The sequence below is a fragment of the Rathayibacter sp. AY1D1 genome, assembly GCF_002932635.1.
Lineage (GTDB): Bacteria > Actinomycetota > Actinomycetes > Actinomycetales > Microbacteriaceae > Rathayibacter.
Genome location: NZ_PSVY01000007.1, coordinates 53,260 through 165,118, shown reverse-complemented (window position 1 = coordinate 165,118; position 111,859 = coordinate 53,260). Strand labels below are relative to the sequence as shown.

The window sequence follows — 111,859 nt, the reverse complement described above, 5'->3', positions numbered from 1 at the left end:
GCTCGCACCCTAGCCCCGGACCCCGGGAGCACGCGTCGTCAGAAGTCGTACTCGCAGTTGCGGAGGTTCGCCACGTCCTCGGTGAGCGTCGGCTCCCCGCCGAGCAGGAACGCGTAGTTCTTCGAGTTGGAGGCCAGGAAGCGCAGCGTCGAGTCGTGCACGCAGTCGCGCTCGGTCAGCAGCACGGACGAGCCCAGGGCCGCCGCCGTCGTCGCTCCCGAGAGGGCGTCGGCGAAGGAGGACCCCGCGGCGAGGAAGACGCTGTCCTGCAGCAGCGACTGGGGGTAGGCGCTGTTCAGCTCGACGCTGGTCTCGTAGCGGTCGCGGCCGGCGATCCTCGAGACCGAGGGGGCGAGGCCGCGACGCGCGAAGTCCGCCACGTACGCGTCCCGGATCGAGGGGTCGCCGCCGAGGAACTCCACGTGCTCCGGCGCCAGATCGCGCACCGCGGTCGCGGTCGCGGAGTCGGCGCCCGAGGTCGCACCGTCGACCAGCAGCACGGGCTGCGCACGCCAGCCGGCGATCGGCGCGGCCGACAGGGCGTCGGGGAAGTTCGTGCCGGTCGCGACGAACATGTTCGAGTAGGGGCCGCTGCCGAAGGCGTCTGCGACGATCCGGCGGGAGGTGTCGTAGCGGTCCGTCCCGCCGATGCGCTCGGTGCCGCCGACGATCGAGCGGATCGCGGAGAGGACCCCGGGGCTCACGCTCAGCTCGCTGCCGACGACCACGACCCGCTCCGGGCGGAGGCGGCGGATCTCGTCGGAGACGACCCGAGGCAGGCGGTCGGGATCGGTGAGCAGGAGCGCGCCTCCGAGGGCGGCGGCGGCCGGGCCGGCGCTCAGCGCATCCGGCCAGTTCGCCCCGCTGGCCACGTAGAGCACCGGGATGCCCGGGGAGAAGTAGCCCGTCGCCTCCACCGAGGTCGCGTAGCGGTCCGATCCGGCGAGGCGGCCGGTGTACTGCTGGTAGTCGCTGCTCAGCGAGAGGTCGATCCCGGCGGCCGATCCGCCCACCGGGACGCGCACGTCGCCCGCGTCGCCCGAGCGGAGGACGTGGTCCCAGTAGCTGTCGTCGATCACGTCGTCGCGGCTCGACGCCCGGACGAGGTAGTCGCCGGGGACGACCTGCTGGAACGAGTACGGGTTGTCGCCGCCCGTGATCAGGTCGAGCTCGCCGGTGCGGAAGTAGCCGTCGGTTCCCGGGTCGCGGTACCAGATGTCGACGCGCTGGTCGCCCGCGACGCCGCTCAGGCGTCCCTCGAGCGACCCCAGCCGTGCGGTGCGCAGCTGCACGCCGGCCGCCGGGGCCTGAAGCGGCTCGGCGCTGCGGGCGACGGCGCTGCCGCCGGACCAGAGGTCGGCGTACAGGTCGGCGTCGTCCTTGATCAGCAGGTAGTAGGTCTGCCCGGCGGTGAGCCCGTCGATGCTGAAGGTGAGGTCGCCGGCGACGGAGTGGTTCCCGAGGAGCCCCGCCTCGCTCGACCAGACCTCGACGTTCAGGAGGGCGCCGCGGGGAGTGGTGGTCGCGATCGAGCCGTCGGCCTCCTCGACCACGACACGGCCGCTGATCGACGCCGCAGCGCTCGCACGGGCGGCGCTCGGCGCCTCGTCCGGCACGGCGGGCAGGGGGGACTCGGCGCTGGGCTGCCAGAGAGGCTGCCCCTCGGGGAGCACGATCGAGCGGGGCGCGTCGGAGGCGGCGCCGAATGCGGCGACGGGGGCGGCCGACGGCGCGGCCGCCGATGCGGCGGAGGCGAGCGGGCTGGAGGTGATCGCCAGGGCGGCGACGAGGACCGCGGAGGCGGCGGACCTCAGAACGAGCGGGGACACGGCGGAGTGCCTGCTTCCAGGAGGAGGTCGCCCTGCGGCCGACCCGGCGGAGGGGATCGCGCTCATGCTAGCGGCGGCCCGCGCCCCGTCGTCCTCCCCGATCAGGGGTCAGGAGACAGGCGGCGCGACGAGGATGTCGTCCCACTCCAGAGCACGCTCGAACAGGAAGCCGTGCCGCTCGTAGAGGCGGCGGGCGTCGCTGCGCTTCAGCACGTCGAGCCGGAAGGGCAGACCCGGCCGCGCCTCCTCCGCCATCACCCGGCGCAGGACGGCGCCGCCGACTCCGCGTCCCTGTGCGTGCGGCGCCAGGTAGAAGTGCTCGATCCAGACCGCGTCCGGCTCGACCCGCGCGGCGATGCTCCCGGCGAAGGCGCCGTCGAGCTCGATCACCCGGGTGAGCTCGGGCCGGTAGCCGTCGAGGAAGCGGTGCCGCACGCGGTGCTCGTCGTAGCGGTCGAGCGTCTCGAGCGACGGGCGCATGACGACCGCGCGCAGCTCGGCGATCGCCGCGGCGTCCTCCGCGGTGGCGGGGCGGAGCGACCAGCCGGCGTCGTCGGCCACGGTCAGCGGCCGCGGGGCTTGCGGGTGCGCCGCACCGCCGGCGCCGACGCCTTGGCGCGGGCCGGCTTCTTCTTGCCGCCGCCGGCCCTCTCCGCCTTCTCGCGCGCCTCCCGCGCCTTCGCCTTGGCGGCCTTCGCCCGCGACTCGACCTTCGGCGTCGCGGCGGTGCCGCGCGTGGTGTTCGCGCTGCGGCCGCGGACGACTCCGATGAAGTCCTCGACGTCGTCGCCCTTGTCGTCCGTCACCCAGGCGAGGCGGACGGAGGAGGGAGCGACGCCGGTCACCGGCACCGCGGTGACGTCCTTGCGGCTGTGCACGCGCGCCACCGACTGCGGCACGATCAGCACGCCCACTCCGGCCGCGACCTGCTCGACCGCGTCGTCGAGGCCGGCCATGCGCGGCAGCGGGCGCCGCGAGCCGTCCGCGAGCTCCTCGGCGACCGCGGCCCACTCCGGCACGTCCTCCGGATCCTGGAGGAGATGCTCGCCGGCGAGCTCGGCGACGTCGAGCTCCTCCGCGGCGGCCAGGACGTGCTCGCGGCCGACGACGGCGACGGGCTGCTCGTCGTAGAGGTGGATGGAGCTGAGGGCGGAGGAGGAGACGTCGCCGCGGACGAACGACAGCTGCGCGCGGCCGTCGAGCAGCGCCTGCTCCTGATCGCGCTCGGCGACGACGGTGATGCGCAGCGGGAGATCGGAGCGGCGCTGGCCCCAGACGCGGGTCCACTTGGTGGGGGTGACGCCGGGCACGAGGGCGACGGCGAGCACGGGGCCGTCGGGGACGGCGTCCTCGGCGTCGGAGTCGGCGTCGTCGGAGTCGGCGTCGTCGACATCGCTGTCCCCGGCGTCGCTGTCCTCGGAGTCGAGGTCGTCGGAGTCGCCGTCCTCGGAGTCGCCGTCGGTGTCGTCCGACTCGGTTCCGGCTCCGGCGCCGACCGCGCCCGATCCGGCCGACGCATCGACAGCCGCCGCGTCCGCCCCGCCCTCCGGACGCCCCTCCGCCTCGGGAGCGGCCTGCGGGTCGACGGTCTCGGGCTGCTCGCTCATCCCCTCAGGGTAGGTGGTCCGCGCCGCGCCGGTAGGGTTGCCGCATGGCCAAGGCGACACAGACGATGAAGGCTGCGACCGCGGCGAAGAAGCTGCAGGTCTACCTGCCCGCGACCCCGGAGGAGTTCCAGGAGTCGGCGATCACGCGCGAGCAGTACGACGAGCTCGCCGCGAACCCGCCCGCCTGGCTCGTGCAGCTCCGTGAGGAGGGGCCGCACCCGCGCTCCGTCATCGCCTCCCGGCTGAACGTCTCCATCTCGGGGCTCGCCCGCGGCGGCGTCACCGAGGCGCTGACCACTCCCGAGATCCAGGCCCTGCTCGACGAGGTCCCCGAGTGGCTGCGCGTCGAGCAGAACCGCTACGCGGAGGTCCGCCGCGAGCAGGCCCGCATCAAGTCCGAGCGCGCCGCCAAGGCCGCCGACTGACCGCTCTCCCGCCTGCGGGACCCCGATCCGGCGCGGGCGACGTGGCCTGCGGACCGGAGCGGGATCCCGCCGAGGGGAGCCGCGCGGCTACTGGTTCGAGAACGCGGCGTCGAACGACGCGGTCGGGGTCCTCCAGAGCAGCGAGCGGATGAAGCCGACGGCCTCCTTCGCGCCGTGGAGGCGGTCCATCCCGGCGTCCTCCCACTCGATGGAGATCGGGCCGGAGTAGCCGATCGACTCCAGCGCGCGGAACGCGTCCTCCCACGGGACGTCGCCGTGCCCCGTCGAGACGAAGTCCCAGCCGCGGCGCGGGTCGCCCCAGGGCAGGTGCGACCCGAGCACGCCGGCGCGGCCGTTCTTCGGGCGCAGGCGGGTGTCCTTGCAGTCGACGTGGTAGATCCGGTCCTTGAAGTCGACGATGAAGCCGACCGGGTCGATGTCCTGCCACATCATGTGCGACGGGTCCCAGTTGAAGCCGAAGGCCGGGCGGTGCCCGATCGCCTCGAGGGTGCGCACGCTCGACCAGTAGTCGTAGGCGATCTCGGACGGGTGCACCTCGTGCGCGTAGACCACGCCGTTCGCGTCGAACTCGTCGAGGATCGGGTTCCAGCGGGTCGCGAAGTCCTCGTACCCTTCGTCGATCACGGAGGCCGGCACCGGCGGGAACTGCGCCACGTAGGGCCAGATCTTCGAGCCGGTGAAGCCGACGACCACGTCCACGCCGAGCTTGCGGGCGACCCGCGCCGAGCGCTTCATGTCCTCGGCGGCGCGCTGACGCACCCCCTCCGCGTCGCCGTCGCCCCAGGTGTAGTCGCGCACGAGTGCCTTGTGGCGGAAGTCGATCGGGTCGTCGCAGACGGCCTGACCGGTGAGGTGGTTCGAGATGGCGAAGACCTCGAGGCCGTAGCGGTCGAGGATCTCCAGGCGCGAGGCGGCGTAGGCGTCGTCCTCGTCCGCGCGCTTGAGGTCGAGGTGGTCGCCCGAGGCCGCGATCTCGAGTCCGTCGTAGCCCCACTCGGCGGCGAGTCGGGCGACCTCCTCGAAGGGCAGATCGGCCCACTGCCCGGTGAACAGCGTCACGGGGTGGGTGGCGGGGTAGGTCTTCTCGTCGCTCATGCGGCGATCTCCGTCCAGTCGGCGGCGGGCACGGTCACCCAGGCGCCTGTCTCGGCCGCGTCGAGCACGGCCTCGGTGATGCGCGCCGCGCGGAGGCCGTCGGCGAAGGTCGGCAGACCCTCCACGTCGGCGCCCGCCACGGCGGCGTAGGTGTCGCGGGCGAACGCCGTGAAGGCGTCCTGGTAGCCCATCGGATGACCGCTCGGCACGATCGAGAGCCGGGCCGCATCGGGCGCGAGGATCGAGGCGTCGCGCGGCACCAGCAGGGCGCTGTCGCGCCGGCCGACCCACAGCGTCTCGGGGAGCTCCTGCTCGAAGCGCAGCGACTCCTCCAGCCCGGACACCTCGAGCACCAGCTCGTTGCGGTGGCCCGCGGTGACCTGCGAGACGAGGAGCGTGCCGACGGCGCCGCCCTCGAGCCGGACGATCAGGCCGGCCACGTCCTCGGTGCTCACGGGGCGGCCGCCGCGCTCGGCGTGGACGGTGCTCGTGATCGCGGCGAGCGAGTCGATCCGGTCGCCGGTGACGAACTCCAGCAGGTCGACCAGGTGCGAGCCGATGTCGCCGAAGGCGCGCGAGCGACCGCCGGCGGCCGGGTCGACGCGCCAGTTGTCGTCGGAGGCGCCCAGCAGCCAGTCCTGGAGGTAGCTCCCGCGGACGGTGACCAGGCGGCCGGTCTCGCCGGAGGCGACGCGGGCACGGGCCTCGCGCACCATCGGGTGGAAGCGGTAGGCGAACGGGACGGTCGCCACCACGCCGGCGGAGGACGCGGCCGCAGCGAGCGACTCCGCCTCCCGCAGCGTCGCGGCGAGCGGCTTCTCGCACACCACGTGCTTGCCCGCCTCGATCGCCGCGAGCGCGAGTGCGGCGTGCGTGGCGTTCGGGGTGCAGACGTGCATGAGGTCGATGCTCTCGTCCTCGATCAGGGCCCGGGCGTCCGGGTAGGCGCGCTCGACGCCGAGCTCGGCCGCCGCCCGCTCGCCCTTCTCCGGGGTGGAGGAGGCGACTCCGGCGAGCACCGCTCCGGCGCTGCGGGCCGCGCGGCTGTGCACGGCCGCCATGAAGCCGCCGCCGAGCACGCCGACGCGCAGGGGCGCGGGCATCAGGAGAGGGTCGCTTCGGTCGGGTCCCAGCTCTCGGGCAGTGCGGGGCGGGGCGTCACGGAGCTCGTGACGAGGACCTTCTCGCCGGTCTCGGCGGCCTCGAGGAGCGAGAGCATCACGTCGGTGACGTGGTACGCGAGGTCTCCGGAGGCGGCCTCGGGGCGGTCGGCCCGGATCGCACGGGCGAGCTCGAGCACGCCGGTGCCGCGGGAGGCGGTCGAGCCGGTCGCCGCGATGACCTCCGGCTCGGCGGACCCGCGGCGGTGCAGGGTGATCTCTCCGTCGTGCTGGTTCGGGTCGGGGAGGACGAGGGTGCCCTCGGAGCCGTTGATCTCGACGAAGCCGGTGCGCGGCAGGCTCGACTCGAAGCTCCACACGCCCTGGGCCGAGGCCCCGGACTCGAAGCGGAGCAGCCCGGCGATGTGCGTCGGGATGGTCACCGGGAACTCGGTGCCCTCCTTCGGGCCGGAGCCCACGACGCGGGTGGCGCGGGCCTGGGACGAGACGGCGGTGACGCTCTCGACGGGGCCGAGGTTCTGCACGAGCGTGGTGATGTAGTACGGGCCCATGTCCAGCAGCGGTCCGCCGCCCTCGGCGAAGAAGAACTCCGGGTTCGGGTGCCACGACTCGGGGCCGGGGCCCTGGAAGAGGGTGAGGGCGGAGAGCGGCGTGCCGATGGCTCCGCTCTCGATCACGCGCTGCGCCGTCTGGAGGCCCGCGCCCAGGAAGGTGTCGGGAGCGGTCGCGACGCGCAGCCCCTTCTCCTTGGCCAGCGCGAGCAGCTCGATCCCGCTGTCGCGGTCGAGCGAGAAGGGCTTCTCGGTCCACACGTGCTTGCCCGCCTCGACCGCGCGGCGCGCGACCTCGACGTGCGCGGCCGGGATCGTGAGGTTCACGACGATCTCGATGCCCTCGTGCGCGAGGAGCTCCTCGACGGTGCCGGAGGCGGGGACGCCGAAGGCCTCGGCCTGGGTCCTCGCCCGCTCGAGGTCGATGTCGGCGACGAAGAGCACCTCGAGGTCGGGGAAGACGGTGAGGTTGGTCAGGTACTGGGTGCTGATGTTGCCGGCGCCGATGACGCCGACGCCCACGCGGCCGGTGCCGCTCATGCGCCGAGCCCCGAGACGTAGCGGTGGGCCGACTCCAGGCCCTCGAAGATGTCGCCGGCGTAGGCGTCGAACTCCAGCACGGGCAGGGCCTGCGGAGCGGCGGCGAGGATCGCCGGGACGTCCATCGCGCCCTCGCCCGCGGGCAGCTGCTCCTGGGTGTCGGCCGAGATCGGGCCGTCCTTGACGTGCAGGAAGCGCACCTGGTCGCCGAGGCGTCCGAGCACCTCGACCGGGTCGTCGCCGCCGACGGCCGCCCAGTAGGTGTCGAGCTCGAGGACCATGCGCGGGTCGAGCAGGCTCGCGAGGCGCTCGAAGGCGCTGCGGCCGTCGACGCGGTTCTCGAACTCGAAGGCGTGGTTGTGGTAGCCGAGCACCAGGCCGCGGGCGGCGGCGGAGTCGACCAGCGCGTTCAGCTCGTCGGCGATGCGGGCGACGTCGTCCGCGGTGGTCCAGCGGGTCGGGTCGACGAAGGGGTCGATCACGGTCTCGACGCCGAGCGAGGCGGCCGTGTCGAGGATCTCGTCGACGGTGGCGTCGCCCTGCGGGCCGAGGAGGCGCGCGTGGGCGCTGGGAGCGCGCAGTCCGCTGGCCGGGAGCGCCGCGCGGTAGGCGTCGGCCAGGTCGACGAACCCGAAGAGCTCGACCGTGGTGAAGCCGATCGCCGCGAGGCGGTCGAGGGTGGCGGGCAGATCGGCCGCGAGCGGCTCGCGCACCGAGTACAGCTGGACAGAGAGGTCTGGGGGTGTGGCCACCGGTGGGGCTCCTGATCGCATCGGAAGGTGTGCCTCGAACCCTACGCGGACTTTTGCTCACGGACAAGCAAAACTAGCCCTGCGCGCCCGCCAAGTCGGGCACCCGCCGCACAGAAGCACGGGCGCTGTGGTTGACTCTGGCCATGTCCCCGCGCCGCCGCATCACCGTCAGCGCGGTCGGCGAGCTGCTGCTCCTGCTGGCCGACGGGGCGCCCCGGACGCGGGCCGACGTGGTCGCCGAGACGGGCCTGCCGCGCGCGGCCGTCTCCGCCCAGCTCGACGTCCTCACCGCCTCCGGCCTGGTCGCCCGGCAGGACGACGCCCCCTCCTCCGGCGGCCGCCCCGCCGCCCGCGTGGCCTTCGACCCCCGGGCGCGCAGCCTCCTCGCCGTCGACCTGGGCGCCGCGCACGCCGTCATCGCCCTGACCGACCTCGACGGCACGGTCCTCGCCCGCCGCCGCGAGAGCATCGCCATCGCCGACGGCCCCCTCGCCGTCCTCGGCCACGCCCTCGACGTCGCCGCGGCCCTGCTCGGCCGGACTCCGGCGGCCGGCCCGCTCGCGGGAGTCGGCGTCGGCGTCCCCGGACCCGTCGAGCACGCGACGGGCCGCCCGGTGAAGCCGCCGATCATGCCCGGCTGGGACCGCTTCGACATTCCGGAGTTCGTCGGCCGCCGCCTCCCCGTGCCCGTCCTCGTCGACAACGACGTGAACCTGCTGGCGCTCGGCGAGCACGCCGACCACTACGCCGACGTCGACGACCTCCTCTACGTGAAGGTCTCCACCGGCATCGGAGCCGGGATCGTCAGCGGCGGCGCCCTGCAGCGCGGAGCCCTCGGAGCCGCGGGCGACCTGGGCCACGTGCAGGTCCCCGGCGACCGCGGCGAGGCCGACCTCGAGGCGATCGCGAGCGGCTCGGCGATCGCCCGCCGGCTGACCGAGTCCGGGATCGACGCCGCCAGCACCTCCGACGTCGTCACCCTGCTGACCGGCGGGGACCCCACCACCGTCGAGCTCACGCGCGCCGCCGGCCGCGACATCGGCGAGGTGCTCGCCACCTGCGTGAACCTCCTGAACCCGTCCGTCATCGTCGTCGGCGGCAGCATCGCCCAGGCCAGCCACGAGGTCCTCGCCGGGGTCCGCGAGGTCGTCTACCGCCGCTCCCTCCCCCTGGCGACCCGCGCGCTCGACATCGTGCAGGCCGCGGCCCAGGGCGGAGGCGTCCGCGGCGCCGCCCTGATGGTCCGGCGCCACCTCCTCTCCCCCGCGCACGTCGACGCCTTCCTCGACGCCTGAGCCGCCGGCGCGAGCCGTCCCGCCCCGGTGAGACGCCGCGGGTCGGCGTGCCGATTCGACCGGGCGCCGCAGGGGGCAGAGAATGAATCGGTGCCCGACCTGCAGCTCTCCTTCCCCTGGGAGACGCAGCCCGTCTTCACGGACGCCGAGCCCCCGCACCTCCGGAGGGTCGTCGCCGACTCCTCGGACCGCGTCGCCTGGCTCCGCGCCCGCTCGCGCGGCATCACGGCGACCGACGTCGCCCGCCTCTCCTCCCCCGCCGCGATCGGCAGGGCCGCGCTCGACAAGCTCTACGGCACCGGCTTCGGCGGCAACGCCTTCACCGACCACGGCCGCGCCCGCGAGCCCGAGATCGCCGCCTGGGTGCGGAGCGAGCACGCGATCGAGCCCAGCAGCACCCTCTTCCACGCGAGCCAGGAGCGGCGCCACCTCGCCACGCCCGACGGCATCGGCCTCCGCGAGGACGGCCGGCTCGAGCTCTGCGAGATCAAGACCACGACGAAGCCGTGGCGGAGCATCCCGCGCCACTACCTGCGGCAGGTCTTCTGGCAGCAGTACGTCCTCGGCGCCGAGCGCACGCTCGTCGTCTGGGAGCAGCACCGCGACTTCGTGCCGATCGAGGGCGAGCCGAACTCCCGCTGGGTCGACCGCGACGAGGACGAGATCCACATCCTCGTGCGGCTGGCGGGGATGCTGATGGCCGAGCTGCACGAGCGGACGCGCGCCCGGTGACGGTCCTCCTCCTGCACGGCCTGGGCGGCGACCGCTCCCAGCCGCTGGGGCTGCTGCGCTCCGCCCTCCCCGCCGGCAGCGAGGTCATCGCTCCGGACGTCCGCGCCCACGGCGCCTCCGAGCTGCTCGGCGCGCCCGACGACTTCGCGCTCGAGGCGCTGGCCGACGAGGTGACGGAGGAGGTCGTGCGCGCCGGAGCCGCGCACAAGCCGCTCACGGTGCTCGGCATCTCGATGGGCGCCGCGATCGCCCTGCGCCTCGCGGTCCGACGCGTGCTGCCGATCGACCGCGCCGTCTTCGTGCGCCCCGCCTTCACCGCCGAGCCGCTGCCCGAGAACCTCACCGTGTTCCCCGTCATCGCGCAGCTGCTGCACGACCACGGCGCGAAGCGCGGCGAGCGGATGTTCCGCGCCTCGGGCCTGTTCGCGCGCGCCGCCGAGGTGTCCCCCGCGTCGGCGGAGGCGCTGACGCTGCAGTTCCGCTCCCCGCGCGCGGCCGAGCGCGCCGTCCGGCTCGCCCAGATCCCGCGGAACGCCGCCTACCGCGACTCCGGAGAGCTGGGCGAGGTCATCGCGCGCACCCTGGTGATCGCGGCCGAGCGCGACCCCGTGCACCCGGTCGAGGTCGCGGAGGCGTGGGCTAGGGCTCTTCCGGATGCGGACTGCGAGCGGGTGCCGTCGCGGGACGAGGGCTTCGCCGATCAGCAGGACCGGATCCGCGGGCACGTCCGCGGCTGGCTCGCTCAGCGCTGAGGTCCTCGAGCGCGAGCACCAGGCCGACGAACGCGAGCCAGAGCACTGCGATCGCCGTCGCCACGAACTCGAGCGTGCCGCCGAGCCGCAGCCACACGCGCAGGAGCGACAGGATCCCGCCCGTCCCGGCGACGACCGCCACCGAGATCCCGGCGGCGAGCGAGAGCCGCGCGACCGAAGGGCGCCCCCGCACGGTCGCCAGCTGGAGCATCGCGGCGCAGGCGGCCCCGAAGCCGAGCACGGCGGCCGAGGTGTGGATGAGGTCCTGCCAGCGGAAGGCCGGCCCGACCGGCAGCGGGCAGCCCGCCGTGCAGGTCACCTGCGAGGCGAGCGCGAAGCAGGCGGCCGCCAGGAGGATCGCGCCCGCCGGGCGGAGGGCGGGGAGCAGGCGGGCGCGCACCGGCCAGGCGCCCGCGGCGATCAGCGCGCCGCCGGCCGCCACGAGCAGAAGAGCGGCCTCGAAGGCGCCCGCCGTCGGCAGGTCCGGCGCGCCCATCTCGCTGACGTAGACCCAGCGGCTGGTGCCGATGCTGATCCGGGCGGCCAGGAGGACCACGAGCCCGGCCAGGACAAGGAGTGCACCGCCGACCAGCAGGGTACGTCGGCGTCGCATCCCCTCATCGTGCCAGACCGGGCGCCCGCGGCTCCGCGCGCCAATCTTCTCCCGAGGGTGACACCCCCGTAACAGCGCCGACTCATTGCCTCGATTGACTGGTCGCGGCGTCGGATGCGGGGATCGGGGGCGACGTCCTCGGCACGCTCCACCCGCACGCCTCAGCGACAGGAAAGGCGACGATGCACACCAGCGCGCTCGGGCACGGCCTCGCGATCGGCGAGATCCCGGAGGAGGTCGTCCTCCCCGACACGATGACGGCGGCGGTGATCGACGCGCCGGGCGACGCCTCCGCCCTGCACCTGGCGACCGTGCCGACCCCCTCCGCCATCAACGCCGAGTTCACCGTGAAGGTGGTCGCGGCCGGCGTGAACCCGCTCGACGCGAAGACGCGCGCGGGCCAGGGGGTCGCCTCGCAGATCGCCTCCTACCCGGCGGTCCTCGGCCACGACTTCTCGGGCGTCGTCGTCTCGAGCCCCTACCCGGCGCATCCGCTGCGGCCGGGCGACGAGGTCTACGGCTTCGTCATGGTGCCGCGCTACTCGGGCTCCTACGCGGAGTACGTCAGCGTGCCGAGCGTCTCCATCGCGCGGAAGCCGTCGACGCTCTCGCACGTGGAGGCGGCCGGCGTCCCGCTCGCGGCGCTCACCGCCTGGGGCATGGTCGTCGAGCTCGCCAAGGCGCACGAGGGCCAGCGGATCCTCATCCACGCCGGGTCGGGCGGAGTCGGCCACTTCGCGGTGCAGTTCGCCGCCTACTTCGGCGCCTCGGTGATCGCGACCGGCTCGACCCGCAACCTGCAGTGGCTGCACGAGCTCGGCGCCGCGCAGGTGATCGACCACACCGCCGAGCGCTTCGACGAACTGCTGTCCGGCGTCGACGTGGTCATCGATCTGGTCGGCAACGTCCACGACGACACGGGCTCGCGCTCGCTGAGGGTCCTCCGCCCCGGGGGCCTGATCGTGAACGCGCCCACCGGGAGCTGGCCCGGGTTCTTCGAGGAGGCGGCCGCTGCGGGCGTCCGCGCCTCCACCTACCGCGTCGCTCCCGACGGGGCGACCCTCGGCGTGGTCTCGCGCCTTCTCGAGTCGGGCGACGTCCGCGTCTTCATCGACGGCATCTTCCCCCTCGCCCGCGCCTGCGAGGCGCACGAGCAGCTCGAGACGGGCCACACCCGCGGCAAGATCGTCCTCACCGTCTCCGAGGGCTGACCTCGGCGAGAGGCCACTCGGATACGCCGCGCGGAGCGGGTCGCGTACCCGGGTGGCGTCTCGCGGGGAGGGTCAGGCGAGAGAGCGCTCGAGGACGAAGTCGTCCTCCCAGCGGTCGCCGACGAGGAAGCGCTTGCGGCCGACGACCGCGAAGCCGTGCTTGGAGTAGAACCGCTGAGCACGCGCGTTCTCCTCGTTGACGCCGAGCCAGACGCCCGCGGCACCGTGTGCCCGCGCCTCCTCGAGGGTCGCGGCCATCAGCGCGGCCGCCGCTCCGGAGCCGTGCCGGCCGGGCAGGAGGTAGAACTTGCTGAGCTCGACGGTCGGACGCAGCCGGATCGCCGCGACGACGTCGGCGTCGGCGGGCTCCCCGCGCACGAGCATCGCGTAGCCGGTCAGCGCGCCGGAGTCGTCGTCGACCAGGAGCGAGCGGAGCGGATCGGCGAGGTGGTCGCGGAAGCGCTCGACCGAGAGCACGGTGCGCACGAATTCGGCCTTCGCCTCCGCGGTGGTGTGCGACGGGCTGGCCAGCGGGAACGTCGCGGCGGCCAGCTCGGCCAGGGCGGCGGCGTCGGCGGGGGACGCCCGGCGGACGGTCACGGGAGGCGCGGCGGAGCGGAGCGGCGGATCACCGGTCCAGTATGCCGGGACGACGAAGGAGGGGGCCCGCCGAAGCGGACCCCCTCCTCACGTCAGTGCGTGCTCGGCTCAGGCCAGGACGTTGACGTCCAGCGGGATGCCGGGGCCGAAGGTCGTCGAGACGGCGGCCTTCTGGATGTAGCGGCCCTTCGAGGAGGACGGCTTGAGGCGGAGGATCTCGTCGAGCGCGGTCTTGAAGTTCTCCTGGAGCTGCTCCTCGGTGAACGCGGCCTTGCCCACGACGAGGTGCACGTTGGCGTGCTTGTCGACGCGGAACTCGATCTTTCCGCCCTTGATCTCGGTCACGGCCTTCGCCACGTCCGGGGTCACGGTGCCGGTCTTCGGGTTGGGCATGAGGCCGCGGGGGCCGAGCACCTTTCCGAGACGGCCGACCTGGCCCATGAGCTCCGGGGTCGAGACGGCGGAGTCGAACGAGGTGTACCCGCCCGCGACCTTCTCGATGAGCTCGGCGCCGCCGACCTCGTCGGCACCGGCGGCCAGCGCGGCCTCGGCGGCCGGACCGGTCGCGAACACGATGACGCGGGCGGTCTTGCCCGTGCCGTGGGGCAGGATGACCGTGCCGCGGACCATCTGGTCGGCCTTGCGGGGGTCGACACCGAGCTTGAGGGCGACCTCGACGGTGCTGTTGAACTTGGCGGAACCGGTCTCGCGGGCGAGCGCGACGGCCTCGTCGGCCGTGTAGAACTTGCCCTCTTCGAGCTTGGCCGCGGCGGCCCGGTAGGCCTTCGACTTCTGTGCCATGTTGTTTCTCCTTGAAACGAGAATGTGGTTCTAGAGCCTGGCGGGCTCTCCCACGGGGGTGATGGAGTTCTGGTGGTGCCGCGATCGCGGCCGTGACTGCTGCTCGCGGGAGGCGGGGAGGTCCTGCGGAGGCGTATCCGGACCGGGCGTGCGACCCCGCTGAGGGGCCGCCGTCGGGTTCATGAGGCTTCCGCGGTGGGTCCGCGCCGGTGGGCGCGTCGCTCCCGCCGTCGAGCAGCGCGTCGCGCTACTCGACCGTGATGCCCATCGAGCGGGCGGTGCCGGCGATGATCTTCGCGGCGGCGTCGATGTCGTTGGCGTTCAGGTCGACCTGCTTCGCCTCGGCGATCTCGCGGACCTGCGCCTGGGTGAGCTTCGCGACCTTCACGGTGTGCGGGGTCGAGGAGCCCTTGGCGACGCCGGCGGCCTTCTTGATGAGCTCCGCCGCGGGCGGGGTCTTCAGCACGAAGGTGAACGAGCGGTCCTCGTAGACGGTGATCTCGACGGGGATGACGTTGCCGCGCTGCGACTCGGTCTGCGCGTTGTACGCCTTGCAGAACTCCATGATGTTGACGCCGTGCTGACCGAGCGCCGGACCGATCGGGGGCGCGGGGTTGGCCGCGCCGGCCTTGATCTGGAGCTTGATCAGGCCGGTGACCTTCTTCTTGGGGGCCATTCTGATTCCTTTTCTCAGGGTTCGAGCGGTCGGGGGCTCCCGGCCGCTCTCCCGCGCATCCGACGGTGCCGGATCGCGGTGGAGGAGGGTCGTCCGGCGCGCGCAGAGGCGGGCGCCGACACGAAAACCCGTACGAGCTTACACGAGCGGGGCCACCCCCGACAGGGCGGAGGAGGGGCCGGCGCCCGGGTGCGCGCTGGCGGTGCCGGAGGAGGCGCCGCCCGGAACGGCGAACGCCCCCTCCGACCTGCGGAGGGGGCGTTCACGCGGCGCGGAGGCGACGCGTCAGAGCTTGGTGACCTGGTCGAACGACAGCTCGACCGGGGTCTCGCGCTCGAAGAGCGAGACGAGCACGGTGAGCTTGCCGCTCTCGGGCTTGATCTCGCTGATCGAGCCGGGAAGACCCGCGAACGAGCCCTCCTTGATGGTGATGGTCTCGCCGATCTCGAAGTCGACCTCGGCGGGCAGCACGCGCTGGGCCTGCTTCTGGCCCTTGGCACCGGAGGTCTTCGAGGGGGCGACATCCTTGATCTCGACGAGGCTCTTCAGCATCGTGAAGGCCTCCTCGAAGCGCAGCGGGGTCGGGTTGTGGGCGTTGCCCACGAAGCCGGTGACGCCCGGGGTGTGGCGGACGACCGACCACGAGTCCTCGTTGAGGTCCATGCGCACCAGCACGTAGCCGGGGATGCGCACCCGGGTGACCATCTTGCGCTGGCCGTTCTTGATCTCGACCACGTCCTCCATCGGGACCTGGACCTCGAAGATGTAGTCCTCGGCCTCGAGCGAGACCTTGCGGTTCTCGATGTTCGACTTCACGCGCTTCTCGAAGCCGGCGTAGGAGTGGATGACGTACCACTTGCCCGGCTTGCCGCGCAGCTCGGTGCGGAAGGCCTCGTACGGGTCGATGTCGGCGAGGTCCTCACCGGCGGACTCGGCGTCCTCGGCGGCGACCTCGGCCTCGTCCTCGACGGCCTCGAGGGCCGCTTCGGCCTCCTCGACGGTGTCGATGTGGGCGGCCTCGTCGACCGCGGAGTCGGCCTCGGGGTCGTCGACGGAGCCGATGGCGTCCAGCGCTGCCTCGAGGTCGGAGGCGAGGTCGTCCTCGGACTCGTTCTCGTCGATGATGCTCAGCGCACCCTGCTCGGCGGGCTCGACGGCGTCCTCAGCCTGCGACTGGACGTCGCCCTCCTGCTCCTCCTCGACCTCCGACGACTGCTCGGCAGCCGTCGCCCAGTCGACGTCGTCGCGGTTTCTGTCAGACACTCGTCACAACTCTCTCTCGATCGATCGGTCGCGCCCCTCGGGGCGCGTCCCGCTGTCGCCGGCACCCTCCGCTCGCGCGGCCCGGATGCTCTCGGGTCAGGCGGCGGGTGTGCCGAACACGTACGTCACGGCCAGGGCGAAGACCCAGTCGAGGAAGGACACCAGCGCCATCATGATGACGACGAAGATCAGCACGACCACGACGTAGTTGCCCAGCTCCTTGCGGGTGGGCGTCACGACCTTCTTCAGCTCGGCGATGACCTGCCGGATGAAGAGGGCGATGCGCGCGAACGGGTTGCGCCGCGCGGCTCGCTGCTGATTGGCGATCGCGACGACGTCCTCGCTCGGCTCGTCGACTGCTTTCCCGGCCACCTGCACGCACCTTTCCCGCACCGGAACCTCCGGTGTGGCCGACCGCCCGTCATGGGCGGCCCTGGACCGATGACCGCAGCGTCGCGGGGACCGCGTGCGACGGGCATCGATGTGCAGGGCGGACAGGGCTCGAACCTGCAACCTGCGGTTTTGGAGACCGCTGCTCTACCAATTGAGCCACCGCCCTATGGATGCCGTTGCGAGCATCCGAGGAGGAGACCGACCCGCCGCCCCACCGCCGCGACCCTCGCGGGCGCTGCGGATGAGGGCAGAGATCGACTACCTCGGACGAGTGTACGTGGACCCGAAGGGCGTGTCCAGCCGAGCGGCGGGGGGCCTCGGAGCCCCGTGTGCGCGCAGGATACGCTGGCCGTCGTGTCCTCCACCACGCGCATCTCCGCCCGCATCGCCGCCATCGCCGAGTCCGCCACTCTGAAGGTCGACGCCAAGGCGAAGGCCCTCCAGGCCCAGGGCCGCCCGGTCGTCTCCTACGCCGCCGGCGAGCCCGACTTCCTCACTCCCGAGCACATCGTCGAGGCCGCCTCGGCCGCCGTGCTCGACCCGAGGAACTACCGCTACACCCCCGCGGCGGGCCTCCCCGACCTCCGCGCGGCCATCGCGGAGAAGACGGCGCGCGACTCCGGATGGGCCGTCGACCCCTCGCAGGTCGTGGTCACCAACGGCGGCAAGCAGGCCGTCTACCAGGCCTTCCAGACCCTCCTCGACGACGGCGACGAGGTGCTGGTGCCGACCCCGTACTGGACCACCTACCCCGAGGCGATCAAGCTCGCCGGCGGCGTGCAGGTGGACGTGTTCGCGGGCGCCGACCAGGGCTACCTGGTCACGGTCGAGCAGCTGGAGGCCGCGCGCACCGAGCGCACCAAGGTGCTCCTGTTCGTCTCCCCCTCCAACCCCACCGGCGCCGTCTACTCGGCCGAGCAGACCCGCGAGATCGGCGAGTGGGCCGAGGAGCACGGCCTCTGGATCATCGCCGACGAGATCTACCAGAACCTCGTCTACTCCACCGGCGACCAGGACGACGCGAGCCCGCTCGAGCACGCGACCTCGATCGTCGAGGCGGTGCCGGCCCTGCGCGACCGGACGATCCTCGTCAACGGCGTCGCGAAGACCTACGCGATGACCGGCTGGCGCGTCGGATGGATGGTCGGCCCGGCCGACGCGATCAAGGGCGCCTCGAACCTCCAGTCGCACCTCTCGAGCAACGTCTCGAACATCTCGCAGCGCGCCGCGATCGCCGCCCTCACCGGCCCGCAGGAGCCGGCCGAGGAGATGCGCCTGGCCTTCGACCGCCGCCGCCGCACCATCGTCGCCGAGCTGAACGCGATCGACGGGATCGAGTGCCCCACCCCCGGCGGCGCGTTCTACGTCTACCCCGACGTGAACGGGCTGCTGAACCGCGAGTGGAACGGCACCACCCCGACGACCTCCCTCGAGCTCGCCGACCTCATCCTCGAGCAGGCCGAGGTCGCCACCGTCCCCGGGGAGGCCTTCGGACCGAGCGGCTACCTCCGCCTGTCCTACGCCCTCGGCGACGACGCGCTCCTCGAGGGCGTGCGCCGCTTGCAGCGGCTCTTCGGCACCGTCTAGCCCCTCTCCTCCTGCGTCGTCGATAGGCCGCGGCCGGCTCGACGACGAGGTGCGTCGCAGAGAGCGGGATGCGCAGCGCGGACGACGATCCGCCGACACGCGGATCGCCGGTCGCCGCTCGACCGTGCCTCACGGTGACCGGCGGGTACTGCGACGCGCCTGTCCGACAGGTGAGGGGTGCCTGGCATCTCGGGGCGGGGAGGGCAAGAGGGAGGCGGAAATCGGGGATCACTGTCGCCGGAGGGGTGCGACAGGGCACGCTGTGACGATGAGCGAAGACCACGCCGTCCGAGTCCGCGACCTGCGGAAGGACTACGGGGGCGCTCCGGCGGTCGCGGGAGTCTCCTTCGACATCCACCGGGGCGAGACCTTCGCGCTCCTCGGCCCGAACGGCGCCGGGAAGTCGACGACCATCGAGATCCTCGAGGGCTACCGCGACCGCTCCGGCGGCGAGGTGTCGGTGCTCGGGGTCGACCCGCGCCACGGCGACCTGGCGTGGAAGGCGCGTCTGGGGATCGTCCTGCAGTCCAGCGGCGAGTCCGGCAACGCGACGGTCCGCGAGCAGATCGCGCACTTCGCCAGCCTCTATCCGCGACCGCGCGACGTCGACGAGACCATCGAGGCCGTCGGGCTGACGTCCAAGGCCCGCTCGCGCATCGGGCGCCTCTCCGGCGGCCAGCGCCGCCGTGTCGACGTCGCCCTTGGCATCATCGGCCGTCCCGAGCTGGTGTTCCTCGACGAGCCCACCACGGGATTCGACCCCGAGGCCCGCCACTCCTTCTGGGACCTGATCGCTCTGCTCAAGAGCGAGGGCACGACCATCCTGCTCACCACCCACTACCTCGACGAGGCCGCCCGCCTCGGCGACCGCGCCGCCGTGATCTCCGGCGGGCGGCTCCTGGCCATCGGCCCGATGAGCGCGATCGGAGGGGACGAGGCGCGCGTCCCGATCGTGCAGTGGCGCGAGGACGGCGTGCTGCACCGGCTGCGCACCACCGAGCCCGCCCGGACCGTCGCCGAGCTGCACGCCCGGATCGGGGAGCCGACGGCGCTCGAGGTCGTCCGCCCCAGCCTCGAGGACATCTACCTCGACCTCATCCGCGAGGACCGCGACGCGGTCGACCTGATCGGAGAGCCCGCGTGACCGCCGTCGCCACCCGCCCCCGCACCCTCTCCACTGGCCCGGGACGCACCGTCCGCCTCGGACTCGCCCGCGCCCGCTACGAGATCCGCTCGTACTTCCGCGCTCCGGACCAGGTGTTCTTCACCTTCCTCTTCCCGGTGCTGCTCCTGACGATCTTCTCGGTCGCGTTCGGCGACACCGCGGTGATGCAGGCGAACCCGCAGGACCCGGGCATCCCGATGGCCGAGTACTACGTGCCGGGCCTCGCCGCGGCCGGGATCCTGCTCTCGGGCGTCCAGAACCTGGGCGTCGACATCGCGGTCGAGCGCGGCGACGGCACGCTCAAGCGCCTCGCGGGGGCACCGCTGCCGGTCTTCAGCTACTTCATCGGCAAGTTCGGCCAGGTGCTCGTGACGAGCCTCGCGCAGACGGCCCTGCTGCTCCTCGTCGCGGCGACGGTGTTCTCGGTCGAGCTGCCCACCGACAGCGGGCGCTGGGCGACCTTCGCCTGGGTCTACCTGGCAGGAGTCGCGACGTCGGCCATCCTCGGCATCGCCGTCTCCGCGCTGCCCCGCTCGGGCAAGAGCGCGACCGCCGTGATCGTGCCGCCGCTGCTCGTGCTGCAGTTCATCTCGGGGTCGTACCTGTCGTTCACGACGCTGCCGGACTGGCTGCAGAACACGGCGAGCGTCTTCCCGCTCAAGTGGATCGCGCAGGGCATGCGCGCCGTGTTCCTGCCGAGCGGGTTCGAGGAGGCGGAGGTGAACGGGTCGTGGGACCTCGGCGGCGTCGCGCTGGTGCTCGGTATCTGGCTCGTCGTGGGGCTCGTCGCCTGCCGCTTCGGCTTCCGCTGGATCCGCCGCGACAGCTGAGCCGGAGGAGGCCGCGGCCGGAGGGCGCGCGTCCCCGCGAGCGCGGGGCCTGCGCGCGCAGACCGCGCGGACTCAGACCGCGGTGCCGACCACGACGGGCTCGGGGTGCAGCAGCACGCCGAACTCCGCCAGGACGCGGCCCTGGACATACCGGGCGAGCTCGGCGACCTGTTCGGCCGTCGCTCCTCCGCGGTTGGTCAGGGCGAGGGTGTGCTTGCTCGACACGGCGGCCCGCGAGCCGGGCAGGGCGAAACCGCGCGAGACGCCGGCGTGCTCGATCAGCCACGCGGCGCTGAGCTTCACCAGGCCGTCGGCGCGGGGAGGCACGGGCAGCCCGACGGGCGCTCCTGCCTCGACCGCGGCGAGCGGGGTAATGACGGGCGCCTCCGCCGTCGGCTCGACCGGCCAGCGCGGCGCCTCGGGCGGCAGGGAGTCGGCGAACGCGCTCGTGACGAGGGGGTTGGTGAAGAAGGAGCCGGCGCTCGCGGTGTCCGGGTCCTCCGGATCGAGGACCATGCCCTTGCCCGCACGCAGCGCCAGCACGGTCTCGCGCACCCGCGCGAGCGGTACGCGGTCGCCGAGCGCGACTCCGAGCGCCGACGCCAGCTGACCGTAGGCGACGGGAGTGCCGTCGCCCTCGGCGCCGACCTCCTCGAGCGCGAACTCGACGGCCAGCACCGCGCCCCGGCGGCCCTGCTTGATCACGGAGGTGCGGTAGGCGAACTGCAGCTCCTCCGCCGTCAGCCGGACGGGCTCGCGGGCGCCCTCGTCGAGGAAGTCGACCGCGACCAGCGTGTCCGAGAGCTCCTGGCCGTAGGCGCCGATGTTCTGCACGGGCGACGCACCGACCGTGCCGGGGATGCCGCTGAGGGCCTCGAGGCCCGCCCAGCCGCGCTCCACGGTCGTCGCGACGAGGCCGTCCCACGACTCGCCCGCCTGGACCCGCAGGAGCACGCGCCCCGGCTCGTCGGAGGGGAGCCGCTCGACGCCGGTGGTGCGCACGCGCACGACCGTGCCCTCGACCCCGTCGTCGCCCACGAGGAGGTTGGAGCCGCCGCCGAGCAGCAGCCACGGCTCGTCGTCCGACCACAGGCCGACGAGCGTCTCGACCAGCTCCGCCTCGGTGGCGGGCTCGACGAGGCGCTCGGCGGGTCCGCCGACGCGGAGGGTGGTCAGGGCGGAGAGCAGCGGCGCGGAGGTCACGCGAGTCGGACCCGTGCCTGGGCCTTGCCGAGGACAGACTGGCCCTCGACCGAGACGGCGAGGTCGACGCGGACCCAGCCCTCCTCGGCGTTCACAGCACCGATCCTGGCGACCACGTCGATCGCGGCGCCGTCGCGCGGGTCCACCACGACGGGGCGGGTGAAGCGCACCTGGTAGTCGACCACGCGTCCGGGGTCGCCGACCCAGTCGACGACGACCTGCACCGCGGTGCCCATCGTGAGCATGCCGTGCGCGAGCACGCCGGGCAGGCCGACCTCGGCGGCGACGTCGTCGCGGTAGTGGATGGGGTTGAAGTCGCCCGAGGCGCCCGCATAGCGCACCAGGGTGCCGCGGTCGATCGGGAAGCGGCTCTCGGCGACGACCTGGCCGACGCTCAGCTCGGCGAGAGCGGGCAGTGCGGTGCTCATTCGTCTCCCCTGACCACGAGGGTCGAGATCGCGGTGACGACGTGCTCGCCGCTCGCGTCGACCATGCGGGACTCGGTGGTGACCATCGAGTGGGCGCCGAGCTTCTTGATGGCGGCGACCGAGAGGGTCGCGGTCAGCTCGTCGCCGGCGACGACCGGACGGGTCAGCACGAAGCGCTGGTCTCCGTGCACGACGCGGCTGAAGTCGATCCCGCCGTCGGGCTCGGCGAGCAGCTGCTGGAGCGTGAACTCCTGCACGACGACGGCGAAGGTGGGCGGAGCGACGAGGTCGGGGTGCCCGGCGGCGCGGGCGGCCTCGACGTCGTGGTGCAGGGGGGAGGTCGCGGAGACGGCGCGGGCGAACTCGCGCACCTTCTCGCGCCCCACCTGATAGGGCTCCGTGGGCGCGAAGACGCGCCCGACGAGTTCGGGGTTCACTGGCACCCGGCCATACTAGGCGCTGCCGTCGCGGGGCCCTCGGGGCTCCGGAGGCGCCGCCGGTGGTCACCCGGGTATGACCACCGGGAATTTCCCATCCGTGTATGGCTGACCAGCGGCCGAACTTCTCCGAAGCTGGCGGGCATGTCGACACCCACTCCCGAGCGCGACTGGGCGACCTACGCCCGCGAGCTCGGCACCAACATGCACCGGGCCCGCATCGCCAAGGGCGCCAGCCAGGAGCGGATCGCCCACGCGGCCGGGCTCGCGGGCTACACCTACCAGAAGTTCGAGAAGGGCGAGTCGAAGCCCGGCTCGCCCGCGAACCCCACGCTGCACACCCTCCTCGCGCTCTGCGAGGCGCTCGAGATCGAGCTGACGGACCTCCTGCCGCCCGACCCGCCGCGCACCTCACGAGGCGCCGAGTAGCCGGAGCACCGCGCCGGCCAGCCGCGACCCCGAGCTGAGATCGAGGTCGACCTCGCCGAGCCCGTCGGCCTCCAGGCGGAGCCTGTCCTCCCCCGACTCCCCCGGGCGGCACAGGGAGACGTGCACCGTCGCGCCCGCGGCCCCGTCTCGGCCCGCCCAGAGCACCACCGGGAGCGAGCTCGCCGCGGAGCGGTGCAGCCGCTCCCCCGCCGCGACCAGCTCGTCGTGCTCGCCCGCGCACCAGCGCGGGCACCCCTCGTCGTTCCTGCCGTCCATCCGCTCCTCCACGTTCCGCACCCCTCGGTCGAGGAGACCAGCCCACCAGGCGGTACCGACACCGAGGGCCCGCCGCGCCCCGATCCCGACCGGGGTGTGGACAGGAGACGGTCGTCCGCCCGTTGTGGAGGAGCGAGGACCAGGGTCCCATACGCAGGTGGTGCCGCCAGGGGTCCGGCACGAAGCACCGGCGCGGTGTCAGCGGTGGACGATCAGCCAGGTCGCGATCGCCGTGGTCGAGCCCGTGTTGACCATGCGGTGCGGCCGCTCGCACGGGAACGTGATGGCGTCGCCCGGCCCGAGGACGACCGACTCGTCCTCGAACTCGACCGTCAGCTCTCCGAGCGTCACCGTCCCCATCTCGAACCCGTCGTGGCGGAGCAGCTGCCGGTGCGCCGTCGAGGTCGAGCCCGGCGGGTAGGTCGACTCGAAGAAGTCGACGGCGTCCAGCGGACGCGGCGCCAGACGGCGGAACAGCACTCCGCCCTCGAGCGCCACGGGCGCCGACTCGCGCGCCCGGACGACCGCGGTCTCGACCGGCGCCGACGCGCCCTGGTCGAACACGGCGGACAGCGGGACCCCCAGCGCGTCCACGAGGGCGATCAGCCGGCCGACCGAGGGCTGCATCGCTCCGCGCTCGATCTGCGAGACGGCGCTCACGGAGATGCCGAGTCGCCCGGCGAGGGCCTTCAGCGACAGGCCCGCCGAGAGCCGCAGCTCCCGCAGTCTCGCGCCGAGCCCGGCCCCGTCCGCGATCGCCCGGGCGGCCGCCTCGTCGGGCGCGGTGTCGTCGGAGGGCATGGCCCGTCCCCTCTCGCGGATCGTCACACAGCCGTAACGGAGCCGAAACGAGCGGCGGCCTCCCGACTCGTAGCGTGGCCCGCGTGAAGTGATGACTTCACTCGGAACGCTCTCCGCGACGCCCCGCCTCCTCGGCCGGACGTCCCGACCACCCTGACACATCCGCTCCGTGCCGCTCTGCGCACGACCGCCCGAGAGGTGGATCCACCCATGTCCGACCGCGTCACCGCACCCCGAGTCACCGCACCCCCCGTCGATCCGGATCCCGCCGCGGCGGCGAGCGCCGCCTACGACGACCGCCTCTCCAACGAGGACCTCGCCCCGCTCCGGAAGCAGCGCTGGTCGAGCTACAACATCTTCGCGTTCTGGATGTCGGACGTGCACAGCGTCGGCGGGTACGTGACCGCGGGCTCACTCTTCGCGCTGGGCCTGGCCGGCTGGCAGGTGCTCGTCGCCCTGGTGGTGGGCATCGTGATCGTGCAGGTCTTCTGCAACCTCGTCGCCAAGCCCAGCCAGGTCACCGGCGTGCCCTACCCCGTCATCAACCGGGCGATCTTCGGCATCCGCGGCGCGAACATCCCGGCGATCATCCGCGGACTGATCGCGATCGCCTGGTACGGCGTGCAGACCTACCTGGCGGCGCAGTCGCTGAACATCGTCTTCCTCAAGTTCTTCCCGGGCATGGCCGCCCTGAACACGCCCGAGGCGTCGTTCCTCGGCCTCTCGGCTCTGGGCTACCTCTCCTACGCGATCCTCTGGGTCGCGCAGGCCGCGCTGTTCTGGCGGGGCATGGAGTCGATCCGCCGCTTCATCGACTGGGCGGGACCGGCGGTCTACGTGGTGATGCTCGTGCTGGCCGTCTACCTGGTGTCGCAGGCGGGCTGGGAGAACATCTCGCTCACCCTCGGCTCCGGCGAGCCGCTCGACCTCGCCGCCGCGGTGCCGGTGATGATCTCGGCCGTCGCCCTGGTCGTCTCCTACTTCTCGGGCCCGATGCTCAACTTCGGCGACTTCTCCCGGTACGCCCGCAGCTACGGCGCCGTGAAGCGCGGCAACCTGCTCGGCCTCCCGATCAACTTCCTCTTCTTCTCCCTCCTCACCGTGATCACCGCGTCGGCGACCGTCCCGGTCTTCGGCGAGCTGATCACCGACCCGATCGAGACCGTCGAGCGGATCGACACCTGGTTCGCCGTGCTCTTGGGCGGGCTCACGTTCGTCATCGCGACGATCGGCATCAACATCGTCGCCAACTTCATCTCCCCCGCGTTCGACTTCTCCAACGTCAACCCGAAGAAGATCAGCTGGCGGATGGGCGGCATGATCGCCGCCGTCGGCTCGGTGCTGCTCACCCCGTGGAACTGGTACTCGAACGACACCGCCATCCACTACACGCTCGGCATCCTCGGCGCGCTGATCGGACCGCTGTTCGGCGTCCTCATCGCGGGCTACTACCTGATCAGCCGCCAGCGCGTCTGGGTGGACGACCTCTACACGATGAGCGAGAAGGGCCGCTACTGGTTCTCGCGCGGCTTCAACCCCAACGCCGTCTGGGCGACCGTGATCGGCGGAGTCCCCTCCGTCGCCTCGGTGCTCGTGCCGCGCTGGATCGCGGAGGCGGGAGGCGCGGAGTTCACCTGGCTCGGCGACTACAGCTGGTTCCTCGGCTGCGGGCTCGGGTTCGTCGCGATGGCCGTGCTCGAGCGGCGCGCGCCGCGGATCGGGCGCCTCGACGAGGACCTCGAGCACGTCAGCGACGGCTCGACCGTCTGATCCGGCCGGCACGGAGGAGGGATCCGCTCCGGCCGCTCCGCATCCCGCGGACCGGCGGCCGGGCGGGCCCCTCCCCCTCCCGGCACCCGAAGCGAGGAACCACCATGCGCATCACCGTCGTCAACCCGAACACCAGCACTGCGATGACCGCGGCGATCGGCCGGGCCGCCCGCTCCGTCGCCTCGCTCGGCACCGAGATCACGGCCGTCACTCCGCCGATGGGTCCGGCGTCGATCGAGAGCCACTACGACGAGGCGCTCGCCGTGCCCGGCGTCCTGCACGAGATCGCCCGGGCGGCGGCGGCCGGCTGCGACGGCGCGGTCATCGCGTGCTTCGGCGACCCGGGCGTCGACGCCGCGCGCGAGATCGCGAGCGGCCCGGTCGTGGGGATCGCCGAGGCCGCCATGCACATGGCCGCGCTCGTCGGCCGGGGCTTCAGCGTGGTCACCACGCTCTCGCGCACGAGCGGCCGCGCCTGGGACATCGCCCGCCGCGCCGGGTTCGGCGACGCCTGCCGTCAGGTGCGCGCCTGCGACATCCCCGTGCTCGAGCTCGACGACCCCCGCTCCGACGCCCGCCGCGCGATCCTGGCGGAGTGCGCCGAAGCGCTGGCCGTCGACGGGTCCGACTCGATCGTGCTGGGCTGCGCGGGCATGGCCGACCTGTGCCGCGACCTCTCACGGGAGCTGGGCGTGCCCGTGATCGACGGCGTCGCCTCGGCGGTGCGCCTGGTGGAGGGGCTCGTCGCGATGGGCGTCAGCACCTCGCGGCGCGACGAGTACGCCGCGCCGCGGACGAAGGCGATGGCGGGGCTGCTCGCTCCGTTCGAGCGGGTCTGAGGCTCCGCACCCCGCACGGTCGGGTGTTCTACCGGACCGCCGGGCCGGACCCACCTGCGAGGATCGGGGGATGAGCGTCCTCCGCGATCTCGGCCTCGGTGCCCGGCTCTTCCTCCGCGGCTTCCGCACCTGGGTCCGCTCGCCGCGGGCGATGCTCCTCGGCGCGATCCCGCCCCTGATCGTCGGCCTGGTCTTCGTCGGCGTGCTGGTCCTGGTGCTCACGCGGGTGCAGGACGCGGTGACCGCGCTCACCCCGTTCGCCGGCGGCTGGGACGAGGGCACGGCCGCCACCGTCCGCCTGGTGCTCTCGATCGCGGTGGTCGGCGCCGTGCTCGCCCTCGGCGTGGTCCTCTTCGCCGCGGTGACCCTGCTGGTCGGCGATCCCTTCTACGAGCGGATCTGGCGGCGGGTCGAGGACGACCTCGGCGGCGTGCCCGACGAGCGCGAGAGCACCTTCTGGCAGGGGGTCGGCCGCGGCCTCCGCGACTCCGCCGTGCTGGTCGCCACCTCCCTCGGGATCGGCGTGGTCCTGGTGCTGCTGGGCCTGGTGCCGGTGGTCGGCTCGATCGTCGGCCTCGTCGCGGGCGCGTTGGTCGGCGGGAGGGCCCTCGCGCTCGAGCTGACCGGGTTCGCGGGCGACGCCCGGGGGCTCTCCCTCCGCGACCGCCGCCGCCTCCTCGGCGAGCACCGCGCGGTCTCGCTCGGCTTCGGCATCGCCGTCTACCTGGCGTTCCTCGTCCCCGGGGGCGCGGTCGTCGCCACCCCCGCCGCGACGGCCGGCGCGACCCTCCTGCTCCGGACCCTGCGGGGCGAGCCGACCGAGCGGCCCGCCGCCTGACACCGCTTGGCCGCCGCCCGGCTCTCCCCTAGACTCGCCGCGTGCGCACGTCGATCCGAAGCCCATGGTGGCCCGCCTCCTAGGCGGACCGACGCGCAGACCCCTCGCACGCGACCGCCTCCTCCGGGCGGTCGTTCTGCATGTCAGGGCCCGGGTGGGGCACGACCCGATACAAGGACCACGATGACCTCGCTCCTCTCCCGCATCCTCGCCTCCGACGGGACGCTGCCGTTCGCGGTGGTCCTCCGCCAGGGCCGCGACGCCGTCGACGTGTTCACGGGCGACGTGCTCGACGTCGAGGGCCTGGCCGACATCCCGCTCGACGGCGACGACGTGCTGACCCTCGTGCCCTACCGGCAGGTGCGCGAGCGCGGCTTCGCGGCGAAGGACGACGGAGCCCCGCTGCGCAACCTCGTGGTGCGCGAGCGCGAGAGCGTCCCCCTGGCCGAGGTGCTGCGGCTCCTGCCCGAGCGGGAGATCCCGGTCGAGGAGCGCGGCTTCGACGTGCCGGACGACGAGTACGCCGACATCGTCCGCCGGGTGATCGAGGACGAGATCGGCCGCGGCGAGGGCGCCAACTTCGTCATCAACCGCGCCTTCGTCGCGCAGACCGACGCGCCGCCCGTCGAGGCGGTCCTGGCCTGGTTCCGCCGCCTGCTCACCGACGAGTCCGGCGCGTACTGGACCTTCGCGATCCACACCCCCGGCGTCGACGGCGCGCAGACGGTCACCGCCGTCGGCGCGACCCCCGAGCGCCACGTCTCGGTGCGGGACGGCGTCGCGATGATGAACCCGATCAGCGGCACCTTCCGCCACCCCGCGGCCGGACCCACCGGGGAGGAGGTGCTCGCGTTCCTCGCCGACGTGAAGGAGAGCGAGGAGCTCTTCATGGTCGTGGACGAGGAGATGAAGATGATGAGCGCGGTCTGCCCGGACGGCGGCCGCATCCTCGGGCCGTTCCTCAAGCAGATGTCGCGGCTCAGCCACACCGAGTACCTGCTCGAGGGCCGCACCGGACTCGACGTGCGCGAGGTCCTGCGGCTGACGATGTTCGCGCCCACGGTCACCGGCTCGCCGATGGAGAACGCGTGCGCCGTGATCGCCGAGTACGAGAAGGAGCCGCGCGGCTACTACTCCGGCGTGCTCGCCCTCTTCGAGCCGGAGGAGCACGGCTACACGGTCGACGCCCCCATCCTCATCCGCACCGCCTACCTCCGCGCGGACGGCCGCCTCACCGTGCCGGCCGGCGCGACGCTCGTGCGCCACTCCACCCCCGAGGGCGAGGTCGCCGAGACGCGGGCGAAGGCGTCGGGCGTCCTCTCCGCCCTCGGCCTGCTGCCGCACCGCGAGGTGCCGCCGGCCATCGACCTGAACGCGCAGCCGGGCGTGCAGGAGGCGCTCGAGGCGCGCAACGAGCGGCTCGCCTCGTTCTGGCTCCGGCCCCAGGCGCCCGAGCACATCGCCGGCCTCGCCGGGCACACCGCGCTGATCGTCGACAACGAGGACCAGTTCACGACGATGCTCGCCCACCAGCTGCGCCACCTCGGGATGGACGCCCGGGTCGAGCGCTGGTCGGAGGTCGCCGACGTGCTGAGCGACGACCTCGTCGTCTTCGGCCCCGGCCCGGGCGACCCCCGCGACGACTCCGACCCGCGGATCGCGCACCTGCGCTCGCTGATGACCACGCGCCTCGAGGCGGAGCGGCCGATGCTCGCCGTCTGCCTCAGCCACCAGATGCTGTCGCTGCTGGCTGGCCTCCCGGTCGAGCCGCTGCCCGCGCCCCGCCAGGGCGTGCGCCTGGCGGTGGACGTGTTCGGCGAGGACGCCGCGATCGGCTTCTACAACACCTTCTCCTCCGTCGCCCCCGGCGTCGCGCGCACGCCCCGGCTGGGGCTCGAGGTGTCGGTCGATCCGGAGACGGGAGTGGTCAACGCCCTGCGCGGCGAGCACGTCGCGTCGGTGCAGGGGCACCTGGAGTCGGTGCTCTCCTCCGACGGCCTGCGCACCCTGGAGCGGCTGGTCCGCACCGCGACCGCTCAGCCCGCGCGCGCATGAGCGGCCTGCGGCTGATCGCGTCGCCCGCCTACCCGGCCGAGCTGCAGGAGGCGGTGGCCTCCGCCGTGCGCGCGGCGGCCGAGGCGGCGCGCGGCTGGTACGGGCGCGGCGACAAGATCGCGGCGGACGAGGCGTCGGTCGCGGCGATGCGCGCCGTGCTGGCCGACGCTCCGTTCGACGGCATCGTCGTGATCGGCGAGGGCGAGAAGGACGAGGCCCCGATGCTCGCGAACGGCGAGCGCCTCGGCCGCGCCTCCGCACCCTCCTGCGACGTGGCGGTCGATCCGCTCGACGGGACCCGGCTCACGGCGGAGGGGCTCCCCGGCTCGGTGAGCGTGATCGCGCTGGCCCCGCGAGGCACGCTGTTCGACCCGCGCGACGTCTTCTACATGGACAAGCTGGTCTGCTCGGGAGCGGGCCGGGGCGCCGTCTCGCTCGACCTCCCTCCCGCCGAGAACGCCGCACGGCTGGCGGCGGCGCTCGGGAAGCCCGTCGCGGAGCTGGTCGTCGTCGTGCTCGACAAGCCGCGTCACTCCGGGCTCATCAAGGCTCTGCGCGCGGCCGGGGTCGCGCTCGAGCTGCGCGGCGAGGGCGACGTGTCGGTCGCGATCGAGGCGGCCGATCCCGCGGGCCGCGTCGACCTCGTCCTCGGCATCGGCGGCACCCCGGAGGGAGTGGTCGCCGCCTGCGCCGTCCGCGCCCTCGGCGGGGTCATGGAGGGGCGCCTCGCCCCCCAGACCGCACCGGAGCGCGCCAACGCCCTGGCCGCCGGCCACGACCTCGACCGCCTGCTGACCCTGGAGGACCTGGTCTCCTCGGACGACGTGCTCTTCGCGGGCTGCGCGGTCTGAGACCTCTCCCACGGGCAGGACCTCGCCCGGGAAAGCCGAAGGCCCCGGCTCGACGCGCGAACCGGGGCCTTCTCGCTGTAGCGGGAGCGGGACTTGAACCCGCGACACCACGATTATGAGCCGTGTGCTCTAACCACCTGAGCTACCCCGCCGCGCGTTCTTCGCAGGTCTGGCCTGCGGGGAACGGAGCCCCCTGTGGGAATCGGACCCACTACCTCTTCCTTACCAAGGAAGTGCTCTACCAATGAGCTAAGGGGGCGCACCTGCGGGTCTGACAGCCCCTCTCGGGGCGTGCCCGCGATTTGGCACCGTTAGACGATAGCACCTCCGCGGAGCGTCGATGACCGCGGGGGACGCGCCCCCGCGGCCGCCCGTCTGCGGCTACGCCCGGCTCGCCTCGTCGAGCGCGGCGAGCTCCTCGGCGCTCAGCTCGAGGGAGGCCGAGGCGATCAGCGCCGGCAGCTGCTCCATCACGCGGGCGCTGGCGATCGGCGCGACCACTCCGGGCTGCGAGCGGAGCCACGCGAGGGCCACCGTCGCCACCTCGGCGCCGTGCGCCTCCGCCGCCGCGTCGAGCGCCGCCAGCACCCGGCGGCCGCGGCCGTCGAGGTAGCGGGAGGCGCCGTCGGCGCGCGGACCCTCGGGCGTCGATCCGTCGCGGTACTTGCCGGTCAGGAATCCTGACGCCAGGGCGGAGTAGGGGACGACGGCCAGCCCCGCCTCGCGGGCGAGGGGCAGCAGGTCGGCCTCGATCCCGCGCTCCACGAGGTTGTAGTGCGGCTGCAGCGCGACGGGCGCGTGCAGGCCCTCCTCGCCCGCGATGCGCAGCCACTCCGCGACGCGCTCGGCGCTGAAGTTCGACACTCCGATCGCGCGAACGAGGCCCTGGTCCACGAGCTCGGAGAACACGGCGGCGATGTCGGCCATCGGCACGGCCTCGTCGTCGAAGTGAGCGTAGTAGAGGTCGATCCGGTCGGTCGCGAGCCGCTCGAGGGAGGCGCGGGCGGCCGCGCGCACGGTGTCGGGCGCGAGGCCGGTGAACTGCGGGTGGCGGCCCGCCTTCGTCGCGATCACCACGTCGTCCCGGTCCCCCGAGCGCTGCGCGAGCCACTCGCCGATGATCGTCTCGGACTCGCCGCCCGTGTTGCCCGGGACCCAGGCGGAGTAGGCGTCGGCGGTGTCGATGAAGTCGCCGCCCGCGGCCGTGTAGCCGTCGAGGACGTCGAAGGAGGTCTGCCGCCCCGCGGTCCAGCCGAAGACGTTGCCGCCGAGCGAGAGCGGGAAGACGTCGATGCCGGAGTCGCCGAGCGGCGAGCGGGTGACGGAGGAGGATGCTGCGCTGTCGATGGTCATCCCCCGATTCAAGACCCGCTCCCCGCCGTGATCGATCCCCCTCCCGCGCATGCGCGGCAAGGACTCAGGCTCTCAGCGCCGCGGGTAGTCGGCGTAGGCGAAGCGCGTCGAGTCCGGCGCCCAGCCGGAGACGTTGATCGTCCCCTGCCCGCCGTGGAGGCGCTCCAGCACGCGGCCGGGCTCGAGCGTCGAGCGCCCGGGGAGGTCGAGCAGCCGCAGCTCGACGTCGACGTTCTCGGGGTGCCCGGCCGTCCCCTCCGGATAGGCGAGGTAGAGCAGGTGCGCGCCGTCGGGCGACTCGTGCGGGAACCAGTCGACCGTGTCCGACTCGACCAGGCGGGAGAGCGCGGAGCCGTCGAGGCCGATCCGGAACAGCTGCGCACCTCCTCCGGCCCGCTCGGAGTTGAAGACGAGGGTGCGGCCGTCGGCCGAGACGTCGACGCCGTCGTCCGCCGGCTCGTCGTCGGTCAGGGCGGTGAGCGCGCCTCCTCCGGCCGGCATCGTGTACACGTCGGTCCGCCACCGCCCGGAGGCGTCGCCGCCGCCGATCAGCGCGAGGGTCGCGCCGTCGGGCGAGACGCCGTGCAGGTAGTGCTTGAAGCGCGCGCCCTCGCGCTCGGCGGTCAGGCGGCGGGCGGGGGCGGAGCCGTCGAGCTCGACCGCGTACAGGTGCCCGTCGCGCGCCGAGACGTAGGCGAGCCCGCCGGACGGGGCGAGCACGTGGTCGTTGTTGAGCTCGGCCGGCACCCCGTCGAGCGGGATCGGCTCGAGCACGGGCGTCCCCTCGAGCGGCAGTCGGAAGAGGCCGCCGTCGCCGTTCACGATCAGGGCGGAGCCGTCCGGAGTCCAGTTCGGCGCCTCCACGAGGACGGAGTCGGACTCGAAGACGGTCGTCGACTCCCCCGTCGCGAGGTCGTGGACGCGGAGTCGGCAGAGCTGGTCGGGGAGGAGCGAGCGGGCCATGCTCCCCACGGTAGGGCCCTGGCGGATCACGACGGGGCCGTCAAGCCTCTCCGCACTCAGGTTCCGCGGGAGGGCGCTCCGATATTCTTGACCGACTTATGCGCTGGGTACACCTTGGGAGGAACATGTGATGCTCCTCATCCTCGTGATCTCGTTCGCGATCGCCGTGGTGACCCCCTGGCTGGTGGACCGGTTCGGGCCGAAGACGTTCTACGCGCTGGCGCTGATCCCGGCCGCGAGCTTCGTCGCCACCGCGACCGCCCTGCCGACGATCCTCGACGGCGGCGAGATCCGCGAGTCCGTGCCGTGGATCCCCGCGCTCGACATCGCCCTCTCCTTCCGCCTGGACGCGCTCTCGATCGTCCTCGCCCTCGTGGTCAGCGGAGTCGGCGCCCTGGTCCTCGCCTACTGCGCGACGTACTTCAGCCGCGACGAGCCCTCGCTGGGCCGGTTCGCAGCGCTCCTGTCCGCGTTCGCCGGAGTGATGTACGGGCTGGTCACGGCCGACGACGTGATCATCCTCTTCGTCTTCTGGGAGGCGACGAGCGTCCTCTCCTACCTCCTCATCGGCCACTACAGCGGGCGCAAGGAGAGCCGGGGTGCCGGTCTCCAGGCGCTCCTGGTCACGACTCTCGGCGGGCTGGCGATGCTGGTCGGGATCATCGTCCTGATCGTGCAGGCCGGTACCACCAGCCTCTCCGGGATCGTCGCCGCCGCCCCCTCCGGCCCGATCGTGTCGACGGCGCTGGTGCTGGTGCTGCTCGGCGCGTTCTCGAAGTCCGCCCTGGTGCCGTTCCACTTCTGGCTGCCGGCCGCGATGGCCGCTCCCACGCCGGTCAGCGCCTACCTGCACGCCGCCGCGATGGTGAAGGCGGGCATCTACCTCGTCGCGCGCCTCGCGCCGGGCTTCGCCGACGACTCCGTCTGGCTGCCCGTGGTGGTGAGCGTCGGAGTCTGGACCATGCTCGTCGGCGGCTGGCGCTCGCTCCGGCAGTACGACCTCAAGCTCGTGCTGGCCTACGGCACCGTCAGCCAGCTCGGCTTCCTGACCGTCGCCGTCGGCTTCGGCTCGCGCGACGCCGCGCTGGCCGGACTGACCCTGCTCGTCGCCCACGCCCTCTTCAAGGCGCTGCTCTTCCTCACCGTCGGCATCGTCGACCACCGCGCCGGCACGCGCGACCTCCGCAAGCTCAGCGGCCTGGGACGGCAGGCGCCGGTGCTCGCGGGCGCCGCCCTCGTCGGCGTGCTGTCGATGGCGGGCATCCCGCCGCTGCTGGGCTTCGTCGCCAAGGAGGCCGTGTTCACGAGCCTGATCTCGGCGATCGAGCAGGGCTCGTTCTGGGCCTGGGTCGCGCTGGTCGGCCTCGTCCTCGGCTCGATCCTCACCGTGGCCTACTCCGCGCGCTTCTTCTGGGGCGCCTTCGCCCGGAAGAAGGGGCTCGAGGACACGCACCTGCACGCCGAGCCGTGGACCTTCACCGCCGCCCCGGTGCTGCTGGCCGCCGCCAGCATGATCGGCGGGATCGCCGCCTCCGTGCTCGACCCGCTCGTCGCCGTCTACGCGGACACCCTCCCCTACGCCGCCCCGGACGCCGACCCGGAGCTCGCCGCCGCCGCGGAGGCCTCCGACCACGGCGGCTACCACCTCGCGCTCTGGCACGGCTTCGAGCCCGCGCTGGCACTCAGCGCCCTCGTGATCGCCGTCGGACTCCTGCTCTTCGCCAAGCGCGTCGCCGTCGCGCGCGCCCAGTCGATGCTGCCCAACCGGATCGACTCGGCCGAGGGCTACTGGGCCACCGTCCGCTGGCTCGACCGAGTCGCCAGCACGGTCACCGAGTCCGTCCAGCGCGGCTCGCTCCCCCGCTACCTGACGGTGATCTTCGCGGTCTTCGTCCTCGGCGTCGGCGGTGCGGCCGCCCTCAACCGCACCTGGCCGGGCGATCTCGTCTTCTGGGACAGCCCGGGCCAGCTCGCGGTCGCGGCCGTGATGATCCTCGCGGCGGTGCTGTGCGCGATCGCCCGCAACCGCGTCGCCGCCGTGCTGCTGGCAGGCGCCACCGGCTACGGGATGGTGGCCCTCTTCGCCCTGCAGGGCGCACCGGACCTCGCCCTCACCCAGGCGCTGATCGAGACGGTGACCCTCGTGGTCTTCGTCCTGGTGCTGCGCCGCCTCCCGACCCGCATCGCCGCGAAGCACCAGCCGATGCGCAAGCGCCTGCGCGCCGTCATCGGCATCGCGGTCGGAGCGGTCATGGCCCTCGCCGCCACCATCGCCCTCGGCGCCCGGACCGCGACGCCGATCTCGGCCGAGCTGCCCCGCCTCGCCTACGAGGAGGGCAAGGGCCGCAACATCGTCAACGTCCTGCTCGTCGACATCCGCGCTTGGGACACGATGGGCGAGATCTCGGTCCTCGTCGTGGTCGCCACCGGCGTCGCGAGCCTGATCTTCCTCTCCAGCCGGGCCGGAGGCGCTCCCCGCCTCGAGTCGCAGAGCGCCAACGACCGCCGCGAGCGCGCGATGGACCTGACCACCTCCTCCGCCGACGCCGAGCGCGACGGCGACCGGGGCTCCTGGCTCGTCGCCGGGCGCACGCTCCGGCCGGAGAACCGCTCGATCGTGCTCGAGGTGCTGGTGCGCCTGCTCTTCCACCCCGCGATGATCGTGTCGGTCTACCTGCTCTTCACCGGACACAACACCCCGGGCGGAGGCTTCGCGGGCGGCCTGCTCGCCGGTCTCGCCCTCGTCGCGCGCTACCTCGCCGGCGGCCGCTTCGAGCTCGGCGAGGCCGCGCCGATCGACGCGGGCAAGGTCCTCGGACTCGGCCTCTTCTTCGCCGTCGGCACCGCCGTCTCCTCCCTCGCCTTCGGCCTCGAGGTCCTCGAATCGAGCTGGCTCGACCTCGAGGTGCCGGTGCTGGGCGAGCTCCACCTGGGCACGTCCACCCTCTTCGACATCGGGGTGTACCTGATCGTGATCGGCCTCGCCCTCGACATCCTCCGCAGCCTCGGCGGCGAGGTCGACCGCCACGGCGAGGAGGCCGAGCAGGGCTCCCCCTCGGGCGACGGCGTCACGCACTCGACCGACAGCACCCCCGGCCCCGGCCAGGGCACGGTCGACGGGCTCGAGACCTCGCTCCCCACCGGCTCCACGGTCGTCGGCGGACCGGGCAGGGGGGACGGCGCATGAGCATCACCCTCGTCCTCGTCGTCGTGATGGCGGTGATGTACGCGGCGGGCGTCTACCAGATGCTCGAGCGCAGCCTCACCCGAATCCTGATCGGGTTCCTGCTCGTCGGGAACGCGACCAACATCCTCATCCTGCTGATGGCCGGCCGCTCGGGCATCGCGCCGTTCGTCACCGACGACGGGCGCTCCTACGAGCAGATCGCCGCCGAGATGGCCGACCCGCTGCCGCAGGCGCTGATCCTCACCGCGATCGTGATCACCTTCGGGGTGTCCGCCTTCCTCCTCGCGATGATCTACCGGCGCTGGCGCCTCGCCAACGCCGACCAGGTGGAGGACGACGAGACCGACGCCTCCGTCCGCGAGGACGCGGCGGGCATCTCGGCCCAGACCACCGCCGACGACCGGGCGCTCGACGTCCTGCTCGAGTCCAGCGACGAGGGCACCGCCGCCAAGCACGGGGAGAGCGCCATGACCGACGACAGGAAGGAGGACCGATGAACGCCCTGATCCCGCTCGTCGTCACCCTCCCCCTCCTGGGAGCGGCCGTCGCGCTGATCCTCGGACGCCACCGGCGCGCGCAGATCACCGTGAACATCGTGACGCTCTCGAGCGTTCTGGTGATCTCCTCGGTGATGCTCGTGCTGGTCCTCACCGGCGACGGAGGCGGCAGCGCCGTCTACGTGGGCGGCTGGGAGCCGCCGTGGGGCATCGTGCTGGTCGTCGATCCGCTCGCCGCGCTGATGCTCGTGATCACCTCGATCACCCTGCTGGGCGTCCTGCTGTTCTCGGTCGGCCAGGGCCTCGTCGACGGCAACCGCGAGACGCCGGTCACGATCTTCCACCCGACCTACCTGATCCTCTCGGCGGGCATCCTCAACGCCTTCGTCGCGGGCGACCTCTTCAACCTCTACGTCGGCTTCGAGATCCTGCTGGCCGCGAGCTACGTGCTGATCACCCTGGGCGGCACCGCGCCGCGGATCCGCGCCGGCACGACCTACGTGGTCGTCAGCCTGGTCTCGAGCGTGTTCTTCCTCTCGGCCATCGGCCTGCTCTACGGCGCCACCGGCACGGTCAACATGGCGCAGCTCTCGATCCGCATCGCCGAGCTCCCCGCCGACGTGCAGCTGGTGCTCCACGTGGTGCTGCTGCTCGGCTTCGGGATCAAGGCGGCCGTGTTCCCCCTGTCGTTCTGGCTCCCGGACTCGTACCCCACGGCTCCGGCGCCGGTCACCGCCGTCTTCGCCGGACTCCTCACCAAGGTCGGCGTGTACGCGCTGATCCGCACCGAGACCCTGCTCTTCCCCGGCGGGAGGCTGAGCGAGGTGCTGCTGGTGGTGGCGCTGCTGACGCTGATCGTCGGCATCCTCGGCGCCGTCGCGCAGGCCGACATCAAGCGGATGCTGTCCTTCACGCTGGTCTCGCACATCGGCTACATGGTCTTCGGGATCGCCGTGGGCACCCCGGCCGGCTACGCGGCGACGATCTTCTACGTCATCCACCACATCACGGTGCAGACGACGCTCTTCCTCGCGACCGGCCTGATCGAGCGCGTCGGCGGCACCACCTCGATCCTGCGCCTCGGCGGGCTGCTCAAGGCCTCGCCGCTGCTGGCGCTGCTCTACTTCATCCCCGCGATGAACCTCGGCGGGATCCCGCCGTTCACCGGCTTCCTCGGCAAGGTGGGGCTCTTCGTCGCCGGCACGGAGGCGGCCGTCGACCAGCCGTCGTGGCTGATCTGGGCCGTCATCGCCGCCGGAGCCGTCACCTCGCTCCTGACCCTCTACGCCGTCGCGCGCGTCTGGAACATGGTCTTCTGGCGCCGGCAGGAGGAGGTGCCCGGCTACGAGTCGCCCCTGATCGACCAGCTGCAGGAGGACCCCCACGACACGGGCAGCATCCGCACCCGCCACTCGCCGCCGATGATGGTGCTCGCCACCGCGGGGATGGTCGTCGTCGGCGTCGTGCTGACCGTCGGCGCCGGTCCCCTCTACGACGCGAGCGAGCGAGCGGCGAGCGCGGTCGCCGACCCCGCGACCTACATAGCGACCGTCTACCGCGACTCGTCCTTCGGAGAGGAGGGGCCGCGATGAGCCCCCGCCGCCGCGTCGACATCTGGAACCGCGTCGCGATGTTCGTGACCCTCGTCGGGATCTGGGTGCTGCTCTGGGACGACGTCTCGGTGCTGTCGATCGTCACCGGCTTCCTGGTCGCCCTGCTGATCACCCGGGTGTTCTACCTGCCGCCGGTCGAGTTCTCGAACCGCATCAACCCGTGGTTCGTGCTCCTCTTCCTCCTGCGCCTGCTGGCCGACATCGCGGTGGCCTCGGTGCGGGTGTCCTGGCAGATCCTGACCCTGCCGGTCCCGGTGCACAACGCCATCGTCGCCGTGCACCTGCGCAGCCGCTCCGAGGGGATGCTCGTCTGGACGACGGAGGCCGTCTCGCTCGTCCCCGGCTCCCTGGTGATCGACGTGGACCCGCAGCTGAACGTCCTCTACCTGCACGTGCTCGGCGTGACCCACGACGAGGGCGAGCGGATCGACGAGGTGCGCCGGACGGTCCTCCGGACGGAAGCGCGCATCGTCCGGGCCATCGGCTCCCGCGAGGACGTGCAGCGGGTGAACCGGCCGATCGAGGCCGGATCGGGGGTGGTCCGGTGATCGACTGGCTGATCTGGATCCTGGTGCCGGTCTTCGGCGCCGCCTGCCTGCTCGCACTCGTGCGGATCCTCCGCGGTCCGTCCGTGCTCGACCGGGTCGTCGCGGCCGACGTGCTCGTCGCGACGATCATCTGCGGGATCGGCGCCGAGATGGCGGTCAACCACCACGCGCGGACCCTGCCCGTCGCGCTCGGGCTCGCGCTGTTCGCCGTCTTCGGATCGATCAGCGTCGCCAAGTTCATGGCCAACCGCGAGGAGGACTGACATGGACCTGTTCTTCGACGTGCTCACCGCTGTGCTGCTGCTGGTCGGCGCCCTGCTCTCGCTGCTGGCCGCGATCGGCTTGATGCGGTTCGACGACCTGCTCTCCCGGATGCACGCGGGCACGAAGCCGCAGGTGCTCGGACTGATCTGCGTGATGCTCGCGGTCGCCATCCGGAACCCCGGCTTCGCCGCCGCAGGGACCATCGTGCTGGTGATCGGCTTCCAGCTGCTGACCGTGCCCGTCTCGGCGCACATGGTCGGCCGGGCGGCCTACCGGGCCGAGGCCGTCTCTCCCGGGTACCTCGTCGCCGACGAGCTCGCGGAGGCGGTCACCCGCGCCGACGAGCAGTCCCGCGCGACCGGGCCCGAGACCGCGCACGGGTCCGAGGAGCGGGCGCGCACCTCCTCCGCGCCCCCGCCCGAGGACGAGGACGGCCCGGCCGCGACCGCCTAGGCGACGAGGACGAGCTGCACGGCGGAGGCGCCGGTCATGCTGCGCAGCGCGAATCCGCCGATCGCGAGGGTGACGGCGACCAGGCCGCCGACCAGCAGCACCAGCAGCGGCACCACCCACAGCAGCGCCCGTCGGCGTCGGGCTCGGGCCTCGTCCGGTGTCTCATCGATCACCCGTCGACTGTACGGGACGGCGGAGGGCGTGCCCCCGGCGCCCCCGGGGCGCCCGATAAACTCGACCCCATGACCCTGGACTCCGCTACCTCCGGCGCGCCCGAGAACTCCCCCGGCCCCGACTCCGAGGCCGAGCACCGCCGGGGAGCCGAGTGGTGGCGCACCGCCGTCATCTACCAGATCTACCCGCGCTCCTTCGCGGACGCGGACGGCGACGGCATCGGCGACCTGCCCGGCATCGCCTCGCGCCTCGAGAGCCTCGCCGAGCTCGGCGTCGACGCGATCTGGCTCTCGCCCTTCATGACCTCGCCGCAGAAGGACGCGGGCTACGACGTCGCCGACTACTGCGACGTCGATCCGCTCTTCGGCACCCTCGCCGACTTCGACGCGATGCTCGCCCGCGCTCACGCCCTGGGCATCCGCATCATCGTCGACCTCGTCCCCAACCACTCCTCCAGCGCCCACCGCTGGTTCCAGGAGGCGCTCGCCGCTCCCGCGGGCAGCGCCGAGCGGGCGCGCTACCTGTTCCGCGACGGCCGGGGCGAGTCGGGCGAGCTGCCCCCGAACAACTGGGAATCGGTCTTCGGCGGCCCCGCGTGGACCCGCGTCATGGAGCCCGACGGCTCGGCCGGCCAGTGGTACCTGCACCTCTTCGACACCTCGCAGCCCGACTTCGACTGGACGAACGAGTGGGTGCGCGAGCGCTTCCGGGAGGTCCTCCGATTCTGGCTCGACCGCGGCGTCGACGGCTTCCGCGTCGACGTGGCGCACGGGATGATCAAGGCCGAGGGGCTGCCTGACTACACGCCGCCCGCCGACAGCGGGTCGATGGGCGGAGTCGCTCCCGCCGACGGCGAGGAGCCCGCCACCGCCCCCTACTGGGCGCAGGACGGCGTCCACGAGATCTACCGCGACTGGCACTCCCTGCTCGCCGAGTACCCGGACGACCGCGTGCTCTGCGCCGAGGCGTGGGTGCAGCCGCTCTCCAAGCTCGCCCGCTGGGTCCGCCCCGACGAGATGCACCAGGCCTTCAACTTCGCCTACCTCGAGACCCCGTGGAGCGCACCCGCCCTCCGCGACATCATCGACTCCTCCGTCGAGGCCTTCGCCGCCGTCGGCGCCCCGTCGACGTGGGTGCTGTCGAACCACGACGTCGTGCGCCACGCGAGCCGCCTGGCCCTGACGTCCGACAACCCGCAGGGCTACGGCATCGGCCCGCGCACGCCCGGACTCCCCGACCCCGTCCTGGGGCTGCGCCGCGCTCGTGCCGCGACCGCCCTCATGCTCGCGCTCCCCGGCTCCGCCTACGTCTACCAGGGCGAGGAGCTCGGGCTCCCCGAGGCGATCGACCTGCCGGACTCGGCGCGTCAGGACCCGACCTGGTTCCGCACCGGCGGCGAGCGCTACGGCCGCGACGGCTGCCGGGTGCCGATCCCGTGGGAGGCGGACGCGCCCGCGTACGGCTTCAGCGGCTCCGGCGACTCCTGGCTGCCGCAGCCCGGCGACTGGGCGCCGCTCGCGCGCGACCGCCAGCGCGGTGTCGCGGGCTCGACGCTCGAGCTGTACCGGTCCCTGCTCGCGGTGCGCCGCACCGAGGACCTGGGCTCCGGCGCCGTCGAATGGCTCGAGGGCTACCCGGAGGACGTCGTGGCGTTCCGCAACGGAGCCGTCACGGTGATCGCGAACCTCGGCGAGGCTCCGGTCGAGCTGCCCGTCGGCTCCGTGGTGCTGTCCTCGGAGGAGCTGCACGAGCCGGCGCTGCCCGCCGACACCACGGTCTGGCTGCACGCGGAGTAGCGGGCCGCGGGGTCCGCCCGGCGGCTCCCGCGTCCCGCCGCCGGGTCAGCGCCCGGCGTTGGCCTTGAGCCAGAGGTAGGAGTCGACCTTCGTCACGCCGTCGAGGCGGATCTCGAAGTGCAGGTGCGGGCCGGTCGACATGCCGGTCGTGCCCACCAGGCCGAGGAGCTGACCGACCTTCACCGGGTCGCCCTCGGAGACGGCCGCCGAGCCGTGCTGCATGTGCGCGTACACGCTCGAGACGAGCTGCCCGTCGATCTCGTGGTCGACGATCACGTGCACGCCGAGCGAGCCCTCGCCGTCGATGACCGTGCGCACGACGCCGTCGGCGATCGCCTGGATGGGCGAGCCGTCGCCCGGGTTGAAGTCGGTGCCGCCGTGGTTCACCGAGCAGCCCGCGCAGTTGCGGTAGCCGAAGCGGTCGCCCACCGGCACGCCGACGGCGAAGGGCCACTGGATGGACGCGTTCGGGTCGTTCGTGAAGCCGGTGTCGGAGGTGCGGACGATGTCGGCGACGTTGGTCTGCGTCTTGCGCTCCTGCACGCCGAACCCGTCGCGGGCGACCGTCTCGGCGCTGACCTCGCCGGCGACGAACGACTGCGCGCCGCGGCGGGCGTCGGCGCCGAAGGGGGTCGAGAGGCTCTGCGCCTGCACGTCCTCCGCGGTCAGGAGCGATGTGGCCGGCAGAGAGGTCGCCGCCACGATGGCCGCGACGAAGGAGAGGGCGACGAGTCCGCCGACCCGGGCCCGGCGCACGGGCCGGAGCGGCGTCGCGCGCGGAGCGGGGACGGGCGCCGGGGCGCTGCGGACCGAGGCGACGCGGCGCTCCGCCTCGCGCAGCTGCTCCGCCGTGGGAGCCGCGAGGAGGTCGTCGGAGCCGCTCGCCAGCGAGACGTCGGAGGCGAGGGCCAGAGCGCGCTCGCGCTCGCGGAGCTCGCGACGGGAGAGGGGTGGAGTCGATTCGCCGGGGGTCGATGCAGGGGCAGCGGGGGCGGGCGAATCGGGGCTCACGAAATCGATGTCTTCCGTCGGGGGCAGGGGACGAGCGGGCCTCCAGGGAGAGGCACCGCTCGGCTCCGTGAGCGCAGCCTGTGCGAACATCACGAATTCATAAAGGATAACCACGGCCGGCGGGATCCGGCCAGAGGCCGCCGCGCACAGGCGCGATCGGGGCACGACGCGCGGCGAGCCCCGGCGGGATCCTGCGCCGGTCCGCCTCTCGGCGCACGGAATCCGTGTCGGCTCCGCCTGGGAGAGCGGTTACACCTCGTCCGCGCGCAGGCGGCGCAGCAGATCCTCCAGCTCGGCGAAGAGAGGATCCGGTGCCGCGATGAGCAGCCCGGAGCCGAAGGATGCACCGTCGAGTCCCGCGACCCGCGCACCCGCCTCCTCGGCGATGAGGGCGCCCGCAGCGAGGTCCCACGGGTTCAAGCCCCGCTCGTAGTACGCGTTCAGCTGCCCGGTGGCCACCGAGCACAGGTCGAGCGCCGCCGAGCCGATGCGGCGGATGTCGCGGACCGAGCCCAGGAGCTCCTGCACCACGGCGCCCTGACGCATCCGGCGGCCCGCGTCGTAGCCGAAGCCGGTGCCGACCAGCGCGAGCGAGAGGGAGGAGGGAGCCGAGACCTGCAGCGCGACTCCGTCCCGCTCGGCTCCCCCGCCTCGGCTGGCCGTGGTCACCTCGCCCGTCGCTCCGTTCACGACCGCGCCGGCGAGCGCGGTCCAGGTCGCGGGATCCGGCTCCCCCTCCACCACAGCGATGCTGACCGCGTAGGAGGGGATGCCGTAGAGGTAGTTGACGGTCCCGTCGATCGGATCGACGACCCAGGTCAGCCCGCTCGTGCCGCCCCCCGACCCCGACTCCTCGCCGAGGAAGCCGTCGTCCGGACGCGCCTCGGCCAGGCGCCTGCGGATCAGCTCCTCGACCTCCCGGTCCGCGGCCGTCACCACGTCCTCCGGGGACGACTTCGACGCGGCGATCTCGACACCGTCCTGCCGCCGCTGGCGGGCGAGGTGCGCCGCCTCGACGGCGATCGAGCGGGCGATGGCGAGGAGGGGGGCGTTGTCGCTCATGGCCCCAGCCTAGGGATCGGGCCCATCATGGGGGGATGAGCACCCCTATCGCCCTCACGGGAGCCACCGGAGCCGTGGGCGGTCGCGTCGCGCGCGAGCTCGCCGACGCCGGTCACGCCCTCCGCCTGCTGGTCCGCGACCCGTCCCGCGCGCCCGAGCTCCCCGGGGCCGAGGTGGTGCGCTCCTCCTTCGCCGACGCGGGCGACTCGCTCGAGGGCGTGCGCCTCCTCCTGATGGTCTCCGCCTCCGAGAACGAGGAGCGCCGCGCCGAGCACCTCGCGTTCGTCGGTGCAGCCGCCGCCGCGGGTGTCGAGCACGTCGTCTACACCTCCTTCGCCGGAGCCGCACCCGACGCGGTCTTCACCCTCGCCCGAGACCACGCGGCCACCGAGGACGCGATCCGCCGCTCGGGCATGGGCTGGACGTTCCTCCGCGACAACCTCTACCTCGACTTCCTGCCCGCGATGCTCGGCGACGACGGCGCGATCCGCGGACCCGCGGGATCGGGCCGTGCCGCCGTCGTCGCGCGCGAGGACGTGGCCCGCGCCGCCGCCGCGGTCCTCCGCTCCCCCTCCGAGCACCGCGGAGCCGCCTACGAGCTGACCGGGCCCGAGGCCCTCACCCTCGACGAGGTCGCGGCGACCCTGACGGCGGCGGGCCGCCCCGCCGTGTACGTCGACGAGACCCTCGAGGAGGCGTACGCGTCACGCCGCCGCTGGAACGCACCGGACTGGCAGCTGGACGCCTGGGTCAGCACCTACTCCGCGATCGCCGCCGGACAGCTGGAGCACGTCTCGTCCGACGTCGAGCGGCTGACCGGACGGCCGCCGCTCTCCCTCGCAGGGTTCCTGGAGCAGGAGGCGCGGGGCTGAGGCGACGGCGCGGGCCGGGCCGACAGCGCGGGCCGGGCGACCGCGGAGGCCGGGCCGACGGCGTGCGGGGTGCGACGGGACGAAGACGCCGGGCCCGGCGATCCGCCGGACCGGTGCTCCCCCGGAAAGGCACTCCGCCGAAAGGGCGATCCCCCGACATGCGGAACGCCCCGCGCATCTCGTGATGCCGGGGCGTCTGCTGGATGTTCCTGCTCGGTGGCGAGTGAGGGATTCGAACCCCCGAAGGCTACGCCGTCTGATTTACAGTCAGATCCCTTTGGCCGCTAGGGTAACTCGCCGTGGCGCACCCGACCGCGTGTTCACAACCGGAGGCGCTCAGCAAGGATACCCACGCGACCGGCGGATCGGAAATCGGTGCCGCGCGGCCTCAGTCCGCCTCCGCCGCGTAGCGGGACGCCGCCTCCGCGACCTTCCCCGCGTAGCTCCCGGCCGGGTTGTAGGCCGCGATCGCCGCCCGCCATCCCGACTCCGTCGAGAGGTCGCCGCCGGCGTCGCAGAGGTACCGGGCGGCGGTCACCGCCTGCTGGTCCACGTTCTGCGGATCCCATCCGCTCGACGCCCACGCCATCCACGTCGCGGGGATGATCTGCAGCGGACCCATCGCCCGGTCGACCTCGGCGTCGCCGTCCAAAGCCCCGCCGTCGTTGTCGGGGACCCGGTCGAAGCGCGTTCCGTCCAGGCGCGGACCGTAGATCGGCTCCGTCGGCCGCCCGTCCTCGCCCAGCTCGCCGCCGTCGATCGTGCCGTGCCTGCTCTCGACGTAGCCGATGCCGGCCAGGGTCGCCCAGTCCAACCGGCAGTCGGGGTCGACCGACGCCGTGAGGAGGGCCGTGCCCGCGTAGGCGGTGAGCGCACGCAGCGGGATGCCGCTCCCCTCGGACGCCGAGCCCAGCCACGCCTCGTCGGCGAGCAGTCGCACCGGCGTCGCCGCGGCCTGCTCGGGATCCTCCAGCACGACGGGGTCGGCCGCGACGGGAGCGGTCGCCGCGGGAGGGACGGTGGACAGGCCCTCCTCGACCGTCAGCGCGGGCGGCCGCTGGCCGCAGCCGGCCAGGAGGAGGCCGGCGAGCGGGACGAGGACGAGAACGGGGAGGCGGCGCACCCCTCAGAGGTACCAGCCGCGCCTGGGGCCGGGCTCCGCCACGCCTGAAAGCTAAACTCGGAGCCATGGCAGATTCAACGTTCGACGTCGTCAGCAAGATCGACAAGATGGAGGCGGACAACGCCCTGAACCAGGCCCACAAGGAGGTCGAGCAGCGCTACGACTTCAAGAACGTCGGCGCCTCGATCGCCTGGAGCGGCGAGAAGATCCTGATCAAGGCCAACACCGAGGAGCGGGCGAACGCCATCCTCGACGTCTTCCAGTCGAAGCTGATCAAGCGCGGCATCAGCCTCAAGAGCCTCGACGCGGGCGAGCCCTTCGCGTCCGGCAAGGAGTACCGGATCGAGGCCACCCTCAAGGAGGGCATCGACCAGGAGCACGCGAAGAAGATCAACAAGCTCATCCGCGACGAGGCGCCGAAGTCGGTCAAGTCGCAGATCCAGGGCGACGAGCTCCGCGTCTCCTCGAAGAGCCGCGACGACCTCCAGGCGACCATGGCGCTCCTGCGCGGAGCCGACCTCGAGCTCGACCTCCAGTTCGTCAACTTCCGCTGAGGAATGACGCACACGGGAGCACGCGCGTGACCGCCGGCATCGACGAGCCCGACCGGCGGGGCCGCACCGGACTCGACCGGGAGGGCCTCGACCTCGTCGGGAACCCCGACGTCGTCGTGAAGGAGGTCACCCTTCTCTCGAGCGACTGGTACGTCCTCCGCACCACCCGCTTCGACTACCGGCACCGCGACGGCAGCTGGACGAGCGAGCAGCGCGAGACGTACGACCGGGGGAACGGCGCGGCGGTCCTGCTCTACGACGCCGACACGCGCACCGTCGTCCTGATCCGGCAGTTCCGCTACCCCGCGTACGTGAACGGCGACCTCGACGGGATGCTCCTCGAAGTGCCCGCCGGTCTCCTGGACGAGGACGGGCCCGAGGAGGGCGCCCGCCGCGAGGCGTCCGAGGAGACCGGACTCGAGGTCGGCCGACTCGAGCACGTGTTCGACGCGTTCATGAGCCCCGGCTCGGTCACCGAGAAGCTGCACTTCTACGCCGGGCGCTACCGCGCGGGCACCCGCAGCGGAGCATTCGCGGGACTCGCCGACGAGGGCGAGGACATCGAGGTCCTCGAGCTCTCGTTCGACGAGGCGCTGACCCAGATCGGCGTGCAGATCGTCGACGCGAAGACGATCATGCTCCTGCAGTGGGCGGCCCTGTCCGGCCCGTTCTCGCGCTGACGCGCGAGCGTCGCGGCTGCGGACGCGTCAGCGCGCGTACTCGGCGAGGGCGCGTCCGGTCAGCGTGTCCGCCGCCGCGAGCCCGACCGGAGTCCCCTCGAAGACGATCGTCCCTCCGTCGTGCCCGGCTCCGGGCCCCACGTCGATGATCCAGTCCGCGTGCGCCATCAGGGCGCGGTGGTGCTCGATCACCACGACCGAGTTCCCGGAGTCGACCAGCCGGTCGAGCAGTCCGAGCAGCGTGTCGACGTCCGCGAGGTGCAGGCCCGTGGTCGGCTCGTCGAGCAGGTAGACGGATCCGGACGAGGCCATGTTGATCGCGAGCTTGAGGCGCTGGCGCTCGCCCCCGGACAGCGTGTTCAACGGCTGTCCGAGCGTGAGGTAGCCGAGACCGACGTCGACGAGACGGGCGAGCACCGTGTGCGCCGGTCCGCTCGCGAAGAACTCCGCGGCGTCGACGATCGGCATCGAGAGCACCTCGTGGATGTTCCTCCCGCGGAGGCGGTACTCGAGCACCTCAGCGGTGAACCGCTTGCCGTCGCACTCCTCGCAGACCGACGAGACCGTCGCGGCGGGGCCCAGCTCGGTGAAGATCATCCCGGCCCCCTTGCAGACGGGGCAGGCGCCTGCCGAGTTCGCGCTGAAGAGCGCCGGTCTCACACCGTTCGCCTTCGCGAAGGCCGCCCGGATCGCGTCGAGGACCCCGGTGTAGGTCGCCGGATTGCTGCGCCGCGAGCCGCGGATCGGCGACTGGTCGGCCACCACCACGCCGGGCCGACCCGTGAGCGAGCCGTGCAGGAGCGACGACTTCCCCGACCCTGCGACCCCGGTGACGACGGTCAGCACGCCCAGCGGGACGTCCACGTCGACGCCGCGGAGGTTGTGCGTGGAGGCCCCGCGGATCTCCACCGCCCCGGTCGGACGGCGCACGGCCTCCTTCAGCGGGACGCGGTGACCGAGATGACGGCCCGTCAGGGTGTCGGACGTGCGCAGCTGCGCCACCGTCCCCTCGAACCGCAGCTCGCCGCCGTGCGCACCGGCCCTCGGACCGAGGTCGACCACGTGATCGGCGATCTCGATGATCTCCGGCTTGTGCTCGACCACCAGGACGGTGTTGCCCTTGTCCCGCAGGCGGCGCAGCAGCTCGATCATCCGCGAGACGTCGTGCGGATGCAGACCCGCCGTCGGCTCGTCGAAGACGTACGTGACGTCCGTGAGGCTGGACCCCAGATGCCGCACCATCTTGACCCGCTGCGCCTCACCGCCCGAGAGGGTGCCCGACTCCCGATCGAGCGACAGGTAGCCCAGCCCGACCTGGACGAGGGCGTCGAGCGTCCCGAGGAGGGTCTCGACGATCGGAGCGACGGACGGCGCCTGCAGCCCGCGGAGCCACGCGGCGAGGTCGGTCGCCTGCAGCGCGGCGCACTCGGCGATGTTCCGGCCCCCGATGCGCGACTCCAGCGCCGCCCGGGTGAGCCGGCCGCCTCCGCACTCGGGACAGGCGGCGAAGGTGGCCACCCGCTCGGCGAAGGCGCGGATGTGCGGCTGCGCCGCCTCCTTCGCCAGGTAGAGGCGGGTGACCTTCACCAGGAGGCCCTCGTAGGTCATCGTCATCCCGGCGATGGCCATCTTCGTGGCCGGACGGTGGAGGAACGCGTCCATCTGCTCGGGCGTGAAGTCGGCGATCGGCACATCGGCCGGATAGAGGCCCGACTCGGCGAGGCCCTTCCAGTACCAGCCGCCGACGACGAAGTTGGGGATCGCGTCGAGAGCGCCGCCCTCGAGCGACTTCGAGCGGTCGATCAGCGCGTCGAGGTCGATGCTCGACACCCGGCCCGTCCCCTCGCACCGCGGGCACATCCCCTCCGGCAGGTTGAAGGAGAACGCACCGCTCGTGCCCGCGTGCGGATCGCCGATCCGGCTGAAGAGGATCCGCAGCATCGTGTACGCGTCGGTCGCCGTGCCGACCGTGGACCGGCCGTTCGACCCCATCCGCTCCTGGTCGACGACGATCGTGGCCGACAGTCCGTCGAGCGACTCCACGTCCGGGCGGGCCGGCGACCCCATGAACTGCTGCACGAAGGCGGAGTAGGTCTCGTTGATGAGGCGCTGGGACTCGGCCGCGATGGTGCCGAAGACGAGCGACGACTTGCCGGAGCCCGAGACCCCGGTGAACACGGTGATCCTCCGCTTCGGGATGTCGACGTCGATCCCCCGGAGGTTGTTCTGGCGCGCACCGCGCACCCGGATGACGTCGTGGGGCGAGGCCGTGGTCATGCTGTCTCCGTCCAGAGCGGTGCCCGAATCCTAGAGGAGGTGCGCGGCGTCCGCGCCGGAACGACGAACGGCCCCCCGGAGTGCACCGGAGGGCCGTTCGGAGAGCACGCGTCAGAGCGCGACCGGCTCCGCCCGCGAGATCGCGATCATGTCCTCGCGAGGAACGACCTTCACGCGCGCACGGCCCTCGGGCTCGCCGAGCGCCATCTCGTGCTCGTCCAGCCGGTGCCAGCCGTCGAGATCCGTGTAGGCGATCTCCCGCTCCTCGAGCAGGGCGACCACGGCCGCCTCCTCGGGGTGCTCGGGCGTCCACCAGGACGCCTGGTCGTTGAGCACGTGCGCGACGGTCTCCATGGCGTCGGACTTGGTGTGCCCGATGAGGCCCACCGGTCCGCGCTTGATCCAGCCGGTCGCGTACACGCCGTGGACCTGCTGGTCCTCGTCGTCCAGGACCTGGCCCTCGCGGTTCGGGATCACGCCGCGCATCTCGTCGAACGGGAGGCCGTCGAGCGGCGAGCCGAAGTAGCCGACCGCGCGGTACACGGCCTGGACCGGGACCTCGCGGATCTCACCCGTGCCGCGCACTCCGCCCTCGCCGTCCGGCTCGGTGCGCTCGTACCGGATCGCGCCGACCCGACCGGATCCGTCGTCCACGAACTCGAGCGGCTTCGCCCAGAAGTGCAGGTGGAGACGACGCGAGGCGCTCCCGACCTCGCGGGTGCGCCACTGGTTGAGCACCCGGTTGATGACCATGACCTGCTTGTTGGTCGCGATGGCGGCCTCCGAAGCGGGATCGAGGTCGAAGTCCTCGTCGGCGACGATCATGTCGACGTCGCGCAGCTCGCCCAGCTCGCGCAGCTCCAGCGGCGTGAACTTCACCTGAGCGGGACCGCGGCGCCCGAAGACGTGCACGTCGGTGACAGGAGACGCCTTCAGCCCCTCGTAGACGTTCGGCGGGACCTCGGTGGGCAGGAGGTCCTCGGCGTGCTTCGCCAGCATCCGCGAGACGTCGAGCGCCACGTTGCCGTTGCCGATGACGGCGACGGAGGACGCCTCCAGCGGCCAGGTGCGCGACACGTCGGGGTGGCCGTCGAACCAGCTGACGAAGTCGGCCGCACCGTAGGAGCCCTGGAGCTCGACACCCGGGACGTCGAGCGGAGCGTCGCGGACGGCGCCGGTCGCGAAGATCACGGCGTGGTAGTGCCGCTTGAGATCCTCGAGCGTGATGTCGGTCCCGAAGTGCACGTTGCCGAAGATGCGGATGTCGCCCCGGTCGAGCACCTCCCGCAGCGCGGTGATGATCCCCTTGATGCGGGGGTGATCGGGCGCGACGCCGTAGCGGACCAGGCCGTAGGGCGCGGGCAGGTGCTCGAACAGATCGATCGAGACGTCGTACTTCTTCTCGGCCTTGATCATGAGGTCGGCGGCGTAGATGCCCGCGGGACCCGCGCCGACGATGGCCAGCCTGAGCTTGGTCATTGCGTTCCTCCTGCCGGGGCGCCGCAGCGCACAACCGGTCTCATTCCTGCGGCGCAGGGCGCGCCGCGACGATCGGGGTCAGCCGTTGCGCTCGACGACGGTGTCGGCGAAGCGCGTCAGCGCCTTGCGGACGGAGCCGTCGGGCAGCGGAGCGAGGGCGGCGACGGCCTCGTCGGCCCACCGGTGGGCCTCGGCGAGGGTCTGCGCGGTGACGTCGTGATCGCGCAGTTGAGCGATGGCGTCCGAGATGTCGGCGCTCTGCTCCTCCGTGTGCGCGATGGCGTCGTTCGAGCGGCTCACATAGCTCTCGATGCGGGCGAGGAGAGCCGCGGCCTCCCTATCGGAGGAGGCGCGCTCGCGCAGGCGCAGGATCGGCAGCGTCGACACGCCGGCGCGGATGTCCGTGCCGGGGTTCTTGCCGGTCTCCTCCGGCTGGGGAGAGAGGTCGATGACGTCGTCGACGATCTGGAAGGCGACGCCGATCTTCTCGCCGAAGACGCGCATGGCCTCCTCGTACTCCTCCGGAGCCTCCGAGAACGCGACTCCCGTGCGGCCCGCCGCGGCGATCAGGGACCCGGTCTTGTCGGCCAGGACGGACAGGTAGTGCTCGACCGGGTCCTCGCCGTCGGTCGGGCCGACCGTCTCGTGCAGCTGCCCGAGGACGAGACGCTCGAACGTGTCGGCCTGGAGCCGGATCGCCTTGTCGCCGAGCTCGACCATCAGCTGGTTCGCGCGGGCGAAGAGCAGATCGCCCGTCAGGATGGCCACGTTGTTGCCCCACACGGTCTGCGCCGAGGGGACGCCGCGGCGCTTCTCCGCCTCGTCCATGACGTCGTCGTGGTAGAGCGATGCGAGATGCGTGATCTCGATCGCCTGCGCACCGAGCAGGACCTGCGGCGTGTTGCCGCGGCCCAGCGACGCGGCCAGGAGGGTGAGCATCGGGCGCACGCGCTTGCCGCCCGCCTCGAGGAGGTACCGGGTGGAGACGTCGGCCACAGCGTCCGCGAAGGACAGCTGCCGGACGAGACCCTCCTCGACCTGCTCCAGACCCGCGTCGATCGTGCGGGCGAGAGCCCGGTCCGACGAGGAGGAGAAGATGCGCTCGGAGAGGCCGAGCTGCGCCGTCAGAGACGGGCTGCGACGGGCGACGGGCGCAGTGGCGTTCACAGGGAAACCCTAACGTCTCGGCCTGTGCGGACCCCGGTCGTCATCGGGTCGCCGCGATCGGCTTGACGCCGCGGTGCAGCGCCACGATGCCCGCGGTCAGATCGCGGTAGGCCACGCGCTCGAAGCCCGCCGCGCGGAGCCAGGCGGCGACGACGCTCTGCTCCGGCCAGGCCCGGATGGAATCGCCGAGATAGTCGTACGCGGGATTGTTCGACGACGCGAGGCGCACGACGGCGGGCATGACCGTCGACAGGTAGAAGTCGTACGCGGCGGCCAGCGGAGCGATCGGCGGAGTCGAGAACTCGCAGATCACGACCCGGCCGCCGGGCTTCAGCACACGCAGGAACTCGGCGAGCGCCGTCCTCGGCTCGGCCACGTTGCGCAGACCGAACGAGATGGTCACGGCGTCGAACGACTCGTCCTCGAACGGGAGGTCCATCGCGTCGGCCTGGACGAACTCGATCCGGTCGTTGCCCGCCTGACGGCGGCGGCCGACGGCGATCATCCCCGGGGAGAAGTCGGCTGCGACGACCTGGGCGCCCGACCGCGCCAGCGACGCGCTCGACGTGCCGGTGCCGGCCGCGATGTCGAGGATGCGCTCACCGGGAGCAGGGTTGACGGCGCGAGTCGTCGCGATCCGCCAGAGCCGATCGTTCCCCACCGAGAGGAGACCGTTCACCAGGTCGTAGGCGGGAGCCACGGTGTCGAACATCGAGGCGACCTCGTCGGGCCGTTTGGTGAGGTCTGCCTTCGTCACGATCCGCAAGTCTACGGCGAGACGAGGGACGGCGGCTGTGCATCCGCCGTCCCGCGCCCGGTCGGCGCGCTCCCCCCTGGGGAAGCGCCGGGACCGCCCCGCTCCGCCTCGCGCGGCGGCCCCGGACCGGATCACGGTAGCAACGGAGCCCTGCGCCCCGAGCCCCGCGGCATGGGACGTCCCATCCTCTGGCGCGGGCGTACCCTGCTGAGGTGACGCTCATCGGCGCTGGAACCCCCCTGCTGCGTGCGGAGACGACTCCACTGGACTCTCCGCCGTCGCTCCTCTCCCACTCCGACCCGAGGCGGCCCCTCCTCTGGCAGCGCGACGGCGCCGGGCTCAGCGGACGCGGCGAGGCCCTGCGCCTCGAGTTCTCGGGCCCGGAACGGCTGCGGGATGCCGCGGCGGCCTGGCGTCGGCTCTGCGACGCGGCGACGGTGGAGGACCGGGTCGGACTGCCCGGGACGGGGCTGGTCGCGTTCGGGACCTTCGCTTTCTCGAGCCGATCCGAGGCGACGAGCGTGCTGATCGTGCCGCGCACCGTGATCGGGACGCGCGACGGCCGGTCATGGCTGACGCGGATCACGATCGGCGAGGCGGAGAGACCGTATACGCCGAGCGAGGAGCCGCTGGGGGCGGAGTACCACGTGCCGCTCTCGCCCGGTGCGCTGCCGCCGGACGGGTACCGCGCGGCGGTCGCTGCCGCGGTGGAGACGATCCGGGCGGGTGAGCTGTCCAAGGTCGTGATCGCGCGCGATCTGAAGGGACGGCTCCCGCCGGGGGCGGACCTGCGCCGGATGCTGGGTGCGCTCACCGAGCGGTACCCGGACTGCTGGGGCTTCGCCGTGGACGGATTCCTCGGCGCCAGTCCGGAGACGCTGGTCGCGGTCGATCGGGGCGAGATCTCGGCGAGGGTGTTGGCCGGCACGGCCGCACGAGGCGAGGATCCCCTCGCCGACGCGGACGTGGAGGCCGCTCTGCTCGAGAGTCCGAAGGACCGCTCGGAGCACGCTTTCGCTCTCGCCAGTCTGGTCCGGGAACTCGAGCCCCACACACGGGAGCTGACGGCGGGCGCCGCCCCGTTCACGCTCCGCCTGCCGAATCTCTGGCACCTCGCGACGGACGTGCGAGGAATTCTGGGCGACTCCTCCACCGCGCTCGATCTCGTCGATGCTCTTCACCCGACCGCGGCAGTGGCCGGCACTCCGACCGCCGACGCCCTTGCGCTCATCGAGCACCTGGAGCCCTTCGACCGCGGTCGGTACGCAGGACCCGTCGGCTGGATCGACGGCAACGGCGACGGCGAGTGGGCCGTCGGACTCCGTAGCGCCGAGGTCACGGCCGAGGGCGCGGTCACGGCCTGGGCGGGCGCCGGCATCGTGGCCGACAGCGTTCCCGAGTCCGAGCTCGCCGAGACCCGCATGAAGTTCCGCCCGATCACCGACGCTCTGGCCTGACGCACGTCGGGAATCGTTGAAGCCGTCGGCTACCCGCCGCTTACCCCGCCCGGTCCCCGTCGAGCCGGGGAACCCCCGGCCGTCGTCCTGCGCCCACCGGCGGACGCCCGGGCAGCGCCGGCGGTCTGGTCGTCACCCGGCGGCCGGTCGGTGTGGTCCAGTCCGCTGTGCCGTCCGGATGGAGCAGATACGTCCAGCGGTCGCCGTGGCGCACGTGGTGGTGGGTGACGCACAGGGAGGCGAGGTTGTCGGGAGTCGTCTCTCCCCCGTTCCGCCATTCGACGCTGTGGTCGGTCTCCGTCGAGGACGCCGGCCGGGTGCAGCCCGGGAAGCGGCAGGTCTGGTCGCGGAGGCGGACCAGCAGCCTCATCCTCGGCGGCGGGAGGCGGTGGCGGCGCCCGACGGAGACGACCGCGCCGGTCTCCTCGTCGGTCAGCACAGGAGTGAAGGCGGCGTCGTCGTCGATGAGCGCTCGCACCGCCTCGGCGGGGATCGGCCCGTAGCCGTCGAGCTCGGCGGCCGCCTTGTCGTCACCTGCGGCGGTGCTCGCCGCCACGGTGACTCTCACCTCGGCCCGCAGCCCGGTCGAGGGCGCCGCGGCTCCCTCCGGAGTGGTCCCCGCCACGTCCCCGTGGCAGAGCAGGTCGGCCCACGCGTCGGCGCGGAGCTGCGCCAGCGTCCGCAGATCGCGGTCCCCTTCGGCGCCGTCCCGCAGATCCCTCGCGATGCGGTCGAGCCGGGCGAGCGCTCCGACGGCCTCGGGCGCGGGGACGTGCGCGCACACCGTCGCCATGCCGTCGATCCCGGCTGTCATCCACACCCGGCGGTCCTCACGGGCGCGAGCGTGCCGCTCGGCGAGGGGCTCGTCGTGCAGCTCCTCCCGCACCCGCGCGAGGGCGTGGCGCAGCTGCCCCGGGGTCAGCGTCTCCGCGAGGTCGACGGCCCGGTCGTCGTAGGCCGCGCGCGCCGCTGCCGGGAGGGTCGCCGCGACGGAGCAGACGAGCTGGCCGGCCTCCCAGCGCATCCTGGCGTCGGCGAGCGCGGAGCGGGTCCGCGGCAGCTCCTCCATCAGGAGCGAGGCGTGCAGCAGCTCCCTGGCGGCGGTGCGCTCGGAGACCCCGAGGGCGACGGCGAACTCCGCTCGGATCGACCGTTCGACGAGGTCCGTCGCATCCTTGCTGTCCGTCGAGGAGCCTCGGGCGAACGCGTCGGGACAGGTCAGCGCCGCGCGGTGTCCCGCGTGCAGCGCCTCCGCCGCGGTCAGGAGCACCGGGGAGGCGCTCCTCGCGAGCGCCGCCGCCCGGTCGCCGAGGGCGAGGACCTCTCCTCGCACCGTCTCCGCATCAGCCATGCCTCCAGCGAAGCAGCAGCAGACGAGCTGCGGAGCTCGAACGAGGCGTCCCCGGGAGAACAGCGTCCGACGACGACCTGTGGAGGACCGTCCGACCGGACCCGCGCGGACTCAGCGCTCGAGCCGGATCTCCACGATGCCCGGCCCGTCACCCGGCGAGGTCAGCGCCTGCTCCAGCTCGCCGCGCGTCGCCGCACGACGGTGGCCCCACCCGTAGGCGCGCGCGAGAGCCTCCAGATCGGCGTTCTGCGGAGTGAACTGCACGCGGTCGAACGCATCGGGATGCGAGCTCGACGCGACCTCGAGTCCGTCGAAGATCGTGCCGCCCCCGTCGTTCACGACGACGAGCTGCACGCGCGGGCGCCGTTCTCCCGGCGGGAGGAGGAGGCCGCCGGCCTCGTGGAGCAGAGTGAGATCGCCGAGGACCGCGCGGGTGACTCCGCCGGCTCCCTGCTCGGTCGCCTGCGAAGCCACCGCGATCCCGAGAGCCGTCGAGATCGTGCCGTCGATGCCGGCGAGGCCGCGGTTCGCCAGGACGGATATCCGCTTGCCCGGCAGGGTCCCGTCGGCGACGCGGATCAGCCGCGACGCTCCGAACAGCAGCCGGTCGTGCGGCCAGGTGACCTTCCAGACCGCGGCGACGACGAAGTCGCGGGTGAGCGGTGCCCTGATCGCGGCGAGGGCGTTGCGCGCGTAGCCGCGGCGGTCCTCGACCGACATCGACCCGGCGTCGGGGACCTCGTCCAGCTCGTCGGGGTCGACCGTCAGGGCGCGGCTCGCGGACACCCAGGATCCGGCCCAGGCGCGCTCGCCGCGCTCGGGACGCGGCGCCCCCTCGGGGCGGACCACGTCGACGCCTCCGACGCGGCGGGCGCGCCGGCCGGGGTTGTAGAACTGCTCGCGCACGGCGTCCACGACGATCACCTCGACGTCCTCGCGCCGCAGCAGCTCGGGGACCTCGCGGGAGAGCGTCGGGTGTCCGAGCACGATCGCCCGGCGGATGCGTCCGCCGAAGTCGGGCTCGCCGAGCAGGCGACGCCAGGCGACGACGAGCTGCGGTCCGAAGCGGGCGCCGGAGGAGACCTCGGCCAGCAGCGGCCAGTCGCCGGCGCGAGCGATCTCCTCGGCCGCGGCGCCCGCCTTGTCCCCGGCGATGACGACCGTGAGCGGCTCACCGGGACCGGCGGTCACGACGGCACGCGGGATCCCGGATCGGACAGCGGGCGACGAGACCGGTTCGATCCCCTCCATGTCGGGCAGAGCGGAGGAGAGCGGGTCGCGGAAGGAGAGGTTCAGGTGGACCGGCCCGCGGCGCGCCGCGGTGACGGCACGATCGGCGAGCGCACGCGCGTCCTCGGGCCGGGAGGCGTCGTCCGGAGCAGCGACGTCCTCGAACAGCCGCACGGCACGCCCGTACAGCTCGCGCTGCTCGGCCGTCTGGTTCGAGCGGATGCCGCGCAGCTCGTCGGGCCGGTCGGCGGTCAGCACGATCATCGGCACGTCCGAGGCGTCCGCCTCGAGCACGGCCGGGTGCAGGTTCGCGGTCGCCGTGCCGGAGGTCGTGATCACGAGCGCCGGCATCCCGGATTCGAGGGCCAGGCCCAGCGCCAGGAACCCCGCGGAGCGCTCGTCGATCCGCACGTGCAGCCGGACGTCGCCGCGGGTCTCGAGCTCGGCCGCCACCAGGGCGAGCGCCTGCGAGCGGGAGCCCGGAGCGACGACGACGTCGCGGACGCCGAGCGCGACGAAGCGGGTGAGGAGGTCGACCGCGAATCGGGTGGAGGGGGCGACCGGCCGGTGCTCAGGCATCCCGGCGGCCGGGGCCGTCGGCCTCGCCCTGCTCGTCCATCTCGGCGAGGTCGCGCTCGAGCTGGGCGATGCGCTCTGCCTGCAGGCGCTCCTCCTCGGGGTCGCGCTCGGTGCGGAGGGTGCCGAGGAAGTCGGGGTCGTCGTCCGGAGCGGTGTAGCGGCGGCCGGCGGCGCGCTGCTTGCGGGGACGGCCGATCCAGAACCACAGTCCCGCACCGATGACCGGGAGGATCAGCACCACCAGGATCCAGGACCACTTCGGGATCGCCCGCACGGCGTGACGGTTGCTCATCGCGACGTCGATCACGGTGTAGACCGTGAAGACGGCGAGGGCCACGAGCAGGCCGATGACGAGGCGGATCATGGACACGAGTCTACGTCCGGCACCCCCGTCGGGGAGGGTCCGCACGGACGCTGGACAGGAGGCTCCCACGGTGCTCACGGAAGCGCGTGCAGGGGCCGACGTACACTGTCCCGGTGAAACTGAGCCGCGCGGTCGTCGTCTACTCGCTCCTGCGCCTGGCGATGTTCGCCGGCGTCTTCGTGCTGGTGTACCTGCCGGCGCGCACCTTCGTCGACTCGGAGCTGACGGCAGCGGTCACCGCGGGCTTCGTCGCCGCGATCGCGAGCCTGTCCCTCTCCTACATCCTGCTGAGGAAGCCCCGCGAGCGCATAGCGGAGGCGATCTACGAGCGCCGCAAGGACGTCCCGCGCGCCCCGACCGACGACGACGTCGAGGACGCCGCGGTCGACGCGACCCGCGACGACCGCTGAGCCGGGCGCTCCCGCCGGCGAGGCCTCCCCTCTGACGCGCTGACCCCGCTCGCACCAGGCCCGGCCCGCAACAGCCGATCTCACCCGAATCCGGCCCACCCGAGCCCGCCTCGTGCGAGCCGCCGCTCTAGAACGCCAGCGCCGCCCCGAGGATGACCGCGTAGGCGAGCCCGCCCAGGCTGGTCAACTGCAGCGCCAGGATGAGCTCCTTCGCCGTCTTCGCCGTCAGGGTGATCAGGATGGCCGGCAGGATCATCAGAAGCACGAAGAGCGTCAGCCATGCCAGCGGGTAGAACAGCGCGAGGATCACCGCGATGCCGAACGGGATCAGCACGAAGCCCGTGTAGATCGCGCGGGACACGGCCGGTCCCGCGAGGACCGCGAGGGTCCGCTTGCCCGAGAGGCGGTCGGTCGGGATGTCGCGGATGTTGTTGACCATGAGCACGGCGCAGGCGAACAGGCCCGCCGCCACGGCGCCGAGCCACGACTCCTGGTTGGTGCGGCCGATCTGCACGAACGTGGAGCCGACGGTGGCGACCAGGCCGAAGAACACGAAGACGAAGAGCTCGCCGAGCCCGAGGTAGCCGTAGGGGCGGCGTCCGCCCGTGTAGAACCAGCCGGCCGCGATCGCCGCCGCGCCGACGATCAGGAACCACCACTGCCCCGAGAGGGCGGTGAGCACGAGGCCGGCGACGGCCGCGATCCCGAAGAAGACCAGGGCGACGGTGAGCACCTGGCGGGGCTTCGCCGCTCCGGAGCCGGTCAGCCGCGAGGGTCCGACGCGGTTGGCGTCGGTGCCGCGCACGCCGTCGGAGTAGTCGTTGGCGTAGTTGACGGCGATCTGCAGGGCGAGCGAGACGGCCAGGCAGAGCAGGGCGCGCACCCAGTGCCAGCCCTCGTCGACGACCTGGGTCGCTCCGGTGCCGATGAGCACAGGGGCGACGGCCAGCGGGAGGGTGCGGAGGCGGGCGCCGGCGATCCACTCGCGGGGACCGGCGGGCTTCACGACGACCGCTCGCGGGCTGCCCCCGGGGCGGCCGCTGGAGGACTTCTTCTTGCGACTCGTACTCGACACGGAGGGAATCCTACCCACCGGCCCGTCGACGCTCGGAGCCGGTCAGGCCTGCTCGGCGAGCACCTCGAGGGCGCGGCGGTCGGGCTTCCCGGAGGCGAGGAGGGGGATGCGGCCGACCGGCAGCACGGCCGCGGGAGCGGCGGCGCGCCCGAGGCGGTCGGCGATCAGGGCGCGCAGGTCGGTGAGCGCGGGAGCCTCCTCCGCCGTCACGACGACCGGGACCTCGCCCCACTGCTCGTCCGCCCGCCGCACGACGACCGCGTCGGGGACGGTCCCCTCGCGCAGCACGGCCTCGACAGCGTCGAGCGACACCTTCTCCCCGCCCGACACGATCACGCGGTCGAGCCGACCGGTCACCCGGAGGCGCCCGTCGACGATCGACCCCGCGTCGCCCGTGCGGTACCAGCGCTCCCCGTCGAGCTCGAGGAAGGCGGAGGCGCTGCGCTCGTGGTCGATCGCGCCGTCGGCGTCGAGGTAGCCCTCCGCGAGGGTCGGGCCGCCGAGCAGCACCTGCCCGTCCTCGACGCGCATCCGCACGTCGTGGAGCGGGACGCCGTCGTAGACGCAGCCGCCGGACGTCTCGCTCGATCCGTAGGTCAGGCGGATGCGCGCACCGAGGGCGGCGGCGCGGTCCCGCAACGGCTGCGGCGTCGCCTGGCCGCCGATCAGGAGCGCGTCGAACGAGCGGAGCGCCTCGGCCGCGGCCGGATCGCGCTCGGCGAGGTCCAGCAGCCGCGCGAGCTGCACGGGGACCAGCGAGGAGTACCGCCGCTCCCCCGCCGGCATCGTCCGAGCGAGAGCGAGGAAGGCCGCCGCGTCGAAGCCGCCGGCCGGGAGGACGACCGGGTCGGCCTCCGCGGTCAGCGAGCGGACGAGCACCTGCAGTCCCGCGACGTAGTGCGTCGGCAGGCAGAGCAGCCAGCGTCCCGGCCCGCCGAGCTCGGCGAGGGTCGTGGAGGCGCTGGTGAGCAGGGCCGCTGTCGAGAGCGCGACCCGCTTGGGCGGCCCCGACGAGCCCGAGGTCTCGACGACGGCGGCGACGCGCTGCGGCACGACGGCATCCTCGGAGGCGGTCGCAGCGCCGGGGGCGGAGACGCGGATCGCCGGGCCGCTGCCGTCCAGGGCCGCGCGAAGAGCGAGGAGGACGGCCTCGACCGTCGCGTCGACACCGGCGAGCGGGCGGGTCACCTGCGTGCCCTCCGGCTCAGAACTGCCACGGGAACGGCGACCAGTCGGGCTCGCGCTTCTCGAGGAAGGAGTCGCGTCCCTCGACGGCCTCGTCGGTGCCGTAGGCGAGGCGCGTGGTCTCGCCCGCGAAGAGCTGCTGGCCCACGAGGCCGTCGTCCACGGCGTTGAACGCGTACTTCAGCATCCGGATGGCCGTGGGCGACTTGGTGAGGATCGTCTCGGCCCACTCCACCGCGGTCGTCTCGAGCTCGGCGTGCGGGACGACCGCGTTCACGGCGCCCATCTCGTAGGCGCGCTGCGCGGAGTACTCCCGCGCGAGGAAGAACACCTCGCGCGCGGCCTTCTGCCCGATCTGGCGGGCGAAGTATGCGGAGCCGTAGCCCGCGTCGAAGGAGCCGACGTCGGCGTCCGTCTGCTTGAAGCGCCCGTGCTCGGCGGAGGCGAGGGTGAGGTCGCAGACCACGTGGAGCGAGTGCCCGCCTCCTGCGGCCCAGCCGGGGACGGCCGCGATGACGACCTTCGGCATGAAGCGGATGAGGCGCTGCACCTCGAGGATGTGCAGGCGGCCGTTCCGCGCGGAGTCGATGCCCTCGGCGGTCTCGCCGTCGGAGTACCGGTAGCCGTCGCGGCCGCGGATCCGCTGGTCTCCTCCCGAGCAGAACGCCCAGCCTCCGTCGCGCGGGCTCGGGCCGTTGCCGGTGAGGATGACGACGCCGATGCGCGGGTTCGTCCGGGCGTCCTCGAGGGCGCGGAACAGCTCGTCGACTGTGCGCGGCCGGAACGCGTTGCGGACCTCGGGCCGGTCGAACGCGACCCGCGCGATGCGGCCGGAGCGGTCGTGGTGGTAGGTGATGTCCTCGAGTGCGTCGAAGCCGTCGACGGCCGCCCAGCGGTGGGCGTCGAACAGTTCGGAGACCTGCGTGCTCATGCCACGACCCTACTGATCCGGACTGCACGGCGACTCGACACCGCCCGGGCGGACGGAAGGGGACCCCGCTGACGCGGAGTCCCCTTCCGGTGCTCGCCCCTACTTGGCGGCGGAGGTGGTGCGGTTCTCGGCCGACACCATCCAGGCGTACTGCTCGAGGCTCTGGATGATCGCGTGGAGGAGATCCGCGCTGGTCGGGTCCTCCTCGTCCACCTGGTCGTGGACCTCGCGCATGGTGGCGGCGGTGTTCTCGAGGCGGATCGTGACCAGGTCGACGGTCTCGGCCGTGTCGATCTCGCCGTGCGGGTACTCGGGGAGGGTGGTGGTCGCGGCGACGGTGTCGCTGCGGCCGTCCGGGATCCCGTGGAGGGCGCGCATGCGCTCGGCGATGTCGTCGCTGAACTCGCGCGCGGCCTCGATGATCTCGTCGAGCTGCAGGTGGAGGTCCCGGAAGTTCTTGCCGACGACGTTCCAGTGGGCCTGCTTGCCCTGGACGTGGAGCTCGATCAGGTCGACGAGGACGATCTGGAGGCTGTCGAGCAGCTCCTTGGAGGCCTTGAAGCCCTTCTCGGCGTTCTGACGGCGGCTGGTCTTGGCACCGGAGCCCGCGGGGGCTTCGACGTGGCGTTCGAGGGTGGTGGTCATGGACCGTTCCTTTCTCTTGCAGTGCCGGGTGCGGTGTCCCGCCCCGAGTCTGGCTTCTTCGGCTGGACGGCGCCCGCACGCGCGGGGTGCGCGCGCTGGGCGGGGCCCGTGGTTGCGGGGATCAGATCGTGGCGACGGATCCGGAGTCGACGCGGTAGTTCGAGCCGTTCACGAACGAGGCGCGGTCGGAGCAGAGGAAGGCGATCACGGCTGCGACCTCCTCGGCCTCGCCCCGGCGCTTCAGCTCCATGTACGGGCGCTCCTCGTCGAGGAAGGACGAGATCGCCTCGTCGACCGAGGTGCCCCTCTGCTCGGCGCGCTTGGACATCATCGCGTCGGTCATCGGAGTGCGGATGAACGCGGGCGAGACCGTGTTCACGAGCAGGCCCTCCTGCGCGTAGGAGCGCGAGAGGCCCTTGGCGAAGGCGAGGACGCCCGCCTTCGCGGCGCAGTAGGGCAGTTCGTCGTCGTAGGGCTGCACGGCGTCCTCGGAGGCGGTGAGCACGAGCCGGCCCCAGCCTCCGGTGCGGAGGTCGGGGAGGAACTCGCGCACGAGCCGCACAGGCCCGAGCAGGTCGACCTCGAGCGTGCTGGTCCAGCCCTCGTCGTCGATCTCGTGGAACAGGCCCTGCGCCCCCGTGACTCCGGCGCACTGCACGAGGATGTCGATCGCGCCGACCGCTCCGGCCACGCGGCGGTGCAGCTCGGCGAGCTGCTCCGTGCTGGTGACGTCGGCGGCGAAGGCGTGCAGGCGGCCCTCCGGAGCGTCGAGCCCGGCCGCGGCCCGGTCCAGCTCCGCCTGGTCCTTGTCGGTGATCACGACGGTCGCGCCCTCGGCGAGGAGGAGCTGCGCCGTGGCCAGGCCGATGCCGGAGTCGCCTCCGGTGACGAGGGCGGTGCGGCCGGTGATTCCGAGATCCATGCTGAGGTGCTCCTTGTGGGTGCGGTGCGAGGGGGTGGTACCGGTCTACGCCCCTCGGAGCCGGCCCTCAACGGGTTGCGCGGACGCCGTCGGCGGGGTTACGCGCGGCCGACCTTCTCCGGCGCCAGCTCCTCGATGGTGATGGCCGCGTTGATCAGCGCGAGGTGGCTGAGCCCCTGCGGCAGGTTGCCCCAGAAGGCCAGGTCGTCGACCGCGATCATCTCGGACATGATCCCGACGTCGTTCGGGACCGTGGCGACGAGCTCGTCCATCAGGGCGACCGACTCGTCGTGCCGACCGACGCAGGCCAGGGCGGAGGCGAGCCAGAACGAGCAGGCCACGAACGGGTGCTCCTCGCCCTCCATGCCGGAGTAGCGGAACAGCAGCGCGCCGCGGCCGAGCTCCTTCACCAGGGCGTCGATGGTGGAGATCATCCGCTCACCGCGCTCGTAGCCGCTGGGCGCGTGCAGGAGCACCGAGGCGTCCAGCTCCTCGCTGCCCGGGTACATCACGTAGGAGCCGAGCTCCTCGGACCAGCAGTGCTCCTCGATCCACTCGCGGATGCGGTCGCGCTCGAAGCGCCAGCGGTCGGGGCTGCCCGCGACCTGGCCGAGCTCCGCCAGGTGCACGGCCGCGTCGAGCGCCTGCCAGCAGCCCATCTTCGAGGAGGTGTAGTGCTGCTCCTCCTCCAGCTCCCACATGCCCGCATCGCGGTTCCGCCACAGGTCGCAGGTGGTGTCGGCGACGCGGGCGAGGAGCCGACCGGTCTGGATGTCGAGGACGTTGCCCTCGTCGACGTAGATGCGGCAGATGTCGAAGAGGTCGCCGAAGACGCCCAGCTGCAGCTGGCTCTGCGCTGCGTTGCCGGCGACGACCGGGCCGATGCCGGCGTAGCCCGGGACGTCGAACTCCTCCAGGACGGTCGGCATGGAGCCGTCGAGTCCGTAGAAGATGTGCAGATCCGGTCCGTGCTCCTTGATCGTGCGGAGGAGCCAGGACAGCGCGGCGTGCGTCTCCTCGCGCAGGCCGAAGCGCACCAGCGCGTGCATCGTGTACGCGGCGTCGCGCACCCAGGCGAAGCGGTAGTCCCAGTTCTTGCCGCCGTTGGGCGACTCCGGGAGCGACGTGGTCGCGGCCGCGGCGATGGCTCCTGTGGGCGAGTAGATCAGCAGCTTGAGCGCGAGGGCGCTGCGCTGGACGGCCTCGGACCACGGGCCGTCGTAGGAGAACTCCTCCGACCAGTCCTGCCAGCTGCGGATGGTGCGGTCGATGCCGCGGTCGACGTTCTTCGCGACCGGGAAGTGCAGCGGCTCGTCGTGCGTGGCCGACACGACCAGGACGTGCCGCACGGCGTCCTTCCCCGCGGTCACGACGAAGGAGCCCGTCAGCTCGTCGCCGGCGCCGGAGGGCGCGTCGTCGCCGTCGGGCCCGTGCTCCTGCCCGGTGACGCCGATGGTGATGTCGCCGGCGCGGATGAGCGAGCGGCCGTCGGCGTTCTGGATCCACGGGGAGAACCGGCCGAGTCCCGTTCCGGGACGCACGGCCCACCGCATCCGCACCTCGCCGTCGACACCGTCCACGCGGCGCGCGAGCTCGGCCCACGGGAGGCGGCCCGCGATCCCGGTGACGAGCGCGTCCGTCACGCGGACGGTGCCCGACTCGGTGGTGAAGGTGGTCTCGAGGACGTTCGTGTCGCGGATGTAGGCGCGCGAGACCTCGGCGGGCTCCTCGGGGGCGAGCTCGACGCAGCCGCCGGACTCGGCGTCGATCAGGGCGGCGAAGGCGGGGGTGGAGCCGAGGTCCGGGACGGGCATCCAGTCGACGCTGCCGTCCTTCGCGATCAGGGCGACCGTGCGACCGTCTCCGATCGCGGCGTAGTCGCGCAGGGGCCTGGTCGAGCGGGGTGCAGCCATCCCCTCACCGTAGGGCGCGGGCGGTGCGCCGATTCGGGCTTGCGGGCGGACGGGCTTGCTTGTAGCGCCCGGTCAGGTCGCGGCGACTCCGCCGTACTCCTCGAGGCGGTCGGTGAACTCGCCGCGGTCCTCGTCCTGCAGGACCCCGTTCGCGTACCCGGCGAGGAACGCGCCCTGCGGGTCCGGCGAGAGGCCGACTCCGTCCAGCATGTCGGCGACCAGGCCGGTCGGATCGGCGTCGAGGTCGACGAGGCCCATCTCGATCGCGGGCACGAGGTCGGCGGAGGAGCGCGCGGTGACGATCCAGAGCGCGGCCGACGCCTCCTCGTCCGAGAGGTCGCCGTCGAGCTCGTAGCCCGCCTCCGACCACTCCTCGGGGGTGTCGGCCACCTCGACGTCGTCGAAGCCGAGGGGCGAGAGCGCTGCGGTGAAGCGGTCGACCGCCGCCTGCCTGTCGGCGTCGGTCGAGACGTCGGCGGCGGCGTACTCGGTCGCCGAGATGTAGTCGTACAGAAGGGAGGGACCGCCGTAGGCGTTCTGCGACTGCTCGTAGTACTCGTCGTCGGCCGAGGTCCACTCCTCGGGGACGGCGCCCTCGACGGCCGCGACGGCCTGCTCGGCACTCGCGCGCACGTCCTCCGCGGACGGCTGGCCGAGGATCGTCGCGGCGTCGCCGTCCTGGTAGCCGGGGTAGTCGTAGAGCGGATCGGACGGGTCCCCGCTGCCGAACGGGTCGTCCGTCGGGTCGCCGAACGGCTCGGACGGAGCGCTCGTCGACGCGCTGCCGGCGGCGGAGTCGAGCGCGCCGCCCACTCCGACGGCGACGAGCGTGCCGAGCACGCCGGTGTAGACGACGCCCACGAGGAGGCTCGTGCCCAGCGCGATCCAGGCGCCCCTGCCGAGCGGGCGGCGGGAGGGGACGGAGCCCTGCGTCGGGCCCGGGGCGGGCGCGGGCGGCGGGCTCATCGGCATCTGGCTCATCGCACTCCTCCGGACTCCAACGGCAGCCTCGTCAGTCTGGCACCTCGGCGGGCGCTCGGAGGAGGGACCCCGGGGGCTTGCGCGCGCGTCGCCGACCTCCTGCGCCCGGGTGGCCGCCGCGTCGCCCCGGCCGGTGGACAATGGCCGGATGGACGACGTCGTGCCCGCCTCCCCGCTCCCCTCCCTCGGCGAGATCGACGCGGGACTCCGCGTCGTCGCTCTGCCGCTCCGCACCCGCTTCCGCGGCGTCGACAACCGCGAGATCGCGCTCGTGCGCGGCCCCGAGGGCTGGACCGAGTTCTCGCCCTTCCTCGAGTACGGCGCGGAGGAGTCGGCGGCGTGGCTCCGGGCGGCGATCGACTACGGCTGGAGCGAGCAGCCGGCACCGCTGCGCGACCGCATCCCGGTGAACGCGACCATCCCGGCCGTCGCACCGCACGAGGTCGCCGCCGTGCTCGCGAGCTACCACGGCTGCCGCACGGCGAAGGTGAAGGTCGCCGAGCGCGGCCAGACGCTGGCCGACGACGTGGCCCGGGTCGTCGAGGTCCGCCGCCTGCTCGGTCCGGAGGGCCGGATCCGCGTGGACGCGAACGGCGGCTGGAACCTCGACGAGGCCGAGCACGCCGTCCACGCCCTCGCGGAGTCCGACCTCGAGTACGTCGAGCAGCCGTGCGCGAGCGTCGACGAGCTGGCGGAGCTGCGCTACCGGGTGAAGTACATGGGCATCCCGATCGCCGCCGACGAGAGCGTCCGCAAGGCCGCCGATCCGCTCGCCGTCGCCCGGGCCGGAGCCGCGGACCTGCTGGTCGTGAAGGCCCAGCCGCTCGGCGGGACGCGCCGGGCGCTGGCCCTCGTCGCCGAGGCGGGGCTGCCGGCGGTGGTCTCGAGCGCGATCGACAGCTCGGTCGGACTCGCCATGGGCGCCGCCCTGGCCGCGGCGCTCCCCGAGCTGCCCTTCGACTGCGGACTCGGCACCGCGTCCCTCCTCGCCGCGGACGTCACGGAGCGGCCGCTGCGGCCGGTGGACGGCGGGATCCCCGTCGGCCGCGTGGAGGTCTCGGAGGAGCTCCTCTCCCGTCACGCCGTGTCACCGGAGCGGCTCGCCTGGTGGCGGGCGCGGCTCCGCGACTCCTACGCGCTGCTCTGATCGTCGGCGGCGGGCGCCGCGTCCGAGGAGCGGCAGAATGGGAGCGTCGGCCGCCGGTGCCCGACGCATCCCCCACCCTCGAGCATCGGAGCACCGTGAGCGCATCGACCGTCCCCGTCTTCCTCGACTGCGACACCGGCATCGACGACTCGCTCGCCCTGGCGTACCTCCTCCGCTCGCCCCGGGCCCGCCTCGTCGGGATCAGCACGGTCAGCGGCAACACCGACGCCCGCCGGGCCGCCGTCAACAGCCTCGGCCTGCTCGCGCTGGCCGGCCGCGACGACGTGCCGGTCGCCGTGGGGGCGCACCACTTCCTCGAGGAGGACTACGCCGGCGGATCTCCGCACGTGCACGGCGACGACGGCATCGGCGGGGTCGCGCTGCCCGAGGGCGGCGAGCCGGTCGACGAGGATCCGGCCGACCTCCTCCTCCGTCTCGCTCGTGAGCACGAGGGCGAGCTGCGGCTGGTCGCGATCGGCCCGCTGACGAATCTCGCGCTCGCCCTCCGTGCGCACCCGGAGATCGCGTCCCTCGTCCACTCGGTGACCGTGATGGGCGGAGCCGCGCTGGTCCCCGGCAACGTGACCGCCGTGGCGGAGGCCAACATCTGGCACGACCCTGCGGCCGCCGCCGAGGTCGTCGCGGCCGACTGGGATCTCACGCTCGTGCCCCTGGACGTGACCATGCGGCACCTGCTGACGGAGGAGGATCGCGCCGTCCTGCTCGCGTCGCCCGATCCCCTCGCGCAGGCCATCGGGCAGGCGCTCGACTTCTACTTCGACTTCTACGTCGGCCACTTCGGCGAGCGCACCGCTGCGATGCACGACCCCATGGCCGCCGCGATCGCCGTCGACGCCGTCGCCCTCACCTCCGCCCCGCGCGTCCACGTCACTGTCGACGCCACCCACGGCCCCGGCCGCGGCCAGACCGTCGCCGACCTCCGCGGCATCTACCGCGGCGTCCATCCCTCCGACGCCCGCACCCGCATCGTCCTCGCCCTCGACGCCCCTTTCGCCCCCCACCTCATCGACATCGTCACCGCCGTCTGACCCGTCCGCCGTCGCCCCCGGCATCCACCACCGCCACTCGACAGGCACGGATCCGCCCGCAGCCCGTCCATGCCCCCTGTGCGCGACACGCCCGCTCCGCGCACTACTCGATCAGCAGGCACCGCCCCCTGCGCGTCCATCTGCGGGAACTCGATCGGCCCGCTCCCCGCGTTCGCGCCATGGGATCTCGATACGCGCGCCGCGCGCGCTACCCGATCAGCATGTTCCGTCGACCCCCGTTTCCGCGGGCCTCCCGCGAAGCGCAGCCCACCCGGACCCGACCGCGAAGCGGAGCCCACCCGGACCCGACCGCGAAGCGGAGCCCGGCCAGACCCGACCGCGACGCGGAGGCCCCCCGCGGCGACCGCGAAGCGGAGCCGTCCTCAAAGCGTGTCCTGGTGGGCGGTCGGCGGGGCCTGGTGGGGTCGATCGCAAGGCGGAGGCGTCGGGCGTAGCGGCGCTACGTTCGTCGCCGACAACGCCGCGAGGGGCCCCACCAGGCCCCGCCGACCCGATTACATGCCGGTGTCGAGGCCGGAGTAGGCATGGAGTCCCTTGAAGAACACGTTGACGACGCCGAAGTTGAACATGACGGCGGCGAAGCCGACGATGGCGAGCCAGGCGGAGGGGGTGCCGCGCCAGCCGCGGGTGGCGCGGGCGTGGATGTAGCCGGCGTAGATGGTCCAGATGATGAAGGTCCAGACCTCCTTGGTGTCCCAGCCCCAGTAGCGGCCCCAGGCCTTCTCGGCCCAGACGGCGCCGGCGATGAGCGTGAAGGTCCAGAGGATGAAGCCGAGGATCGTGACGCGGTAGGCGAGGTTCTCGAGGGTGAGGGAGCTGGGCAGGGTGCGCAGGAAGCGGAGGACCGAGCGGGGGCTGTCGCCGGAGGATTCGCGGCGGGCCTGGAGGAGCTGGGTGACCGAGAGCGCGAAGCCGAGGGCGAAGAACGCGGTGCCGAGGATCGCGACGAGCACGTGGATGACCAGCCAGTAGGACTGGAGTGCCGGCGGGAGCGGGACGACGGCGACGTAGTAGTTGACGGTCGCGATGCCGAGGAGCACCAGGACGAGGCCGGTGATGAACGCTCCGAGGAAGCGGAGGTCCCAGCGCAGCTGGACGGCGAGGAAGACGCCGATGATGATGAGCGTCCCGGTCATCGAGAACTCGTACATGTTCGCCCAGGGGACGCGGCCGGCGGCGACGCCGCGGAGGACGGTCGCGCCGAGGTGGAGCACGAAGCCGAGGAGCGTGAGCGAGAACCCGATGCGCATGGTCTTCGAGCGGGCGGGGGCGCGGTAGACCTCGTCCTCGACGCGGCTGCCGATGCGGGAGAGCGTCGCGGTGCGTCCGGAGCCTGCGGCGGCGACGGTGGCCTTGCCGCTGGCCGCGCGGTCGGCGGCGGCCGCGGAGGCGACGCGCTCCGCCTCCTGCACGACCTCGATCGACTCGCCGTCGGCCAGGGAGGCGCGGCGGGCGAGGTCGATCGCGAAGAAGACGAACGCCATGGCGTAGATGCCCATGGCGGAGGAGAGGCACAGCACCGAGTACTGCGAGAGGGTCGCGATCACCTCCTCAGGGTAATCGCTCGCCGCCCCGCCCGCCCCTTCGCGCTTGCACAGACTCGGCCCCTGCCCAGCCGGGCGGCGCCTGTGGAGGGGCCTCCGGCGCGTCCTGGAGCCGGGTCAGTCGAGCGGGGCGTGCCGGTCGGCGATCGTCCGAACGGCGCGCACCAGCTGCGGGTCCTCGCCGCGGGCGAGTCCCGCGTACTCGAGGAGCAGGCCGCCGTCGTCCTGAGCGGTCGCCTTCACCCATACGCGGCGCCGCGGGACGAACAGCGAGGTGAGGAGTCCGGCGAGCACGAGGATCGCGAAGAGCAGCACCCAGCCCTGGGTCGCGTCGTGGTGGATGTCGAACGAGGCGAAGCGCTTGACGCTGTCGGTGCCGATCCGCGTGGGGTCGGCGCCCGTGTTGTCGAAGGTCACGCTGCCGAGCCCGTTCGGGAGCTCGGCCGTGTCGCCGGGCTTGAGGGTGATCGGCGCGACGCCGGTGGTGCCGCCGGTGAGCCGGGTCAGCGAGTCGGTGTTGAGCACGTAGACGGATGTGGGCACTCCCCCGTCGAGGCCGAGGTCGCCCGCGAAGACGTTCAGCGAGAGCACGGGGTACTGCAGGTCGGGGAAGATCGAGGTCGACGCCCCGGAGGCCAGCGTGTCCTGCGTCGGGTAGAAGAAGCCGGTGAGGCCCAGCTGCTCGGAGAGCCCGTCCGGCACCTTCACGACGCCGACGGAGGTCAGGTTCGCGTCCTGCGGGAGGAACGGCACCGAGTCGGTGAAGATCGCCCGGCCCGAGGGGTCGCGGACCGTGATCGTCGGGGCGTAGCCGTTGCCGAGGAGGTAGACGTTCGTGCCGCCGATCGCGAGCGGGTCGTTGACCTTGATCGTGCGGTCCTCGGTGCCCCCGCCGCGCTCGGAGGTCGTGACGTTCGCGGTGAAGTCGACGGGCTGGCCGAGCGCCGACTGGTTCTGCTCCTCGTACTTCACGTCGAGGCTGTCGAGGGTCAGCTGGTACGGGTCGAGCTGGCTGCTGTCGAAGAAGCGGCCGGGGTTGAAGGAGTCGTAGGCCGCGAGGTTGTTCGCGAACCCCTGGGAGCCCTCGACCAGCACGCGCTGCCCGCTGTAGCCGAATCCGCCGCCCACTCCGACGGCGACGAGGATGCCGACCAGGGCGGAGTGGAAGACCAGGTTGCCGGTCTCGCGGAGGTAGCCGCGCTCGGCCGAGACGCTCGACCAGCGGCCGCGCGGGTCGTCGTAGCGCTCGACGCGGTAGCCCGCCCGGCGCAGGACGGAGTGGGCGGAGGCGACGGCCTCCTCCTCCGTCGCGCCCTCGACCTCGCGGACGGTGTAGCCGGCGAGGCGCTGCAGGCGCGCGGGGGTGCGCGGCGGGCGCGACCGCATCGCCTGGAAGTGGTGGCGCGTGCGCGGGACGATGCAGCCGATCAGGGAGATGAACAGCAGCAGGTAGATGCTCGAGAACCAGGCGGAGGTGTAGGTGTCGAACGCCTGCACCCTGTCGAGCAGGGGCGCGAGGTCGGGGTTGTCGACGAAGTACTGGGTCACGCCGTTGGGGTCGGAGGAGCGCTGCGGCACGAGCGATCCGGGGACCGCCGCGATCGCCAGCAGCAGCAGCAGGAACAGCGCCGTGCGCATGCTGGTGAGCTGGCGCCACATCCAGCGGAGCCAGCCGGTGAACCCGAGCGCCGGCTGCGTGACGGTGCCGTCGGAGTCGTAGTGGTCGGCGGGGCGGAAGGAGGCGTCCGTCCTCCGCTGCGCGGCCTCGTCGGGGCGGCGCGTGCTCTCCTCGGGCTCAGATCGCCGGCTGGAAGCCATCGATCACCGCCGAGAGGGATCCGTAGACGAGGGTGTTCCAGATGCCCGTGACCATCAGGACTCCGATCAGGACGAGGGCGGCGCCGCCGAGGATGTTGACCACGCGGATGTGGCGCTTCACGAAGGCGAGCGTGCTGGTCACCCAGCTGAAGCCGAAGGCGACGAGGAGGAAGGGGATGCCGAGTCCGAGGCAGTAGACCAGGGCGAGGAGGGCGCCGCGCCAGGGCGAGCCCACGCCGTAGCTGAGGGCGAGGATCGAGCTCAGCGTCGGGCCGAGGCAGGGCGTCCAGCCGACGCCGAAGACGATGCCGAGCAGCGGCGCTCCGATCAGCCCGGTGGCGGGACGGATCCCGGGTCGGAGCGTGCGCTGGAGGAACGAGAACTGCCCGATGAAGACGAGCCCCATCGCGATCACGACGAGCCCGAGGACGCGGGTGATCAGGTCGGTGTACTGGCGCAGCCAGAAGCCGACCGTGCCCGCCGCCGCCCCGTAGAGGACGAACACCAGCGAGAATCCGAGCACGAAGAGGAGCACCCCCAGCACGACCCGGCGGCGTCCGCGTGCCGCGCGCTCGTCGGCGTCGGTGAATCCGCCGACGTAGGCGAGGTAGCCGGGCACCAGCGGGAGCACGCAGGGCGACGCGAAGGACACGAGCCCGGCCAGGAGCGCGATCGGCACGGCCAGCAGGAGCTGACCGCTGACGACGATGTCGCCCACGCCGCTACTCCCCCTCGGCGAGCGTGTCGCCCACGAGGGTCGAGAGGATCGACGCCTCCTGGAGCTGGCCGAGGATGCGCGACGCGACGCGCCCCTCCCTGTCGAGGACGAGCGTCGTGGGCACGGCGTTCGGCGGGACGGTGCCGGTGAAGGCGAGCTGCACCGACGAGTCGGTGTCGACGATGGAGGGGTAGCCGAGCCCGAAGGTCTCGGCGAAGGCGGCCGCGGTGGGGGCCTGATCGCGCACGTTGACGCCGACGAACGACACGCCCTTGTCGGCGAACTCCGTGTTCACCGTCTCGAGGTCAGCGGCCTCGGCGCGGCACGGGGCGCAGCTGGCGTACCAGAAGTTGACGACGACGACCTGCCCGGCGAGGTCGGCGGAGTCGATGGTGGCGCCGGTCTCGTCGGTGCCGGAGAAGACGATGGGGTCGTCCCGGTCGGCGGCGGCGATCTCGGTGACGGTGCCGTCCCCCGAGATGTAGCCCTTGTTGCTGCCGTTGCGGTACTGGTCGGCGAGCGGATCCTCGGAGCAGCCCGTCAGCGCGAGCGCGGCGGCCAGCGCGAGGACGCCCGCTGCGCGGAGCCGCCCCGTCCGGCGCATCAGACCGCTCCCACGTCGGTGGCCAGGCCCTGCAGGCCGGCGGCCGGGTCGGAGTAGCCGACCTCGACGAAGCCGTCCCCGCGCCGCTCGAGGGTCGTGATGCTCGAGAGCGCGCAGCGGCGCTTGCGCGGATCGTGGAAGAGGCGCTCGCCGGCGAGGGCGCGGTGGACCGTCCAGATGGGGAGCTGGTGGCTGACGATCGCGGCGTCGCCCTCCTCCGTGCTCTCCCACGCCGACTCGATCGCCGCGTACATCCGCGCCGAGATGGAGAGGTACGGCTCGCCCCAGCTGGGCTCGAAGGGGTTGCGGAGCCAGGGCCAGTGCTTGGGGTTCCGCAGGGCGGAGCTGCGCGCGGCGAGGGACTTCCCCTCGAAGCGGTTGCTCGGCTCGATCACCCTCTCATCGGTGCGGATCTCGAGCTCGAACGCCTGCGAGATGGGCTGCGCGGACTCCTGCGTGCGCTGGAGCGGCGACGCGATCAGCGCCGTGACGTGGCGCCGGCGCTCGAGCAGGTCGTCGGCGGCGGAGCGGGCCATGCGGTGGCCCAGATCCGAGAGCCGGAAGTTCGGGAGTCGTCCGTAGAGGACCCGGTCGGGGTTGAACACCTCGCCGTGCCGCACGAGATGGATCTGATCGGCAACCACGAGCGTCAAGTGTACGGAACGCGGCGTGGGGGAACGCCGGGAAAGGGTCGCCTGAGCCGGACCTGAGCGGAGCCTCAGCGGCGCGCCGAGACCGCCGCCGACAGCCGCCGCACGAGCGGTCCGGGCAGGTGCCGTACCACGGCCATCGGGACCCCGAAGCGCACCGACGGCACCGAGACGACGGAGCCGCGCGCGACGTCGCGGAGGAACTCCTCCACCACCGCGTCCGCATCGAGCCAGAGGAAGGAGGGGATGGAGGAGGTGTCCATCGCCGCCCGCTCGTGGAACTCGGTGCGCACCCAGCCCGGGCAGAGCGCGGCCGAGCGGACGCCGGTGCCGCGCAGCTCGACGGCCAGCGACTGCGCGAAGGCGGTCGCCCACGCCTTCACCGCGGAGTAGGGACCGAGGTGCACGAAGCCCGCGACGCTCGAGACCGTGAGGATCGCGCCGCGGCCGCGGGTGGTCATCGCCTCGGCCGCCGCGCCCGAGAGCACGGCGACCGAGCGCACCATCACCTCGAAGGCGCGGTCCTGGGCGGCGACGTCCGGCTCGGCGAAGGTCCCGTCGATCCCGAAGCCGGCGTTGTTGACGAGGACGCGGACCGGACGGGCCGGATCGACGAGCCGCGCGCGCACGCGCTCGACCTGCTCGCGGTCGCCGAGGTCCGCGGGCAGGACCTCGACCGCCGCGGCGCCGAGGCCGCGCAGTCCGGCCGCCGCCTCCTGGAGGCGCTGCTCGCTGCGGGCGACGAGGACGAGGCTCCAGCCGCGGCGCGCGAACGCCCGGGCGAAGGCGAGGCCGATGCCGGAGGACGCGCCGGTGATCAGTGCGGTGCTCATGCTCCGACGCTACCCGTCGCCGCCCGGCGGCCCCCGAGTAGACTCCCCTACCGTGACCGACGAGACCCGCCTCCCCCGAACCACTGTCAAGAAGCTCGCCGCGCTCGAGGACGGACCCGTCCGCGTGTCCGGCTGGGTCGAGACCGTGCGCGACCAGAAGAAGGTGCAGTTCGTCGTCCTGCGCGACGAGTCCGGTGCCGTGCAGCTGGTGAACCCGGCCGTGCGCGAGGCCATCGAGGGCGACGACGCGTCGGCTGCGCGCCTCGCGATCACCGAGGAGATCTCCGGCCTCGCCCAGGGCTCCTTCATCACCGTCACCGGCGCGCTCAAGCACGACGAGCGCGTGAAGCTCGGCGGCATCGAGGTCAAGCTCGAGACGCTCGAGGTCGTCGCCGCGTCGATCCCGGAGGCGCCGATCGCGCCCGACTCCGGCATCGACAAGCGCATGGACTGGCGCTTCCTCGACCTGCGCCGTCCCGAGCAGAACCTCATCGCCCGCGTGCAGACCACGTTCGAGCACGCGCTGCGCACGTACTGGATCGAGCACGACTTCATCGAGATCCACACCCCGAAGCTCATGGCGAGCGCCTCGGAGTCGCGGGCCGAGCTCTTCGAGGTCGAGTACTTCGAGACGAAGGCCTACCTGGCGCAGAGCCCCCAGTTCTTCAAGCAGATGGCGCAGCCCGCCGGCTTCGGCAAGGTCTTCGAGGTCGGCCCCGCCTTCCGCGCCGACCCCAGCTTCACCTCGCGTCACGCGACCGAGTTCACGAGCGTCGACGCCGAGGTCTCCTGGATCGACTCGCACGAGGACGTCATGGAGCTGCACGAGCAGCTGATGGTCGCCGGCCTCACCGCCGTCGTCGAGAAGCACGGCGCCGAGGTCAAGGCGCTCTTCGACATCGACCTGACCGTCCCGACCACGCCGTTCCCGCGCATCCCGCTCGCCGAGGCCAAGCGCATCGTCGCCGAGCGCGGCTACGAGGTGCCCCGCGCCGACGACGACATGGACCCCGAGGGCGAGCGCCGCATCGCGGCCTACATGCAGGAGGAGTTCGGGCACGACTTCGTGTTCCTCACCGACTACGCGTCGAGCATCCGGCCCTTCTACCACATGCGCCGCGAGGGCGACGGGACGATCACCAACAGCTACGACCTCATCTACAACGGCGTCGAGATCTCGACCGGAGCGCAGCGCGAGCACCGCGTCGACGTCCTCGTCGAGCAGGCCCGCGAGAAGGGCCTCGACCCGGAGGAGCTCGAGTTCTACCTCGACTTCTTCCGCTACGGCGTCCCGCCGCACGGCGGCTTCGGCATGGGCCTCTCGCGCGTGATCATGCTGATGCTGAACCAGGCGAACCTCCGCGAGGTCACCTACCTGTTCCGCGGCCCGACCCGCCTGCTGCCCTAGGCGCGCACCACGGTCGCGGGAACCCCGGACCATCGAGACCGCCGCGGACGGCGGGTCCCCTCGACGGGCCGGGGTTCCCTCGCGCCAGCGGCTAGGGAGCCGGCAGCACCACGAGGTCGAGGTAGTCGGCCAGGCACGCCACCATGTCCACCGCGTCGCGCTCGAGCAGCCACTGCAGCTGCACGCCGTCCCAGAGCGCGATGATCGACGCCGCCACCCGCTCCGGATCGGACCCCTCGCGCAGGCGCCCGGCGGCCTGGAGCTCGCGCAGCTCGGCCGCGTACTCGCTGCGGAGGCGGCGGAACCGCGCGGCGAAGAAGTCGCGCCCCGGGTGCTCCTGCGTCGTCGACTCGCCGCAGAGCACGGCGTACAGCTCGATCACTCCGGGCGCCGTCTCGTTGTAGCGGGTCTGCCGCAGGATGCCGGCGACCAGCCCCTCCTCCGGGTCCGGCGGCGAGGAACCGTCGCCCGTGATCAGGTCGCGGTGCTCGAGGACCGCGAAGAGCAGGTCGGTCTTCGACGGGAAGTAGTGCAGGAGGCTCGTCTGGCTGAGCCCGACGCGGTCGGCGACCTCCTGGAGGGAGCCGCGGGCGTAGCCCCGCGCGGCGAAGACCTGGTGGGCGGCCTCGATGATGGCGCGGCGGCGCTCGGCCGACTTCGCGTACGGGCCGCGTCGCCTCGTCGCCTCCGCCATCGACCCCTCCTCAGCACTGGAGGCGCCTCGCCGTGCCCCTCGAACGGCCAGCGTAGCGGCGGCGGAGGAGCAGTGCCGCCAATTTCGAGTACCTACTCGAATTCGTGGTAGCGTCCCGATCATCGCCGGGTGAGACTCCCCGGCTCTCCACCACGACGAAGTGAGGGAAGATGCATCCGTTCACCCGGAGACAGCTCATCGCCGCCGGTCTCGGCACCGCGGCACTCGGGAGCCTGACGGCCTGCGCGACACCGGGCACCGTCTCGGTCAACACGGCGCCGACGATCGCCCCGGCCACCGGCCCGGTCCGCCTGCAGTACTGGGGCTGGCTGAAGGACCTGCAGAAGGTCTGCGACGTCTGGAACGCCTCGCACCCCGAGATCCAGGTCGAGGCCGTCTGGATCCCCGGCGGCAACGCGGGCGGCTACCAGAAGCTCTACTCGGCCCTCGCCGCGGGCGGCGGGCCGGACCTCGGCCAGGTCGAGATCCGCTCCGTCCCCGAGTTCATGCTCGTCAACGGCCTGGTCGACCTCACCCGGTACGGCGTCGAGCAGTACCGCGACCTGTACGACCCCACCCTCTGGGGCCAGGTCAGCTACACCGGCGGCGTCTACGGCATCCCGCAGGACAGCGGCCCGATGGCGCTCTTCTACCAGCCCGAGGTGTTCGGGAAGGTGGGTGCGGAGCCGCCGACGACCTGGGACGACTGGGCTGCGGTGGCGACGGAGCTGCGCGGAGCCGGCTCCTACATCGACTGCTTCCCGCTTGCCGACGCCTCGGTCTTCGCCGCGTTCGCGACGCAGGCCGGCGCGCAGTGGCTGCGCCCGGAGGAGGACGGCTGGGTCATCGACATGACCGACGACGCCACGACGCGCGTCGCCTCCTTCTTCGACACGGCCATCGACCAGGACCTGGTGCAGACCGGCTACGGCGCCTACTCCCCCGCGTGGTTCGCTGCCGCGGCGAAGGGCGGCATCGCCTCCTGCGCCACCGGCAGCTGGGGCGACGCCCTGATCGAGGGGGTCAGCGGAGGCGCGGGCAAGTGGCGCGCTGCTCCCATGCCGGTCTGGGGCGACACCGGCTTCGGCTCGAGCTTCCTCGGCGGATCGACCGCGGCGGTGTTCTCGAGCAGCAAGCACCCGGAGGAGGCGATCGAGTTCGCCGTCTGGATGACCACCACGCAGGAGGGCATCGACGCGATGATCGCCAACAGCGGCATCGGCTGGTCTCCCGCGGTCGGCGAGATCGGCACGGCCCGCAAGGGTCCGAGCGACTTCTTCAGCGGGCAGAACTACAACGAGGACGTCCTCGTGCCCGCATCGAAGGAGCAGAACCCGGACTGGTCCTGGTGGCCCGTCACGCAGCAGTCCTTCAACATCCTCAGCGACGGCTTCCGGAAGAAGGCGTCGGGGCTCTCGCTCGTGGACGCGGTCGCCGAGGCGGAGCAGCAGATCATCACGGTCTTCGAGAACAAGGGCCTGAGCATCAGGAGGGCCTCCGCATGACCACCACGACCTCCCCCGCCGACGCCGCGGTCGCGGCCACCACGCGGACGCCGGGCGCGCCCCGGCGCAGCCGCGCGGTCGCCCGCGCACCATGGATCCTCCTCGGACCCTTCCTGGCCCTGTTCGTCCTCACGTTCATCGTCCCGATCGTCGTCGCCGTCGGCTCCAGCTTCACGAAGGTGACGCGCTCCGGCCTCTTCGGCGAGGCCGGGGTCACCAGCGGGTTCGCGGGCTTCGACAACTACGCGCAGGCCCTCGCCGACGGCAACTTCATCGCCTCCATCGGGCGGATGTTCCTCTTCGGCATCGTCCAGGTGCCGGTGATGATCGCGCTCTGCACCGTCCTCGCGCTGATGCTCGAGTCGGCGTCGGCGAAGTTCCCCGGCTTCTTCCGGGCGGCCTACTTCCTCCCCTACGGAGTGCCCGGAGTGATCGCGACGATCCTGTGGTCGTTCCTCTACGTGCCCGGCCTCAGCCCGCTCATCGACGCGGCGAACGTGGTCGGGCTCCAGCCCGACTTCCTCGGTGCGGACACGGTGCTCTGGTCGATCGCGAACATCTCGCTCTGGAGCTACACCGGCTACAACATGCTGATCATCGTCGCCCAGCTCAAGGCGATCCCGGTCGAGCTCTACGAGGCGGCGAAGGTCGACGGCGCCTCCACCTGGCGCGTCGCCCGCAGCATCCAGCTGCCGCTCATCCGCCCCGCGCTGGTGCTGACGACGATCTTCTCGATCATCGGAACGCTCCAGCTGTTCGCCGAGGCGCAGGTGCTGAAGACGGTCGCTCCGGCGATCGACAGCCAGTACACGCCGAACCTCAGCGCGTACACCACGGCCTTCGCCTACAACGACTACAACGTCGCCGCCGCCCAGGCCGTCCTGATCGCGCTGGTCGCGTTCCTGCTCTCCTTCACGTTCCTCTCGATCTCGAACAGGAGGTCGTCATGAGCCGCACCGAGACCCCGCCGACCACGACCACCGGAGTCGTCACCGCCGACCGCCCCGTGAAGGCCGGACGCGGGCCCGACCGCTCGGCCGGCCGCAACCGCGCCTCGACCATCATCGTCACCGCGATCCTCGTCGTCGTGGCGGTCTACTTCCTCATCCCCGTCTACTGGGTCGTCGTCGCGGCGACCAAGACGACCGAGGACCTCTTCGCCACCTACGGCTTCTGGTTCGCCCCGACGTTCGCGCTCTGGGACAACCTGACGCAGGTGCTGACCTACGGCGACGGCATCTTCGTCCGCTGGTTCCTCAACTCCGTCCTCTACGCCGGAGTGGGCGCCCTGCTCGCGACCTACCTCGCCGCGGCGGGCGGCTACGCGCTGGCCAAGTACAAGTTCCGCGGCAGCAGGCTCGTGTTCGGGACGATCCTCGCGGGCGTCCTGGTGCCGGGCACCGCGACCGCTCTGCCGCTGTTCCTGCTCTTCAGCCAGATGGGCATCGCGAACACCTACTGGAGCGTGCTGATCCCCTCGCTCGTCTCGCCGTTCGGGCTGTTCCTCTGCCGGATCTACGCTCAGGCGACCGTGGACACCGCGATCATCGAGGCGGCGCGCATCGACGGCGCCGGGGAGCTGCGGATCTTCCACACGCTCGGGCTGCGCATCCTGACTCCCGCGCTGGTCACCGTGTTCCTCTTCCAGCTGGTCGGGATCTGGAACAACTACTTCCTGCCCCTGGTGATGCTCTCGGACACGAACCTGTTCCCGATCACACTGGGACTGAACAACTGGCTCGGACAGGTCGACCGCCTGCCCGAGTTCTACGAGCTGACGACCGGCGGCGTCCTGCTGTCGATCATCCCGCTCGCCATCGCCATGATCGTGCTGCAGCGCTTCTGGCGCGGCGGCCTGACGGAAGGCTCCGTGAAGTGACGACTCCCCCGACGACCTCCCACTACCTGACGGACACCGGACCGGGCTCCGGCCGCCGCCGGGCCCCCCGCTCGTGGCTGCACACCGACGCCCCGGCGCTCCCGCTGGACGGGGAGTGGCGCTTCCGCCTGCTCCCCGCCGCTCCGGGGACCCCGGGCGGCGCCGGCGTGCTGCCGGAGGGCGAGGGCGTGGACGCCGTCGGGGACGAGTCGTTCGACGACTCCGGCTGGGACCTGATGCCGGTGCCCTCGCACTGGGTGCTGCAGGGCGACGGGCGCTACGGACTGCCGGTCTACACGAACGTGCAGTTCCCGTTCCCGACCGAGCCGCCGTTCGTGCCGGACGCGAACCCGACGGGCGACTACCGCCGCACTGTCGTGGTCCCGGAGGAGTGGGACTCCGCCGAGGCGGTCGTCCTGCGCTTCGACGGGGTCGAGTCCCGCTACCGCGTCTGGGTCAACGGCGTCGAGATCGGGATCGGCTCCGGCAGCCGGCTCGCGCAGGAGTTCGACGTCACCGGCGTCGTCCGCCCGGGCGAGAACCTCGTCGTGGTCCGCGTGCACCAGTGGTCGGCCTCGAGCTACGTGGAGGACCAGGACCAGTGGTGGCTGCCGGGGATCTTCCGCTCGGTGCACCTGCTCGCGCGCCCCGTCGGCGGGATCGAGGACGTGTGGCTGCGCTCCTCCTTCGCCGGCGGCGCGGGCCGCATCGAGGCGGAGGTGACCGCCGCGGCCGACGCGTTCCCGCTGACGCTGCGCGTGCCCGGGCTCGGGATCGAGACGGTCTGGGCCTCGGCGGAGGAGATCGCCGCGATCGAGGTCCCCGAGGTCGAGCCGTGGTCGGCGGAGGCTCCGCGCCTCTACGACGCGACGCTCGCCTCCGCCGGCGAGACGGTCTCGCTGCGGCTCGGCTTCCGCACGGTCGAGATCCGCGGCGACCGCTTCCTGGTCAACGGCGAGCGCGTCGTCTTCCACGGAGTCAACCGCCACGAGACGCACCCCGACCGCGGTCGAGCGTTCGACGAGGACTCCGCCCGCGAGGACCTCGCGATGATGAAGCGCTTCAACGTGAACGCCATCCGCACCAGCCACTACCCGCCGCATCCCCGTCTGCTCGATCTCGCCGACGAGCTCGGCTTCTGGGTGGTCCTCGAGTGCGATCTCGAGACCCACGGCTTCGAGCGGGTCGGCTGGGCGGGCAACCCCAGCGACGACCCCGCCTGGCGCGAGGCCTACCTCGACCGCATCGAGCGGACCGTCGAGCGCGACAAGAACCACCCGAGCATCGTGCTCTGGTCCCTCGGCAACGAGGCGGGCACCGGCGCGAACCTCGCCGCGATGTCCGCCTGGGTGCACGGCCGCGACCCCGAGCGCCCCGTCCACTACGAGGGCGACTACACCGGCGCGTACACCGACGTGTACTCGCGGATGTACTCCTCGATCCCCGAGACCGAGCGGATCGGCACCGACGGCTCGCTCACTCCGCTGCTCGGCTGCTCCCCCGGCGAGTCCGCTCGGCAGCGCTCCAAGCCCTTCCTGCTCTGCGAGTACGTGCACGCGATGGGCAACGGCCCGGGAGCGATCGACCAGTACGAGGACCTCGTCGACCGCTTCCCGCGGCTGCACGGCGGCTTCGTCTGGGAGTGGCGCGACCACGGCCTGCGGGCGCGCACGCCGGAGGGCGTCGAGTACTACGCGTACGGCGGCGACTTCGGCGAGGTGGTGCACGACGGCAACTTCGTGATGGACGGCATGGTGCTCTCCGACGGCACGCCCAGCCCGGGCCTCTTCGAGTGGAAGCAGATCGTCGCCCCGGTGCGCCTCACGGTCCGCGGCGACGGCGTCGTCATCGAGAACCGCCGGCACGACGCCTCCACCGCCGATCTGCGCTTCGCGTGGCGGGTCGAGCGGGACGGGCGGGTCACCGCGGAGGGAGTGCTCGACGCCCCGGTCATCGCAGCCGGCGACGCCGTGCACGTGGAGCTCCCCCCGCTCGACGTGCGCCCCGGCGGCGAGACCTGGCTCACCGTCGACGCGGTCCTCGACGCCCCGACCGCCTGGGCGGAGGAGGGCCACGTGCTCTCCACCGGTCAGCACCTCCTCGCCGCGCCGTCGGCGGTGCCCGCGTGGACCCGCGCCGTCCGCGCCGCTCCGCCCCTCGAGGGCGGCGCGCTCGGAGTCGCGCGGTTCCGCGACGGCCGGCTCGCCTCCCTCGCCGGCCTGCCCGTCGACGGACCGCGCGCCGAGCTCTGGCGCGCCCCGACCGACAACGACGAGGGCGCGGGCTTCCCCGGCTACGTCACCGGCGACCCGTACGACGGCGACGGCCGCGGGATGCCGGCCCCCTCCTCCGCCGCCCGCTGGCGCGAGGCCGGACTCGACCGCCTGGTCGGCCGCGTGCAGGAGGTGGACGCCTCCGCCGGGCTCCGCCGCGTGACCCGCTTCTCGGCCGCGGACCTCGATGCGGGACTCCTGATGGAGGAGCGCTGGAGCGTCGACGGGGAGAGCACGGTCCTCCGCGTCGACCTCGTGCCGACCCGGGGCTGGGACTCCGTCTGGCCGCGGCTGGGCATCCGGATCGACATGCCCGCGTCGATCGACGGCGCGGAGTGGTTCGGCACCGGCCCGCTCGAGTCCTACCCCGACAGCCTCCGGGCCGCGCGGGTGGGGCGCTTCACGGCGGACATGGACCGGCTGACGACTCCGTACGCCCGCCCGCAGGAGAGCGGTCACCGCAGCAGCGTGCGCGAGCTGACGCTGACGGAGGCGGGCTCGCCCCGGCTCCGCATCGAAGCCGCGCGCGACCTGCACGGGCGCCTCCCCGGCTTCACCCTGGCGCGGCACACGCCGCAGGAGATCACGGCAGCCGCGCACCCGCACGAGCTGCCGGAGTCGGAGCGCGCGGTCCTCGTGATCGACGCCGCCCAGCACGGCCTGGGCTCCCGCGCGTGCGGTCCGGACGTGTGGCCCGACTTCCAGCTGCGGCCGGAGGCGCGGACGATCCTCCTCCGCTTCACCGCGGCCGGCTGAGCGCCGGGAGAGGACGAGGGAAGGCCCGCGGGATCGCGTCCCGCGGGCCTTCCCTCGTCCTCCGGACGCGTCAGTCGCTCTGCGTGCGCGGCAGCGGTCCGCCGATGAAGAGGTCCGTGTTCATGCGCCGGCGGCGCATCACGACCAGGACGGCCGCGCAGGCGACGAGCGACGCGGCGACCGCGCCGCCGCCGATCATCAGCGCGGTGGTCGGCGTGATGCCGGCCGGTCCCGCCGAGGCGGCCGTGCTGAGGAAGGCGGTGCGCGCGGCGCTGATCGCGGTGCCGCAGACCTGCTGCGCCTCCCACGGTGCGGCCGTGGTGTCGCTGTCACGGTAGGAGACGGTCACAGCTGCCGTGCGGTGCGACTCGCGGCCGAAGGCGACGACGCAGTAGACGGAGGGGTCGGGGTCGGCGATGACCGCGTCGCCCAGCGCCAGCTCGGCCCAGCCGATGGAGTCGGACTGCACGGCGACGTCGCCGGCGGCCAGGTCGGCGCGGGACCCGGAGGTCTCGAAGGCGCCCACGGCGACCTCCTCGTCGGCGTCGAAGCCCCAGACGGCGCCGCGGGGCGCCTCGGTGCTGCCGTCGCCGAGCTCGCGCGGCTCGAGCAGGAGGCCGTTGCCGGTGGAGGGCGCGAGCCGGAAGACGACCTTGGCGGCGGAGCCCTGGTCGCCCGTGAGGTCGACCGTGAAGGCGCCCGACTTGGTGATCAGCGCGGTCGGCACGGTCGCGGTGCCGCTGCCCGCCTCGAGGGTCAGCGGGGTCTTGGTGCCGTTCGGGTCGCGGAGGACCGCGGAGACGGCCTCGCCGCTGGCGAAGCCGGTGTACGAGAAGCCGACGCCGTAGAAGCGGGCGAGCTCGACGGTGAGCGCCTCCGGCTGCACGGCGAGCTCGCGGGTGAGGAAGACGTCCGCGGTCGCGGCACCGGCCGCCGGCTTCGCGCCCTCGGTCGAGGTGCCGAGCTCGGTGCGTCCGGGGGCCGACGCCGCCGGAGTGACGGCGCCCGCACCGGAGGAGCCGGCGCTGCCGGACGTGGTGGTGCCGGTTGTGGTGCCGCCGCCGGAGGTGCCGCCGGACGTCGCTCCGCCGGTGGTGCCGCCGCCGGAGCCGGAGCCGCCGGAGGACGATCCGCCGCCGGTGGAGGGCTGACCGCCGCCGGAGCCGCCCTGCTGGCCGCCGCCGGTCGAGCCGCCGCCGGTGGATCCGCCGCCGGTGGAGGGCTGGCTCGGCTGCTGGGGCGCGGGGTCGACCGGTGCCGGATCGACCGGCGCGGGGTCCACGGGCGCGGGGTCGACGGGCGCGGGGTCGACGGGCGCGGGCTGCTCGGGTTCTGCCGGCTCCTCGGGCACTCCGGGAACGGACGGCTCCTCGGGGACGCCGGGAACGGGGTCGGAGCCGCCGTCGCCCGGCTGCTCGGGATCCTCCGGCACGCCGGGGATGGTCGTCGCGGCCGGCTGCTCGACCGTGGTCGAGACCGTCGAGGCGGAGGGTGCCGCGACGGCCGCTCCGGGGAGGGCCAGGCCGAGCACGAGCGCCGCGAGAGCGGCGGCGGGCAGGGCGAGTCGGCGGGATGACGGCATGGCGGTTCCTTCCTCCACGGGCGACGATCTGCGTCCGCGCACGGAGGAGCGCACTCCCCCCTCACGAGGGTAAGGGCGAGAGGCGAGCTTTCGCGAGCCGTCCCGTCCCCCGTCAGAGGGACGTCGCGGTCGTGCTTCCGTCCGGACGGCCCGGTCGAAGCTCACCCGCGATCGAGGAGGGCCCGCCGGAGCCGCGCGGGATCGACCCGCCAGAAGGTGTGCACGCGCCCGTCGATCAGCACCACCGGGATCTCCTCGACGAAGCGCTCGTGCAGCTCGGGATCGTCGAGGATCGACACCTCCGAGACGGCGACCGACGCCTCGCCGCCCAGATCGGCGACCACCTGCTCGACCACGGTCCGCGCGTCGTCGCAGAGATGACAGCCCGGCTTGCCCACGAGCGTCAGCTCCACGTCCACCATGCGGTCAGTGTACGGCGGCCCCGGCGACGGGCGCCGAGACGGCGAGCGCCGCCGGGATGATCCGTGAACGCAGACGAGCGCCCGACCCCGGAAGGGCGGACGCTCGAGTGGGAAGAGGCGCGAGCCTACTTCTTGTTGCGACGCTGGTGGCGAGTCTTGCGAAGCAGCTTGCGGTGCTTCTTCTTCGCCATACGCTTGCGACGCTTCTTGATGACAGAACCCACGAAGACCTCACAACGTTCAGGGGGTCGACCGCCCGACGGGCGGCCGCTTACGAAAAACTGGCTCCCGCGAGCTTACACGACCCGGGGCTCCACCGTTTCCGGCTCCTCGGCGCCCCTCACTTGCGGATGCGCAGCGCCTCCGCCACCTTCGTCGCTCCCTCGCTGACGCCCCGCTGGATGTCCTGCACCACGGTGCTGACCTGGTGGGTGCGCTCGGCGAGCGCCCGACCCAGCGACTCCGCCCGGGCCGCGGTCGGAGCGTCGAGCAGGGCGCCGGCCGCCTCGTCCTCGGCGAGGAAGGGCAGCAGCCAGTCCTCGACCTCCGCCAGCGGCGCGTACTCGAGCGCGTAGAAGCGGTGCTGTCCGCTCTCGCGCACCGTGACGAGGCCGGTCTCGCGCAGCACCTTGAGGTGCTTCGAGACGGTCGGCTGGCTCAGCTCGAGGCGCGCCACGATCCGCGACACGCTCATGCCCTCGGCCGAGCCGTCCCGCCGCTGCTCGAGCAGCAGGGCGAGGATGTCCCGGCGGGTCCCGTCCGCGATCACCCCGAAGATGTCAGCCATGCGCCCAGGCTAGTCAGCGCCCCGGGGGCCCGGCACCGAGCGGGTAGCATGGCCGCGATCGAGTGGAGGATCCGCCGTGGTGGTTCGGCAGCAGTTCCGCAGCCCCGTGGGCGTCTCGCCCGTCTCCCCCTGGTCGGGGTTCGAGCGGGCCCGCGACCTCATCGACGACTTCGCCGGACGCTCGCCGTCCCGCTTCGCGATCCTCATCTTCTCGGCGCTCGTGCTCGTCTTCACCCTGCTGTTCTCGCTGCCGGTGTCGAGCACCACGGGCACCGTCACTCCGCTGCACGACGCCTTCTTCACCGCGATGTCGGTGATCTGCGTGACCGGCCTCGCGACGGTCGACATGGCGACGCACTGGTCGGCGTTCGGCCACTCGATCATCTTCGTCGGCGTGAACATCGGCGCTCTGGGAGTGCTGACGCTCGCCTCGATCATGGGCCTGGCGATCTCGCGCCGCCTCGGGCTCCGGGCGAAGCTCATGGTCGCCAGCGACTCGAACCCTCTGCGGATCCACTCCGGCCCCGTCGCCGAGGGCCAGGCCGTGCGCCTGGGCGAGATCGGCGGGCTGCTCGCCACCGTCGCGATCAGCGCCGCCGCGATCGAGATCATCGTCGCGCTCCTGCTGTTCCCGCGGATGCTGATCGACGGGATCCCGATCGGCGAAGCCGTCTGGCACTCCTTCTACTACTCCGCGATGGCGTTCACGAACACCGGCTTCGCCCCGAACGCCGCGGGACTCACCCCCTTCGAGGACGACTACTGGTTCCTCGGCATCCTGATGCTCGGCGTCTTCCTCGGCTCGATCGGCTTCCCCGTCATCTACGCCTTCTCCCGCGGCTGGCGGCGCCCGCGCAAGTGGTCGGTGCACGTGAAGCTGACGCTGGTCACCTCCGTGATCCTGCTCGTCGCCGGGGCCGTCCTCTACATCGTGCTCGAGTTCGACAATCCGAGGACCTTCGGCAGCCTCGATGCGGGAGACACCGTCTTCCAGTCCTTCTTCCTCTCGACGATGACGCGGTCGGGCGGCTTCTCGACGATCTCGGTCCCCGACCTCAACGGCTCGAGCCTGCTCGTGACGGACATGCTGATGTTCATCGGCGGAGGATCGGCCTCCACGGCCGGCGGGATCAAGGTCACGACCCTCGCGATCCTGTTCCTGGCCGCCTTCGCCGAGGCCCGCGGCAACAACGACATGGAGGCGTTCGGCCGCCGGATCCCGAACGACGTCCTCCGCCTGGCCGTCTCGGTCGTGCTGTGGGGCGCGACGACGGTCGCCGTGTCGAGCGTCCTGATCCTGCACATCACCAAGGCCTCGCTCGACCACGTGCTCTTCGACGTGATCTCGGCCTTCGCGACCTCCGGGCTCTCGACGGGGCTCACCGCGGAGCTGCCGCCGTCCGGGGTCTACATCCTGGCGCTGACGATGTTCATGGGCCGCGTTGGTACCGTGACTCTCGCCGCCGCGCTCGCCGCGAGCCAGCGGAGGCAGTTGTTCAGACGACCGGAAGAGAGGCCCATCGTTGGTTGACCGCATCAGGTACGACGCCCCGGTGCTGGTGATCGGCCTCGGGCGCTTCGGAGCCGCCACGGCCGGCCAGCTCGACCGCCTCGACCGCGAGGTCCTCGCCATCGACGCCGACGCCGGTCTCGTGCAGAAGTGGTCGGAGCGGGTCACCCACGCGGTGCAGGCCGACGCCCGCTCGCTCGACGCCCTCGCGCAGATCGGCGCGCAGGACTTCCAGGTCGCCGTCGTCGCGGTCGGCTCCTCCATCGAGGCGTCCGTGCTGATCACCGCGAACCTCGTCGACCTCAAGATCCCGCAGATCTGGGCGAAGGCGATCTCGCGCTCGCACGGCAAGATCCTCGAGCGGATCGGCGCGAACCACGTGATCTACCCCGAGGCGGAGGCGGGCGAGCGCGTCGCGCACCTGGTCTCGGGCCGCATGCTCGACTTCATCGAGTTCGACGACGACTTCGTGCTCGCGAAGATGTACCCGCCCAAGCCGATCCGGGGGCTGACGCTCACGGAGTCGGGCGTGCGCCGCAAGCACCGCGTGACCGTCGTCGGCGTCAAGAGCCCGGGCAAGCCCTTCACCTACGCGACCGAGCAGACCGTCGTCTCGAACCACGACCTCATCGTGGTCAGCGGCACCCCCAGCGACATCGAGCGCTTCGCGGCCCTCGGCTCCTGACCCGCGCCCCCTCCCTCCTCCTCTGCGGGATGCCGCTCCGGTACGCCCGCTCCGGGGTGTCGCGTACCCGGGCGGCGTCTCGCGGAGAGGAGGGCGGAGTCAGGAGGCGGCGAGCTCGCGGGCGCGGGCCAGCGCGGCGTCGGTCGCCCGCGTGAAGAGGGCGGCGAGGTCGGCCTCCTGCAGGACCGCGACGGCCCGCTCGGTGGTGCCCTTCGGGCTCGTGACCCGCCGGCGCAGCTCCGCGGGCTCCTCGCCGGAGTCCGCGAGCAGCTCGGCGGCGCCGCGGAACGTGCCGACCACCATCGTCGACGCCTGCTCCGGAGTGAAGCCCTTCGCGACAGCGGCCGCGATGAGCTCCTCGATCAGCAGGAACACGTAGGCGGGCCCCGAGCCGGAGATCGTCGAGAGCGCGTCGAGCTGCGACTCCGGCACCTCGACCACCTCGCCGACCGTCTCGAACAGGCGGCGCACGAGCGCCAGGTCCTCGTCGCCGGACCGCGTGCCCGCGCTGAGGCCGGTGACGGCGCGGCCCACGACCGCGGGAGTGTTCGGCATCGAGCGGAGCACGGCGACGGACGCGGGCAGGTGCCGCTCGAACGTGGCCGCGGTCACACCGGCGGCGACGGAGACGACGACCGCGCCCGGGGCGAGCGCGTCGGCGATCTCGTCGAGCAGGTCCGGCACCATGTGCGGCTTGACGGCCACGAGCACGATCGCCGCGCCCTCGACCGCACGCCGGTTGGCCTCCGAGTCGTCCGCGGTGGCGAAGGCGGTGACCACCGGGTGGCCGTCCCACGCGGCGGCCTTCGCGGAGTCGCGGTTGGTCACCCGCACGCCCCCCTCGACGCGCACGCCGGGAGCCAGCAGGCCCTGGAGGATCGCGCCCCCCATCGAGCCGAGGCCGAGGACGGCGATGGACGGGAGCAGGACGGGCGCATCGGTCACGCCGCTCATCCTACGAAGAGCCCGCGGCAAGGGGGTCCGGGTGCGGTCCGGCGCCTCGTAGGATGGCCCGACCATCCAGCGGCGAGCCCGAGGAGACCACGTGAGCGCATCCGGAGGCGGCACCGCGATCATCGCGGCGCTCGCGGCCAACCTCGGCATCGCCCTGACGAAGTTCGTCGCCTGGTTCTTCTCCGGATCCGCCTCCATGCTCGCCGAGGGCGTGCACTCGCTCGCCGACTCCGGCAATCAGCTGCTCCTGCTGCTCGGCGGCCGCAAGTCGCGGAAGGCCGCCGACGAGGAGCACCCGTTCGGCTACGGGCGCGAGCGCTACGTCTACGCCTTCGTGGTGTCGATCATCCTGTTCTCCGTCGGCGGCGTCTTCTCGCTCTACGAGGGCATCGAGAAGATCGCCGAGCCGCACGAGCTCGAGAACGCCTGGCTGCCGATCCTGGTCCTCGTGATCTCGATCTGCCTCGAGGGCTACTCGCTGCGCACCGGAGTGAAGGAGTCGAACCGGGTCCGCGGCTCGCAGTCCTGGTTCCAGTTCATCCGCCGGGCGAAGGCGCCGGAGCTGCCGGTCGTGCTCCTCGAGGACGTCGCCGCGCTCACTGGCCTGACGTTCGCGCTGCTCGGAGTCGGGCTGACCGTGATCACCGGCGACTCGGTCTACGACGCGATCGGAACGATCATGATCGGCACCCTGCTGATCGTGGTGGCGATCGTGCTGGGCGTCGAGACGAAGAGCCTGCTGGTCGGCGAGGGGGCGACCCACGCCGACGCCGCCTCGATCCGCGCCGCGCTCGAGGCCGGGCGCGACGTCGAGCGCGTCATCCACATGCGCACCCTCTACCTCGGGCCGGACGAGATCCTCGTGGCCGCGAAGCTCGCCTTCCCGGCCGCCGAGACCCTCGAGCACGTGGCCGCCGGGATCGACGCGGCGGAGAGGCGGATCCGCGAGGCCGTTCCCGCCGCCACCACGATCTACCTCGAGCCCGACGTCGACCGTGGACGCGCAGGATCGGCGGCGGCCCGTCCGGCCGTGACGGAGGCGGAAGGGACGGCCGCCGCGGCCGCTCCGGCCGCCTCCGCTCCGCCCGCCGCCTCCCCGCCGGCCGCGCCGCACGGGAGCGCCTGAGATGCGCCGGGCCCTGGCGATCGTCAACGAGCGCGGTGCCGGGCTCGGCGCGCTCGAGCCGATGCTGACCGAGCGGGGGTTCGCCGTCGACGCCGTCGCAGGGACGGACCTCGACGCGATCGACATCCTCGCCCCCGACCTCGTCGTCACGCTCGGCTCCAGCGCCGGCGTCTACGAGACCTCGCGGCACCCCTTCATCAGCCCCGAGATCGCGCTCCTGCAGGACCGGATGCACCACCGCCGTCCCACGCTCGGCGTCTGCTTCGGAGCGCAGCTGATCGCGACCGCCCTGGGCGAGTCCGTCCATCCCGGATCGGCCCGCGAGGTCGGCTTCCGCCCGGTCGTGCTCACGGAGGAGGGCGCCGGCTCCCCGCTCCGGCACCTCGCCGGCGTCGACGTGATGCAGTGGCACGGCGACACCTTCGCGCTGCCGAGCGGAGCAGCGCTGCTGGCGTCGTCGCCGGCGGGCGAGGTGCAGGCGTTCGCCGTGGAGGACTGGCTCCTCGGCGTGCAGTTCCACCCCGAGCTGACCGGCACGATGGCCGCGCAGTGGCTCGAGGGCGACGGGGAGTGGGCAGGAGCGGCGGGCTACGACGCCGCCGTGCTCGCCGACGACGTCGCGGCGGAGCGCTTCGAGCGGATGCACGCGGCGACGCGGCTCGCGCTGACGGAGTGGCTGGGCGCTCCGAGCTGAGGGGTTCGGCGGCGCTCGGCGTCAGCGGCGGTCGGCGTCAGCGGCGGTCGGCGAAGAAGTCGAGCAGGAGCCGCGAGCACTCCGCGGCGCGGACCCCGGGGTACACCTCGACCACGTGGTTGTGCCGGCGGTCGCGGAGGAGGTCGTGCACGGATCCGGAGGCGCCCGCCTTCTCGTCCCACGCACCGAAGACGACGCGGTCGATCCGCGCCGCCAGGATCGCTCCGGCGCAGAGCACGCACGGCTCGAGCGTGACCACCAGCGTGCAGCCCTCGAGATGCCAGTCGCCGCGGGCCTCGGCCGCCGCGCGGATCGCGACCACCTCGGCGTGCGCCGTCGGATCCCGCCGCAGCTCGCGCTCGTTGCGCCCGAGCCCGAGCACGACCCCCTCCGAGTCGAGGACCACCGCGCCCACGGGGACGTCGCCCCAACCCGCGGCCCGCCGCGCCTCGCCGAGCGCCAGGCCCATCCACTCCTCGGAGCGGCGGGGGACGCGGAGATCGCTGTCGCGCATCGCTCCCCCTCCTGCGGCGGCCCGCTGCGGCCGGTGGGGCGCCGCTCCGGCCAGTAGATTGAGCTTATGCGCGTCCACGTAGCCGACCACCCGCTGATCACCCACAAGCTCACCGTGCTGCGTGACAAGCGCACCCCCTCCCCCACCTTCCGGCAGCTCGCCGAGGAGCTGATGACGCTCCTCGCCTACGAGGCCACCCGCGGCGTCCGCACCCGCACCGTCACCATCGAGACCCCTGTGACGCAGACCACCGGCCTCGCGCTCAGCGACCCGCAGCCGCTGGTCGTCCCGATCCTCCGGGCCGGCCTCGGGATGCTCGAGGGCATGGTCAAGCTCATCCCGACCGCCGAGGTCGGCTTCCTGGGCATGGCGCGCAACGAGGAGACGCTCGAGCCGACCACGTACGCGGAGCGCCTGCCCGACGACCTGTCGAACCGCCAGTGCTTCGTCCTCGACCCGATGCTCGCGACCGGCGGCTCGCTCGTCGCGGCCATCCAGTTCCTCTTCGACCGGGGAGCGGTCGACGTCACCGCCGTCTGCCTGCTCGCCGCCCCCGAGGGCCTGGCCGCCGTCGAGAAGGCCTTCGGCGACCGCGACGTGACCATCGTCCTCGGCTCCCTCGACGAGAAGCTCAACGAGCTCGGCTACATCGTCCCCGGCCTCGGCGACGCGGGCGACCGCCTCTACGGCCTCGCGGGCTGAGCCCGCCGGCCCCCGGACGAGCGGGCCTCGCGTCGCGCCCCGGAACAGGGAGCCCCGCTGAGCCGTGCCGGTCGGCCGGCGCAGCGAGGGTCTCGACACCCCCTCAGCGAGACCGTCCGGCACCGCCCGTCCTGCTGATCGAGCAGCCCGCGCAGCGGCCGCATCGCGATCCCCCGTCACGACTCGCGCCTCCTCCCGAGCACCGGAACCACCCCCGACGCGCCGTCCATCCCCACGGAAGTGTTGACGCCGTGCACCGGCCTCCGCTTTACTGACGGACATGACTGACACCCTGCACGCCCTGACCTCCCTCGAGGCCATCGGGAATGCCGGCATGATGATGGCCGGTGGCCCCGTCATGTGCTGTCGAATGTGTGCATGAGGAACTGACCTCGCCGGATCCCCGCACCGCCTCCGCCCGCTGATCGTCACGATCGGCTGAGCGTCCGAGGCGCGGACGATCCCCTGGATGCCCCGCATCCGTCTCTGCCGCCACCGCGCACCGCGGGCCGGCTCGATCGCGCACACCCGGATCCGCACCCTCGGACACTCGTCCCGGATCCGACCAGCCAAGGACTCGTCATGACCCTCCTCCACACCCGCACCGTCACCGCCGCCACCTCCACCGAGGCGCCCCGCCTCCAGCCGGTCGCCGACGCCGCGCCCGCAGCACCCCGCCTCCGCGCCGTCCCCCAGGGCACCGAGGCCCGCGGCTTCGCCCTCTACGTCGGCATCGACGAGGCCAAGGCCCGTGCCGCCGGAGTCGACCTCGGCCGCCTGGTCGAGGAGCTCAAGCGCGTCACGGCGCAGCTCGCCCCCGACGCCGAGACCTACGCCTCCGTCGCCCTCGCCCCTCAGGGCGCCGGCGGCCGCGACGTGGACGTGGTCCGCCTCGCGCTGCAGGACCCGGCCGCCGTCGCCAAGCGCCGCTCCGACGCCGAGCCCGACCCCGACCGTGCACCCGGCGGCGTCGTCATCGACATCTCCCGCAAGCGCGTCATCCTCGACGAGGAGACCACCCCCCTCACCTACAAGGAGTTCGAGCTCCTCCAGTACCTCGTGCTCCGCGAGGGCCGCACCATCGAGCGCGCCGAGCTCATCGCCTCGCTCTGGGGCGCCGCGGACGACGACGCGCCGAACGAGCGCACCATCGACGTCCACGTCCGCCGCCTCCGCGCCAAGCTCGGCCGCTACGAGGAGATCGTGCGCACCGTCCGCGGAGTCGGCTACCGCTTCGACCGCCACGCCGACGTCGCCATCCGCTACGCGTCGACGCCGTCGCCGGATCTGTTCTGAATTGCGAGGAGAACGCTTGCGTTCTCCTCGCCGCGGTCGGCTTCACCCGTTGTCGCGATTCGGAGAGCGGATCGCGACCGGCTAGCGGGAAACGCTGACACGCGTTTCCCGCGTTCGCCTTGAGGGCGGAACGTCCTCTCGACCTCGACGGATGCGCGCGACCGCTCCTCACACCTGGAGGGCTGCTCGACGGCCCGCTGCGTGGTCGAAGCCGTGGCGGGGCGGGTCGCGCCTCACGGGGCAGGACGACGGGGCCGGGCCGCGTCGGCGGGGGACGAGGGCAGGGGGTGCTCGTCGTGTCCGTCGACGGTCAGGGATGGGCTGCGGTTCGGTGCGGACGTCGGAGGCAGCAGACGGGGCGTCCTGGGTCAGGAGAGAGTCGTGCGGAGCGCGGGCGGGCGCGGCGACTGGCGGGGCGGGGCGGCTCAGGGAGGATTCAGGAAAGAGAGGGTTGCGTCGTTACCGGGTCGTTATATAGTTCAAGTGCGTCGACCGTTTGCTGTGGCGGGAAGCGCGAGAAGTGATTGCAGGACACTCTTGGTGCAAGGGAATGAAGGCCGGCCGCTCGCCTCAGCGGCCGGCCTTCTGTCGTTCCCCCGGCCCCCTTCCTCCGACTCCCCTCCTCCCAGCACCCCGGCGTAGGCTGTACGGCGTCTGGATGTCAGGGAACCGCTTCCTGAGTGCCGTGAAGGAGGACCAGTGGGGTCGAGAGAGGCCGTCGCCGCCTGGGAGTCGCTCTTCCGCGCCCAGGTCCAGGTGATGCGCACCCTGAGCACCGAGTTCCCCTCGCGGGAGATCTCGATGAACGAGTACGACGTGCTCTTCAACCTCACCCGGCAGCCCGGTCGGCGCGCACGGCTGCGCGACCTGAACCGGCACGTCCTCCTGACGCAGCCCAGCGTCAGCAGGCTGATCGACCGGCTCGCCGCCCGCGGCTGCGTCGAGAAGAGCGAGGATCCGGCGGACGCCCGCGGCACGATCATCGCGATCACCGACGAGGGCTACGCGCTCTTCCGCCGCGTCGCGCTCACCCACATGAGGACCATCTCGGAGCAGGTCGGCGGCGTCCTCGACGAAAACGAGCTGAAGCAGCTGACCGCGCTCTGCGACAAGCTCCGCGACGGCATCGTCTCCGCCTGATCCGTCCCCGCTAGCACGGGCCGCAGCGACCGGCCAGGTCTTCGCCGCGGCGCGGGACTCGCGGATCATGGTGGTCACCATGAGTGACACCTCCCCCACCCTCGTCTGGCTCCGCGACGACCTGCGCCTGGCCGACAACCCCGCTCTGCGCGCCGCGATCGACCGTGGCGGCCCCGTCGCGGTCTGCTACGTGCTCGACGAGGAGTCGGCGGGCATCCGTCCGCTCGGGGGCGCCTCCCGCTGGTGGCTGCACGGCAGCCTCGCAGCCCTCGCCGCCGACCTGCGCGAGCACGGCGCCCCGCTGATCCTGCGCCGTGGGCCGGCCGAGGCCGTCGTCCTCCAGCTCGCCGAGGAGATCGGCGCCGGAGCCGTGCACTGGAACCGCCGCTACGGGAGGGCCGAGCGCACCGTCGACGCGGCGGTGAAGGAATCGCTCCGCAACGGCGGCCTCGAGGCCGAGAGCCACCAGGGCTCGCTGATGTTCGAGCCGTGGACCGTGCAGACCGGCGCCGGCGGCCCCTACTCCGTCTACACGCCCTTCGCCCGCGCCTGCCGCGCCAAGCCGACGCCGCGCGCGCCGCTCCCCCGCCCCCGCTCGCTCGACGGCGTCACGGGAGAGATCGCCTCCGACTCCCTCGACGACTGGGAGCTGCTGCCCACGCGTCCCGACTGGGCGGGAGGGCTGCGCGAGCGCTGGGTCCCCGGCGAGAAGGCGGCGGCCGGCCGGCTGCGCGCGTTCCTCGCGGAGCAGCTCGACGACTACGCCGACGGCCGCGACCGGCCGGCGGAGGACGCCACCTCGAACCTCTCCCCGCACCTGAGGTGGGGCGAGATCAGCCCCTTCCAGGTGTGGCACGCCCTGGAGGAGGCGCACGCGAAGGGCCTGCACCGCGGCGACGGCAGCGACCGGTTCCTCTCCGAGGTGCTCTGGCGCGAGTTCTGCTACCACCTGCTGTTCCACTGGCCGGATCTGGCGACCGCGAACTTCGACACCCGGTTCGACTCCTTCCCGTGGGGACGCCCCGGCCAGGAGGCGATCGACGCCTGGCACCAGGGGCGCACCGGCTACCCCCTGGTGGACGCCGGCATGCGCGAGCTCTGGAGCACCGGCTACATGCACAACCGGGTCCGGATGGTGACCGCGTCGTTCCTGATCAAGAACCTGCTGGTCGACTGGCGGGTGGGCGAGGAGTGGTTCTGGGACACCCTGGTCGACGCGGACCCGGCGAGCAACGCCGCGAACTGGCAGTGGGTCGCGGGCTCGGGAGCCGATGCGTCGCCGTTCTTCCGGGTCTTCAACCCGGTCACGCAGTCGAGGAAGTTCGACCCGGCCGGCGAGTACATCCGCCACAACGTGCCGGAGCTCGGCGGAGTCGAGGGCGCCGCCGTGCACGAGCCGTGGACGCTAGGGGACACGCTGACCGGAGGCGCGGACGGCTACCCGGCGCCCCTCGTCGACCTCAAGGAGACGCGGGCGCACGCACTGGACGCCTTCGCGCAGATCAAGAGCGCCCCGCGCGACATCTCGCCGAGGGGCGACGACTGAGCGTCGCCGGCTAGACGCGTCCCGCCGGGCCGGTGGAGCGGCCGGACCCGGCGAGCGGGTCCTCCTCCCCGCCCTGATCGCGCAGATCGCGGGCCGGGATGCCGACGAGCACCGCTCCGTCGGGCGCGTCCTTCACCACGACGGCGTTCGCGCCCACGCTGACGTCGGATCCGAGCACGAGCGGGCCCAGGACGACCGCGCCGGCGCCGACGACCACCCGGTCGCCGAGCGTGGGGTGCCGACGCTCGCGCCGGGCCGACCTCCCGCCCAGCGTGACGGAGTGGTAGAGCATGCAGTCGTCGCCGATCCGCGCGGTCTCGCCGATGACGACGCCCATGCCGTGGTCGATGAACAGGCGTCGGCCGATGGTCGCACCGGGGTGGATCTCCACCCCGGTCGCCGCGCGCGCCGCCTGGCTGAGCAGCCGGGCGGGCAGGCGGAGGCCCCGCCGCCACCAGGCGTGCGCGACGCGGTGCACCCAGACCGCGTGCACTCCCGGGTAGGAGAGGACGACCTCCACCGCGCTCCGGGCGGCGGGGTCGCGCTCCCGGGCGGTGCGGACGTCCTCGCGGAGCAGGGCGAGGAGCTTGGGACGCTCCGGTCCGGACGGGACGCGGCGCTCCGGCCGACCGTCGCGTCCGGAGCGGGGCGTCCCGCCTCGTCTCGAGGGGCTCAGCTGCGGAGGTCCTCGTACAGGACGGTCGAGATGTACCGCTCGCCGAAGTCGCAGACGATGGCGACGATGGTCTTCCCCGCGTTCTCGGGGCGCTTCGCGACCTCGAGCGCGGCCCACATGATCGAGCCGGAGGAGATGCCGCCGAGGATCCCCTCCTGCGCGGCCATCTCGCGGGCCACCCGCACGGAGTCGTCGAGCGTCACGTCGATGATCTCGTCGTAGACCTCGCGGTCGAGGATCGCGGGGACGAAGTTGGCGCCGATGCCCTGGATCTTGTGCGGCCCGGCGGTGCCCTGGGTGAGGAGCGGGGAGTCGATCGGCTCCACTCCGATGATCTGCACGCCGGGCTTGCGCTCCTTGAGCACCTGGCCGACTCCGGTGATGGTGCCGCCGGTGCCGATGCCGGCCACGAAGACGTCGACCGCGCCGTCGGTGTCCTCCCAGACCTCCTCCGCGGTGGTGCGGCGGTGCACCTCGGGGTTGGCGGCGTTCTCGAACTGGCGGGCGAGGATCGCGCCGGGGGTCTCGTCGACGATCGCGCGGGCGCGCTCGACCGCTCCGCGCATGCCCTCGCTGCCGGGGGTGAGCACGATCTCGGCTCCGTAGGCGCGGAGGAGGACCCGGCGCTCGACGGACATCGTCTCGGGCATCGTGAGGACGACCTTGTAGCCGCGGGCGGCGCCCACCATCGCGAGCGCGATGCCGGTGTTGCCGCTCGTGCCCTCGACGATCGTCCCGCCGGGGTGCAGCTCGCCGGAGGCCTCGGCCGCGTCGATGATGGCGACGCCGATGCGGTCCTTCACGCTGTTCGCGGGGTTGTAGAACTCGAGCTTGGCGAGGACCGTCGCCTGGTCGGCGCCCTCCAGCCGGTTGATGCGGACGAGAGGGGTCCTGCCGACGAGCTGGGTCACGTCGTCGTGGATGCGTGCCATGGTGTGCGCTTTCTGCCGGGGCCGGCCGCCCGGGGCCCCGGAGCGGTGGGTGGAACGGGTGCTGCAGCGCCCCTCGGAGCGGCGCTCCCCCCACGATACGGATGCATCGACCCGAGGTCAGCACTCCGGACGCGCCCGCTCCTGCGCATCACCCGCCAGCTCCTCATCTCCACCGGGAGGAGGACGCCCCGCAGGCGCACCCGTCACGTACCATGAACCCGGGGGATCGCGCGACTGCTCGCGAGGCTTCTCGCCACCCTCCCTCACATCTCCGCGGCCCGGCGCCGCGTCGAAAGGACGACCGCTCCATGGCACTTCCCACTGCATCCCGCCGCTCCGTCCGGCCGCTCGGGATGTCGCTGCGGGCGGTCATGGGGTTCATCGGGATGAGCGCCGTGGCGGGCGTCCTGATCACCGTCGGCGTCACGCCGGCCCTCGCGCTGACGGGCCTGGCGACGAGCAACACGATCGGCATGTTCCAGAACCTGCCGGGCTACCTCGACGTGGGCCAGCTGATGCAGCGCACCAACGTCTACGCGAGCGACGGGACGACCCTCCTCGCCTCCGTCTACGACCAGAACCGCGTCGAGGTCGGCTGGGACGACGTCGCGCAGTCCGCGAAGGACGCGGCCGTCGCCGGCGAGGACCCGCGCTTCTACGAGCACGGCGGCATCGACCTCCAGGGCACGCTCCGGGCCATCGCCGTCACGCTCACGGGCGACGACCTGCAGGGCGGGTCGTCGATCACGCAGCAGTACGTGAAGAACGTCCTGGTGCAGAAGGCGGAGTCGATCACCGACGAGGCCGCGCGCGACAAGGCCTACCAGGAGGCGACGGACCCGACCCCCGAGCGCAAGCTCAAGGAGATGCGCCTCGCGATCGGACTCGAGAAGGAAGCGTCGAAGGACGACATCCTGCTCGGCTACCTCAACATCGCCCTCTTCGGGGGCACCGTCTACGGCATCGAGGCCGCGGCGAACTACTACTACGGCATCCCCGCGAGCCAGCTCTCGACCTCGCAGGCGGCCGCGCTGCTGGCGATCGTGAACAACCCGGCGAAGTTCCGCTTCGACAACCCGGGCGACGAGGCGAACGGCGCCGCCAACGGCTACGCCGCCACCAAGGAGCGCCGCGACTACATCCTGTCGGAGGAGCTCAAGCACGGCCGGATCGACCAGGCCGCGCACGACGCCGCCGTCGCCGAGCCGATCACCCCGAACATCACGGAGCCCTCGACCGGCTGCACCACCGCCGGCAACGCCGCGTACTTCTGCGACTACGTGCTGAACGTCCTCCGCAACGACTCCGTCTTCGGGGCGACCGACGACGAGCGCTATCAGCGCATCCGCCAGGGCGGCTTCGACGTCGTGACGACCCTCGACCTCGACATCCAGCAGGTCTCGCAGGCGGCGCTCAACGCCTACATCCCCTCCGTCGACCCGCGCTTCCAGGTCGGCGCGACGGCCGCCTCCGTCGAGGCGAAGACGGGCCGCGTGCTCTCCATGGTGCAGAACACGCAGTACAGCCAGGACGAGCAGTTCCTCGCCGCGAACCCCGGCTACAGCGCGATCAACCTCAACGTCGACCTCAGCATGGGCGGCGGCTCCGGCGTGCAGACCGGATCGACCTACAAGGTGTTCACGCTGGCGCAGTGGCTGAAGGCGGGGCACACCGTCAACGAGTCGTTCGCCTCCCCCACCTCCGGCTTCAGCTCCTACCCCCAGAAGTGCAACGTCGAGGGCGACGGCGGCTACTACGGCAAGTTCTCGCCTCGCAACGACGACCCGTCGGAGGACGCGAGCTCGATGAGCGCGCTCGGCGCGACCACGAACTCGATCAACACCGGCTTCATGGGAATGGCGCAGCAGCTCGACCTCTGCGACATCCGCACCACCGCCGAGTCGTTCGGGATGCACCGCGCCGACGGCCGCGAGCTCGCCAACGGGCCGGCCTCGGTCCTCGGGACGAACGAGATCGCGCCCTTGACGGTGGCCAACGCCTACGCGGGGATCGCGAACGACGGCACGACCTGCTCGGCGATCGTCATCGACCGGATCACCGACAGCGAGGGCAACGCCGTCGCCGCCCCGGCATCGGCGTGCACGCCCTCCGTGTCGCCCGAGGTCGCCCGAGGGATGCAGTACGCGATGCAGCGGGTGATGACCTCCGGAACGGCCTACGCCTCGAACCCCTTCGACGGGATCGAGCACATCGGCAAGACGGGCACCACCGACGAGGCCGCCGACGTGTGGACGGCGGGCGCCAGCAAGGCCGCCTCCCTGGCGGTCTGGGTCGGCAGCATCAACGGCTTCGCCGACAACACCAAGCAGAACCTGCGCTTCATCAGCCTGACGGGCGAGAAGGGCACCATCCGCGCCTCCAACGCCCGGCACGCCATCTGGAAGCCGATCATGACGGCGCTCGACGAGAAGTACGGCGGGGACGACTTCACGGCACCGCCGGCGTCGATGCTCGCGTACTCGCCGCGATCGGCGGCGAACTCCGAGGTCCCCGACGTCACGGGCGAGACGGTCGAGAGCGCCACGGCCATCCTCACCGCCGCCGGTTTCGTCGTCGGGATGCACGAGTCGGTCGACTCCGCGACGATCCCGGAGGGCTCCGTCGTGTCGACGACGCCGAGCGCGGAGGAGACGGCGGTCGCCGGCGGGGTGATCCCCCTCCAGGTGAGCACGGGCAAGGCTCCGGCCAATCCGAACGACATCTCGGACCTGAACGGCGACCTGATCGAGTAGAGACGTCGCCCGTCCCGTGAAGGGGCCGATCCCGGCGGGGGTCGGCCCCTTCTGCTGTCGCAGGCGTCGGGCCTGCGCAGGCGCCGTCGCGCCGACTCCGGGCGGACAGGCGTCCGGCGCGGCCATGGCGCGCCTCGTCGGGGATGTCGCAGGCCTCGCCTAGGGTGCTGGTGCAGCGAGAGGATCCATCCTGAAGCGACCGAACGTCCCCGTCTTCCAGCCCCGTCGAACCGTCCACGGGGCTCTCGGCGCGCTGTTCGGATTCGTGATCGTCAGCGTCCTGGCGGGTCTGCTCGCCTCGCTCGTGGTCGCCCCCGCCGCCGCGCTCACCGGCGCGGCGACCTCCGGCACTATCTCGGCGTTCCAGTCCCTCCCGAGCTACCTCGAGGTCGGGCGCCTGATGCAGAAGAGCGACGTCTACGCGGGCGACCCGGACGATCCGACGCTGCTGGCCTCCTTCTACGACCAGAACCGGATCGAGGTGCCGGCCGACCGGATCGCCGACTCCGTGAAGGACGCGCTCGTCGCGAGCGAGGACCCGCGCTTCTACGACCACGGCGGGATCGACCTGCAGGGCACCCTCCGCGCCATCGCCAGTACCTACCTCCTCGACGGCGACACCCAGGGCGGCTCGTCGATCACGCAGCAGTACGTGAAGAACGTGCTGGTGCAGAAGGCCGAGTCGATCCCGGACGAGGCGGACCGCGACCGCGCGTACGCGGAGGCGACGGCGACCACGGCCGAGCGCAAGCTCAAGGAGATGCGGCTCGCGATCGGGCTCGAGAAGGTGTCCTCGAAGGACGACATCCTCCTCGGCTACCTCAACATCGCGCTGTTCGGAGGCACCGTCTACGGCATCGAGGCCGCGGCGGAGTACTACTACGGCATCCCGGCGGCCGACCTCTCCCTCGCGCAGTCCGCCTCGCTCCTGGCCATCGTGAACAACCCCGAGAAGTTCCGCTTCGACCGTCCGGACGACACGGCCAACGGCGAGGCGAACGGCTACGCGCAGACCCGGGAGCGGCGCGACTACATCCTCGATCGGATGCTCGAGACGGGGAGCATCGACCAGGCCGCGCACGACGCCGCGGCCGCCGAGGCGATCACCCCCGACATCACCCCGCCGTCCACCGGCTGCCAGACGGCCGGCAGCGCGGCCTACTTCTGCGACTACGTGACCCACGTCCTCCGAGACGACCCGGCGCTCGGAGCGACCGACGACGAGCGCTACGCGGCGATCAAGCAGGGCGGCATCAAGGTCTACACGACGATCGATCTCGACCTGCAGAGGACCGCGCAGGAGCTGATGGACGAGCAGGTCCCCTCCTCCGATCCGCGCTTCGACGTCGGGGCGACGGCGGTCGCCGTCCAGAACGGCACCGGGCGCATCCTCACGATGGTGCAGAACAAGCGCTACAGCCAGGACCCGGACGTGATCGCGAGCGGGCCGGAGTTCTCGGCGATCAACCTCAACGTCGACGCGTCCGCGGGCGGCGGCAACGGCTTCCAGACCGGCTCCGCCTACAAGGTGTTCACGCTCGCCGAGTGGCTCGACCGCGGGCACACCCTGCTCGAGCAGTTCGACTCGAAGCAGAAGAACTGGACCGGCTTCGCCGACAGCTGCGAGGGCACCTGGGACTACGACTCCTACAACCCCAAGAACGCCGGCGACGGCGGCTACACCGACACCCAGACGGCGCTGTACTCGACGATCTACTCGCTGAACACGGGCTTCACCGGGATGTCGCACCTGCTCGACCAGTGCGAGATCCGCAAGCAGGCCGAGGCCTTCGGAGTGCACCGCGCGGACGGGACCGCGCTCGTGCAGTCGCCGGGAGCGGTCCTCGGCACCAACGAGATCGCACCGCTCACCATGGCGACCGCCTACTCCGGCATCGCCGCGAACGGCACGACCTGCACCCCCGTCGCGATCACGGCGATCGTCGGAGCGGACGGCCGCGAGATCGAGCCGGTGGAGACGACCTGCAGCCGGGCGGTGTCGTCGAGGGTCGCCTCGGCGATGCAGTACACGATGCTCAAGGTGACCGCCGAGGGCACGGGTGTCGAGGACGATCCGAAGAACGGCATCCAGCACATCACCAAGACGGGCACCACCGACAACTCCGCCGACACCTGGGCCATCGGCGCCTCGACCGAGACCTCCCTCGCGGTCTGGGTCGGCAGCATCTCGGCACGCGCGGACGGCTCGAGGGTGAACCTCGACTCGATCGACTTCGACAGCGGCTGGGCGCCCTCGGCACGCCACCGGATCTGGAAGCCGTTGATGACAGCGATCGACTCCCGCTACGGCGGCTCCGACTTCCCGCAGGCCGACCAGTCGCTCATCGCGGCGCCGCAGGTCACCGTGCCGGACCTGTCGGGCCGGACCAGCGACTCCGCCGCACAGGCGCTGACCGCAGCAGGGCTCACTCCCGGAGCGACGTCGCAGGTCGACTCGACGCAGCCGATGAACACCGTGGCCGGCACCGGTCCGGCCGCGGGCACCCGCGTGGACAAGGGATCGGTGGTGGGCGTGCAGCTGAGCACGGGGAAGGCGCCGCCCGCTCCTGCTCCGGGCGGCTGACACCGCTGGACCGGGATGTCGCCGGTCGGCGAGGATCTGCGACGGGAACGGGTCAGGGGGAACGGGTCAGGGGGAACGGGTCAGGGGGAACGGGTCAGGGAAGCCGGCTCAGGGCCCGACGGCTCCGGCGGGGAGGAGCCCGAACTCGACGAGCTCGTCGTCGGTGAGCAGTCGGCTGCGGATCATGAAGCGCTTGCCCTCGGGGGCTTCGACGCTGAATCCGCTGCCCCGCCCGTCGACGAGGTCGACGGTGAGGTGGGTGTGCTTCCAGTACTCGAACTGGGAGCGGGACATCCAGAAGTCGATCGGGTCCAGGCCGTCGAGCCGGAGCGACTCGACGAGCACGTCCGAGGCGCCGGTGCGGAACATCCCGGCGGGGAAGCACATCGGGGAGCTGCCGTCGCAGCATCCGCCCGACTGGTGGAACATGAGCGGCCCGTGCAGAGCCGTCATCCGGCGGAGCATGCCGGCCGCCTCCGCAGTGACGTCGACCCTCGTAGAGGTCATGGTTGGTGCTCCTTCGCTCGTTGTGCGGAATGTCTATATGCGCCCGACCGCTGACGGCGGACGCTCCTCCGGGCGGCATCTCGATACGCCGCTGCGCGGACTACTCGATCAGCATGAGGGGGCGCTCCCTCGTCCGATGCCTCGCCCGAAGGGCCGAGCACCGTTCTTCCACGCGCCGCCAGGTGCCTCGCCCGCAGGGCCGAGCACCGTCCTTCCACGCGCCGCCAGGTGCCTCGCCCGCAGGGCCGAGCACCGTTCTCCCGCGCGCCGTCAGGTGCCTCGCCCGCAGGGCCGAGCACCGTCCTTCCGCGCGCCGTCAGGTTCCTCGCCCGAAGGGCCGAGCACCGAACGGCGGATCCGCGTGCCAGCGGATCCGTCTCGGTGCGAACGCTCCCCGCTCCTCCCCACCCGGCCACATCCACAAGCCGACCGCGGCACGGGCGACGAGGAACGAGGAGCCCGTGCGAACCAGCACCGAACGGCGGATCCGCGTGCCAGCGGATCCGTCTCGGTGCGGACGCTCCCCGCTCCTCCCCACCCGGCCACGTCGGCGAGCCGACCGCGGCACGGGCGACGAGGAACGAGGAGCCCGTGCCAACCAGCTCAGAAGAAGCCCATCGGTCCTTCCGCGTAGGAGACGAGGAGGTTCTTCGTCTGCTGGTAGTGGTCGAGCATCACCTTGTGGTTCTCGCGTCCGATGCCCGACTGCTTGTAGCCGCCGAACGCCGCGTGCGCGGGGTACTGGTGGTAAGTGTTCGACCAGACGCGGCCTGCTTCGATGGCCCGGCCGGCGCGGTAGAGCTGGGCGCCGTTGCGGCTCCACACTCCGGCGCCGAGGCCGTAGAGGGTGTCGTTGGCGATGCCGATCGCGTCGTCGAAGTCGTCGAAGGAGGTGAGGGCGAGGACGGGTCCGAAGATCTCCTCCTGGAAGATGCGCATCGAGTTGCGGCCCTCGAACACGGTCGGGTTGACGTAGTAGCCGCCGCTGAGCTCGCCGCCGAGGTCGGCGCGGTCGCCGCCGATGAGCAGCTTCGCTCCCTCCTGCTTGCCGATGTCCATGTAGGAGAGGATCTTCTCGAGCTGGTCGTTCGAGGCCTGGGCGCCGATCATCGTGGCGGTGTCGAGCGGGTTGCCCTGTTTGATCCGCTTGACCCGCTCGAGGCCGTCACCGACGAAGTCGTCGTAGATCGAGCGCTGCACGAGCGCCCGCGACGGGCAGGTGCAGACCTCGCCCTGGTTGAGGGCGAAGAACGAGAAGCCCTCGAGCGCCTTGTCGTAGAAGGAGTCGCGTTCCGCGGCGACGTCGGCGAAGAACACGTTGGGGCTCTTGCCGCCCAGCTCCAGCGTCACCGGGATGAGGTTCTCGCTGGCGTACTGCATGATCAGGCGGCCGGTGGTCGTCTCGCCGGTGAAGGCGATCTTGCGGATGCGCGGGTGGGAGGCGAGCGGGGCGCCCGCTTCGAATCCGAATCCGTTGACGACGTTGAGCACGCCGGCGGGGATGAGGTCGCCGATCAGGTCGAGCAGCACGTGGATGGACGCCGGCGTCTGCTCGGCCGGCTTCAGCACCACGCAGTTGCCTGCGGCGAGCGCCGGCGCGAGCTTCCACACGGCCATCAGGATCGGGAAGTTCCAGGGGATGATCTGCCCGACCACGCCCAGCGGCTCGTGGAAGTGGTACGCGATCGTGTCGTGGTCGATCTCGGAGACTCCTCCCTCCTGCGCGCGGATCGCTCCGGCGAAGTAGCGGAAGTGGTCGATGGCGAGGGGGATGTCGGCGGCGAGGGTCTCGCGCACGGGCTTGCCGTTCTCCCACGTCTCGGCGACGGCGAGCAGCTCGAGGTTCGCCTCCATGCGGTCGGCGATCTTCAGGAGCATGTTCGAGCGCTCGGCGGGGCTGGTCTTCCCCCAGCTCGCGAACGCCTTCCAGCCCGCCTCGACGGCGCGGTCGACGTCGGCGGCGGTGCCGCGGGCGATCTCGCAGAAGGGCTTCCCGGTGATCGGGGTGATGTTCTCGAAGTACTGGCCGCTCGCGGGGGCGACGTACTCGCCTCCGATGTAGTGGTCGTAGCGCGAGCGGAAGGAGGCGACGGATCCCTCCGTGCCTGGATTCGCGTAGACCGTGGAACCCGGCTCCTGCGGTGCCTGCTCGGCGACCTGGTCGGCGTACAGCGTCATGTGGACCTCCATCGACGTCGTTGTCGTGGGCGCGGGGTGGGCGCCCGGTCCTGACGCTACGTCGCGGGGGGTTGCACGACGTTGCACGGGTCGACGCACCGGCGGGAGCGGCGAGGACGGAGACCGGACCGGCCGGGCGGAGACGCGGCCGCCCGAGGAGGAGGGCCCCGCGGCCCGGACCTCAGACGCTCGCGAGCAGGCGCTGGGCGATCCGGCTCATGTAGACGCCGTAGGTCACCGTGGCCGCTGCGGCCCCCGCGCCGACCCAGGACCACACCTGCGGCCAGGCGGAGCCATCGACGAGGACCACGACGACTCCGATCGCTCCGACCAGCGTCGTCCAGGTGGCGAGCCAGAAGTCGAGGGTCCGGCCGAAGATCCTCGCCATCGGGTAGAAGTGCAGGCCCACGATCACGGCGATCGCCGGCACGAGGAAGCGGTCGAGCCCGGTGCCGGTGAGGACGCCCACCGCGACACCGATCAGCACGCCCTCCGCGGCGAAGACCGCTCCGAACAGCAGACCGTTCGGCTTCGCCGCGCGGTCGGCGTCGGTGAGCTCCACCGCCATCCTCCGCCGGGCGACGAGGAGGCGGACGGCCTGCACGGCGAAGACCACGGCCGCGAGCGCGCAGACGGTCACGGCGGTCGTCGCCGCCGGTGCCGGCCAGCCGACCGTGGTGTCGCTCGCCCACCACATCGTGAAGACCGCCATCAGGAGCAGACCCCCCGCGACTCCGCTCGCGAGGGCCCGGGGAGGTGGTGCGAGGGTGCTCATGCGTCGAGGCTAGCGAGACGGCTCCGCGGCCTCACGGCTCCGGCGGCACTCCCGGGAGCGACCGGAACGGCTCAGCGCTGCTCCGCCTCGATCGTCTCGAGGTGCGCGGCGACACCGGCACGCCGCGGCGAGCGGGGCGGGAGGACGCGCAGGAGCTCCCGCCACACCTCCGCGTCGTCGCGGCCGTCCGGGCCCTCCGCCCAGGCGAGGAGGGTCGCGGGCGCCGCATCGGCGAGGACGCTCGCCCGCACCCGCAGGCGCAGCTCGCCGGCGATCGCCCGGATCCCCGGCGCCTCGGACGAGGGCAGCGGCGCGCCCCGGTAGGCGTCCAGGGCGAGACGGTGGGAGCCGCGGTCGAGCAGGCCCAGCACCTGGCGGGCGTCGAGGTCGACCGGGCTCGCCAGGCGGTAGGGGCGCGAGAGGGGCACCAGGCGCGGGAGGGTCGGCTCGAGCGCGCGGCGCAGCCGCACCATCTCGGCGCGGACGGTGACCACCGCGTCGTCCCGGCCGTGGAGCAGGAGGGCGAGCTGCTCGGCCGAGAGCCCGGCCCGGTGCCAGGCGAGCAGGGTCAGGATCTCGGCGTGCCGGCTGCTGAGCTCGAGCGTCGCTCCGGCGGCCGTCACCAGGCCCGTCTCGCGCCCGAGAACCCGCAGGCTCGGCGCCCGGGCCGCCGCCGTGCTCCGTGCAGCGGGCCGCCGCGGGCGGAGGAGCCGCTGCACCATCAGCTCGCTCTCGACGGCGGCGGCCGTGGCCTCCATCAGCGGGAGGGTCTGCGGGGCGACGACGTCGGCGCCACCGGTGATGTCGATCACTCCGAGGATCTCGTGCGTCTCGGGGTCGTGCACGGGGACGGCGGTGCAGCTCCACGGGTGCACGAGCGAGGCGAAGTGCTCGGCGCCGTGGATCTGCACGCCGTGATCGAGCACGAGGGCCGTCCCCGGCGCGGACGTCCCGACGTCGGGCTCGGCCCACGCCGCGCCCTCGACGAACGACATCCCCTCGGCGAGGCTCTTGAGGTGCTGGTCCCCGTCGATCCAGAGCAGCCGCCCGAGCGCATCGCCCACCGCGACCAGCACGCCGCTGTCCTCGTCGGCGTCGCGCACCAGCAGGCGGCGGATCACCGGGAGGACCGAGGCGAGCGGATGCCCGGTGCGGTACTCGCGGAGGTCGTCTCCCGAGAACGAGAGCGGTGCCGTCAGCCGGTCCGGATCGAGGCGCCGCCGCCGCGCGCGCTCCCACGACTCCTCGACCAGCGCGCGCCGCCGACCGCTGCCAGGGCGGGCCAGCCACGGGTTGGTCATGCGCTCCGCCTCGTCGTCGGGTCGGTGGGAGTCGACGCTACTCCGCGGAGCGCGGCGGCGCCTCTCTCCGCGCACCGGAACGGCGGCGCCCCCGCACCGCCAGCAGCAGCACCGCCGCCACCAGCACGGCGACGCCCAGGACGGCTCCCGTGGTCAGCCGCTCGCCCAGCACCGCCACGCCGAGGAGAGTCGCGGTCGCCGGCTCCAGGAGGGTGAGCGTCGAGACGGTCGCCGCGGGAAGCGCTCGCAGGCCGCGCGCGAAGAAGGTGTAGGCCACGGCGACCGTCACCACTCCGAGCCAGAGCACGGCCGGGATCGAGCCGGAGAGCCGCGACGGATCGCCCAGCAGCAGGAACGGGAGCGCGAGCAGCGCCGCGGCTCCGAACTGGGCTCCCATGGCGGCGACGGGGCTGAGCCCGCGCTCGAGCAGCAGCTTGCCGCAGACGGCGTAGAGCGCGTAGGAGGCGCCGGCGCCGGCCGAGGCGGCGAGGCCGGGGAGCGTCACGCCGCCGGATCCGCCGCCGCTGAGGAGCACCACGCCGACCGCGGCGAGCGCGGTCGAGGCGAACCAGCGCGGGCCCGGGGTCGTCCGCAGGACGAGCCACTCCAGCAGGCCGGTGAAGGCGGGAGCGGAGCCGAGGGCGACGATCGTGCCGACCGCGACGCCGTTCTGCGCGGTGCCGGTGAAGAAGGCGGGCTGGTACGCGGCGACGCCGACCGCTCCGAGCACGACGAGCAGCACGACGGCGCGGGTCGGGCGGGAGCGGCTCCGCCGGCGCAGAGCCTCCACGCCGAGGAGAGCGGCCAGCAGGGCGCCGCCGAGGACGATGCGCGCCGCCCCGAGGAGGAGCGGATCCACGCCCGCCGCTCCGAGGGCCTGGGCGGTCCCCGTCGTGCCGAAGCAGACGGCGGCGAGGAGGACGGCGCCGATCGCCGAGGTCCGGGCCCCGCTCATCCCGCCCCGCTCCCCCGGCCGCCTGATGACCGGCTCCCAGTGTCCCAGGGATGGGCGCGTGCTCTTCCGCCTCTCGCACCGGGGGCCCAGGATGGAGGGACCGGACTAGCGGAGGAGCACGACGTGGGCATCGCGGAACCGTTCGACCTCGAGGACCACCACCGCAGCGCGCACGGCGCCCTGCGCGAGCACTTCTCGGTGCGCGAGTTCGAGGAGGTGCCGCTGGACCGCGAGGCCATCGTCGCCACCGCGTACCTGCGGGCGATCGAGCACGCCACCGTGGCCCGGGTGCTCCCCCTCGCGCGCGCCCACCCCGACGAGCAGGTCCGCGCGTTCGCGTCCGTCTGGGCCGCCGAGCGGCACCGGATCGCCGACGCCCTGGGCGACGTGCTCGCGGCCTCGCCGCAGATCCGCGGCATCGACATCCGCCCGCCGGAGCCGACGGTGAGGTCGCGCCCGCTCCTCGACCGCGCCGCGGCCTCCCTCGCCGGCCCCGTCGCGCTGGCCCTCGCGGTGGACGCCCGGGTCGCGGTGCACGGCTACCGCCGGCTCGCCCGGCTCTCGCTGCACCCCGAGATGGAGCGCCTCGCCGAGACGGTCACGGGCATCCTCGAGCGGCAGGCCGACTTCTTCACGGTGCACGCGGCGGGACGCCTCGGACGCCCGCTGCCGCGCCGGGTGCAGGCGGCCGGCCTGCTCGCCGTGCTGCGCCTCCCGATCGGCGAGGCCGACCTGCCGGAGGCTCTCGCCCGCGAGGGCCGGGAGCTCGTCTTCGGCCGGGACGACGGCGGACTCGACGGGATCGACGCGGGCGTCGTCGCGGCGTTCGCGCTGCCCTGCACGGCGGCCCGGCGGCTCGTGCACCCGTACCGGCCGGTGTCGATCCGTGCCGCGCACCGCCTCGGACGGCTCGCCGCCGACACCCGCGCCGCCGTCACGACCCTGCTGGAGCAGGTGCGCGAGTAGCGGCGGCGCTCAGCCCAGCAGCTCGCGCACGTCCTCGGCGGTGATCCCGCCGGTGGCCGCCGCGCCGTCGTCCGACATGACCGCGGCGAAGAGCGCGGCCTTCGCCTCCTTGAGGGCCATCACCTTCTCCTCGATCGTGTCCTTCGCGACCAGGCGGTAGACCATGACCGAGCGGGTCTGGCCGATGCGGTGCGCGCGGTCGACCGCCTGCGACTCGGTGGCGGGGTTCCACCACGGGTCGAGCAGGATGCAGTAGTCGGCCTCGGTGAGGTTGAGCCCGAAGCCGCCGGCCTTGAGCGAGATCAGGAACACGCCCGCCGCGCCAGAGCGGAACCGATCGATGACCTCGTCGCGCTTCTTCGTCGCTCCGTCGAGGTAGGCGTACTCGATGCCCGCCGCGTCCAGCCGCCCGCGAACCCGGCCGAGGAACCGCGTGAACTGGCTGAACACCAGCACGCGGTGCCCCTCGCCGAGTGCGTCGCCCAGCAGCTCGTCGAGCAGGTCGAGCTTGGTGGAGGGCACGCTCTCGTGCGCCTCGTCGACCAGTGCCGCGTCGAGCGCGACCTGGCGAAGCACGGTCAGCGCGCGGAAGATCGCGAAGCGGTTCTTCTCGAAGTCGCCGATCAGGCCCAGCACGCGCTGCCGCTCCCGCGCCAGGTACGTGTCGTAGACCTTCCGCTGCTTCGGGCCGAGCTCGACCTCGAGGGTCTGCTCCTGCTTGGGCGGCAGCTCCTTGGCGACGAGCTCCTTGGTGCGCCGCAGCATCAGCGGGCGGATGCGCCGCCGCAGCTGCGAGAGCTTCTCGCTGTCGGCCTCGCGCTCGATCGGCTTCTGGTAGAACTCGACGAACCCGGCGGGCGAGGGGAACAGGCCCGGAGCGACGATCGACAGCAGCGACCAGAGCTCCATCACGTTGTTCTCCATCGGCGTTCCCGTGATGGCGAGCTTGAAGGGCACGTCGAGCCGGCGCGCGAGCTGGTGCGTCGCCGACTGGCGGTTCTTGACGAACTGCGCCTCGTCGAGGAGGAGCCCCGACCACTGGATGCCCGAGTACGACTCGTAGTCGAGCCGGAACAGGGCGTAGGAGGTGACGACCAGCTCGGCCTCGCCGATGACGCTGGAGAGCGCCTTCCGCTTCTTCTTCGACGTCTCATCGATCCCGACGACGCGGAGGTCCGGGGCGAAGCGCTTGGCCTCGCCGACCCAGTTGGGCACCACGCTGGTGGGTGCGACGACGAGGAACGGGCGCGGCGAGGTGCCCGCCTCCGCGGCCGCGGCGCGCTGCTCCTGCATCACCCGGGTGACCAGGGCGAGGGACTGCACGGTCTTGCCCAGGCCCATGTCGTCGGCGAGCACGCCGCCGAGCTGGTTGTCGTAGAGGAACGAGAGCCAGTCGTAGCCGAGCTGCTGGTAGGGCCGCAGCTCCACGGCGAAGCCCTCGGGCAGGACCCGCGACTCCAGCGCACCGGTCGCGGTGAAGCCGGAGAGCCCCTCCACGGAGCGGCGCCACGCGGCGGCCTGGGCCTCCACGACGCCCAGCTCGACCAGCTCGTCCCAGAGGGAGGACTGGAACCGGCTGATCCGCAGGGTCTCGCCGGGGTCGTCCGAGAGCTCGCGGGCCTCGGCGATCAGCTCGCGGAGGCGGCCGAACCGCTCGTCGTCGAGGGCGAAGTAGACGCCGCTGGGCAGCACCATGTACTCGTCGCCGCGGGCGAGCGCGAGGAAGATCTCGGCCAGCGGGACCGCCTCGTCGTTGACGGTGACGGAGATCTCGAGGTTGAACCAGTCGCGGCTGTCGGGCTGGGCGACGGTCTGCACGGCGACCACGGGGGCGGTCTGCGCCTCGCGGTACTCGACGCGCTCGCCGATCTCCTCGATCTCGACGGTGCCGAGCTCGCGGAGCCGCTCGACCTCGCCGGTGAGGAAGCCGACGGTCTGCATGCCGCGCAGGTCGAAGGTGGGGCGCAGGCGCCTGCTCGACGGGGACACCAGGGCCGGCGTCGACTCCGGGTCGAGACCCGCTCCCACGAGGGAGTCGAGGATCCGCTGCTCGGCCTCGGGGTCGCGGTAGCCGGCGTCCTCGCCGACCCGCAGCGGGAGCCGCTCGGCGTCCACGCCGCCGCGCGCCCCCTCCACTCCGTAGCGCCACCACCACGAGCCGCGCAGGCCCGCGCCGTCGGTGTGCTCGAGGGTGAGGCCGAGGCGCGGCTCGGGCACCGCGGGCGCCTCGAAGGAGCCGTCGCGGGAGACGATGTCGAACAGCCGGTGCAGCCGCTGGTAGTGCTCGGTGAGGAACGCCGACTCCTCGGCCACCGGGATGCGGATGGCCTCGCGGCTCCAGAGGAACGTGCGCGCGGAGGACAGCAGCGGCGCGGCGAACGGGATGAGCGTGACCGGGCGGGCGCGCATCTCGTCGCCGCCCTCCCACGTGTAGAGGCCGACGGCCGGGTCGCCGATGAAGCCGAACTCCTCGGGCGCCGGGTGGTCGCCGATCGCGACGAGCGAGCGCAGCTCGAGGCCGGCGGCGGTGCGCGTGACGTCGATGGAGGCGGTGGCCGTCGTGTCGAGGATCTTCAGCGGCGTCTGGTCGCGGTCGCCCATCACCAGGCCGATGCCCGCGCGGACGGCTCCGTGCAGGGCCGCCCAGATCGCCTCGCTCCGGCACTGGTCGAGGTAGAGCCAGGTGTCGGGCGAGTAGTAGCTGGAGGCGCTGTGCCCGGAGAGCAGGCCCTGCATCTCGCGGATCACGTCGATCTGGCGCTCGTCGTAGTCGTGGCTGTAGTGCAGGTAGCCGAGGTCGCGCCAGCTGGTGCCGGTGCGGACCCAGCGGTCGCGGTCGCCCATCCGCACCGGGCGCACGCCCAGGCGCGGGCGCGGCTCGGGCGGCGGCCGGTAGGAGTTGTAGCGGCCGGGCGGGCGACGCACGGGCTCGCCGGGCAGCAGCTCGAACTGCAGGCCGAGCGGGATGCCGGTGTGGGAGCGCTCCGCGCCGGCGAGGAGCGGGGCGAGCGCGCTGCGCCACTCCGGGACGGCGTCGACAGCGGCCTCGCCCGGGAAGGGACCGGCCACTCCGCCCTCGCGCTCGCGGCGCAGGGCCTCGATCAGGACGGCCGCGACGTGCTTGCACTCGTTCTTGACCGGGCAGCTGCAGGCGCCGCCGAGGAGGGTCCAGTGCTCGCCCTCGTCGCGGAGCTGCACGCTCACGGCGTACGGCGAGCGCCCGGATCCGCGGACCTGGCCGAAGAGGCGGGTGCGGCCGCCGAACCACTGCAGCTCGCGCACGCGGCCCTCGTCCGCGTACGCGGTGCCCTTCTCGACGGCGGCGGTTCCGACGAGGGCGCGGATGTCCTGCTCGGAGAAGGGCTCGTGGCCGGTGGTCACCGGCCCGGGTGCGGCCGACGGCAGCACCTCACCGGGGGGACTCTGGCGGGCCATGGACCTCACGCTCTCCGCGCTCGAACGAGCGCATCCGTCTATTCAACCCGATTCCGGAGGCGCTGCGAGCCGCGGGCCGGGATCCGTGGAGGACGCACGGCCGTCCCTACGATGGAGGGATGCCCCGTCTGGCCGTCGTCTCGGCGCACACCTCCCCGCTCGAGCAGCCGTCGACGGGCGACGCGGGCGGGATGAACGTGTACCTCGCGGCGGTGCTCCCGGAGCTGGCTGCGCTCGGCTGGGAGATCGAGGTGCTGACCCGCGGCGAGGGCGTCCGGATG

At 72.6% G+C, this 111,859-nt stretch carries 104 protein-coding genes and 4 tRNA genes (1 of these 108 cut by a window edge); 45 read left to right on the top strand and 63 right to left on the bottom strand.

Translation table 11 applies throughout. The annotated features are described in order from the left end of the window. Window positions 1-38 precede the first annotated feature (38 nt). From C5C56_RS07625 to C5C56_RS07615, 3 genes are all read right to left on the bottom strand, one after another. Entirely contained in the window at window positions 39-1,829 is a 1,791-nt protein-coding gene (locus C5C56_RS07625; protein WP_104319328.1) for a cell wall-binding repeat-containing protein, read from the bottom strand. 108 nt (window positions 1,830-1,937) lie between these two features. Next, window positions 1,938-2,390 (bottom strand): GNAT family N-acetyltransferase, encoded by a 453-nt coding sequence (locus C5C56_RS07620; protein ID WP_258063585.1) that lies wholly within the window; start codon window positions 2,388-2,390, stop codon window positions 1,938-1,940. 2 nt (window positions 2,391-2,392) lie between these two features. Next, window positions 2,393-3,436, bottom strand: a complete 1,044-nt coding sequence (locus C5C56_RS07615) for a LysR substrate-binding domain-containing protein (protein ID WP_104247771.1) — start codon at window positions 3,434-3,436, stop codon at window positions 2,393-2,395. 44 nt (window positions 3,437-3,480) lie between these two features. On the opposite strand from C5C56_RS07615, the gene C5C56_RS07610 reads away from it, so the two are divergent. After that, window positions 3,481-3,861, top strand: coding sequence for a DUF5997 family protein (locus tag C5C56_RS07610; protein ID WP_104223641.1), 381 nt, complete (start codon window positions 3,481-3,483; stop codon window positions 3,859-3,861). Window positions 3,862-3,948: 87 nt separating this feature from the next. Here C5C56_RS07610 and C5C56_RS07605 read toward each other — a convergent pair whose 3' ends face one another. From C5C56_RS07605 to C5C56_RS07590, 4 genes are read right to left on the bottom strand one after another with little or no spacing between them, the layout of a single operon-like run. After that, window positions 3,949-4,977 (bottom strand): sugar phosphate isomerase/epimerase, encoded by a 1,029-nt coding sequence (locus C5C56_RS07605; RefSeq protein ID WP_167299019.1) that lies wholly within the window; start codon window positions 4,975-4,977, stop codon window positions 3,949-3,951. Further along, window positions 4,974-6,080, bottom strand: a complete 1,107-nt coding sequence (locus C5C56_RS07600; protein WP_104319327.1) for a Gfo/Idh/MocA family protein — start codon at window positions 6,078-6,080, stop codon at window positions 4,974-4,976. The genes C5C56_RS07605 and C5C56_RS07600 overlap by 4 nt, the downstream gene beginning before the upstream one ends. Then, entirely contained in the window at window positions 6,080-7,189 is a 1,110-nt protein-coding gene (locus C5C56_RS07595) for a Gfo/Idh/MocA family protein (RefSeq protein WP_104319326.1), read from the bottom strand. The genes C5C56_RS07600 and C5C56_RS07595 overlap by 1 nt, the downstream gene beginning before the upstream one ends. Continuing rightward, on the bottom strand, window positions 7,186-7,941 hold the full coding sequence (locus tag C5C56_RS07590) for a sugar phosphate isomerase/epimerase (RefSeq protein ID WP_258065619.1): 756 nt from the start codon (window positions 7,939-7,941) through the stop codon (window positions 7,186-7,188). The genes C5C56_RS07595 and C5C56_RS07590 overlap by 4 nt, the downstream gene beginning before the upstream one ends. A gap of 143 nt (window positions 7,942-8,084) precedes the next feature. Between C5C56_RS07590 and C5C56_RS07585 the strand changes: the two genes are divergently transcribed. From C5C56_RS07585 to C5C56_RS07575, 3 genes are all read left to right on the top strand, one after another. After that, window positions 8,085-9,236: an ROK family transcriptional regulator gene (locus tag C5C56_RS07585; protein WP_104319324.1), complete on the top strand. Its 1,152-nt coding sequence runs from the start codon at window positions 8,085-8,087 to the stop codon at window positions 9,234-9,236. A gap of 99 nt (window positions 9,237-9,335) precedes the next feature. Continuing rightward, window positions 9,336-9,968, top strand: a complete 633-nt coding sequence (locus C5C56_RS07580) for a YqaJ viral recombinase family protein (RefSeq protein ID WP_104238303.1) — start codon at window positions 9,336-9,338, stop codon at window positions 9,966-9,968. Next, window positions 9,965-10,720, top strand: coding sequence for an alpha/beta fold hydrolase (locus C5C56_RS07575; RefSeq protein WP_181137568.1), 756 nt, complete (start codon window positions 9,965-9,967; stop codon window positions 10,718-10,720). The genes C5C56_RS07580 and C5C56_RS07575 overlap by 4 nt, the downstream gene beginning before the upstream one ends. Here C5C56_RS07575 and C5C56_RS07570 read toward each other — a convergent pair. Beyond that, window positions 10,608-11,333 carry a DUF998 domain-containing protein gene (locus C5C56_RS07570; RefSeq protein WP_104319322.1) on the bottom strand — a complete coding sequence of 242 codons (726 nt, stop codon included), beginning with the start codon at window positions 11,331-11,333 and terminating at the stop codon, window positions 10,608-10,610. The two genes, C5C56_RS07575 and C5C56_RS07570, sit on opposite strands and share 113 nt — an antisense overlap. 182 nt (window positions 11,334-11,515) lie before the next feature. On the opposite strand from C5C56_RS07570, the gene C5C56_RS07565 reads away from it, so the two are divergent. Further along, on the top strand, window positions 11,516-12,544 hold the full coding sequence (locus C5C56_RS07565; RefSeq protein ID WP_374952914.1) for an NADP-dependent oxidoreductase: 1,029 nt from the start codon (window positions 11,516-11,518) through the stop codon (window positions 12,542-12,544). Window positions 12,545-12,616: 72 nt separating this feature from the next. Here the strand turns inward: C5C56_RS07565 and C5C56_RS07560 are convergent, their stop codons facing one another. The 6 genes from C5C56_RS07560 to C5C56_RS07535 all read right to left on the bottom strand — a co-directional run bounded on the left by C5C56_RS07560 (window position 12,617) and on the right by C5C56_RS07535 (window position 16,443). Continuing rightward, window positions 12,617-13,144, bottom strand: a complete 528-nt coding sequence (locus C5C56_RS07560) for a GNAT family N-acetyltransferase (protein ID WP_104319321.1) — start codon at window positions 13,142-13,144, stop codon at window positions 12,617-12,619. Between the two features lie 108 nt (window positions 13,145-13,252). Further along, the gene (gene rplA / locus C5C56_RS07555; RefSeq protein ID WP_104223633.1) at window positions 13,253-13,945 is read right to left on the bottom strand and encodes a 50S ribosomal protein L1; all 693 of its coding nucleotides are present in this window, start codon (window positions 13,943-13,945) and stop codon (window positions 13,253-13,255) included. Window positions 13,946-14,192: 247 nt separating this feature from the next. Further along, the gene (gene rplK / locus C5C56_RS07550; protein WP_104223632.1) at window positions 14,193-14,621 is read right to left on the bottom strand and encodes a 50S ribosomal protein L11; all 429 of its coding nucleotides are present in this window, start codon (window positions 14,619-14,621) and stop codon (window positions 14,193-14,195) included. Window positions 14,622-14,906: 285 nt separating this feature from the next. Further along, entirely contained in the window at window positions 14,907-15,884 is a 978-nt protein-coding gene (nusG, locus tag C5C56_RS07545) for a transcription termination/antitermination protein NusG (protein WP_104223631.1), read from the bottom strand. 96 nt (window positions 15,885-15,980) lie between these two features. Next, window positions 15,981-16,256, bottom strand: a complete 276-nt coding sequence (gene secE / locus C5C56_RS07540) for a preprotein translocase subunit SecE (RefSeq protein WP_068208793.1) — start codon at window positions 16,254-16,256, stop codon at window positions 15,981-15,983. Window positions 16,257-16,370: 114 nt separating this feature from the next. Further along, window positions 16,371-16,443 (bottom strand) — tRNA-Trp (locus tag C5C56_RS07535). Window positions 16,444-16,622: 179 nt separating this feature from the next. On the opposite strand from C5C56_RS07535, the gene C5C56_RS07530 reads away from it, so the two are divergent. The 3 genes from C5C56_RS07530 (at window position 16,623) to C5C56_RS07520 (ending at window position 19,859) form a co-directional block, all read left to right on the top strand. After that, window positions 16,623-17,864: a pyridoxal phosphate-dependent aminotransferase gene (locus C5C56_RS07530; protein ID WP_374953278.1), complete on the top strand. Its 1,242-nt coding sequence runs from the start codon at window positions 16,623-16,625 to the stop codon at window positions 17,862-17,864. Between the two features lie 268 nt (window positions 17,865-18,132). Beyond that, window positions 18,133-19,008, top strand: a complete 876-nt coding sequence (locus C5C56_RS07525) for an ABC transporter ATP-binding protein (RefSeq protein ID WP_104223630.1) — start codon at window positions 18,133-18,135, stop codon at window positions 19,006-19,008. Next, window positions 19,005-19,859, top strand: coding sequence for an ABC transporter permease (locus tag C5C56_RS07520; protein WP_104223629.1), 855 nt, complete (start codon window positions 19,005-19,007; stop codon window positions 19,857-19,859). Before C5C56_RS07525 ends, C5C56_RS07520 begins: the two co-directional genes overlap by 4 nt. Window positions 19,860-19,931: 72 nt before the next feature. On the opposite strand, the gene C5C56_RS07515 is transcribed toward C5C56_RS07520, so the two are convergent. From C5C56_RS07515 to C5C56_RS07505, 3 genes are read right to left on the bottom strand one after another with little or no spacing between them, the layout of a single operon-like run. Next, window positions 19,932-21,062 (bottom strand): UDP-N-acetylmuramate dehydrogenase, encoded by a 1,131-nt coding sequence (locus tag C5C56_RS07515; RefSeq protein WP_104223628.1) that lies wholly within the window; start codon window positions 21,060-21,062, stop codon window positions 19,932-19,934. Next, window positions 21,059-21,490, bottom strand: a complete 432-nt coding sequence (locus C5C56_RS07510; protein WP_104238284.1) for a MaoC/PaaZ C-terminal domain-containing protein — start codon at window positions 21,488-21,490, stop codon at window positions 21,059-21,061. The genes C5C56_RS07515 and C5C56_RS07510 overlap by 4 nt, the downstream gene beginning before the upstream one ends. Then, window positions 21,487-21,933, bottom strand: coding sequence for a MaoC family dehydratase N-terminal domain-containing protein (locus tag C5C56_RS07505; protein ID WP_104319320.1), 447 nt, complete (start codon window positions 21,931-21,933; stop codon window positions 21,487-21,489). Before C5C56_RS07505 ends, C5C56_RS07510 begins: the two co-directional genes overlap by 4 nt. A 138-nt stretch (window positions 21,934-22,071) precedes the next feature. Here C5C56_RS07505 and C5C56_RS07500 point away from each other — a divergent pair, with 138 nt between their 5' ends. After that, window positions 22,072-22,356, top strand: coding sequence for a helix-turn-helix domain-containing protein (locus tag C5C56_RS07500; RefSeq protein ID WP_104223625.1), 285 nt, complete (start codon window positions 22,072-22,074; stop codon window positions 22,354-22,356). On the opposite strand, the gene C5C56_RS07495 is transcribed toward C5C56_RS07500, so the two are convergent. Next, window positions 22,339-22,632 carry a DUF6907 domain-containing protein gene (locus C5C56_RS07495; protein ID WP_104227044.1) on the bottom strand — a complete coding sequence of 98 codons (294 nt, stop codon included), beginning with the start codon at window positions 22,630-22,632 and terminating at the stop codon, window positions 22,339-22,341. The two genes, C5C56_RS07500 and C5C56_RS07495, sit on opposite strands and share 18 nt — an antisense overlap. A 198-nt stretch (window positions 22,633-22,830) precedes the next feature. Next, on the bottom strand, window positions 22,831-23,433 hold the full coding sequence (locus C5C56_RS07490; RefSeq protein WP_104227043.1) for a helix-turn-helix domain-containing protein: 603 nt from the start codon (window positions 23,431-23,433) through the stop codon (window positions 22,831-22,833). A gap of 210 nt (window positions 23,434-23,643) precedes the next feature. On the opposite strand from C5C56_RS07490, the gene C5C56_RS07485 reads away from it, so the two are divergent. The 5 genes from C5C56_RS07485 to C5C56_RS07465 all read left to right on the top strand — a co-directional run bounded on the left by C5C56_RS07485 (window position 23,644) and on the right by C5C56_RS07465 (window position 29,786). Continuing rightward, window positions 23,644-25,203, top strand: coding sequence for an NCS1 family nucleobase:cation symporter-1 (locus tag C5C56_RS07485; protein WP_104266754.1), 1,560 nt, complete (start codon window positions 23,644-23,646; stop codon window positions 25,201-25,203). A 104-nt stretch (window positions 25,204-25,307) separates the two neighbouring features. Further along, a complete protein-coding gene (locus tag C5C56_RS07480; protein ID WP_104319319.1) occupies window positions 25,308-26,042 on the top strand; it encodes an aspartate/glutamate racemase family protein in 735 nt (244 codons plus the stop codon). A gap of 70 nt (window positions 26,043-26,112) precedes the next feature. After that, entirely contained in the window at window positions 26,113-26,880 is a 768-nt protein-coding gene (locus C5C56_RS07475; protein WP_104292413.1) for an EI24 domain-containing protein, read from the top strand. Window positions 26,881-27,063: 183 nt separating this feature from the next. Beyond that, window positions 27,064-28,935: an anthranilate synthase family protein gene (locus C5C56_RS07470; RefSeq protein WP_104254835.1), complete on the top strand. Its 1,872-nt coding sequence runs from the start codon at window positions 27,064-27,066 to the stop codon at window positions 28,933-28,935. After that, entirely contained in the window at window positions 28,932-29,786 is an 855-nt protein-coding gene (locus C5C56_RS07465; RefSeq protein WP_104319318.1) for a fructose-bisphosphatase class II family protein, read from the top strand. Before C5C56_RS07470 ends, C5C56_RS07465 begins: the two co-directional genes overlap by 4 nt. Window positions 29,787-29,864: 78 nt before the next feature. On the opposite strand, the gene C5C56_RS07460 is transcribed toward C5C56_RS07465, so the two are convergent. The 4 genes from C5C56_RS07460 to C5C56_RS07445 form a co-directional block, all read right to left on the bottom strand. Further along, window positions 29,865-29,938 (bottom strand) — tRNA-Met (locus tag C5C56_RS07460). Between the two features lie 35 nt (window positions 29,939-29,973). Further along, window positions 29,974-30,045: transfer RNA gene (locus tag C5C56_RS07455), tRNA-Thr, on the bottom strand. A gap of 122 nt (window positions 30,046-30,167) precedes the next feature. Further along, the gene (locus C5C56_RS07450; protein WP_104238294.1) at window positions 30,168-31,139 is read right to left on the bottom strand and encodes an aldo/keto reductase; all 972 of its coding nucleotides are present in this window, start codon (window positions 31,137-31,139) and stop codon (window positions 30,168-30,170) included. Between the two features lie 72 nt (window positions 31,140-31,211). After that, window positions 31,212-32,102: a PD40 domain-containing protein gene (locus C5C56_RS07445; RefSeq protein WP_104319317.1), complete on the bottom strand. Its 891-nt coding sequence runs from the start codon at window positions 32,100-32,102 to the stop codon at window positions 31,212-31,214. Between the two features lie 130 nt (window positions 32,103-32,232). On the opposite strand from C5C56_RS07445, the gene C5C56_RS07440 reads away from it, so the two are divergent. The 6 genes from C5C56_RS07440 to mnhG are packed head-to-tail and all read left to right on the top strand — an operon-like array spanning window position 32,233 to window position 38,664. Then, on the top strand, window positions 32,233-35,289 hold the full coding sequence (locus C5C56_RS07440; protein WP_104319316.1) for a Na+/H+ antiporter subunit A: 3,057 nt from the start codon (window positions 32,233-32,235) through the stop codon (window positions 35,287-35,289). After that, window positions 35,286-35,786, top strand: coding sequence for a Na(+)/H(+) antiporter subunit C (locus C5C56_RS07435; protein ID WP_104223614.1), 501 nt, complete (start codon window positions 35,286-35,288; stop codon window positions 35,784-35,786). The genes C5C56_RS07440 and C5C56_RS07435 overlap by 4 nt, the downstream gene beginning before the upstream one ends. Continuing rightward, complete coding sequence (locus C5C56_RS07430) at window positions 35,783-37,378, top strand: Na+/H+ antiporter subunit D (RefSeq protein WP_104319315.1); 1,596 nt, start codon at window positions 35,783-35,785, stop codon at window positions 37,376-37,378. Before C5C56_RS07435 ends, C5C56_RS07430 begins: the two co-directional genes overlap by 4 nt. Beyond that, complete coding sequence (locus tag C5C56_RS07425; RefSeq protein ID WP_104234245.1) at window positions 37,375-37,947, top strand: Na+/H+ antiporter subunit E; 573 nt, start codon at window positions 37,375-37,377, stop codon at window positions 37,945-37,947. Before C5C56_RS07430 ends, C5C56_RS07425 begins: the two co-directional genes overlap by 4 nt. Beyond that, window positions 37,944-38,210 (top strand): monovalent cation/H+ antiporter complex subunit F, encoded by a 267-nt coding sequence (locus C5C56_RS07420; RefSeq protein WP_308470711.1) that lies wholly within the window; start codon window positions 37,944-37,946, stop codon window positions 38,208-38,210. The genes C5C56_RS07425 and C5C56_RS07420 overlap by 4 nt, the downstream gene beginning before the upstream one ends. 1 nt (window position 38,211) lies before the next feature. Beyond that, window positions 38,212-38,664: a monovalent cation/H(+) antiporter subunit G gene (gene mnhG / locus C5C56_RS07415; RefSeq protein ID WP_104319314.1), complete on the top strand. Its 453-nt coding sequence runs from the start codon at window positions 38,212-38,214 to the stop codon at window positions 38,662-38,664. Here mnhG and C5C56_RS17785 read toward each other — a convergent pair. Further along, window positions 38,661-38,837, bottom strand: a complete 177-nt coding sequence (locus C5C56_RS17785; protein WP_159939698.1) for a hypothetical protein — start codon at window positions 38,835-38,837, stop codon at window positions 38,661-38,663. The two genes, mnhG and C5C56_RS17785, sit on opposite strands and share 4 nt — an antisense overlap. A gap of 69 nt (window positions 38,838-38,906) precedes the next feature. Here C5C56_RS17785 and C5C56_RS07410 point away from each other — a divergent pair, with 69 nt between their 5' ends. Beyond that, window positions 38,907-40,634, top strand: a complete 1,728-nt coding sequence (locus tag C5C56_RS07410; protein WP_104319313.1) for a glycoside hydrolase family 13 protein — start codon at window positions 38,907-38,909, stop codon at window positions 40,632-40,634. A 45-nt stretch (window positions 40,635-40,679) separates the two neighbouring features. Here C5C56_RS07410 and C5C56_RS07405 read toward each other — a convergent pair whose 3' ends face one another. Together C5C56_RS07405 and C5C56_RS07400 are read right to left on the bottom strand one after the other, a co-directional pair. Beyond that, window positions 40,680-41,645 (bottom strand): M23 family metallopeptidase, encoded by a 966-nt coding sequence (locus tag C5C56_RS07405; protein WP_104266745.1) that lies wholly within the window; start codon window positions 41,643-41,645, stop codon window positions 40,680-40,682. Between the two features lie 249 nt (window positions 41,646-41,894). After that, complete coding sequence (locus C5C56_RS07400; protein ID WP_104260456.1) at window positions 41,895-42,707, bottom strand: inositol monophosphatase family protein; 813 nt, start codon at window positions 42,705-42,707, stop codon at window positions 41,895-41,897. Between the two features lie 35 nt (window positions 42,708-42,742). Between C5C56_RS07400 and C5C56_RS07395 the strand changes: the two genes are divergently transcribed. Beyond that, the gene (locus C5C56_RS07395) at window positions 42,743-43,579 is read left to right on the top strand and encodes an NAD(P)H-binding protein (RefSeq protein WP_104268584.1); all 837 of its coding nucleotides are present in this window, start codon (window positions 42,743-42,745) and stop codon (window positions 43,577-43,579) included. Between the two features lie 217 nt (window positions 43,580-43,796). Here the strand turns inward: C5C56_RS07395 and C5C56_RS07390 are convergent. Continuing rightward, window positions 43,797-43,878, bottom strand: a tRNA-Tyr gene (locus C5C56_RS07390). Between the two features lie 89 nt (window positions 43,879-43,967). Then, a complete protein-coding gene (locus C5C56_RS07385; RefSeq protein ID WP_104319312.1) occupies window positions 43,968-44,702 on the bottom strand; it encodes a hypothetical protein in 735 nt (244 codons plus the stop codon). Between the two features lie 65 nt (window positions 44,703-44,767). Here C5C56_RS07385 and C5C56_RS07380 point away from each other — a divergent pair, with 65 nt between their 5' ends. Both C5C56_RS07380 and C5C56_RS07375 read left to right on the top strand, forming a co-directional pair. After that, the gene (locus tag C5C56_RS07380) at window positions 44,768-45,256 is read left to right on the top strand and encodes a YajQ family cyclic di-GMP-binding protein (protein WP_104223606.1); all 489 of its coding nucleotides are present in this window, start codon (window positions 44,768-44,770) and stop codon (window positions 45,254-45,256) included. 26 nt (window positions 45,257-45,282) lie between these two features. Next, complete coding sequence (locus C5C56_RS07375) at window positions 45,283-45,936, top strand: NUDIX domain-containing protein (RefSeq protein ID WP_104319311.1); 654 nt, start codon at window positions 45,283-45,285, stop codon at window positions 45,934-45,936. 27 nt (window positions 45,937-45,963) lie between these two features. Here C5C56_RS07375 and C5C56_RS07370 read toward each other — a convergent pair whose 3' ends face one another. The 4 genes from C5C56_RS07370 to ubiE all read right to left on the bottom strand — a co-directional run bounded on the left by C5C56_RS07370 (window position 45,964) and on the right by ubiE (window position 51,616). Then, the gene (locus C5C56_RS07370; protein ID WP_104319310.1) at window positions 45,964-48,213 is read right to left on the bottom strand and encodes an excinuclease ABC subunit UvrA; all 2,250 of its coding nucleotides are present in this window, start codon (window positions 48,211-48,213) and stop codon (window positions 45,964-45,966) included. A gap of 111 nt (window positions 48,214-48,324) precedes the next feature. Then, the gene (locus C5C56_RS07365) at window positions 48,325-49,692 is read right to left on the bottom strand and encodes an FAD-dependent oxidoreductase (RefSeq protein WP_104257164.1); all 1,368 of its coding nucleotides are present in this window, start codon (window positions 49,690-49,692) and stop codon (window positions 48,325-48,327) included. A gap of 78 nt (window positions 49,693-49,770) precedes the next feature. Continuing rightward, window positions 49,771-50,859, bottom strand: coding sequence for a polyprenyl synthetase family protein (locus C5C56_RS07360; RefSeq protein WP_104249782.1), 1,089 nt, complete (start codon window positions 50,857-50,859; stop codon window positions 49,771-49,773). Between the two features lie 40 nt (window positions 50,860-50,899). Next, window positions 50,900-51,616 (bottom strand): bifunctional demethylmenaquinone methyltransferase/2-methoxy-6-polyprenyl-1,4-benzoquinol methylase UbiE, encoded by a 717-nt coding sequence (gene ubiE, locus C5C56_RS07355; protein WP_104226060.1) that lies wholly within the window; start codon window positions 51,614-51,616, stop codon window positions 50,900-50,902. A 212-nt stretch (window positions 51,617-51,828) separates the two neighbouring features. On the opposite strand from ubiE, the gene C5C56_RS07350 reads away from it, so the two are divergent. Beyond that, window positions 51,829-53,073 (top strand): isochorismate synthase MenF, encoded by a 1,245-nt coding sequence (locus tag C5C56_RS07350; RefSeq protein WP_374954271.1) that lies wholly within the window; start codon window positions 51,829-51,831, stop codon window positions 53,071-53,073. Between the two features lie 40 nt (window positions 53,074-53,113). Here the strand turns inward: C5C56_RS07350 and C5C56_RS07345 are convergent, their stop codons facing one another. The 3 genes from C5C56_RS07345 to C5C56_RS07335 form a co-directional block, all read right to left on the bottom strand. After that, complete coding sequence (locus tag C5C56_RS07345; RefSeq protein WP_104319309.1) at window positions 53,114-54,424, bottom strand: HNH endonuclease signature motif containing protein; 1,311 nt, start codon at window positions 54,422-54,424, stop codon at window positions 53,114-53,116. 111 nt (window positions 54,425-54,535) lie between these two features. Next, window positions 54,536-56,233: a 2-succinyl-5-enolpyruvyl-6-hydroxy-3-cyclohexene-1-carboxylic-acid synthase gene (gene menD / locus C5C56_RS07340; RefSeq protein ID WP_104319308.1), complete on the bottom strand. Its 1,698-nt coding sequence runs from the start codon at window positions 56,231-56,233 to the stop codon at window positions 54,536-54,538. Continuing rightward, window positions 56,226-56,597: a PLD nuclease N-terminal domain-containing protein gene (locus tag C5C56_RS07335; protein WP_104223654.1), complete on the bottom strand. Its 372-nt coding sequence runs from the start codon at window positions 56,595-56,597 to the stop codon at window positions 56,226-56,228. Before C5C56_RS07335 ends, menD begins: the two co-directional genes overlap by 8 nt. Window positions 56,598-56,710: 113 nt before the next feature. Between C5C56_RS07335 and C5C56_RS07330 the strand changes: the two genes are divergently transcribed. After that, window positions 56,711-57,007, top strand: a complete 297-nt coding sequence (locus C5C56_RS07330) for a DUF4229 domain-containing protein (protein WP_104239140.1) — start codon at window positions 56,711-56,713, stop codon at window positions 57,005-57,007. Between the two features lie 127 nt (window positions 57,008-57,134). Here C5C56_RS07330 and C5C56_RS07325 read toward each other — a convergent pair whose 3' ends face one another. The 7 genes from C5C56_RS07325 to C5C56_RS07295 all read right to left on the bottom strand — a co-directional run bounded on the left by C5C56_RS07325 (window position 57,135) and on the right by C5C56_RS07295 (window position 64,659). Beyond that, complete coding sequence (locus C5C56_RS07325; protein ID WP_374954270.1) at window positions 57,135-58,082, bottom strand: 1,4-dihydroxy-2-naphthoate polyprenyltransferase; 948 nt, start codon at window positions 58,080-58,082, stop codon at window positions 57,135-57,137. A 42-nt stretch (window positions 58,083-58,124) separates the two neighbouring features. Beyond that, on the bottom strand, window positions 58,125-59,270 hold the full coding sequence (locus tag C5C56_RS07320; RefSeq protein WP_104319306.1) for an AMP-binding protein: 1,146 nt from the start codon (window positions 59,268-59,270) through the stop codon (window positions 58,125-58,127). A gap of 16 nt (window positions 59,271-59,286) precedes the next feature. Further along, window positions 59,287-60,198 (bottom strand): 1,4-dihydroxy-2-naphthoyl-CoA synthase, encoded by a 912-nt coding sequence (locus C5C56_RS07315; protein ID WP_068255374.1) that lies wholly within the window; start codon window positions 60,196-60,198, stop codon window positions 59,287-59,289. 99 nt (window positions 60,199-60,297) lie between these two features. Then, entirely contained in the window at window positions 60,298-60,843 is a 546-nt protein-coding gene (locus tag C5C56_RS07310; RefSeq protein WP_104223596.1) for a Dps family protein, read from the bottom strand. Between the two features lie 121 nt (window positions 60,844-60,964). Further along, window positions 60,965-61,765, bottom strand: a complete 801-nt coding sequence (locus tag C5C56_RS07305) for an SDR family NAD(P)-dependent oxidoreductase (protein ID WP_104266734.1) — start codon at window positions 61,763-61,765, stop codon at window positions 60,965-60,967. Window positions 61,766-61,863: 98 nt separating this feature from the next. Beyond that, window positions 61,864-63,678 carry a glycoside hydrolase family 15 protein gene (locus tag C5C56_RS07300; RefSeq protein WP_104247930.1) on the bottom strand — a complete coding sequence of 605 codons (1,815 nt, stop codon included), beginning with the start codon at window positions 63,676-63,678 and terminating at the stop codon, window positions 61,864-61,866. A gap of 72 nt (window positions 63,679-63,750) precedes the next feature. After that, window positions 63,751-64,659: a hypothetical protein gene (locus C5C56_RS07295; RefSeq protein WP_104262954.1), complete on the bottom strand. Its 909-nt coding sequence runs from the start codon at window positions 64,657-64,659 to the stop codon at window positions 63,751-63,753. Between the two features lie 148 nt (window positions 64,660-64,807). Here C5C56_RS07295 and C5C56_RS07290 point away from each other — a divergent pair, with 148 nt between their 5' ends. Together C5C56_RS07290 and C5C56_RS07285 are read left to right on the top strand one after the other, a co-directional pair. Continuing rightward, window positions 64,808-65,806, top strand: coding sequence for an o-succinylbenzoate synthase (locus C5C56_RS07290; protein ID WP_104307921.1), 999 nt, complete (start codon window positions 64,808-64,810; stop codon window positions 65,804-65,806). A 95-nt stretch (window positions 65,807-65,901) separates the two neighbouring features. Beyond that, window positions 65,902-66,855, top strand: coding sequence for a nucleoside hydrolase (locus C5C56_RS07285; RefSeq protein ID WP_104287693.1), 954 nt, complete (start codon window positions 65,902-65,904; stop codon window positions 66,853-66,855). Window positions 66,856-67,370: 515 nt separating this feature from the next. Here the strand turns inward: C5C56_RS07285 and ccsB are convergent. The 6 genes from ccsB to C5C56_RS07255 all read right to left on the bottom strand — a co-directional run bounded on the left by ccsB (window position 67,371) and on the right by C5C56_RS07255 (window position 73,043). Next, the gene (gene ccsB, locus C5C56_RS07280; protein ID WP_104224871.1) at window positions 67,371-68,375 is read right to left on the bottom strand and encodes a c-type cytochrome biogenesis protein CcsB; all 1,005 of its coding nucleotides are present in this window, start codon (window positions 68,373-68,375) and stop codon (window positions 67,371-67,373) included. A gap of 162 nt (window positions 68,376-68,537) precedes the next feature. Then, window positions 68,538-70,238: a cytochrome c biogenesis protein ResB gene (locus tag C5C56_RS07275; protein ID WP_104225914.1), complete on the bottom strand. Its 1,701-nt coding sequence runs from the start codon at window positions 70,236-70,238 to the stop codon at window positions 68,538-68,540. Next, entirely contained in the window at window positions 70,216-70,956 is a 741-nt protein-coding gene (locus tag C5C56_RS07270; protein WP_244230512.1) for a cytochrome c biogenesis CcdA family protein, read from the bottom strand. Before C5C56_RS07270 ends, C5C56_RS07275 begins: the two co-directional genes overlap by 23 nt. Window positions 70,957-70,960: 4 nt before the next feature. Next, complete coding sequence (locus C5C56_RS07265; protein WP_104249773.1) at window positions 70,961-71,560, bottom strand: TlpA disulfide reductase family protein; 600 nt, start codon at window positions 71,558-71,560, stop codon at window positions 70,961-70,963. After that, on the bottom strand, window positions 71,560-72,204 hold the full coding sequence (locus tag C5C56_RS07260; protein WP_104224864.1) for a histidine phosphatase family protein: 645 nt from the start codon (window positions 72,202-72,204) through the stop codon (window positions 71,560-71,562). Before C5C56_RS07260 ends, C5C56_RS07265 begins: the two co-directional genes overlap by 1 nt. A gap of 74 nt (window positions 72,205-72,278) precedes the next feature. Continuing rightward, window positions 72,279-73,043, bottom strand: coding sequence for an SDR family oxidoreductase (locus C5C56_RS07255; protein ID WP_104262951.1), 765 nt, complete (start codon window positions 73,041-73,043; stop codon window positions 72,279-72,281). A 52-nt stretch (window positions 73,044-73,095) separates the two neighbouring features. Here C5C56_RS07255 and aspS point away from each other — a divergent pair, with 52 nt between their 5' ends. Continuing rightward, a complete protein-coding gene (gene aspS, locus C5C56_RS07250) occupies window positions 73,096-74,451 on the top strand; it encodes an aspartate--tRNA(Asn) ligase (RefSeq protein ID WP_258065615.1) in 1,356 nt (451 codons plus the stop codon). 91 nt (window positions 74,452-74,542) lie between these two features. Here aspS and C5C56_RS07245 read toward each other — a convergent pair whose 3' ends face one another. Continuing rightward, window positions 74,543-75,145, bottom strand: coding sequence for a TetR/AcrR family transcriptional regulator (locus C5C56_RS07245; RefSeq protein WP_258059745.1), 603 nt, complete (start codon window positions 75,143-75,145; stop codon window positions 74,543-74,545). Between the two features lie 170 nt (window positions 75,146-75,315). On the opposite strand from C5C56_RS07245, the gene C5C56_RS07240 reads away from it, so the two are divergent. From C5C56_RS07240 to C5C56_RS07225, 4 genes are read left to right on the top strand one after another with little or no spacing between them, the layout of a single operon-like run. Further along, on the top strand, window positions 75,316-76,650 hold the full coding sequence (locus tag C5C56_RS07240) for an ABC transporter substrate-binding protein (protein WP_104224859.1): 1,335 nt from the start codon (window positions 75,316-75,318) through the stop codon (window positions 76,648-76,650). After that, complete coding sequence (locus C5C56_RS07235) at window positions 76,647-77,600, top strand: carbohydrate ABC transporter permease (protein ID WP_104224858.1); 954 nt, start codon at window positions 76,647-76,649, stop codon at window positions 77,598-77,600. The genes C5C56_RS07240 and C5C56_RS07235 overlap by 4 nt, the downstream gene beginning before the upstream one ends. Further along, window positions 77,597-78,529 carry a carbohydrate ABC transporter permease gene (locus tag C5C56_RS07230; protein WP_104319305.1) on the top strand — a complete coding sequence of 311 codons (933 nt, stop codon included), beginning with the start codon at window positions 77,597-77,599 and terminating at the stop codon, window positions 78,527-78,529. Before C5C56_RS07235 ends, C5C56_RS07230 begins: the two co-directional genes overlap by 4 nt. Further along, the gene (locus C5C56_RS07225; protein WP_219813877.1) at window positions 78,526-81,558 is read left to right on the top strand and encodes a glycoside hydrolase family 2 TIM barrel-domain containing protein; all 3,033 of its coding nucleotides are present in this window, start codon (window positions 78,526-78,528) and stop codon (window positions 81,556-81,558) included. The genes C5C56_RS07230 and C5C56_RS07225 overlap by 4 nt, the downstream gene beginning before the upstream one ends. 70 nt (window positions 81,559-81,628) lie before the next feature. On the opposite strand, the gene C5C56_RS17780 is transcribed toward C5C56_RS07225, so the two are convergent. The 4 genes from C5C56_RS17780 to C5C56_RS07195 all read right to left on the bottom strand — a co-directional run bounded on the left by C5C56_RS17780 (window position 81,629) and on the right by C5C56_RS07195 (window position 84,349). Continuing rightward, window positions 81,629-83,140, bottom strand: a complete 1,512-nt coding sequence (locus C5C56_RS17780) for a hypothetical protein (RefSeq protein WP_181127442.1) — start codon at window positions 83,138-83,140, stop codon at window positions 81,629-81,631. Window positions 83,141-83,301: 161 nt separating this feature from the next. Then, a complete protein-coding gene (locus C5C56_RS07205; protein WP_104224855.1) occupies window positions 83,302-83,562 on the bottom strand; it encodes a glutaredoxin family protein in 261 nt (86 codons plus the stop codon). A gap of 125 nt (window positions 83,563-83,687) precedes the next feature. Further along, the gene (locus C5C56_RS07200) at window positions 83,688-83,786 is read right to left on the bottom strand and encodes a 30S ribosomal protein bS22 (RefSeq protein ID WP_003792170.1); all 99 of its coding nucleotides are present in this window, start codon (window positions 83,784-83,786) and stop codon (window positions 83,688-83,690) included. A gap of 116 nt (window positions 83,787-83,902) precedes the next feature. Beyond that, a complete protein-coding gene (locus tag C5C56_RS07195) occupies window positions 83,903-84,349 on the bottom strand; it encodes a helix-turn-helix transcriptional regulator (RefSeq protein ID WP_104224854.1) in 447 nt (148 codons plus the stop codon). Window positions 84,350-84,509: 160 nt separating this feature from the next. On the opposite strand from C5C56_RS07195, the gene C5C56_RS07190 reads away from it, so the two are divergent. Continuing rightward, entirely contained in the window at window positions 84,510-85,880 is a 1,371-nt protein-coding gene (locus C5C56_RS07190; protein ID WP_244229642.1) for a TrkH family potassium uptake protein, read from the top strand. Beyond that, entirely contained in the window at window positions 85,873-86,544 is a 672-nt protein-coding gene (locus tag C5C56_RS07185; RefSeq protein WP_068255410.1) for a TrkA family potassium uptake protein, read from the top strand. The genes C5C56_RS07190 and C5C56_RS07185 overlap by 8 nt, the downstream gene beginning before the upstream one ends. 99 nt (window positions 86,545-86,643) lie before the next feature. Here C5C56_RS07185 and proC read toward each other — a convergent pair whose 3' ends face one another. Further along, entirely contained in the window at window positions 86,644-87,498 is an 855-nt protein-coding gene (gene proC, locus C5C56_RS07180; RefSeq protein WP_104247923.1) for a pyrroline-5-carboxylate reductase, read from the bottom strand. A gap of 91 nt (window positions 87,499-87,589) precedes the next feature. On the opposite strand from proC, the gene C5C56_RS07175 reads away from it, so the two are divergent. After that, window positions 87,590-88,624: a cation diffusion facilitator family transporter gene (locus C5C56_RS07175; RefSeq protein WP_104261459.1), complete on the top strand. Its 1,035-nt coding sequence runs from the start codon at window positions 87,590-87,592 to the stop codon at window positions 88,622-88,624. 1 nt (window position 88,625) lies between these two features. Beyond that, window positions 88,626-89,318 (top strand): gamma-glutamyl-gamma-aminobutyrate hydrolase family protein, encoded by a 693-nt coding sequence (locus C5C56_RS07170; RefSeq protein ID WP_104261460.1) that lies wholly within the window; start codon window positions 88,626-88,628, stop codon window positions 89,316-89,318. A gap of 37 nt (window positions 89,319-89,355) precedes the next feature. Here the strand turns inward: C5C56_RS07170 and C5C56_RS07165 are convergent, their stop codons facing one another. Next, window positions 89,356-89,832: a nucleoside deaminase gene (locus tag C5C56_RS07165; RefSeq protein ID WP_258065609.1), complete on the bottom strand. Its 477-nt coding sequence runs from the start codon at window positions 89,830-89,832 to the stop codon at window positions 89,356-89,358. A 66-nt stretch (window positions 89,833-89,898) separates the two neighbouring features. Between C5C56_RS07165 and upp the strand changes: the two genes are divergently transcribed. From upp to C5C56_RS07145, 4 genes are all read left to right on the top strand, one after another. Beyond that, window positions 89,899-90,534 carry a uracil phosphoribosyltransferase gene (gene upp, locus C5C56_RS07160; RefSeq protein ID WP_104224850.1) on the top strand — a complete coding sequence of 212 codons (636 nt, stop codon included), beginning with the start codon at window positions 89,899-89,901 and terminating at the stop codon, window positions 90,532-90,534. A 582-nt stretch (window positions 90,535-91,116) separates the two neighbouring features. Then, a complete protein-coding gene (locus C5C56_RS07155; protein WP_104224849.1) occupies window positions 91,117-91,830 on the top strand; it encodes a winged helix-turn-helix domain-containing protein in 714 nt (237 codons plus the stop codon). 759 nt (window positions 91,831-92,589) lie between these two features. Further along, window positions 92,590-92,970: a MarR family winged helix-turn-helix transcriptional regulator gene (locus tag C5C56_RS07150; RefSeq protein WP_104261471.1), complete on the top strand. Its 381-nt coding sequence runs from the start codon at window positions 92,590-92,592 to the stop codon at window positions 92,968-92,970. Between the two features lie 79 nt (window positions 92,971-93,049). Further along, the gene (locus tag C5C56_RS07145) at window positions 93,050-94,516 is read left to right on the top strand and encodes a deoxyribodipyrimidine photo-lyase (RefSeq protein WP_104319335.1); all 1,467 of its coding nucleotides are present in this window, start codon (window positions 93,050-93,052) and stop codon (window positions 94,514-94,516) included. A 10-nt stretch (window positions 94,517-94,526) separates the two neighbouring features. Here the strand turns inward: C5C56_RS07145 and epsC are convergent, their stop codons facing one another. Both epsC and cysK read right to left on the bottom strand, forming a co-directional pair. Beyond that, entirely contained in the window at window positions 94,527-95,093 is a 567-nt protein-coding gene (gene epsC / locus C5C56_RS07140; protein ID WP_104224204.1) for a serine O-acetyltransferase EpsC, read from the bottom strand. A 95-nt stretch (window positions 95,094-95,188) separates the two neighbouring features. Then, window positions 95,189-96,124: a cysteine synthase A gene (gene cysK, locus C5C56_RS07135; protein ID WP_104224197.1), complete on the bottom strand. Its 936-nt coding sequence runs from the start codon at window positions 96,122-96,124 to the stop codon at window positions 95,189-95,191. Window positions 96,125-96,432: 308 nt separating this feature from the next. Between cysK and C5C56_RS07130 the strand changes: the two genes are divergently transcribed. Both C5C56_RS07130 and C5C56_RS07125 read left to right on the top strand, forming a co-directional pair. Further along, on the top strand, window positions 96,433-98,877 hold the full coding sequence (locus C5C56_RS07130) for a penicillin-binding protein (protein ID WP_159939720.1): 2,445 nt from the start codon (window positions 96,433-96,435) through the stop codon (window positions 98,875-98,877). A 265-nt stretch (window positions 98,878-99,142) separates the two neighbouring features. Continuing rightward, entirely contained in the window at window positions 99,143-101,461 is a 2,319-nt protein-coding gene (locus tag C5C56_RS07125; RefSeq protein ID WP_104287699.1) for a transglycosylase domain-containing protein, read from the top strand. Window positions 101,462-101,569: 108 nt separating this feature from the next. On the opposite strand, the gene C5C56_RS07120 is transcribed toward C5C56_RS07125, so the two are convergent. The 5 genes from C5C56_RS07120 to C5C56_RS07100 all read right to left on the bottom strand — a co-directional run bounded on the left by C5C56_RS07120 (window position 101,570) and on the right by C5C56_RS07100 (window position 107,177). Beyond that, window positions 101,570-101,968 carry a DUF779 domain-containing protein gene (locus tag C5C56_RS07120; RefSeq protein WP_104247017.1) on the bottom strand — a complete coding sequence of 133 codons (399 nt, stop codon included), beginning with the start codon at window positions 101,966-101,968 and terminating at the stop codon, window positions 101,570-101,572. Between the two features lie 603 nt (window positions 101,969-102,571). Continuing rightward, window positions 102,572-104,146 carry an aldehyde dehydrogenase family protein gene (locus C5C56_RS07115; RefSeq protein WP_104233506.1) on the bottom strand — a complete coding sequence of 525 codons (1,575 nt, stop codon included), beginning with the start codon at window positions 104,144-104,146 and terminating at the stop codon, window positions 102,572-102,574. A gap of 181 nt (window positions 104,147-104,327) precedes the next feature. Then, the gene (locus tag C5C56_RS07110; protein WP_146085178.1) at window positions 104,328-104,921 is read right to left on the bottom strand and encodes a hypothetical protein; all 594 of its coding nucleotides are present in this window, start codon (window positions 104,919-104,921) and stop codon (window positions 104,328-104,330) included. Between the two features lie 71 nt (window positions 104,922-104,992). Continuing rightward, window positions 104,993-106,222, bottom strand: a complete 1,230-nt coding sequence (locus C5C56_RS07105) for a GAF domain-containing protein (RefSeq protein WP_104233439.1) — start codon at window positions 106,220-106,222, stop codon at window positions 104,993-104,995. Window positions 106,223-106,259: 37 nt separating this feature from the next. Beyond that, a complete protein-coding gene (locus tag C5C56_RS07100) occupies window positions 106,260-107,177 on the bottom strand; it encodes an EamA family transporter (RefSeq protein ID WP_104319303.1) in 918 nt (305 codons plus the stop codon). A 123-nt stretch (window positions 107,178-107,300) separates the two neighbouring features. On the opposite strand from C5C56_RS07100, the gene C5C56_RS07095 reads away from it, so the two are divergent. Continuing rightward, window positions 107,301-108,143 (top strand): hypothetical protein, encoded by an 843-nt coding sequence (locus C5C56_RS07095; protein ID WP_104225933.1) that lies wholly within the window; start codon window positions 107,301-107,303, stop codon window positions 108,141-108,143. A gap of 9 nt (window positions 108,144-108,152) precedes the next feature. Here the strand turns inward: C5C56_RS07095 and C5C56_RS07090 are convergent, their stop codons facing one another. Then, the gene (locus C5C56_RS07090; RefSeq protein WP_104319302.1) at window positions 108,153-111,578 is read right to left on the bottom strand and encodes a DEAD/DEAH box helicase; all 3,426 of its coding nucleotides are present in this window, start codon (window positions 111,576-111,578) and stop codon (window positions 108,153-108,155) included. 119 nt (window positions 111,579-111,697) lie between these two features. On the opposite strand from C5C56_RS07090, the gene C5C56_RS07085 reads away from it, so the two are divergent. After that, window positions 111,698-111,859: the beginning of a glycosyltransferase gene (locus C5C56_RS07085; protein WP_104319301.1), read on the top strand. Its footprint extends 951 nt past the window's final position; the window shows 162 of its 1,113 coding nt (coding positions 1-162); the start codon lies at window positions 111,698-111,700; its stop codon lies off the right edge, out of view.

What these genes read in the sequence shown, in the direction of transcription:
- C5C56_RS07615 (WP_104247771.1), bottom strand. Translation starts at nt 3,436, where the DNA reads ATGAGCGAGCAGCCCGAGACCGTCGACCCGCAGGCCGCTCCCGAGGCG.
- C5C56_RS07610 (WP_104223641.1), top strand. Translation starts at nt 3,481, where the DNA reads ATGGCCAAGGCGACACAGACGATGAAGGCTGCGACCGCGGCGAAGAAG.
- C5C56_RS07605 (WP_167299019.1), bottom strand. Translation starts at nt 4,977, where the DNA reads ATGAGCGACGAGAAGACCTACCCCGCCACCCACCCCGTGACGCTGTTC.
- C5C56_RS07600 (WP_104319327.1), bottom strand. Translation starts at nt 6,080, where the DNA reads ATGCCCGCGCCCCTGCGCGTCGGCGTGCTCGGCGGCGGCTTCATGGCG.
- C5C56_RS07595 (WP_104319326.1), bottom strand. Translation starts at nt 7,189, where the DNA reads ATGAGCGGCACCGGCCGCGTGGGCGTCGGCGTCATCGGCGCCGGCAAC.
- C5C56_RS07585 (WP_104319324.1), top strand. Translation starts at nt 8,085, where the DNA reads ATGTCCCCGCGCCGCCGCATCACCGTCAGCGCGGTCGGCGAGCTGCTG.
- C5C56_RS07570 (WP_104319322.1), bottom strand. Translation starts at nt 11,333, where the DNA reads ATGCGACGCCGACGTACCCTGCTGGTCGGCGGTGCACTCCTTGTCCTG.
- C5C56_RS07565 (WP_374952914.1), top strand. Translation starts at nt 11,516, where the DNA reads ATGCACACCAGCGCGCTCGGGCACGGCCTCGCGATCGGCGAGATCCCG.
- rplA (WP_104223633.1), bottom strand. Translation starts at nt 13,945, where the DNA reads ATGGCACAGAAGTCGAAGGCCTACCGGGCCGCCGCGGCCAAGCTCGAA.
- rplK (WP_104223632.1), bottom strand. Translation starts at nt 14,621, where the DNA reads ATGGCCCCCAAGAAGAAGGTCACCGGCCTGATCAAGCTCCAGATCAAG.
- C5C56_RS07525 (WP_104223630.1), top strand. Translation starts at nt 18,133, where the DNA reads ATGAGCGAAGACCACGCCGTCCGAGTCCGCGACCTGCGGAAGGACTAC.
- C5C56_RS07510 (WP_104238284.1), bottom strand. Translation starts at nt 21,490, where the DNA reads ATGAGCACCGCACTGCCCGCTCTCGCCGAGCTGAGCGTCGGCCAGGTC.
- C5C56_RS07500 (WP_104223625.1), top strand. Translation starts at nt 22,072, where the DNA reads ATGTCGACACCCACTCCCGAGCGCGACTGGGCGACCTACGCCCGCGAG.
- C5C56_RS07495 (WP_104227044.1), bottom strand. Translation starts at nt 22,632, where the DNA reads ATGGACGGCAGGAACGACGAGGGGTGCCCGCGCTGGTGCGCGGGCGAG.
- C5C56_RS07490 (WP_104227043.1), bottom strand. Translation starts at nt 23,433, where the DNA reads ATGCCCTCCGACGACACCGCGCCCGACGAGGCGGCCGCCCGGGCGATC.
- C5C56_RS07485 (WP_104266754.1), top strand. Translation starts at nt 23,644, where the DNA reads ATGTCCGACCGCGTCACCGCACCCCGAGTCACCGCACCCCCCGTCGAT.
- C5C56_RS07480 (WP_104319319.1), top strand. Translation starts at nt 25,308, where the DNA reads ATGCGCATCACCGTCGTCAACCCGAACACCAGCACTGCGATGACCGCG.
- C5C56_RS07475 (WP_104292413.1), top strand. Translation starts at nt 26,113, where the DNA reads ATGAGCGTCCTCCGCGATCTCGGCCTCGGTGCCCGGCTCTTCCTCCGC.
- C5C56_RS07470 (WP_104254835.1), top strand. Translation starts at nt 27,064, where the DNA reads ATGACCTCGCTCCTCTCCCGCATCCTCGCCTCCGACGGGACGCTGCCG.
- C5C56_RS07465 (WP_104319318.1), top strand. Translation starts at nt 28,932, where the DNA reads ATGAGCGGCCTGCGGCTGATCGCGTCGCCCGCCTACCCGGCCGAGCTG.
- C5C56_RS07450 (WP_104238294.1), bottom strand. Translation starts at nt 31,139, where the DNA reads ATGACCATCGACAGCGCAGCATCCTCCTCCGTCACCCGCTCGCCGCTC.
- C5C56_RS07445 (WP_104319317.1), bottom strand. Translation starts at nt 32,102, where the DNA reads ATGGCCCGCTCGCTCCTCCCCGACCAGCTCTGCCGACTCCGCGTCCAC.
- C5C56_RS07440 (WP_104319316.1), top strand. Translation starts at nt 32,233, where the DNA reads ATGCTCCTCATCCTCGTGATCTCGTTCGCGATCGCCGTGGTGACCCCC.
- C5C56_RS07435 (WP_104223614.1), top strand. Translation starts at nt 35,286, where the DNA reads ATGAGCATCACCCTCGTCCTCGTCGTCGTGATGGCGGTGATGTACGCG.
- C5C56_RS07430 (WP_104319315.1), top strand. Translation starts at nt 35,783, where the DNA reads ATGAACGCCCTGATCCCGCTCGTCGTCACCCTCCCCCTCCTGGGAGCG.
- C5C56_RS07425 (WP_104234245.1), top strand. Translation starts at nt 37,375, where the DNA reads ATGAGCCCCCGCCGCCGCGTCGACATCTGGAACCGCGTCGCGATGTTC.
- mnhG (WP_104319314.1), top strand. Translation starts at nt 38,212, where the DNA reads ATGGACCTGTTCTTCGACGTGCTCACCGCTGTGCTGCTGCTGGTCGGC.
- C5C56_RS07410 (WP_104319313.1), top strand. Translation starts at nt 38,907, where the DNA reads ATGACCCTGGACTCCGCTACCTCCGGCGCGCCCGAGAACTCCCCCGGC.
- C5C56_RS07400 (WP_104260456.1), bottom strand. Translation starts at nt 42,707, where the DNA reads ATGAGCGACAACGCCCCCCTCCTCGCCATCGCCCGCTCGATCGCCGTC.
- C5C56_RS07395 (WP_104268584.1), top strand. Translation starts at nt 42,743, where the DNA reads ATGAGCACCCCTATCGCCCTCACGGGAGCCACCGGAGCCGTGGGCGGT.
- C5C56_RS07380 (WP_104223606.1), top strand. Translation starts at nt 44,768, where the DNA reads ATGGCAGATTCAACGTTCGACGTCGTCAGCAAGATCGACAAGATGGAG.
- C5C56_RS07370 (WP_104319310.1), bottom strand. Translation starts at nt 48,213, where the DNA reads ATGACCACGGCCTCGCCCCACGACGTCATCCGGGTGCGCGGTGCGCGC.
- C5C56_RS07365 (WP_104257164.1), bottom strand. Translation starts at nt 49,692, where the DNA reads ATGACCAAGCTCAGGCTGGCCATCGTCGGCGCGGGTCCCGCGGGCATC.
- C5C56_RS07345 (WP_104319309.1), bottom strand. Translation starts at nt 54,424, where the DNA reads ATGGCTGATGCGGAGACGGTGCGAGGAGAGGTCCTCGCCCTCGGCGAC.
- menD (WP_104319308.1), bottom strand. Translation starts at nt 56,233, where the DNA reads ATGCCTGAGCACCGGCCGGTCGCCCCCTCCACCCGATTCGCGGTCGAC.
- C5C56_RS07335 (WP_104223654.1), bottom strand. Translation starts at nt 56,597, where the DNA reads ATGATCCGCCTCGTCATCGGCCTGCTCGTGGCCCTCGCCGTCTTCACG.
- C5C56_RS07315 (WP_068255374.1), bottom strand. Translation starts at nt 60,198, where the DNA reads ATGAGCACGCAGGTCTCCGAACTGTTCGACGCCCACCGCTGGGCGGCC.
- C5C56_RS07310 (WP_104223596.1), bottom strand. Translation starts at nt 60,843, where the DNA reads ATGACCACCACCCTCGAACGCCACGTCGAAGCCCCCGCGGGCTCCGGT.
- C5C56_RS07305 (WP_104266734.1), bottom strand. Translation starts at nt 61,765, where the DNA reads ATGGATCTCGGAATCACCGGCCGCACCGCCCTCGTCACCGGAGGCGAC.
- C5C56_RS07300 (WP_104247930.1), bottom strand. Translation starts at nt 63,678, where the DNA reads ATGGCTGCACCCCGCTCGACCAGGCCCCTGCGCGACTACGCCGCGATC.
- C5C56_RS07295 (WP_104262954.1), bottom strand. Translation starts at nt 64,659, where the DNA reads ATGAGCCAGATGCCGATGAGCCCGCCGCCCGCGCCCGCCCCGGGCCCG.
- C5C56_RS07290 (WP_104307921.1), top strand. Translation starts at nt 64,808, where the DNA reads ATGGACGACGTCGTGCCCGCCTCCCCGCTCCCCTCCCTCGGCGAGATC.
- ccsB (WP_104224871.1), bottom strand. Translation starts at nt 68,375, where the DNA reads ATGGGCATCTACGCCATGGCGTTCGTCTTCTTCGCGATCGACCTCGCC.
- C5C56_RS07275 (WP_104225914.1), bottom strand. Translation starts at nt 70,238, where the DNA reads ATGGCTTCCAGCCGGCGATCTGAGCCCGAGGAGAGCACGCGCCGCCCC.
- C5C56_RS07265 (WP_104249773.1), bottom strand. Translation starts at nt 71,560, where the DNA reads ATGCGCCGGACGGGGCGGCTCCGCGCAGCGGGCGTCCTCGCGCTGGCC.
- C5C56_RS07255 (WP_104262951.1), bottom strand. Translation starts at nt 73,043, where the DNA reads ATGAGCACCGCACTGATCACCGGCGCGTCCTCCGGCATCGGCCTCGCC.
- C5C56_RS07245 (WP_258059745.1), bottom strand. Translation starts at nt 75,145, where the DNA reads ATGGCGGAGGCGACGAGGCGACGCGGCCCGTACGCGAAGTCGGCCGAG.
- C5C56_RS07240 (WP_104224859.1), top strand. Translation starts at nt 75,316, where the DNA reads ATGCATCCGTTCACCCGGAGACAGCTCATCGCCGCCGGTCTCGGCACC.
- C5C56_RS07235 (WP_104224858.1), top strand. Translation starts at nt 76,647, where the DNA reads ATGACCACCACGACCTCCCCCGCCGACGCCGCGGTCGCGGCCACCACG.
- C5C56_RS07230 (WP_104319305.1), top strand. Translation starts at nt 77,597, where the DNA reads ATGAGCCGCACCGAGACCCCGCCGACCACGACCACCGGAGTCGTCACC.
- C5C56_RS17780 (WP_181127442.1), bottom strand. Translation starts at nt 83,140, where the DNA reads ATGCCGTCATCCCGCCGACTCGCCCTGCCCGCCGCCGCTCTCGCGGCG.
- C5C56_RS07205 (WP_104224855.1), bottom strand. Translation starts at nt 83,562, where the DNA reads ATGGTGGACGTGGAGCTGACGCTCGTGGGCAAGCCGGGCTGTCATCTC.
- C5C56_RS07195 (WP_104224854.1), bottom strand. Translation starts at nt 84,349, where the DNA reads ATGGCTGACATCTTCGGGGTGATCGCGGACGGGACCCGCCGGGACATC.
- proC (WP_104247923.1), bottom strand. Translation starts at nt 87,498, where the DNA reads ATGAGCGGCGTGACCGATGCGCCCGTCCTGCTCCCGTCCATCGCCGTC.
- C5C56_RS07170 (WP_104261460.1), top strand. Translation starts at nt 88,626, where the DNA reads ATGCGCCGGGCCCTGGCGATCGTCAACGAGCGCGGTGCCGGGCTCGGC.
- C5C56_RS07165 (WP_258065609.1), bottom strand. Translation starts at nt 89,832, where the DNA reads ATGCGCGACAGCGATCTCCGCGTCCCCCGCCGCTCCGAGGAGTGGATG.
- upp (WP_104224850.1), top strand. Translation starts at nt 89,899, where the DNA reads ATGCGCGTCCACGTAGCCGACCACCCGCTGATCACCCACAAGCTCACC.
- C5C56_RS07155 (WP_104224849.1), top strand. Translation starts at nt 91,117, where the DNA reads ATGACCCTCCTCCACACCCGCACCGTCACCGCCGCCACCTCCACCGAG.
- C5C56_RS07150 (WP_104261471.1), top strand. Translation starts at nt 92,590, where the DNA reads ATGCGCACCCTGAGCACCGAGTTCCCCTCGCGGGAGATCTCGATGAAC.
- C5C56_RS07145 (WP_104319335.1), top strand. Translation starts at nt 93,050, where the DNA reads ATGAGTGACACCTCCCCCACCCTCGTCTGGCTCCGCGACGACCTGCGC.
- cysK (WP_104224197.1), bottom strand. Translation starts at nt 96,124, where the DNA reads ATGGCACGCATCCACGACGACGTGACCCAGCTCGTCGGCAGGACCCCT.
- C5C56_RS07130 (WP_159939720.1), top strand. Translation starts at nt 96,433, where the DNA reads ATGGCACTTCCCACTGCATCCCGCCGCTCCGTCCGGCCGCTCGGGATG.
- C5C56_RS07120 (WP_104247017.1), bottom strand. Translation starts at nt 101,968, where the DNA reads ATGACCTCTACGAGGGTCGACGTCACTGCGGAGGCGGCCGGCATGCTC.
- C5C56_RS07115 (WP_104233506.1), bottom strand. Translation starts at nt 104,146, where the DNA reads ATGACGCTGTACGCCGACCAGGTCGCCGAGCAGGCACCGCAGGAGCCG.
- C5C56_RS07110 (WP_146085178.1), bottom strand. Translation starts at nt 104,921, where the DNA reads ATGAGCACCCTCGCACCACCTCCCCGGGCCCTCGCGAGCGGAGTCGCG.
- C5C56_RS07105 (WP_104233439.1), bottom strand. Translation starts at nt 106,222, where the DNA reads ATGACCAACCCGTGGCTGGCCCGCCCTGGCAGCGGTCGGCGGCGCGCG.
- C5C56_RS07100 (WP_104319303.1), bottom strand. Translation starts at nt 107,177, where the DNA reads ATGAGCGGGGCCCGGACCTCGGCGATCGGCGCCGTCCTCCTCGCCGCC.
- C5C56_RS07090 (WP_104319302.1), bottom strand. Translation starts at nt 111,578, where the DNA reads ATGGCCCGCCAGAGTCCCCCCGGTGAGGTGCTGCCGTCGGCCGCACCC.